Source organism: Paracoccus sp. JM45 (assembly GCF_003590715.1).
Lineage (GTDB): Bacteria > Pseudomonadota > Alphaproteobacteria > Rhodobacterales > Rhodobacteraceae > Paracoccus.
In genome coordinates, this window is the sequence record NZ_QQVY01000007.1 from 1 (window position 1) to 115,343 (window position 115,343).

A 115,343-nucleotide genomic window follows, 5' to 3' on the forward strand; every position below is an offset into this window, starting at 1 on the left:
TGACGACTAAAATCGTCGCGCTTGTGGATGCGCTCGGCAATCTGATCCGTTTCCTATTATTGCCCGGGCAGGCACATGACACAAAAGGCGTCGCGCCACTGATCCGTAACGTTCCCTTCGGGGCTCTTCTGGCAGAAAAAGCGTTTGACGCGAACTGGCTCCTGGAAGAACTGGATGCACGTGGGGCAAGCGCCGTGATCCCACCGAAATCAAACCGAAAGCAACAGCGTAACTACGACGCAGACGCTTACAAGTGGCGCCATATGGTTGAAAACTACTTCGCAAAGATCAAGGAATTCCGAGGCATAGCAACACGCTATGACAAGACCGATTGCAGCTACACCGCCAATTGGAACCTAGCTGCAGCCCTGATTGCTTCAAGATGAATGTCCACGGGCCCTAGGCGCAGTCCAAACGACTAGACCAAGTCTTCGTCCATATAACAGATTTATGGCATGGTTGGCTCACCGGCAAAGGTGAAGACTTCAATCATGTCGTGTATGATAGTGACAGCCCAGCTTTCACCGGACGTGTTCCATCAGCGTGTCGACAAATATTGATGCAGGCTGAGAGAGCGCTTGTGAGGCCGGAAGAACCAGCTTCAGTTCGCAAGGAATACTCGGGCTGAAAGGCCGGATTTCTATGTCCAGATTCGAATAGGCATCAGCTGTCAGGAAATCCATAACCGAAACACCCATCCCATGTGCAACAAGGCTGCAGATAGGACCGGTATAGGTAGAGTCCATAATCACATTGGGTTCGATGTCAGCTTCGTTGAAAGCCTGAAGCAATCTTTTACGCATCAGGCTGCTTTCGGAAATCAAAAGCAAAGGAACCTTTTCAAGGTTTTGCGGCGTAACCGTATCAAGCTTGCTTAAGGGATGACCCTTGGGCATGACGCACACCAAACTGGTTTCGGGTAATGCTTTTATAACAACACCGTGAACGTCCAGCGGAAGCAATGCCAGTCCGACATCGCATCTTCCCTTTTCGATGTGCTCGATGATTTCGGGGGAAGACCCGCTACGCAAATTGATGACCACATCCGGACAGCGTGAATGGAAGAACTTTATAACTTCGGGAAGAAAGAAATAGGAATGACCTACGACTGAGGCGATCCTGAGGCGACGACGTCTTGAGGAACCAAGATCGGTTGCGAATTTGACCATCTGTTCAAGTTCGGCATAGCAACGCTCGACCTCTGTATGCAGGGCAATCGCGTCTTTTGTCGGTTCGATCCGGCCTGCGTGGCGGATGAACAATTGCAGCGAATACTCTTCCTCCAGCTCGCGGATAAGGCGGCTGATGGCGGGCTGGGTCACGCCCAGAAGTTCACCGGCCTGGGTCATATTGCCCGTCTGGATGACTGCCCGGAAGGCTTCTATTTGTCTAAGATTAAAGCGTAACATCGTTCCTAAATCCCATAATATTTTGTAATAGGGTAATGCAATTATAGCATTTGCATTATGCCTATCGAGGCAGCAAGCTCTAGAAAATTCCGATACGAGTTGTCACAGGATATCGTGACAGTCTCTGATTAGTCCATCGCGGGGAGGCGAGGGGGCTACGTCGAACAGGGCGTCGGATTCATGTCAGGGAGGGGATACCAGATGAAATTCGGCTCGATAGCTCTTGGCGCGGCACTTGTATTGTCGACATCCATGCCGCTGATGGCAGGCAAAGCCGATGATACACTGAATTGGGCGACCGATAAAGAAGTTGCCGTCGTTGATCCCTTTTTCAGCGTGACGCGTGAAATGGTCATTATGGGCCATATGGGGTGGGACGGTCTGGTCCTGTTCAACAATGAAACCGGCGAATTCGACCCGTTGCTGGCCACCGACTGGGAATGGAAAAGCAATACCGTCATCGAATTTGATCTGCGCGATGATGTTGTCTTCCACGATGGCACAACATTCGACGCTGATGACGTGGTCTATACCATCAATTTTCTGGCTGATGCTTCGAACGGTGTACCTGCCCAATCGGTTGTGAACTGGATGAAAGGGGCCACGAAGCTGGGTCAGTACAAAGTCCGGCTGGAACTAAAAGAGCCTTTCGCGAACGCCTTCGCCTATCTGGCAAATGAAATCATGATCATGCCCGACGGCTTTTACGATGATGCACCCGTCGGACCTGACGGAACACGTGATCTATCTGCCGTGACGCCGACCGGGACGGGGCCCTATAAGGTCGCCGACATCAAGAACGGTGATTATGTCCATTGGGACAAGAATGACGATTATTTTGCGGGTGGACCCAAGGGAACGCCTGAAATCGGTCATATCAATTTTCGTGCAATCAAGGAATCCAACACCCAGCTTGCCGAGCTGATGACCGGCGGGCTGGATTGGGCATGGGACGTTCCCAAGGAACAGGCCGAGCGGCTTGAACAGACGGGGCGCGTCACGGTTTTCAACGAAAAAACCCTACGCATTGCCTATCTGACCTTCGACGTAAGCGGAACCTCGGGCGAGCCGTTCTTTACCGATCAAAAAGTAAGGCAGGCGTTCGGATATGCCATCAATCGCGACGCGATTGCCGACCAGCTTGTCGGGCGTCCGGCCGAGGTGATTCATTCGGCTTGCCATCCCGACCAGTTTGCCTGCACGCAGGATGTGACAAAATACGATTACGATCCCGAAAAGGCGAAGGCTTTGCTTGCCGAGGCGGGATATCCTGACGGCTTCGAATTCGACTTCTATGGCTATCGTCAACGCGAGGTGGCCGAAGCCATTATCGGTGACCTGTCGGCAGTCGGGATCAAGGCGAAGCTCAACTGGCTTCAGTACAGCTCTTTGCTGGAACGGATACAGGATGGACGGGCACCCGTCAGCTTTATGACATGGGGGTCCAGTTCGATCGCCGATGTCGCGGCGATTACCAGCCATTTCTTTATGGGCGGGCCGGATGATCCTGCAAAAGATCCCAGAACTGCCGAAGCACTGGCGCGTGGCGATACCTCTATCGACCCCGAAGTGCGCAAGGAGGCCTATGCCGAGGCCTTGGGTATCATCGCCAATGAGGCCTATTGGCTGCCCTTGTTTTCCTATGCCAAATACTATGCCTTTTCCAACGATCTGGAATTCACACCTACACCGGATGAAATCCCGCGCCTTTATTCCGCGACGTGGAAGTAGATTAACGGGCCATCGCGACCGGATCTTCCGGACCCAGGCACCGGAAGATCCTTTCATCCTTCAAGACCCCAAACGCGTGAGGCTGACAGATGTTGGCATTTCTTTCGAAACGGGTGGCCCTTGCCCTTTTGGTCGCCCTAACAGTTTCCATGATCACCTTCTCTATGAACTACCTGTCGGGTGATCCTGCCATCGCGATGGCAGGTGAAAACGCGACCCAGGCGGATCTTGACGCCATTCGGGAATTCTATGGCTATGACCGCCCGATACCGGTCCAATACGTCGATTGGCTGAAAAATGCGCTGCATGGTGATCTTGGCCAGTCACATTACCTGAACCAGCCTGTGACTGACGAAATTCTTGCGCGTCTGCCTGCAACGATGACCTTGGGCATTTGCGCGCTGTTTTTCGCATTGGCATTGTCCATCCCGCTGGGGGTTCTGGCAGCCATTCGACCCAACAGCTGGCTTGATCGCTGTGCATTGACCATCGCGGTGGTGGGGCAGGCAATGCCAAGCTTCTGGTTCGCGCTGACTATGATGCTGTGGTTCGGGATCAACTGGGGCCTATTGCCAGTATCGGGAACAAGCACCTGGGCGCATTTTGTCATGCCCTCGATTGCCCTTGGCTACTATATTACCCCAGGCATCATGCGGTTGACACGTGCGGGTATGCTGGACGTTCTACGTTCGGATTATATCAGGACGGCACGGGCGAAGGGGGTCAGCAAGTTTTCCCTGCTTTTCAAGCACGCCTTGCGGAATGCAATCATTCCTGTCGTTTCGCTGGCCGCGGTGCAATTCGGTTTCATGCTGGGTGGTTCCATCGTGATCGAGACGATCTTTGCCATCAATGGCCTTGGCTTCCTGGCTTGGGAATCGATCCAGCGCGCCGACCTGCCGATGATGCAGGCCATCGTTCTTGTACTCAGCTTTTTCTACATCGCGCTGACATTCTTTGCCGACGTGCTGAACGCCTGGTTGGACCCGCGGATAAGGATGGGATGATATGACCATTTCAAACGACGACAACCTTCCCACTATGGAACATGAGAATGTTCTGTCACCCTTCCGGCTGATGCTGACACAAGTCCGGACGCATCGGGGACTGTTCTTCGGCGGCATCACGATCCTGATTATCATCGTGATCGCCTTGCTGGCCCCATGGATTGCCCCCCATGATCCATATGAGCAAGTGCTGTCGCAAAAACTGATCCCGCCGGTCTGGTTCGACAGCCCGTCTGTCACTTGGGACCATATTCTGGGGACTGACCATCTGGGGCGTGATTACCTATCACGGCTTATCTATGGTGCGCGGATCTCGCTGATGATCGGCTTTTCGGCCATGCTGATTTCCGGGGTGATCGGGACGGTTCTGGGTGTCTGTGCAGGCTATTTCGGCGGCCGTGTCGATATGGTGATCAGCTTTATCATCACCACCAGACTGTCGATGCCCGTGGTTCTGGTTGCGCTGGCGGTGGTGACAATTATCGGTTCTTCACTGTCGGTTGTGATCTGGGTCATCGGCCTTCTGATCTGGGACCGCTTTGCGGTTGTGATGCGCAGTGCCACTCAGCAGGTCCGCGCACTGGATTTTGTCACCTCGGCGCAATCGCTTGGAAGTTCGACACCGCGAATTTTGTTCGCAGAAATCCTTCCCAATATCTCCAATCATATCATCGTGATCGCAACGCTCGAAATGGCGCATGCCATCCTGCTGGAGGCCGCCCTGTCCTTTCTAGGCTTGGGTGTGCAACCGCCAACGCCCAGTTGGGGTCTGATGATCTCTGACGCCAAGGGGCTGATGTTCTTTGACAGTTGGTTGATCGCAGTACCGGGGATCGCGCTTTTTATTCTGGTCCTTGCCATCAATCTGGTCGGCGACGGCCTGCGCGATGTCACTGCACCCGAGGATCGCAACTGATGCGGTCGGGAAAATTCACCTTCGCAAGATCGGCATGCATATGACGGATACAAACCAGCCCATTCTTTCGATACGCAACCTGACGGTCGCTTTGCCAATGAAGATAGAGCGCGCGAATGCCGTGGAAAACCTGTCATTCGACGTTAGGCCCCGCGAAATCCTGTGTGTTGTCGGTGAATCCGGATCGGGTAAGTCGATAACCTCGCTTGCGACGATGGGGCTTTTGTCACCCAGCCTGAAAGTCACTGGCGGAGAAATCCTGTTCGATGGACGCAATGTCCTGGATCTTGACCAGAACGCCCATAACGCGCTGCGTGGCGACCGGATGGTGATGATCTTTCAGGAACCTATGACCGCCCTGAACCCGGCCTATACCGTGGGCCATCAGATCGAAGAGGTCTTTCGGGTTCACCGGTCGCTTGATGCTTCCGAACGACGCAAGCGGACCCTGACCTTGCTAGAGGAGGTCCGCCTGCCTGACCCCGAACGGCTTTTCGGATCCTATCCTCACGAACTTTCGGGCGGTCAGCGCCAGCGGATCATGATCGCTATGGCGTTGGCACTCGACCCGAAACTTCTGATCGCGGATGAACCGACGACCGCTTTGGATGTGACAACGCAAGCGCAGATTTTACGCCTGCTGAAACAGCTGAATTCAAAGCATGACGCAGGCATCATGTTCATCACCCACGACTTCAGTGTTGTTGCAGAAATCGCGGACCGTGTCGTCGTGATGCGTCAGGGGCAGATCGTCGAACAAGGAACTGCCGATCAGGTCCTGAACCATCCGCAACATCCCTATACGCGGTCCTTGATCGACGCCGTGCCGCGGCCGACCGAAGATGCACAGATTGCTGCAAGCGAAAAGCCTGTGGTGATACAGGTGGACAACCTGCAAAAGACCTTCCAGACCTCGGCGGGCATGTTCAAGAAAACACGGACTGTCGCAGCCGTGCGTGATGTGTCTTTCCAGGTCCGCCGCGGCGAGACTTTGGGAATTGTCGGTGAATCTGGATCGGGCAAGACGACATTGGTGCGTTGCCTGATGCGGCTGATCGATTCCGACAGCGGCAGTATCAATATTTCAGGCGTTGATTTCACCGGCAAAACCGCACGCGAATTACGAAAGCACCGCAAGGACATCCAGATCGTTTTCCAAGACCCTTACGGATCGCTTAATCCGCGCCGTACGATCGGCAGCCAGCTTATTCAGGGTGCTGTGAACTTCGGTGTTTCGCGCAAGGAAGCATGGCGGCGGGTCTATGAGCTGCTGGAGATCGTCCGGATGCCGAAATATTCGGTGCATCGTTATCCAAGCCAGTTTTCCGGTGGCCAGCGCCAACGCCTTTGCATCGCCCGCGCATTGGTGGTCAACCCGAAGGTCCTGATCGCGGATGAGGCTGTATCGGCACTGGACGTGTCGATCCAACGCGAAGTCCTGAAACTGATCAACGATATCCGCGATCGCCTTGGGTTGACTGTGATTTTCATTACGCATGATCTTCGCGTGGCAGCGCAGGTCTGTGACGAAGTGCTGGTGATGCAACACGGCGCAGTGGTCGAACGTGGAACCGTCGGTCGCATCTTCAATGCGCCACAGCACGAATACACCCGCGCATTGATTGCGGCCCAGCCCGGTCAGGGATGGGTCATTCCCGAGATGGCCGAATTTTCGCCGAAAGTCGGGCCGCTCGCAACGGCTGTGGGGCAGTAAGCATGCAGCAATATGATTTCATCATCATCGGTGCGGGATCAACCGGATGCGTGTTGGCCAACCGTTTGTCAGCCAAGCCGAACCTTCAGGTTCTGTTGCTTGAAGCCGGTCCGAAAGATCGCAATCCGTGGATCCATATCCCGATTGGATATTACCGGACCATGGGCGATACCAGCATCAACTGGGGATATCAGACCGATGCGGTGCCGCAATCGGGCGGGCGCAGCTTTGATTGGCCGCGTGGCAAGGTGTTGGGCGGATGCAGCTCGATCAACGGGTTGGTCTATGCCCGCGGGCAGGCCGAGGACTTTGACTATTGGCGTCAGCTAGGCAACACCGGTTGGAGTTTTGACGACGTTCTGCCCTATTTCCGCCGCGCGGAAGGGGCAACCATAGATGGTCTGGACGAGGATTATCACGGGCGTGACGGACCTTTGGGCATCAGCCGCGCCAGCCAGAATCCGCTTTGCGATGCCTATATCCAGGCGGCGGAACAGGCCGGCATTCCGGCAAACAGCGACTACAACGGACGACAGCAGGAAGGTGCAGGATATTTTCAGGTGACGACGCGGAATGGCTGGCGCAGCAGTGCGGCAACCGCCTATCTGCGGCCCGCCCGCAAACGACCCAACCTGCATATCCAGACCGGCACGATGGTGCGCCGTCTGGTCATCGAAGGAACCAAAGTCGTCGGCGTCGAAGTGGAACGCAATGGCCGGATCGACGTGCTGCGCGCCGGACGCGAGGTTCTGTTGTCTGCAGGTGCGATCAATTCGCCTAAAATCCTGCAACTGTCGGGCATCGGCGACGCACAGCATCTGCGCCAGCTTGGTATCGATGTTGCACATGACCTGCCCGCCGTCGGAGAGAACCTGCAAGACCATTACACTTGCCGCAGCACATATCGGTGCAGCCAGCCGGTCACTGTCAACGACGAGGTCCGCAACTGGCGCGGTAAGGCGGCGGTGGGCCTGCGCTGGCTAAAGGATCGCGGCGGGCCGATGTCGCTTAGCGCAGGTCAGGTGGGTGTCTTTGCCAAAACGCGCCCTGATGTCATGACGCCTGATGTGCAGTTCCACTTCATGCGCTACAGCGCCCAGAAGCGCGGTCGGGTTCTGGACCCCTATTCGGGGTTTACCGTCACTGTCTGCCAGCTGCGTCCCGAAAGCCGTGGCCACGTCAGGATCGCCTCAGCGGACCACCGGCTGCCTCCGTCAATCCAGCCGAACTATCTGGACAGCAGCACGGACAGGGACACGATGGTTGCCGGGGTAAGGCTGGTCCGGAAGGTTGCTGGCCAGAATGCCCTTGCAGATTACATCAGCGACGAAATCCTGCCTGGTGCCGATGTCACAAGTGATGATCAGTTGCTGGCATATGTGCGGGCAAACGGATCTTCGATTTTCCATCCCAGTTCCACCTGCCGGATGGGCACGGATGTCGGCGCTGTGGTCGACCCGCGGTTGCGGGTGCACGGTTTGACCGGCCTACGCGTTGCCGATGCCTCTATCATGCCGACGCTGGTGTCGGCCAATACCAATGCCGCCTGTATCATGATCGGTGAAAAAGCCGCCGATATGATCCTTCAGGATATCTCCTGATATGACCGGAAACCCAGCCTGGAAGCCAAATTTATGAAGATCAAGGATATCAAGACCTTTGTCGTCGGCAATAAGTCAATCCATCGGGGTGGCCCATATTGGGTCTTTGTCAAGGTCACGACAGAATGCGGTATCGTCGGCTATGGCGAAATCTACGGGGTGGCTTTCCACCCCAAGGCGCTGACCGCGATGATTGATGATCTGTTCGAACGGCACTTCATCGGGGCCGATCCGTTCAAGATCGAACGCCACTTCCGTCTTGTCTATTCCGCGGGGTTCTCTCAGCGTCCCGACCCTACCGTGATGGGTATTTTCAGCGGGATCGAGATCGCGCTTTGGGACATCATCGGCAAGGCGCTGGACAAGCCGGTTTACGAATTGCTTGGCGGGCAGGTGCACCAGCGGCTGCGCAGCTATACCTATCTGAACGCCGCGCCGGACGCTGTGTCGAACGAAAAGGTCTATAACGATCCCGATGCCGCAGCCGAGCGCGCATTGGAATATATCGCGCAGGGCTTTACCGCCCTCAAGTTCGATCCCGCGCGCCCTTATACGTCGTTCGACCCGCGGCAACTTTCCATGGAAACGCTGGATTTTGCCGATCGCTATACCGCACGGGTCCGCGAGGCTGTTGGCACGAAATGCGATATCCTGATCGGCACGCACGGCGAAATGACGCCCTCGGGCGCGATCCGTTTGGCAAGACGGCTGGAGGCGCATGATCCGTTATGGTTCGAAGAACCGACGCCGCCGGATAATATTGCCGGCATGGCGCGCGTTGCGGCTGGAACCAAGATCCCCGTCGCCACGGGTGAACGGCTTACCACAAAGTATGAGTTTGCCGATCTGCTGCGCAATGATGCCGCGTCGATCCTGCAGATGAATCTGGGTCGCGTCGGTGGTCTGCTGGAGGCGAAAAAAGTCGCCGCGATGGGCGAGGCGTTCCATGCCCAGATCGCTCCGCATCTGTTCTGCGGCCCGATTGTCGGTGCGGCCAATATCCAGCTGTCGGCGTGCAGCCCGAACTTTCTGATCATGGAGGGGATCGAGCAATGGGGCGGGTTCCAGGCTGAAATCCTGAAGACCCCGATCCGGTGGGAGGATGGATATGTCATTCCGTCGACCGCCCCCGGAATCGGTGTCGAACTTGATGAGGAAGCGGCTGAGGCCAATCCCTATCACGGCGAACGCTTGCAGCTGCGGATGCAGGAAACGCCCGCATGACAGATACTGAGGGAGAGAGAAGCATGAGAAATCCGTTTTCGCTGGACGGCAAGGTTGCGATCGTGACGGGTGGCAGCAAGGGCATCGGACTTTCCATCGCCCATCATCTGGCCGCTATGGGCGCGAAAGTGGCGATTGCCAGCCGGAAGATCGAGGCATGCGAAGCGGCGGTCAAGGAAATCACCGCGGCTGGCGGCACGGCGATGGCAGTCGAGTGTAATATATCGCGCAGGGAGGAGTGCGAGGCGCTGGTGACGAAAACGCATGACGCGTGGGGGCGGATCGACATCTTTGTTGCCAATGCGGCGGTGAATCCGGTCTATGGCCCGCTGTCCAGCTTGACGGATGAGGCTTTCAACAAAGTCATGACCTCGAACGTGCATAGCGCGATCTGGTTTGCCAATGCGGCCATGCCTCATATGGCGGACGCGGGCGGCGGTGCGTTTATCATTGTATCGTCGATCGGCGGGTTGCGCGGTTCGGCGACTTTGGGCGCCTATGGTATTTCCAAGACTGCCGATGTGGGCGTGACCCGTTCGCTGGCCGTGGAATGGGGTCCGAAAAAAATCACGGTCAATTGCATCATGCCGGGTCTGGTCAAGACCGAATTCGCCCGCGCGCTTTGGGAAAATGACACCCTGCGCGACGACCGGATTGCCCGCACGCCCGTCCGGCGTTTGGGCGAACCCGAGGATATCGGCGGGGTCGCCACATTCCTGGCCGGTCCCGCCGCCCGCTTTATTACCGGAGAGGTGATCGTCGTAGACGGGGGAACAACCATCGTCGGCCCGTAACCGGCATCCCCTGACCTAACCCCAATATGCTGCAGGATTTTGTCACGGCCGATTCAAGGCTGCGGATGCCTGTTGCCTGAATTCGGCCCGAGTGGCGCAAATAACGGAGTGATTACAGTGGATTTCGATCTAAGCCCGAAGGTCAAAGACCTATGTGACCGGCTAAACGCTTTCATGGAAGAACATATCTACCCCAATCAGGGTCTCTATCAGCAGCAGTTGCAAGAGATGGGCTATGGCATCGAACATTGGCAGAATTGGGGCGCGGTTCCGATTATCGAGGAACTGAAACCCAAAGCGCGTGAGGCCGGATTGTGGAACCTGTTTCTACCTGACAGCGGTTCCGGTGGCGGTCTTAGCAATCTGGAATATGCCAGCCTGTGCGAGATTATGGGCCGTGCCCTCTGGTCCGCCGAGGTGTTCAACTGTTCCGCGCCCGATACCGGTAATATCGAAACGCTGGAACGCTTTGGCACAGAGGAACAGAAACGGCGCTGGATGGACCCGCTGCTTGCGGGTGAGATCCGGTCGTGTTTCGCAATGACCGAACCGGCGGTTGCATCGTCGGATGCGCGCAACATCGGATCGACGATTATCCGTGACGGTGACGAATACGTCATCAACGGTCGCAAATGGTGGTCCTCGGGGTCGGGCGATTCACGCTGTAAGCTGTTCATCTTTATGGGCAAGACGGATCCGACCGGTACGGATGCCTATCGCCAGCAGTCGATGATCCTTGTTCCCCGCGATACGCCCGGTATCACCATCAAGCGTATGCTGCCGGTCTTCGGCTTTTCCGATGCCCCACATGGCCACGGCGAGATTATCTTCGACAACGTCCGCGTTCCGGCCGACAGCATCCTTCTGGGTGAAGGTCGCGGGTTTGAAATTGCCCAAGGCCGTCTTGGACCGGGACGTATCCACCATTGCATGCGTTTGATCGGCCAGGCCGAAGTCGCGCTGGAAAAAATGTGCCAACGCGCATTGCAACGTGAACCTTTCGGCAAACCGCTTTCCGATCAGGGCGTCACCAGAGAACGTATCGCACAATCGCGCATCCTGATTGATCAGGCGCGGCTGTTGGTGCTGAACGCTGCCGATAAAATGGACAAGGTCGGCAACCGCGAGGCCCGCAAGGAAATCGGAATGATCAAGGTCGCCGCCCCGAATATGGCCTGTCAGGTGATTGACTGGGCAATTCAGGCGCATGGCGGCGGCGGCGTTTCGAACGATTTCGGCCTTTCCTATGCATATTCCCGCGCACGCGCCATTCGGCTGGCCGATGGCCCCGATGAAGTCCACCGCGACCAGATCGCGCGGATGGAACTGCGCAAATACAAAACCCAGTAGGAGCATCGCTATGTCTGCACCCACCAAAATCGGATTTGTCGGACTTGGCCAGATGGGCGAGCCGATGGCATCGTTCATCGCAAAAGGCGATACCCCGCTGGTCTGTTATGACTGTATGCCCGGCCACGCACCTTCGGGTGCTATCGAGGCTGCCGACCTTTCAGAGGTTGTCGCCCAATCGGATACGATCTTTCTGTCCTTGCCGGATGGAAAGATCGTCAACGCTGTCGCCGCGGAAATTGCGGCAATGGAAGATGTCGCCGGCAAGGTGATCATCGACATGTCAACGATCGGCCCTGCAGCTGCCAAAGAGGCGGCAGCCGCACTTGCCGCTGCTGGCATGACATTCATTGACGCGCCGGTCAGTGGCGGTCGGCAAGGCGCGTTGAAAGCGGCAATCACCATTATCTGGGCTGGCCCGAAGGCCCAGATGGAACGCCATCGGCATATCATCGATCTGTTCTGTGCAAATGCCTTTCACGTCGGTGATCAGGCGGGGCAGGGGCAGGCGGTCAAACTGCTGAACAATTTCCTTTCGGCAACCGCGATGGCCGCCTCGTCCGAGGCCGTCCTGTTCGGCTTGGCACATGGGGTCGAAATGAAAACGATCCTTGATGTCGTGAAAGTCTCGACCGGCAACAATACGGCGATCGAAGATAAATTTCCCCGCCGTATCCTGACTGGAACCTATGACGCGGGCTTTTTCGCCGAGCTGCTGAACAAGGATGTCCGCCTTTACAACCAGTTCGTCCAAGAGGCCGGCACGTCGAACCAGATGGGCACACGGGTCGCCGAAATCTGGCAGCAGGTCGAGGACGCGCTGCCCCCGCAATCCGATTTCACTCGCGTCTTCGAGGTTCTGGAAAAAAGGACCGGATCATGAGCTTCGAGAGACCATATGAAGGGCTGAAGGTTGTTGATCTGTCGCAGGGGCTGGCTGGCCCCTATTGCGGGATGCTGATGGCCCAGCAGGGTGCGGATGTCATCAAGATCGAGCCTCAGGGCGGGGATTGGGCGCGGCTGATCGGCGGTGTTTATGGTGATCACACCGCCTATTCCATCGTGGCGAATATGGGCAAGCGCGCGCTTGCTGTGAACTTGAAGGCGGCCCCCAGCGGCAAGATTGTCGACACTCTGATCGCCGATGCTGACGTCTTTATCGAAGGCTATCGCCCCGGTGTGGCCGAACGCTTGGGCTATGGTTGGGACCGTTTGCATGCCTTGAATCCGGGTCTGATCTATATTTCGGTGTCCGGTTTCGGCCAGTGCGGACCAATGCGCGACCGTCCTGCGATGGATCCGATGCTTCAGGCGTTCAGCGGGTTTGTTGCCGAAAACACCGGAACGGATGGCACACCGCATCACACCCCCGTCAGCTATTTCGATATGTCGACCGGCCTTTATGCGCAACAAGCCCTTGCCGCCGCGCTTTACGCACGACGCGATGGCGCAGAAGGTCGCAAGATCGAGGTCAGCCTTCTTGAGGCTGCGGCCAGCATTCAGGCGGTGCGGTTGCTTAGTGGGTTCCGAAGCGGACCACGCCGTGCCTCGACCGCGCCTTCCGGGACGTTCAAGACCAGTGATGGCCATATCCAGATCAATATCGTCCGGGATCGAGAGTTCGAGACCCTCTGTGAATTGCTGAAACTGGACGATCTTTGGCAGAACCTGTCGTATCGCACCATTGCAGGCCGATTGGAACATATCGACGAACTGAACGACCATCTGCGCCGTATCACCATGCGCTGGAAGGCCGCCGAGCTGTCAGAGCTGCTAAGCAGTGCAGGTTTGCAGAACGAGGTCGTGCAAACATATCGTGATCTTGTGAACCATCCACAAGCCGAGGCGGTGGGTGTGTTTTCATGGCTGCAACAGGCGGGTGCGAATGATCCCTGGCCGGTGCCGAATATTCCCGGCATGCCCGCGTTCACGCCGGACGACAGGCTGGCCCGATCGCCGATGGTTGGCCAGCACACGCGCCAGATCCTTGGCGAACTTGGCTATGCCCCTGACCAAATCGACGCATTTTATGCGCAGGGCGTTGTTGCCTGATCTGCTTTCACGCCCATTATACAAGGAATTATACCGATGGACGATCAACTTTTTGAACTTGGCCTGAAACAGCGCAAGGCGGTTGTCGGTGCGGAATATGTCGAAAAAAACCTTGCCGCCGCAGATGATTTTTCGCGTCCGTTCCAAGAGGCGATGACCGCATGGTGCTGGGGCTTTGGTTGGGGGGACGACACGATCGACCATAAGACACGGTCGATGCTGAATCTTGTGATGCTGGCTGCGCTTGGCAAGATGCATGAATGGGAAATCCACTGTAACGGCGCGATCAACAATGGCGTCACCAAAGAGGAAATCCGCTCGATTATCCACATCATCGGTATCTATTGTGGCGTCCCGCAATCGCTGGAGTGTTTCCGCCATGCCCGCAAGGTGCTGGAAGAACGCGGGTTGCTGGATGCCCCCGCAAAGTGATCCGGAACCAATGCAGGAGGAGGGCGACGTGACGACACTGGATAAGCATTACATCGACGGGGTTTGGACAGCGGGGCAGGGTGGCAGCACCTTCCCTATCATGAATCCCGCAACTGAACGACAGATCGGCACGGTCGCCTTGGGCACTTCGGCTGACGTTGATCACGCCGTAACCGCAGCCGGTCGTGCCTTTGCCAGCTTTTCGCGCACATCGAAGGCGGAACGGCTGGGATATCTGCATGCGCTGCAGCAGGCCCTTGCTGATCGCACCGAGGATATGGCGCAGGCAATCAGTCAGGAGATGGGTGCGCCGATTACCCTGTCCCGCAATGCGCAGGCCGGCTGTGGTCCGCGCCATACAGGCGCCTTTATCGCGGCATTAGAGGCGTTAGAGGAAGAATATCTTCTACCGAACGGCGATATGATCCGCAAAGAACCAATTGGCGTTTGCGGGCTGATCACACCATGGAACTGGCCTATCAACCAGATCGCGCAAAAGGTTCTGCCTGCCTTGGCTGTAGGTGCGACATGCGTGCTTAAACCTTCCGAACATACACCGCTGTCGGCTGCAATTTTTGCTGAATGTGTGCATGCAGCGGGTTATCCAGCAGGCGTCTTCAATCTGGTCTTTGGCGATGGTGCAGGGGTTGGCAGTGCGATGTCACAGCACCCCGATATTGCGATGATGTCTTTTACCGGATCGACCCGCGCGGGCGCTATGGTGTCACGCGACAGCGCCGAAAGCGTCAAACGCGTGGCTTTGGAACTGGGTGGTAAATCTGCCAATCTGGTCTTTGCCGATTGCGATCTGGACAGCTGCGTGCCGGCATCGGTCCAACGGTGCTTTCTGAACACCGGGCAGGGCTGCAATGCCCCCACAAGGATGCTGGTCGAGCGGAGTTGCTACGACGAGGTGCTGCAGTTGGTGGAAACCGCTGCCGGAAAGCAGACCGTGGATGATCCCGCGAAAGAGGGGCCGCATATCGGTCCCCTGTTCGACAAGATGCAGTTCGACCGTGTTCAGAAAATGATCCAGATTGGACTGGACGAAGGTGCACGCCTTTTGTCGGGCGGTCTTGGCCGACCCGATGGTGTGACGACCGGCTGGTTCGCCAAACCGACGGTTTTTGCCGATGTCACCAATGATATGCGCATTGCCCGCGAAGAAATATTCGGGCCGGTTCTGTCCATCATTCCCTTCGACACCGAAGAAGATGCCATCCGGATTGCCAATGACAACGACTATGGTCTTGCCGCTTATGTACAGACCGGCAGCGCGGAACGGGCGCGTCGGGTGACTGCGCAATTGCGCGCGGGCGTCGTGGCCATCAACGGGCAGGGGGCAGCCTCCGGTTCACCTTTCGGCGGCTACAAGCAATCGGGCAACGGGCGTGAAGGCGGTACCTTCGGGCTGGAGGAATACCTTGAGGTCAAGGTGATGCCTTCAATTGACGCGATGATCAGCGCGGGTCGCTTTACTGCGCCATGATTGTCGGGGGAAAGGAAGCACAGGATGCTTGATGCCTATATCTATGACGGATTGCGCAGCCCGTTCGGACGGTTCGGCGGCGCCCTTGCGGATATACGCCCCGATGATCTGATGGCACAGATCATCGGGGCGCTGATGGCGCGTTGCGATTGGTCAGCCACACAGGTTGAGGATGTCGTGCTGGGCAATGTCTGCCAATCGGGCGAAGACAGCCGCAATGTGGCACGCTTTGCGGCGCTGCTTGCGGGCATCCCCGAAGGGGCCGGCGCACAAACGGTCAACCGGTTGTGCGGGTCCAGTATGTCGGCGGCGCTGGATGTGGCAAGGGCCGCGTCCCTAGGCGACGGCGCGCTGTTTGTGGCGGGCGGTGTCGAAAGTATGAGCCGTGCGCCATTCGTATTGGCCAAATCGGAAAGCGCATGGTCGCGACAGCGCGCAATCCATGACTCGACCGCCGGAAAGCCGTTTCCGAACCCGCGTTTCCAGACGCAGTTCGGGGACGACAGCATGCCACAAACGGCAGACAATCTTGCGGCCGAATTCAACATCAGCCGCGATGCCTGCGATCGCTATGCCCATGCCAGCCAGCAGAATTATGAAAGCGCACGCGTGGCCGGATTTTTCGCGGATGAAATAGCGCCTGTATCTGTTAGCGGGCACAAAGGCGCAATTACGGTCGTCGCGCATGACGAACATCCGCGTCCTGATACCACATTGAAAAAAATGGCCACGTTACGCACGGTTGCAGCGGGTGGGGTTGTTACCGCGGCGAATGCCTCGGGCATCAATGATGGTGCGGCGGCGTTGATGATTGGTCAGTCCGGGCTTGGGCCCACGCCCCGCGCGCGCATTATTGCTGGCGCGGTCTCGGGCATTGCACCGCGTGTTATGGGGCTTGGTCCGGCGCTGGCTATTCCCAAGGCGCTTGACCGTGCCGGTCTGGCCTTGTCGCAGATGGACGTAATCGAGATCAATGAAGCCTTTGCCGCCCAAGTGCTGGCCTGTTGCAACAGCCTTGGGCTGGCAGCAGATGATCCGCGGCTGAACCCCAATGGCGGTGCGATCGCCATGGGACATCCGCTTGGTGCCTCGGGGGCGCGACTTATCCTGACGGGACTTCGCCAGTTGGAAGCGACAGGGGGCCGATATGCCTGCCTGTCGATGTGCATCGGCTTTGGCCAGGGGATTGCCATGATCATCGAACGGCTGGATTGAACGGGAGAGAGTGAGATGAAAGACCTGACCACAGAAATCGTCCGGACCGAAGTTCAGGATGGTATTGGACTGATCTGTCTTGCCAAACCGCCGGTCAACGCGCTTGGCGTTCTGCTTCGCAAAGCCATTTACGATGCCTATCGCAGGTTGGCGGATGATCCTGCCGTCCGGATCATCGTTCTTTATGGTGACGGACGGCTGTTCTCGGCGGGTGCAGATATCAAGGATCTTGCGAAATCCGATATCGAACCGACATTGCCTCAGGTTCTAGGCGCGTTGCACGACAGCGAAAAGCCGGTGATTGCCGCGCTACATGGCGCGGCCTTCGGAGGTGCACTTGAGTTGGCACTTGCGGCCCATCTGCGCGTCGGCGTGCAAGGTCTGCGGATTGCCCTGCCGGAAGTCAGGCTTGGTGTGTTGCCCGGTGCGGGTGGCACGCAACGTCTGCCGCGCCTGACCGGATGTGCCGCGGCAATAGATATCATCTGTTCAGGACGCGAGGTCGAGGCGAAAGAGGCACTGGCTTTGGGGATCATTGACAGGTTGACCGATGGTCCGCCACGTGATGCGGGACTGGCAATGGCCAAGGATGTATTGACAGGAAAACTGGTGCCGCGCCAAACCGATAAGCTGTCGGTCGCTTTCCAGCCTGAAGTTTTTGCAGCAGCGCAAAAGCGGTTATCTGGCAAACGGCCTGCGCTTCTTGCACCGGTAAAAGCACTGGAAGCAATTGCCGCATCATCCCTGCCGATCACAGATGGCCTGACGAAAGAGCGGAAGTTGTTCAAGGACCTGATGCAAAGCGAAGAACGCGCAGGTTTGGTCCACGCCTTTTTCGCGGAACGCGCCACTGGCAAAATGCCCGAAGCTGCGGCGATGCCGCGCCAGATCAATTCCGTTGCGGTCATCGGTGGCGGCACAATGGGTGTCGGTATCGCCACGACGTTTCTGATTGCAGGATACCACGTCCATTTAATCGAGGCACAGAGTGCACGCGTACCTTCGGCCCGCAAGGCTGTGGAACAGAACCTGAATGGCGCGCTTAAACGGGGAAAACTTGACCCAGATACGCATCAAACTGCTTTTGAAAGGTTCACTTGCACCGATACGCTGGATGCAGTCGCAAATGCCGATCTGGTCATCGAGGCGATCTTCGAGGACATCGCAGCCAAAACCGACCTGTTTGCGAAACTTGATGTCATATGTAAGCCGGGTGCAATTCTGGCGACCAATACCTCCTATCTTGATGTGAACCTGATCGCTGCGGCAACGTCGCGACCCGCAGATGTGATCGGCCTGCATTTCTTTTCCCCCGCCCACATCATGCGCCTGTTAGAGGTCGTAGTTGCCGATGCAACCGCGCCGGATTGTGTCGCGACGGCTTTTCTTTTGGCGCGAAAGCTTGGGAAGGTTCCAGTGCGGGCAACGGTCTGCGACGGTTTCATCGGCAACCGTATCCTGACCAGATATCGACGCGCCGCCGATTACCTTTTGCTTGATGGGGCCAGCTTCGAAGATATCGACCGGGCACTGGAAGATTTCGGCTTTGCGATGGGGCCTTTTGCCGTCTCGGACCTGGCGGGACTGGATATTGCCAAAGCCACGCGCGACCGCAAAGCGGCAGACCGCCCGCCGGAAGAACGATATTCAAGGATCGCCGATCTGATCTGTGAAAGCGGTTGGTACGGGCGGAAATCATGCCGCGGATATTATGTCTACGATGGCGACGAACCGCGACAGGTCAATCCTGATGTCACTGCCATCGTCGACAACGAAAGGCGGGCCATCGGGTCTGAACCGCGACAGTTTACAAACGAAGACATCGTTGACCGTTGCCTGACGGCAATGATCGCGGAAGCCGTATCCGTCCTGCAAGAGGGTATCGCCCTTGGTCCCGTTGATATCGATGCGGTCGAACTCTTTGGATATGGCTTTCCCCGCCATCGCGGTGGTCCGATGTTTCAGGCTGATCGGATCGGCCCAGCTACCCTGATCGCACGGATCGAAGCATACGCGCATGAGGATCCCCAGTTCTGGCAGGTGCCGCAACTGCTGCGCGATATAGCGCGTGAAGGTCATAGCTTTGCCACATTGAATGAACAGCGCATCGCAATGTTCGAGAAAGGAAATAAAACATGAGCGAAAACGGCGGTCCTCCTCTGGTCGATGTCAGTGCCGCGCTTAGTTTTGACGAGCGTGCGTTGAAAATTTATTTGCAAGATAAGCTTCCGGATTTTGAAGGCGACCTTACGGTTCGCCAGTTCAATGCGGGACAAAGCAATCCGACTTATCAGCTGGCAATCGGTCAGCGAAAATACGTCCTGCGGAAAAAGCCCCCCGGTACGTTGTTGCCATCCGCACATGCCGTCGATCGCGAGTTTCGTGTGATGGATGCGTTAAGGGATACTCCTGTTCCCGTTCCGCGAATGCTGCATCTTAGTCAGGATCCATCCGTTATCGGCAGCGATTTTTATGTCATGGAAATGGTCGAGGGCCGTGTCTTCCACGATCCTAGTCTGCCTGATCAGACGCCCGATGAACGCAGGGCGTTCTATCACAGCTTTATCAAAGCACTTGCAGATCTTCACGCAGTCAATCCCGAAGCGATTGGCCTGGCAGATTTCGGACGACCCACGGGCTTTCTGTCCAGACAGGTCCAGCGTTGGAGCAAGCAGTACGTCGCGACTGAAACCGAAACGATCGCCGCGATGGACAAACTGATGGAGTGGCTTCCTGCCAATTTACCCGACGATGACGAGGCGTCGATCGTGCATGGTGATTACCGGCCGGGCAATGCAATTGTAGGAGCGAAATCCCCAGAGGTTCTGGCGTTACTGGACTGGGAACTATGCACCCTTGGCCACCCCTTGGCCGACCTTGGCTATATGTGCGCGAACTATCACGCGGAGAGTTTGCCGACAGGCCGCTTCAAAGGTCTTGATTTCAAAGCCCTCGGCATTCCGACAGAGCAAGAGTTTCTGGACCTTTACTGTCACTATTCGGGACGTAAGAAAATCACCAACCATCTGTTTTTCGTGGTATTTTCATTTTTCCGAAGCGCCGCAATCATACAGGGCGTCTATAAGCGCGGACTGGCAGGAAATGCGTCGTCACATCGTGCACTTGAGCTGGGGCATCTGGCACGTGTTAGGGCCGAGAATGCGTGGAATATTGTTGATAGGTATATGTAGTATCATGTTCTTCAATATCGTTCGGCTTTTTGAAAATTGCACGGCTTATAGGTCAAGATTTTCGGACATTAGCGCTGGAGTATGGCGGCGTGTTGCTAGGTCATGTTGACAAATGGCAGATACAGAGACGGATTGATGTGTTATCTAGGGCCCGTGGACAATCATACTTCCCATAGGTTTTGATTTCTGATTCAAATCTCCTAAACGGAGGTTGGGATGAACGAGCAGCGCTTTGTGGTGACGGATCGTGTGTGGCGGCGGCTTGAGCCGCATTTGCCGGGAAAAGCCAGCGACGCGGGGGCTACGGCAAATGATAACCGTCTGTTTCTGGAAGCGGTGTTCTGGCGCGTTCGCACCGGGTCTCCATGGCGCGATCTGCCGCCCGCCTTCGGCAACTGGAACAGCCAGTTCCGCCGCTTCCGCAGATGGGCGAAAGCAGGGGTTTTCGAGAGCCTTTTCATAGCCATGAGTGGTGACCCCGACCTTGACTATGCCCTCATCGACGGCACCATCGTTCAGGTTGACCAAAAGGCAACCGGCGCAAAAGGGGGACTCAGGCTCAGGCCATCGGACGCTCGCGTGGCGGTCTGACGACTAAAATCGTCGCGCTTGTGGATGCGCTCGGCAATCTAATCCGTTTCCTATTATTGCCTGGGCAGGCACATGACACAAAAGGCGTCGCGCCTCTGATCCGTAACGTTCCCTTCGGGGCTCTTCTGGCAGACAAAGCGTTTGACGCGAACTGGCTCCTGGAAGAACTGGATGCACGTGGGGCAAGCGCCGTGATCCCACCGAAATCAAACCGAAATCAAACCGAAAGCAACAAGCGCAACTACGACGCAGACGCTTACAAGTGGCGCCATATGGTTGAAAACTACTTCGCAAAGATCAAGGAATTCCGAGGTATAGCAACACGCTATGACAAGACCGATTGCAGCTACACTGCCAATTGGAACCTCGCCGCAGCCCTGATTGCTTCAAGATGAATGTCCACGGGCCCTAGGAGTTGTTCCAGAAAACGATCCGCTGAATCATTTTCCCACAGGACGGTCTTGAGCGTCCGAAACCCTGGCGCGAAGCCCCCCTTTAGCGCCCGCAGGCTGATGGTATCCGCGAATCACGGTGCTACCAACCATTTGAAAAGCATCTGGCGCAGCCCTGCTCTCGTTCAGGGCATCCATGATCTACTCCCAGAAACCTGCCAGTGTCAGCGCCGGAACTGTCGGGAAACACTGGACCACTTGCCAAATTCCTCCGGCAGATCGCGCCATGGCGAGCCAGTTCTGGCAATCCAGAAAACCCCATCAAGAACAAGGCGACGATTGGTTGGTTTGCGTCCGTTCGGTGCGCGGACAGTGCGAATGATATGTTCAAAGAACATCCATTCCTCGTCCCGCATGAGGTTTCGTACCAAGCTGGCTTCCTCTGCAGATACCAGCTTTAAACACATTTATTCCTAGACGTGAATCCTTTTTGCTAACAGATACTAAGCTGGACTGATTTTCGTCGAGTATCTGTGTTTGTAAAATGGTCTGGAACTAAACACGTCAAAGGTACGATGAAGGCCTTTGTTGCTCGCGGTGGCGCAGTTCGTTTGAGAGGGGTGTTGATGCGGACAACACATCTGAGCAGTGCCTGCTAAACCTCATCGATGCCGTCGATAACGGCGGTCAAACCCATGCTATCCCGCGATCAATCCAGATCAACAGCGATCCGTGTTGTTTCAAGCTTCTACTGTCAGCCGACCAGTGCGTGGTCTTATACTTCCTGGGGGCCTGAACGATCATACCATGCAATTATCATGCAAATTTGCGAAATGCCCCCCCCAATGGCTTTTGTGCAACAAAGCCTTAACGAAACCTCTTCCATATTCATATAACTCGAATGAGGCTAACGCATGTTCTGAATAAACGAACATGCAATATAGAATTTCGATATAGGTTTATTTGGGCGACGCTGCAGCGAAATATCGATCTATGCATTTCGACACATGCGCATTGATCATTTCAACCGGATTGCATGGTGCCGATCCGAATTCGAAAGCTCCGAAATATTGTGAAATGATCGGAGCAGGAAGATCGGCATGTGACAGGTTTTCAAGCATAAGCTGCAACGCTTCGGCGATTTGAGGATCGCCCCAGTAGTAGCGGATCCGGTCGCTATAGCTATAGATCTTCTGGAACTCGACCTCATTGGGGGTGCCGCTGTAATAGTCAGCCCAATAGCCGTCTTTTTCATTCATCCGGCGTTCGATAATCGCGCGGATGTCCGAGGGGCTTTCTGGTGCAATCGCGTCCTCGACATGTGACAGGGCATAAACGGCTTCACGAAACCGGAATGTCAGTTCTGGGCCAACCTTAAGAAAGAAGAAATGTCCCGCAACCAGCTGTTGAAGCGCTTTGGTGGGTTGGTAATCGGTGGAATGGGCCTCGAAGGTCATGCCGGGTTCTGTCAGGATCGACTGGCACAGCGTTTGTGCCGCGCCCGCGTCGAATGGATAAACGCGACTATGACCAAAATCGACCCCAGGCTGGGTGACGACAGAGACGATGCGGTCCCATGCCGTGTGCAAGCCGCGGGCTGTGAAAGCATCGCGATGCGTTGAAATCGTATCCTTGAAGCGACTTACCGAGGTTACGTCAAGAGCTTCGGGTTCCTCCGTCTCACCGCCGGGAACCGGGACTTCGGTTCCAATAATGTAGATCAGTTTGCCGGGGTCTGGCGCATGTTTTTCGGCAATTTCACACAAATCGGCAGCCCGTTCTGCAATAAGTTCAAAGCTTGGGCTTGCTTCGCCGCCAAGGGCCATGCTGGCGTCAAGATGGATTTTCGTGAAGCCTGCGGATACGTAATCCTTCACCAGAACGCGGGCTTTTTCCATTGCGAGCGCTGCGGGCTCTTTGCGCCAGGGATTAGGGCCAAGGTGGTCACCACCTAGAATAAGCTGGCTTTGAGGCACGCCGAATTCTGCGGCCATATCGGCAATCCACGCCATGAAATCGGCAGGCCGCATGCCGGTATAGCCGCCGTCCTGATTGACCTGATTGCAGGTTGCTTCGATCACAGTCAAATGACCAGAGGTTTTCGCCGATTTAAGGATCGCGCGCAGGACATGTTCATTTGCCGTACAAAAACACGGAAGGCCAACTGTCTCGCCATCACGGTTGCGGGAAATCAGGTCCTGTACAACGCTCATGCGACTGTCTCCGGTTTGGCTTGTTCAAGAAAATCGGCAATTTCGGCGGGCGATGAATTGCCCTCCATCGGACCACGACGGGTTACGGCAATGGCACCGGCTGCATTCGCCTGAATGCCGGCGGTTTCAAGTGAGGCCCCTTGAGCAAGGAGCGATACGAATGTTCCGCAAAAGCAGTCGCCCGCACCGGTCGGGTCGATTTCGTCAACTGGATGACCGGCAAGGTCATAACGTTCATCACCGCTTACCACAGTGATGCCGTCCGCACCGCGTTTGATCACAAGAATCTTGGCATTTTCTGCAAATAGTCTTTCAACGGCGGCATCTTCGTCCACGTCGGGAAACAGAAACCCGAGATCGCTTGTACTGGGCATCAGGCAATAGGCACGTTCTATAACCTCCGCCAGCGCAGTACGCACAACATCGTCGTCCATCAGGGCCGGACGCGCATTAGGATCACAGATGATCTTGCCACCCGCATTATCGACCTGATGCACAAGGTCCATGATCACATCGCGCATCTTCGCATTGCCAAGCGATGCGGCGGACACGTGAAGCCAGGCGTTGGCGGGATCAAACAATTCCGCTGGGGCTGTAAAGTGATCCGCTGCATTTCCTGTCATATGATGGATGAAGTCACGATTGCCGTCGCTGTAATAAGAGACAAAGGCCACTCCGGTTGGCATGCCGTCGTTCACCGTCACCCCGGACGTGCCAACACCATTCGCCTCTAGCCGGTCAAGGACGCAGCGACCGAAGCCGTCATTGCCCACACCGCCGATCATCACAGTTGCCGCGCCCATTCGTGCGGCCTGATCCAGAAAAATTGCCGGTGCCCCGCTGGGATATGGGCCTGAATATTCACCAACCCGTGCCAAGCCACAGTTCTGACGATGGGACACGAACTCGACCAAAATCTCGCCCGCTGTAACAATGACCGGATTATTTGACATGACGCGACTCTCCATTTCGGGCTGGAATAGCAAAGTTTTTTTCACGTGTCAAAAATACTTTGTGTCAACGGTCTGATTATGCGCTATCAACCCGAGTATTAAGCGATTGACGGGTGCAGAGTGACGAAGCCGCGCATAAACACGATGAAAGAACTTTCAGTTGCAATCGGGATTTCCCGACCCACATTGGCACGCTATTTTGAGGATCCATCCTCGGTGCGTCCGACAACTGCGGCGAAAATTCAGGTTGCTTTGTCCAAGGTGGATTACGTTTATAATTTTCTGGCGACACGGCAGAACCGCAAGTCGACTGGTATAATCGGGGTCATCATCCCCCATTATAAAGACCTGTTTTTCGCGAGCTTACTTGACACCATTGAAGATACGGCCCGCGATGCCGGATTTACGATCATCACCCAAAGCTCGCAGGGGGATCCTGCGATCGAGGCCCAAGCCGTTGGCAAACTGCGATCCATGACCGTTGATGGCGCGATCATCACCGCTTTGGGCTTTGCAAGTGACATAGCGGCATTTTCGGCAGCCAGTCAGGATTTTCCGCTGGTCTTTGCCGACTCGCGCCCTAGCACCGAAATTGCAGGTGCTGATTTCGTCGGTACAGACAACGACCAGAGCATCGGCGCAATAGTTCAATACCTATGCAGAACCGGAAAGCCCCCTGTTTTTCTTGGTATGCCTCGCCTGAATTCCAACGCGCAAGAACGCGAAGTTGCCTATCGATCATATGCGCATAAGCTGGGTTTCGAGCCGCATCTTATAAAAGGTGATGACTCTGCTGCTTCTTGGCGGTTCGAGGAATACAGCTTTAACCTATTGGACCGATATTTCAGCCTTGGCCGCTATACCGATGTCACCATCCTCTGTGCAAACGACCGACTTGCGATCGGTGCAATGCGTGCGGCGAACAAGCATGGTTTGTTTGCGAACCATCTTGGTCAGGCTGGCGGCTTCCGCATTGCGGGGCATGATGATTATTCTATGGCTGAATATGTTAACCCGACATTGACGACTGTCGCGCAGAACGTAGACCTTATCGGACAACAAGCTGTCCGGCTTTTAGTTGACCGGATCAGGGGTGGACGTCAGGCCGGTCCGGTTAATATGCGATTGGAGGGCGCATTGAAGATACGGAATTCAACCAGAGCATAGCTATTTTGGCCGCAAGATTTGGAGCTTCATTTTCGATAAGTGACCCGGTGCAAAAATGCTTGACTCTTCGAATCTGTTGCGTAATTTTGCACGTGAAAAATATCGTTGATTTGGCTACGATGAGGCCGTCGCCTTCAGGGGACCAATGTCAAATTGGTAGCGCTGCTACATAGGACGATAACTGTGGTTGTTATTTCTGGCGGCGTATCTCCCAAGCATAAATACAGAGAAATCTTCGGGCCGCCCATTCGTCGACGCAAGGTCAGGTAAATCGCATCAATGTATTAACCCGCCCGGAATGCTGGAAATACTTCACAATAATATACGACACTGCCCATAAGGATATTCGAGATGAAAGCGATCAACTTCACCGCTCGCAACCATGTGCAATACGGTGATCTGCCCGATCCGGTTGTTGGACCGGATGAGGTGCTTATTGCCGTAAAAACCAGCGGCATCTGCCATACCGATTTCGAGGTTCTTTCGGCCAATTACGGGGATGGCAATTTCCCTGTCGTGCCCGGTCATGAATATGCAGGCATTATTGCCGAAATTGGGAGTGCCGTTAAAAATTTGGCGGTAGGTGACCGTGTTGTTGTGGATCCGAATATCAATTGCGGGAATTGCAAGGCGTGCCGGAAGGGCTGGGCACATCTGTGTGAAACGCTTGGTGCTTACGGTGTGTCGCAAAATGGCGGCTTTGCGGAATTGAGCCTAGTAAAAGCAGATGCCGTGCATTCCATTGGTGATATGAGCTTTGTCCAAGCTGCCTTGGCCGAACCGATGGGTTGCGTGTTGAATGGGGTCGATGCGGTCTATGACAGCCAGATCGACAGCACGATGATCTTTGGTGCCGGTCCGATGGGCATGCTGATGGCAATCGCATTAAAGATGAAGGGCATCAAAAACGTTGATCTAGTTGATATCGACGAGGCCCGGCTTCAAATGGCCCAAGATTTTGGGTTCAATGGGATTGCTTCGGGATCGGATGCGTTGAAAGCCAAGCGTCAGGCCGTTGATCTGGTTGTCGATGCAACAGGCGTTCCTGCTGTCGCGGGCCGTTTAACGGATTACATAGCCAACGGTGGTAAGGGTCTGTATTTCGGAGTATGCCCGTCGACTGCCCGAATTGAAATTTCCCCTTTCGAGGTGTTCCGGCGTCAGTTGACGCTGGCAGGGTCCCATTCACTTAATCACAATATTCCTGCCGCGCTTGATATTATCGCGTCTTATGGAAGCAAGATTGAAGACATTGTCTCGCACAAACTATCCCTTAATGAAGTTGCGTCAATTTTGTCGGCAAAACCACCGAAGGGTAGTCTGAAGATTCAGGCTATGATGGAATAGAGATCCATCATAGCTGTTACCTGCTAAGGTGTTGAGCTGCTCATTATCCGGGATCATTATTTCCAGTGGCATAGAGTACCAAAAGTAGGAAACATTTAAAAATTGGCAGATTGATACCGAGTTCGGCATATCGACTGTTGTATGGTCGATATGTCAAAGAAGGTAGCGGGTCGATCCGGGGGAATGGTGATGCACCATGTCCAAGGCGGCACGCCGCGCGGCATGACCGTCTGCCTGCGTCAGGTCGCCCTGAACAACCAGACCGTGGCGGTTCTCCATCCGCGCATGGCCCAAAAAGCACAGTGTCGCGCCGGCGCCAGGCGATTTCTTGTAGAGCCGTGCCTCCGGATCCGTCGTTGACGCGTGGGTGGCGTTCGAACGCTTCCCGCCTTTGAAGTCGACCCCGGCGTTACGGTTGCGGTGATTGGTGCGGGGCATTGGTTTGGTCTCGGGTTCGGATTGGGTGGGTTGAGTGTCAGGGGCGATGGAGGGCGTTGGCGGATCATCCGGCCCCTCATTGTCGGGCGGCATGCCCTCCGCCTTTTGCTGAAAGATTTTCATCGACGCCCGGGCCTTGATCAATGTCCCATCGACCGGGAAATGCTCATCCGATAGCAGCGGAGCCACCTCGCGGTGCGCCAGGATTGCCGCCATCACCGCTGCCGCGACATCTCAGTCGTCAGAGGTCGCTCGCGGTTTTTGATGAAAACCGTTGGGACCCAAACCGGGTCGTCGATACCAAGGCCGACAAACCAGCGAAACATCAGGTTGTATTGTATCTGCTCCATCAACTGGCGCTCGGATCGAACAGAGAACAAGATCTGGATCAGGCTGGCCCGGATCAACCGTTCGGGTGCAATCGAAGGGCGGCCGAAATCGACGTAGAGTGGGACAAACTCGCCATCGAGGCTGGCGAGGGCGTCATTGACCACTTGCCGGATCTTGCGCAGCGAATGCCTGGCAGGGATGCGTTCCTCGAGATCGACATAGCGAAACAGCGACCCGCTCTTTTCATTTGTCCCGCGCATCTTCACCCCCGACATTGCCGTGTGGCGAGTGAATCATGTTCTTAACTTACTGTCGAGGCGGGACTATTTTAGCAGCCTGCTAGAGGTTCGACTTTCCCTGAAGGAACCCGACGTGTTTTGTGGCTGGGATGTCCAGCGCGGTGTACCATTCATGACGGCTATGCAGATCTAGCTCTGGGCGACCTGTCGGTCAAAACACAGCGTGACGGCGCGCTAGCCCCCAGCCGTTTTATAAAATGCATCTTCGTTTTGGCGCGGTGTCATCAGTGATATCCAATCCGGTTTTGCTACATTGTACGTCCAATATATTTCTTCGAACGCAGGGGCTCGTTTCTGGCGAGCGGACCAGCGGTAATGATCATCAACGGCTTTAGGTTCTTTCGTGCGTGCATGAGTGCCGCGGTCAGCGATTGCGTTATAGCACTTGCGCATGTCCCTCGCCTTCGCCTTTAACCTTGATGCCGAAGCTGTAAATCAGCAGGTACATCAGTCTTTAGGAGCTAGGATACGGGATGGCGGCTCGGTTGGCTAAAGTTGGACACTAAGCAGTCAAGGCGAGCAAGTTAGATCTGCTTTCAACAAGGCCACCTGGCCATAGACATTCGGACCGTGGCGTTCTCATAGTGCGATCCGCCCCGACAGCCATTCCGGGCAGCCCCGTTATGGGAAAATAAGTCCGGATTGCGACAGGTCTGCTGTCAGCCACGCTGTCCGTTGCTGCAGCATCCCCAAGTCATCTCGGGATCGAGCCAAATCGTCAGAGCGCCTTAGGTCATGGGTGCCTTGTTGCAGGCTCGCCAATTCTTGAGCCTGTAAGTCATTAGTGCCAGTCTGCTCATGTTAGTATCCAATTAACGAAAGTTGGTCATGTTTTTTGACGGTTTTTCGGCTGGCTAAGCTATAGTATTGGTTTCATCTCAGGCGGCAATTTTCAGGTCCAAGCTTTGGCTATCATAAGCCTCGTCCGTTGTTGGCAGCCGGTGCGATGAGGGTGGGCGCCTCACGTTGGAACAGGTGATCCAGACGGCGATCCCACGTCGGGCCTCCGAGCCGGTCTGCAAGGCGATCAGGTTGACACACACGTATTTGAGGGACCGCCAAAGCCGCTTGATCATCGGGTTGTCGGTCCAGCGGCCACTCCCGTCCCTCGAGATCTTCATCTTCTCGTCGCGCAAAACATTAGTGAAACCGGTGCTGGTAAAATTGGGAGACATTGTCGAAGTTGATTATCTCAGGCTTGCCGTATTTCGCCAGTGCCTCTTTCAGCGCCTCGACGCCAAATCCCGCGTCCTTCGAGTTTGCCAACCGCCAACCCGGCATCTCCCTGCTGAGACGGTCCATGAAAATCACCAAGTACAAAAAACCAGCGCCGCATCGGGATATATGTGGTTTCGGCATACCAGAGCCGATTAGGTCGGGTAATGGGTAAATTCTTAAGCAAGTACTGCACATAGATCAGCCGCATCAACGCGAAGTTCTGCTCTCTCACCGTGTGACGCATAGTAAAACTACGACTGGCGGACCAGTAGCAGCACGCACTGCTGGTCGATCAACAGGTTTGGGGATGATCGTGCTTCATCGCTTTCCGCCTTCAGCGCCACGGATGAGACTGGAGGCATCGACCAAAAATACAGGTCCATGACCAACTGGCCAATTTTGGCATGCGGCGTCCCTGCAATTGCCTTCTCGACCGATGCGCCACCGCCAAATGCCGATGCTATGTTCTCAATCGCCATGTTCGGTATGGCACCCGGACCGGTGGCGTGCTCGTGCCTCACTCCATCCGCTAATCATTTCGGATGAACGTCGTACTTCTTGGCCAGCTGCTCGCGAATGGCCTCAAGAGCCACCTTCGCCTTGAACTCAGCCGAATAGCGCTTCCGTTTCGTTATGCAGATCAGTCCTTCGTCAATCGCCAGAGCTTAGCGACCGGTCCGAATTCCTGCGACCACCTCTACCACCCAGCACAACGAAACGGTCAAATGTCCTTATGATGTCACCCTCTTTAACGTTCCGGGTCGCTGTCCAATAAAGCGACAAGATCGCGGAAGCGTTCACCTTGGACCAAAACATGTTCTGTCATGGCGCGGTTGGCTACATCCGAATTACCCGTTCTTATTGCTAGTGCGATGGCGCGATGTTCGGCCAGCGATGTTTGAATGCGCCCATGCGCTTTTAGCTGACGCCTGCGATAGGGTTGTAGTATTGCCTGCAAACGCAATGTTTCGGCCTGCAGGAACGGGTTGTGCGCTGCAGTGTAAATTGCTTGGTGGAACCGCGTATTCTCGGCGTAATAACGGTCACTGTCACCTGCATCTGCAGCTGTTTTGCAAGCGTCCAAACTGTCTGCTATGGTGGCCTGATCAGCCTGTGTCGCGCGACGGCATGCTAGGGTGGCGCATAGCGCCTCCATTTGGGCCATCACTTCGAACCGGTGCATCAGGTCCGTGACACCTAATTTTGCAACAAAGGTTCCCCGTTTCGGCTGGACGATCAGAAGGCCGGATGCTTCCAGCGCTTGCAACGCCTCACGGACAGGAGTGCGCGAACAGCAGTATTCGCCTGCGATCCGGTCGGGATCGATCCGGTCGCCGGGTTGATATTCCCCATCGACAATCGCGTTTTCCAACGCAAACCGAATGCGCGCTGTGGTCGGAAGATTGGTCATAATATGATCGGTGATCCTTTTAGGATATTCGATACCACTTCTAGCAGAAAGTCTATAATTGGACTTGTTATATACAACAAAAATATGATTGTGTATAACAGCGAGGGGAGGGGGGATCGAATATGGTGAAACAGCGGCTGACGTTTCTGACAGACTTCGTAGAAGCGGTCACGCGACGTACACGTGGCGCCGGAAGCGAAGCGGAAACACTTAAGGCTTTGGCCCTGCCGGCATTGGAGCGTATCAACGCCGCGTGTTCGGTGCTGATGGGCAGGATCGGTGATGCGGCCCGTGTCGCCGTGGCCGAGCAAGCCTTGACGGCCTACAGCCAACTTCAGCCTGATGAAAAGCGGTATTTTTTTCAAAGTCTTCGCGATGATTACGGCGTCGACGCTGGGAAAATCCGGCAGGCCTATGCAACATGGCATAAAAATCCGGACGCGGGTGCAGTTGCAAATTTGTTCTGTGCGGTCGAACCGGCACGCCAGACCTTGTTGCGCCGTTTGAACCTTGCGCCGGGGGCGACTTCGCAGCTAGTCGCTATGCGGCAGGATTTGTTGCAGGCCATTCGCAATGATCCGACCCTTGCGCCGATCGATCAGGATTTTTCCCATCTGCTGACATCATGGTTCAATCGTGGCTTTCTTAGCATGCGGCGCATCGACTGGAATACGTCAGCGGCTATTCTGGAACAGATCATGCGCTTTGAAAGCGTTCACAAGATGCAGGGCTGGGATGATTTGAAGCGACGTTTGTCACCCGATGACCGGCGTCTTTATGCGTTTTTTCATCCCGCCACCGGCGACGTGCCGTTGATTTTTGTCGAAGTTGCACTGACGCTTGGCATGCCGGATGCAATAGCGCCTATCCTGACTGCCCCTGAAAGCGATACGCATGTCGAGGCAGATACTGCCGTCTTTTATTCAATTAATAATAGTTTGGCGGGACTGAAGGGCGTGTCCTTTGGCAACTTCCTGATTAAGCAGGTGGTGGCAGAACTATCCCGCGATCTTCCAAATCTAAAAAGTTTTGTGACACTGTCACCAGCGCCCGGTTTCGCGAGGTGGCTGGCGTATCAGAATGACGATCGCGCCGCGGCATTGTCAGCGGCCTTGTCTGCAAATGACTGGCAGGATGCTCCCGAACGTATCAAAGCGCTGCGCCCCGAGGTCGAGGCACTTGCCGCCCGATATATCGTGACCGAGCGTCAAGATAGCGGTTTGCCACCTGATCCGGTGGCGCGTTTCCATTTGGGAAATGGCGCATCGGCGCATCGTCTGAACTGGCCCGCTGATATGGCCCCTTCGGCGCAAAAGGCCGCGCATGGGCTGATGATCAACTACCTTTATGAACTGACACAGATCGAGACCCGCCACGAGGCATTCGTACGCGACGGTCATGTTGCCCATGGCTTACAGCTTGCCAACGCGCTGGCCCGATAAGAAAGGCACGATAAGATGCAGACAATCTATCAATATTTCGTTGAGGCAGTGCAGAAATCGGGTTCAAAACCCCTCTTTGAACGCCCGGGTCAGCCTGACCTTACCTTTGCACAGACTGGTGATCTTGTCGGACGGCTGGCAAGGGTTCTGGAAAATTCGGGCGTCATTCCGGGCGACCGGGTTGCCGTGCAGGTCGAGAAATCACCAGAGGCAATTGCGCTTTATCTGGCAGTTCTGCAAACGGGTGCAATTTTCTTACCTCTGAATACCGCCTACACCGGCCCCGAAGTTGACTATTTTCTGGGTGATGCTGCGCCACGAATTTTTGTCTGCGACCCGTCGCAAGCCGATGCCCATGCGCATCGGGCAGGTCAATCGCTGACAGTTCAGACAATGGGTGCGGCAGGTGACGGATCATTAATGACGTTGGCCAATTCCGTAGTGCCGCGTACCGACAGCCACCCTTCAGATCCCAATGATCGTGCGGCGATCCTGTATACCTCGGGCACGACTGGCAGATCCAAAGGGGCGGTCCTGACCCATGGCAATCTTGTGTCCAACACCAATGCACTGTTGCAACATTGGCGTTTTACCGCGGATGATCGTTTGATCCACGCCCTGCCGATTTTTCATACGCACGGGTTGTTTGTGGCGGCTAATATGGCGCTTACAGCAGGCGCTACGATGGTTTTCCTGACCAAATTTGACCCTGAACAGGTGATTGACCTGATGGCGGATTCAACGGTCCTGATGGGTGTGCCGACATTCTATACGCGCTTGCTAAAATCAGAACGACTTACCCGCGAAACGACCGGAAATATGAGGTTATTCGTATCGGGCTCGGCCCCGTTGCTGGCCGATGATCATCGTCTGTTTCAGGAACGCACTGGTCAGGCTATTCTTGAACGGTATGGCATGACCGAAACCTGTATGATTGCGTCCAATCCGTATGATGGTGACCGGATTCCGGGTGCTGTGGGCATGGCATTGCCGGGGATTTCTGTACGCATCGCAGATCGCGAAAGCGCCGGAACTCTGCCTGATGGCAGGATCGGTCTTATCGAGGTCAAAGGTCCGAATGTATTCGAAGGTTATTGGAATATGCCGGAAAAAACTGCTTCGGAGTTTCGTGCTGACGGATTTTTTATAACAGGCGATCTTGGGATGATCGGCAGTGATGGATATCTCCGGATTGTCGGGCGCGACAAGGATCTTGTTATTTCGGGCGGTTACAACATCTACCCCAAAGAGGTAGAAGAGGCGATCGATGCCCTTCCGGGTGTTCTGGAAAGCGCTGTCATCGGATTGCCGCACAGCGATATGGGCGAGGCCGTCACTGCCATAGTGGTCCCGCGCATCGGTCAGGTTCTGAAACCCGATGTGATCCTAACGGCACTGTCCGATACCCTTGCCCGCTTTAAACAGCCGAAGCGAATTCTGATTGTCGATGCTTTGCCCCGTAATGTTATGGGAAAGGTCCAGAAGGCCCAACTTCGGCAAGAATATGCGGACAGTTATACTTGATTGGTAAATCTGTCCTGAACGTCGGGAAAATAGAGGATCACAGCGCGAAAATCTTTAATGGCGCTTACGGGTTGTTGGTATCAGCAACCCGTATAGGACTCCACACGGGGTATTCGCGACTGCCTAGAATTGGGTTAATATAAAGCGCTGAAAGTTTGGGGTAATTTTTACCTTAAACCGAAAATGGAAAAGCGGACATGGCAAAAGTGCAGGTGCCGTTTCATCTTTAAATATACCCGCTGTGCATCAAGCTGCGTGCGCTGACGTCTATCCGAAGATCGTGCAAAATTCAGGCGGTGGCTCATATTTTCTATAGATGCATCTGACGCCTCGCGCAAAACTGTCCGCATATGTTTTCTTTATGGGCCACATTAAAGTAAGATTATGTTCGTTAGGGCCCGTGGACAATCATACTTCCCATAGGTTTTGATTTCTGATTCAAATCTCCCAAACGGAGGTTGGGATGAACGAGCAGCGCTTTGTGGTGACGGATCGTGTGTGGCGGCGGCTTGAGCCGCATTTGCCGGGAAAAGCCAGCGACGCGGGGGCTACTGCAAATGATAACCGTCTGTTTCTGGAAGCGGTGTTCTGGCGCGTTCGTACCGGGTCTCCATGGCGCGATCTGCCGCCCGCCTTCGGCAACTGGAACAGCCAGTTCCGCCGCTTCCGCAGATGGGCGAAAGCAGGGGTTTTCGAGAGCCTCTTCATAGCCATGAGTGGTGACCCCGACCTTGACTATGCCCTCATCGACGGCACCATCGTTCAGGTTCACCAGAAGGCAACCGGCGTAAAAGGGGGACTCAGACTCAGGCCATCGGACGCTCGCGTGGCGGTCTGACGACTAAAATCGTCGCGCTTGTGGATGCGCTCGGCAATCTGATCCGTTTCCTATTATTGCCCGGGCAGGCACATGACACAAAAGGCGTCGCGCCACTGATCCATAACGTTCCCTTCGGGGCTCTTCTGGCAGACAAAGCGTTTGACGCGAACTGGCTCCTGGAAGAACTGGATGCACGTGGGGCATGCGCCGTGATCCCACCGAAATCAAACCGAAAGCAACAGCGTAACTACGACGCAGACGCTGACAAGTGGCGCCATATGGTTGAAAACTACTTCGCAAAGATCAAGGAATTCCGAGGTATAGCAACACGCTATGACAAGACCGATTGCAGCTACACCGCCAATTGGAACCTCGCCGCAGCCCTGATTGCTTCAAGATGAATGTCCACGGGGCCTAGATACTTTTCGAGTTATCCCGGCAAAATGTACACTGACGTATGCTTGAATTTTCTATTTGCTGATATTCACAATGAACTGGCTCGCTGGTTTAGGGGGTGTTTGACTATGATGAATTGTCTAACACGAGAACCTTTTGGACAAATCTGAGGATTTGACCAACAGATGGTTTCAGAGCCATCGGCTTATCGTATTCTGAAAGTGGCGGATCTGATCACGGCATCGGGCTATGCGGTGATCAGATCCGCCGACGCGTTCACGGTCAAGACCACGATCATCAACAAGACTTGTCCCAGCGACTTCACCTACTTCCAAGATCACTGGGTGGGGCTGGTATTATCTCAGCGCTATTCTGGGTGATTACAGCCGCCACATCATCGCTTGGAATCTTTGTACAAACATACGCGCTGAAGATGTGACCGACATGATCGGGCTGGCCCGGACAGCATCGGGTTGCGATCAGGCTGTCGTGAGCCGCATCCCCTTAGCGATAACGACTCACATTATATCTTGGGCGATTTAGACGAATGGTTGGAAGGGTAAAACATAAAGCATGTCCGAGGCGCGCCGTTCCATCCACAAACCTAAAGGTAAAATCTAACCTTTGCACCAGACCATGAAGAACTGGGTTTTGCTGGAGCAATTACTACCTGCCCGACGACCTTGAATGTCAGATTGGGGCCTTCGTCGATGACTATAACAACCAGCGCCACGACGAGAGACTGAACAACGTTTACGTCGGGCGCGACAAAGCCATCTTCCTACATTCCTACATTCCTGCATATGACCGCGCAGCATGGTAATGCGCCACGCGGTACGAATGTTATTATCAGGTGACGGTCAGATGCAAATCGCCAACACCTTCGACATAACCGTGCATTCTATCGCCCCGTTCGACCGGTCCGACACCGGCTGGTGTCCCGGTCATAATGATGTCGCCTGGTTGCAATGTGAAAAGCGTCGAAAGTATCGAAATCATCTCGGCCGTTTTCCAGATCATCTGGTTCAGGTCACCGGACTGGCGCAATTCGTCATTGATCTTAAGCCAAATAGCACCTTGATCGGGATGTCCGATTTTCGACGCGGGCACAATAGGGCCGGAGGGTCCTGACATCTCGAATGATTTGCCGATTTCCCACGGACGCCCCATTTTCTTCATCTGACCTTGAAGATCACGACGGGTCATATCCAGTGATACCGCATAGCCGTAGACGTGGTTCAAAGCATCCTCGACGGAAATATCCTCTCCGCCGGACTTCAGGGCGACAAGAAGCTCGATCTCATGGTGAACGTCACTGCTGGCCTTGGGGTAGGGGAATTCTTTCGCGTCGGAAATCAGGTTATCGGGGTTTTTTTGGAAAAAGAATGGCGGCTCTTTATCGGGGTCGTGGCCCATTTCGACAGCATGGGCGGCATAGTTGCGACCGACGCAATAGACGCGGTGCACGGGGAAAAGCTCGGACGTGCCGGCGATGGAAAGCGTTGCCTGCGTCGGTGGGGTGAAGACGTATGCGGCCATATCTGCGGCTTTCGGAACAGTGTTCATGTCATCTCCTGTAAAAATAGAGGTCAAATATCAAGTGCTGAGATCTGGTTTTCCTGCGCAATGGCAGCCAGATCACGCAAAAGCGCGGGATTGAGCATCAGGCCATTGGCACGACGTTGCAGTATGGCAGCGGATTTTCCGTCCCCCGGCAAACGAACGGGGTCGTACCCGGGCAACTGTTGCGAAGCACGCAATTCCTCAAAGACACGTGCCGCGGTGTCGGTAAAGCTGTCGCCCATCCCGAATGCCGCGATGTCGATGGCCATAACAAACTGACCGGTGTTTGTCTGGCTGTGCGTATCGGCGGTGAAATCAACCACATTCGACCCGAAGGCCGCACCGTTCAGCACGCCTGCCAGCAGCCCGATGGCGACGGACAGGCCAAAGCCCTTGGCGCCACCGATGGGCAGAAGGAAACCGTCGCTGCGCTTTGCAGGATCGGTCAGCGGCTTGCCGTCACGCCCCACCATCCATCCCTCGGGCATCATCTCTCCGCGTTGGGCCAGCAGCTTGATCTTGCCCATTGCGGCCACGGTACTGGCCATGTCCAGTAGAAAGGGATCATCGCCGCCACTGGGGGCTGATATGGCAATAGGATTGGTCCCCAGCAGGATGTCGGTCCCGCCATAGGGGGCCACATGGTTCGCGCTACCCACCGCTCCCGCCACGCCGATCATTCCCGCCATCGCCTGCGGCCGGACGTAAAGTGCCAGCGGTCCTGCATGATTGCCACCTCTGATGCCAACCCAACCGATACCAGCGGATTTGGCCTTTTCCATCGCCAGTTCGCGTGCAGCATCCATGGCCAGATGGCCCAGCCCGTTGTCACCATCAATGACTGCCGTGGCGACCGTCTGATGCGCGATGCTGATATCAGGGCGGGGATTGCACCCGCCGCCCTTCAGTCGGGCCAGATACTGGCGCAGGCGGAAGACGCCGTGGGTGTCATATCCTGAGAGGTCGGCTTCGACCATCAGGCCCGCCACTTTTGCGGCATCCCTTTCCGGCACGTCGTGGGCGATGAAGGCATCGGCAACGAAGGCCTGCAAGGCTTCTGGCGCGATGGTGTCAGGCATTGTCGCCACCCACACGTTCGGTATGCCAGAACACAACGCGACGCTGGGTATAACTGACCAACGCGTAAAGCGACAAACCAAGCAGGCTGAGGTAGAGGATCAGTGAAAATACCCGTGGCGTGTTCAACTGTGATGCCGCCACCCGGATCAATTCGCCAAAGCCTGCGCCACCCCCCAGAAATTCACCGGTGATCGCGCCGGCCATCACCCCGACCGCGCCGATTTTCAGACCGGTGAAGATTTGCGGCAACCCCTTGGGCAGCTTCATGCTGAACAGGGTTTGCAAGCGGGTCGCGCCCATCGTCTTGAACAGCATCCGCGAATTTTCATCTGCTGCATGCAAGCCTGCCGCCGTTCCGACCACAATGGGGAATGTGGCGATAAAGGCGGCCAGCGCCACCTTGGATTCGATGCCAAAGCCCAGCCACGCCACGAAAAGCGGGGCGAAGGCAACCTTCGGCATGGTATCGATCGCAACCAGATAGGGCATGATTGCCCTTTCGCCAAAGGCGGTTTCGCCCACCAATACGCCCAAGGACAGGCCGATAAAGATGGCAAGGGCAAAACCGAAGATCACCTCTTTGACGGTGATCCACAGGGCGCCCAGCATATAGCCCCCGCTGATCAGGTTTTTGCCGACAAAGATCAGGTCTGACAAGGTTTCGGCAGGCGACGGCAGGATGATCGGTGACACCAGCCCAAGGCTGGTAGACAATTGCCATGAGGCGACGAAGACCGCGAAGACAAACAGCATCGAAATGCCGCGCGGAACACTGTCGATAAACGAGACTTTCTCGGTCCAGATGGTTTCGGGTTCGGTACTTGGGGCGCTTTGTGCGGTGGCGTCGGTCACAGGTCTGCTCCCTTATCCAGAAGGCCGCGGATGTAATCCACCTGCGCACCGAATTGCGGGGTGGTCATCATATCCAGCGTGCGCGGACGCGGCAGGTCGATGGTCACAATCTCGGCCAGCCGACCGGGACGGGGGGCCATGACATAGACATGGTCTGACAGGATCACGGCCTCTTGGATAGAATGGGTGACCAGAAAGGCCGTGGCATTCTGCGTGCTGCAGATGCGTTGCAACTCCATGTTCATCATGTCGCGGGACAGTTCATCCAGCGCCGAAAACGGTTCGTCCAGCAACAGCACAGCAGGTTCCGTGATCAGCATCCGGCAGATAGAGGCCCGCTGCGCCATGCCGCCCGACAATTCGTTGGGATAGACATCCTCGAACCCTTTCAGGCCGACAATTTCCAACAACTCGCGGGCTTTGAACTTGGCCTTCTGGCCGGCGGCGCGGCCATCGCGGATCTTGATTGGCAGGACGATGTTCTCGATCGTGGTGTGCCACGGGAACAGGGTTGCCTGCTGGAACATCATCCCGATGTCGCGGCGGGTGCCTGTGACAGGTTTATGCTGCAGGACGACCCGTCCCGTCGATGGCGGGATCAATCCCGCCATGATTTTCAACAATGTCGACTTTCCGCAACCACTTGATCCGATGACGGAAGAAAAGCTGCCCTTGCGAAGGGTAAAGCTGACATCCTGCAGCGCAATAACCCGATTGCGCGCATAGGTTTTTCCGACATGGCTTAATTCGTAGACGGGCGGGGCCGTGACGATATCGCCTGCGGGGGTTTCCGGTGACATGATCATCAGTTCAGCGCCTCGTTCGCTTTGCTGACGAAGTCATTGGTATAGGCAGCGGCCAGATCGTCCAGCGGGGCTGCAATTTCGCCGCCCGCCAGCATGCTGTCCTGCCATTCAACCCAAACCTCCGGCGGCAGATAGCCAAGGCCCTGTTCCATATCAACGGGAATGGACTTGGCGCGCACCGCCTCGAACATTGAGGATTGGAATTCCTTATCCTCACCCTCTTGCGGGTTTCCGGCAGCCAGATGTGTCAGCATAGCCTCGCGGTTGGCGTCATCCAGCGCAAAGGCGTGACCGCGCGCAAAGGCACGGGTGAATTTTTCGACCAGTTCGGGGTCTTCACGGATGGTGTCGCCCATAGTGGCGATGCCGTTTCCGAAAAAGCGGGCGAATTCGGGCGGAGTGATGTCGCGCACCTTCATACCGCGGTTGTTCAGAATGGCCGCATCGGCTGTGGATGAGGAATAGGCCGCAATCGCGTCGCTGTGGAAGGCGACGGTGGCGGGGCCGCCATCGCCGACGGTCAGGAATTCGAAGTCAGTGCCTTCGGTCATGCCCGCACCCGACATGACGTTGCGGGCAAAGCCGACTTCGGCCCCGTCGGCGGTGCCAATCCCCACAACCTTGCCGCGCAGATCCTCGGGTGACTGGATGTCGGAATCTTCTGCCACCACCACGCCGAAGTTGCTGCGCGGGGCGGCATTATAGATGAACACCGCATCGACGCCACGCGACCGTGCCGCAATGACGGGGCCGGGGCCGGGGCGTCCGAATTGCGCCTGTCCTGCCGACAGGGCCTGCAAAACTGCGCCGGATCCATTGATCGCCTCGACTCTGACGTCCAGTCCTTCTTCGGCAAAGTAACCTTCGCCGATGGCGGCAAAGACCGGAAAGGAATTGATTGCCGACGGACTGGGCTGCACGAAAGTAATCGTGCGCATATCCTGTGCCGTTGACTGCGTGGCAATAAATCCCGCGAACGGAAGCGCCAGTACAATACTGGCTGTAAACTGTCTTCTGGTCGTCATGTTGTTCTCCTCCAAACGTTGCGTTTTTTGGTTCAGGTCGGCGTCCGACCTGCACGGGAAGTTATGCGTTGCGAACGGTGTTGCGCAGTTGGCCGATGCTTGCGATATCGCAAACGACCGTATCACCAGCTTGCAAGAAGCGCGGCGGCTCCATCGCATAGCCGACGCCTGACGGCGTGCCGGTGGCGATAATGTCCCCCGGCTCTAGCGTCAGGCCTTCGGACAGCGACGCGATCAGGGTCGGGATGTCGAAAATCATGTCCGAGGTATGGCCGTTCTGGCGCTGTTCGCCATTGACCGACAGGCCAATGGTCAGGTCATGGGGGTCGCTGATGGCATCGGCGGTAACGATCCAAGGCCCGATCGGGCATGATCCATCCATCGATTTGCCCTTGAAATACTGCCCGCCATGACGACGCTGTACGTCACGCGCCGTAATATCGTTCAGGATCGTATACCCGAAAATATGGTCATAGGCGCGGTCTTTAGAAATATTGCGCCCCGGTTTGCCGATAATGATCGCCAGCTCGACCTCGTAATCAATGGCAGTCGAAACTGACGGAAAGATCAGCACATCGCCATCAGGTGCGACGACCGTCGTGCTGGGTTTTGTAAAATAGACCGGATATTCGGACACACCGACATTGGATTTTTGTGCCTTGTCACCTTCAGCGATATGTTCGGCATAGTTGCGGCCGACGCAAAAGATGTTTTTTCGCGGCGACGGCAATGGTGCCATCAACGTTGACCTTGCGGGCAGACAGGCGGCGTCATATTCGCCCGCATTGGCCGCACGTACCAATCCGCGCAGCGCCCCCAGTGCATCCTTGCCGCCTGCAATCAGTGCCTGAAGCGATCCATCCTGTAATGCCGCGACCGGTGTCGCAAGGCTGGCCGAGGCCGCAGCAATATCCAGCATAGTCCCGTCATCCAGCACAGCCACAGATGTGGCCTTGCCATCAACGGCAATCGTCGCAAGTTGCATGCGGTCCCCTCCCAAGGATATGTCATAAAAGCAAGTTCACCGTCCTTGTTCCTGATACCTGATGAATGCGGTATCGGGACCAAGCCTCCTGACGGCAAAGATTCCTTGCTTTTCATTCAATGCCCACATAGCAGGTTTGGCAATCAACCAATATCAGGATTGGGTGAATGACAGATATTTCCAAGTCAGCGTTGGTCCAGCGTGTGCAGGATATGATCGGGGCTGAGGGCTATACCCATAACGACCGCTTGCCGCCCGAACGCCGCTTGTGCGAGATGTTGGGCGTGAACCGCAACCAGCTGCGTAGTGCCTTGGCCGAACTGGAAGCGCAGGGCCGTATCTGGCGCCATATCGGGCGGGGTACGTTTGTCGGCGCGCGTCCGGTTCTGAATCTGCAGGATGTCAGCTATTTGTGTGATCAGGTAAAACCTGCACAAGTTGTGACTGTCCGCCAGACGATCGAACCCGAACTGGCCCGACTTGCCGCAATCAATGGCCACCCGTCGGATCATGAACGTATGCAGCATTGCGCTGACCGTTGTCGTCAAGCGGCAGACTGGCGCGGCTACGAGGCATGGGACAACAATCTGCACCACGCCATCGCACGGGCGTCGGGGAACAAGCTGTTCATCTATTATTTTGACACGTTAAATGTCGTACGCCGTTCAATTGTCTGGGGGCAGTCCCGCAATACAACCAAGCCGGTTGAAACCTATTCCAGTTTCTCGCAGCATGATCGAATTGTTGCAGCAATCGTCGATCGTGATGGCGACAGAGCTGCACGGTATATGCGGGAACATCTTGAATCGGTTTACACACGCATTCTGCCCGAGACGGCGGGATAGAGGATGTGCACTATGGCAGTTTCTGGCACACAATACTAGGCTCTGGACCTATAAAACACTTGCATTTCCAGAAACTGGCTGGTTCATTTGTGGCGCTAAAGGGGTGCCGTAATGACCGGTGTATTTCTGCTTTCCGAAGCGCAGATGGCGCGGATATCGCCCTTCTTTCCACTCCCGCACGGGGTGCCACGCGCTGATGACCGTCAGGTGATCAGCGGCATCATCTTTGTGATCCGGAACGGTCTGCGCTGGCGCGACGTGCCCGCAAGCTATGGCGCTCACAAGACAATTTATAACCGCTTTATTCGTTGGAGCGAGATGGGAGTGTTTGGCCGCATTCTGGTGGAGCTTGCAAACGGCGGCGGAGAGACAGATGAGATCATGATTGATGCCACCCACTTGAAGGCCCACAGAACAGCAGCCAGCCTGCTTAAAAATGGGCTTTTCCCAGGTTTATCGGACGCACCAAAGGCGGCCTGAACTCGAAACTGTACGCGGTCTGCGACAGTCAAGGCAGACCCCGCGCCCTGTTTCTGACCGCAGGCCAGGTGAGCGATCATACAGGTGCTGCGGCCTTGTTATCCTCTCTGCCTTCGGCGAAGTCGCTTCTCGCTGACAAAGGCTATGATGCTGACTGGTTCCGCGCGGCTCTTGCCGATCGTCAGATCGAGGCCTGTATCCCCTCAAAATCCAACAGAAAAATTCAAATTACCCATAACAAAGGGCTCTACAAAAAAGCGCCACAAGATCGAGAACATGTTTGGCAAACTCAAGGATTGGCGGCGTATCCATACCCGCTATGACCGCTGCGCCCATACCTTCATGTCTGCGATCGAAATCGCTGCAATCGTCATATTCTGTATGTGGTTAATAGGTCCAGACCCTAGGGAATATGATGCAGCTTACCCAAACCGTATCAGGGCATTGTATGTTCTTTATTATCTGCCTTCTACGGTGTGTATAAGTATCCTGCACGTGGCATTTCGGATTTAGGGGACAGCTGCATATTCCCGCAGATAAATGCGCGCGGTCTATTTGTCTTTATGCGCTCCGGTTAGCGGCAACTCGATATTGATTTCAAGACTAGACATCTCGTCGCCACGTTCCATTCTGACCTCGACATCCTTATCGCCGATCGACACGTGTTTTCGGATCGCTGCAACGATATCGCGTTGCAGCATCGGCAGGTAATCAGTTTCGGAAGCGCCGCCGCCGCTGCGTTCGTGCGCCAGCAGGATCTGCAGGCGGTTCTTGGCGGTTTGTGCGCTTTTGGGTTGCTTTTTGCGGGCGAAATTAAACAGGCTCATGATGCACGTCCGAACAGTCTTTTGAACAGACCGGCACGACGTTCACCCAGAATACGCATTTCGACCGAGGTGCCGATCAAGCGTGATACTGCATCCTCATAGGCTTGGGCAGCTGCCGACGGACCATCCAGAACGACAGGTGTTCCGACATTCGATGCCCGCAAAACCGCTTTGCTTTCGGGCACGACGCCCAACAGGGGGACTGCAAGGATTTCCAGAACATCCTCGACGGTCATCATTTCGCCATTCTCGACGCGGGTCGAATCATAGCGGGTAATCAGAACCTGTGCCTTGATAGGCTCGGCACCTTCCGTTTCGGCGCGCTTTGTCTGGCTGCTCAGAAGGCCAAGAACACGGTCGCTGTCGCGCACCGATGACACTTCGGGGTTCGTGACGACGACTGCTTCATCCGCAAAATACATGGCCATCTGGGCACCATGTTCAATGCCGGCGGGGCTGTCACAGATGATATAGTCGAATTCGGTCTTCAGCTCGGCCAGGACCTTCTCGACGCCGTCTTTCGTCAAGGCATCCTTATCGCGGGTTTGCGAGGTCGGCAGGATCGACAGCGTGTCGACCCGCTTGTCCTTGATCAGTGCCTGCTTCAGCTTTGCATCGCCCTGAATGACATTGATAAAGTCGAAAACGACGCGGCGTTCGCAACCCATCGTCATATCGAGGTTCCGAAGACCCACATCGAAATCGATGACGACTGTCTTGAAGCCCTGCTTGGCCAGACCTGCCGAAATAGCGGCCGAGGATGTCGTTTTGCCAACACCGCCCTTGCCGGATGTGATCACGATGACCCGACCAAGGGGCGGGGTGTTCTTGGGTTCTGTGGTCATGCGATCACCTCCATGCGAAGTTTCTCATCCTCAAGGTATATATGTGTGCAGCGTTGGCGTACTTCGGCATCCAGTGTTTCGCTTGTCTTGTAGAGACCTGCAATAGCAACCAATTCCGCGCTGAGGTTCTGGCAGAAAATATGGGCGGTTTCATCTCCGTGACATCCGGCCAGCGCCCGCCCGCGCAGTGCGCCATAGACGTGGATATTGCCCGCGGCCATCAGTTCGGCCCCTGATGCAACCGATCCGATCACCGTCAGGTCACCGTTTTCGGCCACGACCATCTGTCCCGAACGAACATGTGACCGGACAACCTTGTTTTCCACAGGCCGCGCTGCGGGGGCCGCCGCTGCCGTCGTTTTTGCAGGACCGTTGTCACGGGGCAGAGGGGCATCACGCCCTGTTGTCACGGCAATCAGTCCAAGCGATTGCAGCATTTCATCGTCGATCCCCGATGCGTTCTGCACACCGAAAACGCGAAGATCACGCTGGCGCAGGTTCTGCACCAGATCGCGGATGTTGTCGGGACGGTTCAGTTCGACGCTTTTGCCAAGGTCCAGAACCAGAGGCGCGCCCGAAAAGAACTGCGGTGTTCTGTGCAACTGTTCGTCCAGCTGGGCAAAGAACGGGCCATCCGCTTTTTCGGAATCGATACGAAGAACCAATGCGGTCAGGAAGCGGCCGCGCACCTGAAAAGTGCCGGACGAGGCCGTCACGGGGTCCTGCCGGGACCGGGCGTATCGATCTGACACAGCGAAACTCTGCTCCTGCTTTTGTGGCGGTTCGCAACGACGGCGCCGCTCTTCTTGGTTATTCTCTCTCATGAACTGATGGCAGGTGGAAGGAGTGGTTTGGATTTTCAGCAGAAACCTGCCATCTTTTTTGGCATTTATACCTCGAACTGTTTCAACCCGCGGAATGTTGCAGTCAGATGCGCTGTCCTATTGCGTGTTGCCGGAAACGGCGGGTTTAGTTTGCCCCCCGCGCCCTATTCCGAACAGGACATTGATGTGACTGGCAATATCGACTTCAAACACGAAATCGCGCTTCGCAAAAACCTTGTCCAGGTTGCATTGGGTCACCGCAAGGCTGATGTTCTTTTGCGGGTCGGGCGCGTGTTGGATACGGCAACGGCGACATGGATTGATGATGCGGAAATCGTCATGTCACAGGGGCGGATCGCTTTTGTCGGACCCAAAGGCAGTTTTACGGGGCAAGCGGTGCGAACCTTTGATCGCAGCACGCTTCTGGCCGTCCCGGGCTTGGGTGAGGTTCACAAGCATATCGAAAGCTCGCATATTACCCCCGAATATGAGGCGGCGCTGGTCTTGCCCCGTGGCAATACATGGACCTGCGAGGCCAGCCATGAATTGTCGAATGTGCTGCCCGAACAGACAATGGATTTCTGGCTGAAAGCGCGCGAAGCGGGATCGCCCCTCAAAATATTTCCCTTGCCCGGTTCGGCTGTACCGCCGACGGGTTGGGAACACGGGGCGCGCCTTGATGGAAACGACCAGACAGGCTTTATGTCCAACCCGATGACGGCAGGTCTGGACGAGGTGATGGACTGGCCCGCGCTGACCCGATCCGAAAATCCCGGCCATGACCGCTTATGGTCGATGATCGAAGCGACGATGGCTGCACGTGGCGTGGTCGAGGGGCATGGCGCAGGCTTGCGCGATCTGCCCGGCATCAACGCCTTTGCCGCCGCAGGTCTTGCGTCTGACCACGAGGCATGGACCGCACAAGAAGCATGGGACAAGCTGCGCCACGGATTGTTCGTGCAGCTCCGTGTCCATACGATGGACGATATTATCAAGGGTCTGTTGGAACGCGGTCTGCGTGATTGGAGCCAGGTCGCCGTAACGACCGATGATCGAAGCGCAACGGACACGCTTCGGCTAGGCGGGGCGGATTACAATGTGCGATGCGCTATCAATGCGGGCCTTGCGCCGGAAATTGCCGTGCAATTGGCCACCATCAATCCGGCGCGCCATATGCGTCTGACCCCTTGGGTGGGCAGCATATCACCGGGGCGCTATGCGGATATTGTCCTGCTTGACGATCTGGACAGCTTTTCCATCAGTCAGGTCTGGGCGGACGGACAACAAGTGTCGGACGGGCTGGACTATTTGCCGGATCCGGTGTCCGTCGAATGGCCGGACTGGGCCTATGATACGATAAATATCGGGCGATTGCTGACGGCTGACGATTTTGCCATTCCGGCCCATCCCGATCGCCAGACAATGCAGGCACCCGTTCTGCGCCCCTTTCATTGGAGCGACGAAGTGCCGGTTTATACCCTGCCGGTTCAGGACGGCGTTGTGCAGCGGGATGCCCAGAAGAATATCACCAAATTCTCGATCATCGACCGTTTTTCAGGACAGGGGGCAGTCACAAAGATGTTCTGGCTGGGCTGTGGTCCGAAAGATCCGGACACGGCGCTGTGTTGTTCGATGGCGCATGACAAGCATAACATCTGGTGTGTCGGATCATCCGATCAGGCAATGGCATTGGCCGTGAACCAGCTGGCGCAAATGGGCGGCGGCTGGGTTCTGGTCCATCGCGGACAGGTTACCGCGCGGGTAAGATACGAAATCGCGGGTCTGATGACCGCCCGACGGGCCGAGGAAAACGATGCGGAAATGCGCGCCCTCTATGCCGCGGCGAAAGAGGTCGAGTGGATGTATGAACCGTCGTTCCATCCCCGCTGGCAGCCCGGTTTCCCTGAACGCCTTGCCATCGCGACACTGACATGCGCGCCCTGGCGGTGGAACCTTGTCGCCAAAAGCGATCATGCGCCCGAAGGTTTGATCCATGTCGTCACGGGTGAAACACGGCCGGTTGTCTTTTGACGGTGTCGTGGCGCTTGCATATAATATCATGCAAGCGCCAGAACGGCTTAATGCCCTGGTGGCGGCGGCAGAATATCGCGCAACTCCGCTTCTGTAACACCCAGATTTTCGGCAGCTGTCGCTAGATCGGGATGCCCGTCACGTGGGTCGCCCATCGCCTGTAAAAGCTTTTTGGCGGTAACACCAAGTTTCTTTGCGGCCTCATCGAAACCGGGAGGAGTTTGGCCCGCCGGACCGCCGTCATTGCGACGCATGCCTTCGTCCGGGTGGGTTGCGCCCACACCTGCGGTTGCTGTGGTCAGGAAATTGTCCTGTGCCTGAACGCCGACAAGGCAGGGGGGCAGGTTGGGAAAATCTTCGGATGAGTGATAGTGATAGGTTTCACCGATGGCGGTCGGGCCGGTGTGGCCGTTGCATTCATCCAGACCGGTCACGGCTGTGCCATCCGCCTCGGTGCTGCCGAACATCGGGAAACCGTCAAAGGCATAGCCGAACTGTGCACCGCTGTCCTGCGGCAAGCTGCAATCCGCCGTTACGTTTTCATGGTCATAGACGGTGTCGATATCGGTCGCGGTCGCATGCCAGTGATACCATCCGCCCGGATCGATATGTCCGCCGCAGGTATCCAGCGCAGGCATATGTCCGGTCTGCTGAATGCTTGGCGCATCCGAGAAGATCGGAACGCCGTCCAGTGCAACGCCGACTTTGCCGACCACGCCTAGGTCTGCGGGGGAATCTGCCATCACAGGTGTTTCAGGAACGAGCATGGTGATCTTGACCGTATCATCGGCGGTGACGTTGATGCAGGCATGGTCGACCGTCGGGCGCGTCGTGGCATTGTCGACGCTTTGAACATTTCCCTCGTCATCGAAGAAACGATAGCCCAGTCCGTCAAGCATCCGCAGGAAGTCACCATCAATGCGGTACAGCTTGCCGTTTTCACCGGTCCAGTTCCAGATGCCGCCTTCGTCATCCAGTGTGGCAGGACAGAAAGGCCCGATCTCCAACCCCTCCGGCATATAGTTCACGACCAGCTTGTGACAGCTGGTTTCGGTTCCGTCCTCAAGCGTACAATCCACGGTTTCGGGGGGCTGTGCGAAGACTGACTGGTCAAATGCGGTAATATCGGTATGCGCCAAAGCGATACCAGGGGCGGTCAACGATCCAGCCATCAAAATAACCGAACAGATCGGGGTCATGTTGCGCATGGTGGTTCTTTCCTGATGACGCAGGCGGCGTCACCGCCTGCCTGCAGTGTTTCGAAATGCCGAAGTGGCTTATTTTGGGCCATTCGCCGGCATGCAAGCCAGCGGGGCCTTGTCGTCGGGGGACGAGCAAACACCCTCGACCTGCTTGCTGTCGGGGCCTGCAAAACTGCACCCGTCATTTTTGGCTTTGCTGTCGCAGGCCTCCAGCGCCTCGCGCGGGGGGCGGCTTTGCTGGTTGTCGGTTTTTGGGGGGCCGTTTTGGGCCAGAATGATTGTCGGTTCGGCGGCGGATGCCTCGTTCGTTGCTTGTACAATCGAAATTCCGGCAAAGCCCATCATCAGCGCCTTGACCATGATGGCAGCGATAATCTTGTGGTGCTGCTTCATGCGGGGGGCACGCAACCGGTCAGCAGGCAGGCTGCGGGTTCTGGCAGTCGGGCTTTCTAGGTCATAAGTCATATCAAGGCTCCTGTAGGGACGCTGATTCTCTGGCGTCACATGTATCTTGCCCCGATTATGAGGAGGGGGTTTGCAGCGAATGTGCATGCAAAATGCAGGATCAAAGAATCCTGCACCTAGCTTTCATAGGCATAGCCGACGCCATAGACCGATCTAATCGGGTCCCATTCTCCAACAGTATTCATCTTGCGACGGATGTTGCGGATATGGCTGTCCACTGTCCGGTCGAAAACGGCAGTATCATCGGGAAACGCCAGCGACAGCAGCTGATCGCGCGAAAACACCCGCCCCGGTCGTGCCACAAGGGCGGCAAGCAGGGAAAATTCCCGCCGCGTCAGGTCCAGATCGGCACCATCCAATGTGGCGCGCCATTTGTCAGCATCAATCAACAGTCGTGTGCGGGTATCCGGCACCGGTAATCCGGCGTCATTCGTGGGTCTGCGCCGCAACACCGCGCGCACTCGTGCCACCAGTTCGCGCGGTGAAAACGGCTTGCACAGATAATCATCCGCGCCCATTTCCAGCCCCAGAAGACGATCGATTTCCTCGACTTTGGCAGTGGTCATAATGATTGGCAGATCCGATGTTTTACGCAATTCCCGGCAAATGGTCAGCCCGTCGACACCCGGCAGCATCAGGTCCAGCACCATCAGGTCGAACCGGCCTGTCGATGCCATTTCAACTGCATCGGTGCCTTCGAAAAGCAACTCGACGGTCATGCCTGCTGCAATCAGATAGTCGCGGACCACCTCGGCCAGATCGGTTTCATCTTCGATGATCAGGATATTGGGCACAGTCATTTGTTCGCCTCGGGTAAGGTCACGGTGATCTTGATACCACCCATCAATGATTGTTGCGCGGTAATCCTGCCCTGATGGGCTTCGACGATTGCCTTGCAAACGGCCAGCCCAAGACCCGATCCACCGAAGGCGCGCGACCGTGATCCTTCGGCGCGAAAGAAGCGGTCAAAGATTTTTGGCATAATATCCTGTGGTACGGTTGGCGGGGTGTCCTGGATTGTCAGTTGCACGGTCCCGTCAAGATGTTCCACCGTCATCAGGACATGTCCGGGGGAATCCGTGTACCGTTCCGCATTCTGAAGCAGATTGTCGATGACCTGACCAATCCGAACCCTGTCGCAAATCACCAAAGAGGCGGCTTCCAGTTCGGTTGCCAGATGGATGTCCTTGGCTTTCAAACGCGGTTGTGCCTGCGCTGCGGCATCGCGCGCAATCTCGGACAGATCCTCGATTCCCAAGGCCGGACCAAGACCGGATTCCTTGGCGTGGGACAGTACCTTGATATCCTGTACCAAACGCGACAGCCGCATCAAAGCCGAATGCATCTGTGCAAGCGTCTTGCGGTCAGGCTTGCGAATGCCATCCTGCAAGGCCTCGATCTGGGCACGAAGCACGGCAAGCGGAGTTTGCAGTTCATGGCTAGTGTTTGAAATCCATGCCCGCTCTGCCTGTTCGGTTTGCTGCAATGTGGCCGCCAGCGCATTGAAATGGCCGATCAGCTGGCCCAGCTCATCCGTGCGGTCCTGAACCATGCGTGCGGTGTAATCCCCTGCGGCAAGGGTCTTCGCCCCGCCTTCCAGACGTTTGATCGGATCCAGCAACTGACGTGCCACCAGAAAAGCCGCCGCGGCCGAGATCAGAACCGCAATCAATGCCGCCAACGCCAGCGATTTATACTGTCCGCGCAGGAAAAAATTATCGATTGTATCGAAAGCAGGCGCATTCAGGCCAAGATAACCAACAATATTTGTGTCATCGCAGGGATCGGCGCTGCAGATCCGGCGGCTTTTGAACAGGGCCTGACGTTCAGGGGCCCCTGCAATATATCGGCCATGGGCGTCGGACAGTGTAAGACGTTGGTCCACCATCATCGGACCGGCCGCAAGCTCTGGCGGAGGAGGACCAAGGGGATGCATGCCGGAATGCGGTCCCTTCAACGGCAGGTGCAGGCGCACAAATTCGGACCATGTGACCGGACCTTCCTGCAATTCCGGCCAATCGGGCTGTTCGGGGTCATATATGTCCCCGAGCGCACCGGCCAGATCGTCAAACTGCGCCAGTTCCCCTGTCAGCACATATTGCGAAAATCCGTCACGCATAGAGGATGCGACCAACAACGCCATTATCGCCACAACCAGAACAGCTGTGGCGGCAATTGCCGTGAACATTTTGGCGGTCAAGGACATGCGAAGGCGCTTCATGATATGGCATTAACAAAGAACTATGCAGCCAACATGCAGAAGGACGGCTGATTTTTATATCTGTTATTGCCAATCCTTAACCGGAGCGCGTTCCGGATTTGCGTAGTCGATTTGAAGCGGACTTCGCAAAAATCATTCAGCATTTTGACTTTGGGGCATTCCTGATCGGCTGCAGCACCGGTCGCAGGTGCTGAATTGTCACCCTTCATGGTGCGATCCAGGTTTGGCTTATGGTTGAAAGTGTGCCGCCAAAATCCTGTCAGCAGATTACCATTTCAACCCTGTGATTGGACATCCAGCAGGTAACCGGTGCAACCATTCGCAGGTTCCGGATGACCGATGTGTCGGGAACTGGTACAATTCTGTAACCTTCATGAAAGGACGGGAAGCTATATGCCCCAAACCAGTCGCCTTGCCGCACTTCTGATTGCCACATCTGCGTTGATGCCTTTTGGTGCCAATGCCAGTCAGATTGATGACATCAAAGAATTTTTCTCGACCGCGGACATTGTTGATGGACCTTCGGTCGTGGATTGCACGCTTTCGGGTGGCACAGAGGGGTCCTGTTTCTCGATCACGGTCAAGCCCAGTCCCAAGGATTACACGCCGGGGCCGTGGTGCCCTACGAACATCGCCGATGGTGCGGATAAGGGCGGGATCTGGTTTCTCGACGGACAGGTTCAGGACGTCGATGGCGATTTTATAAGCCGTTTGGCAGAAATTTACGGTGATACCGAATGGCAGCTGTTTGACGCAGAGTCCGGTGACATCCGCTATACCGGGACGCTGGAAGCCTGCGAGGCTGCCGCGCGTCCGGATGTCGATCCCGAATACCAGAATTACTGTGTTCAATGCCTGCCCGAATACCTGCCGGATGACGCCTCGATTACCTATGTCATTCCGATGACGCCTGTCATGCTGGACGAACCTGCCGATACGACACGCCAAGGTTCCGGTCTGGCCTACAACGGCATCAGGCTTGATGGGCCTGCACCGCTTGACGCCATTCTGGCCGCACATACGGTTGCGCCTTTCGACGATTGCGGCGGGCATGTGAACCCCAATGTCGGCTATCACTATCACGCGGTCACGACCTGCTTGGGCGATGCGCCCGCAGCCACGACAGACACCGCAGATTACGGCCCGCAGATCGGTATCGCCATGGATGGCCTGCCGATCATGCAGCATAACGACGATGTCGCGGATAAGCTGGATATGTGCAACGGCATGATGGTCGAGGGGGTCGGTTATCTTTATTTTGCAGGCGCGCCCGGTGATAACGCCATTCTAGGCTGCCATGTCGCCGAAGTCGGCTGCACGCTTGAGGAGGCGAACGGGACTTGCGATGCCTCGGCCCCCATGCGCCACGGTCCTCCTCCGGGTGGGGGTAATGGTCAGCCGGGCGCTCCGCGTAACGACGGATAAAAGGTGCCATGACCTCCCTTCGGCGTTTTGCTTGGCAGAACGCCGAAGGGAATGACGCGGTCATATGGCCGTTAGCTGTATGGTTCGGGGTTAGGATAGGTCCACGCGCCAATGCAGGTCGATATCAGGGCCATTATCCGTCTGATGCCGTTTCCTGGTGAAAAACGGTAAAATTTTAATCCACATAAAAAATCACGGTCAATCTGTAACAGAATGACCGTAGCCGACGAAAGGCCCTGTACACCGTGTCAGGAGCTTTCGATGTTCAGAACAACCGCGCTTACTCTTGCAATTTCGGTCGGCATGGCGGGAACAGTTTTCGCAGGGCCGCAATATCTGGACCGGACGGGCTATGCCGTATCCGGCTATGATGTCGTCTCCTATTTCGACCTGACGCAGGCTGAAATCGGTGGGGAACAGCCAGCACCATTGGCTGGAAAGGCAGAATTTACCGCCGACTATAACGACGCGACTTTCGCATTTGCATCCAAGGAAAACCGCGCCCGCTTTCAGGCTGATCCCGCCGCCTATGTGCCGCAATATGACGGGCATTGTGCCTATGGGGTTGCTGTCGGGTCAAAGGTTCCCGGCAATCCGAACCTGTGGCGGATTATCGATAACAAGCTTTACTTGAATATCACCGAGGATGTGGTTGACACTTGGGAAGAGGATATTCCCGGATATCTGGACACCTCGGAAGAAGAATGGGCCGGTCTTGAAGCGGAAAAAGCGTCACGGGGCCGTATTCCCGGTTTCCAGTCGCAGGCACCGGCCGAAAACTGACCGGCCAGAACAAATGATTGGACATATTGCGTGACCGAAAGCGCCGCTTCGAACAACGAAAATGCGCAGGCCCTTGCTGGTCTGCGCGTTCTGGATCTGTCGCGTATTCTTGCGGGCCCCACCGCGACGCAATTGCTGGCGGACCTCGGGGCCGAGGTGATCAAGATAGAACGCCCCGGCGCGGGCGATGACACAAGGGGCTGGGGCCCGCCATTCGTTTGTGATGCCGAAGGTCAAGAGACGCGTGAAAGTGCCTATTATATGTCGGCAAACCGCGGCAAACATTCTGTCGCGGTCAATATTGCCGATCCGCGCGGGCAGGATGTGATCCGGCAGCTTGCTGCGACCTGCGATATCGTGGTCGAGAATTTCAAGGCCGGCGATCTGGCACGCTATGGTCTTGATTATTCCACGCTGAAAAAGATCAATCCGCGGTTGGTCTATTGTTCGATTTCCGGCTTCGGCCAGACGGGACCGAATGCCGGACGGGCCGGATATGATTTTCTGGTACAGGGCGAAGCCGGTTTGATGAGCCTGACAGGCAATGCCGACGGTCCGCCAATGAAGGCTGGTGTCGGCATCGCGGATTTGCTGTGCGGAATGTATGCAACCGTCGGGATTCTGGCCGCGGTTCAGGCTCGGCACACCTCGGGGGTGGGGCAGTATATTGACATCTCGTTGATGGATGCGCAGATCGCTATGCTGGTCAATCAGGGTGTGGCGCATCTGACCGATGGACAGGTTCCACCGCGGCGTGGCAATGACCATCCGACCATCGTTCCCTATGGCACCTTTCCGACGCTTGACGGCACATTTATTCTGGCGGTCGGCAATGACGGTCAGTTTGAACGCTTTGTGACCCAAGCCGGTGCCCCCGGTCTGGCAACCGACCCGCGCTTTGCCACCAACAGGGCGCGTGTATGCAACCGTGATGTCCTGATCCCTCTAATCTCGGCGTTTACTGCGGGCCTCAGCGCCGAAAATTGGCTATCGGTGTGTAAGGCGCATAATATTCCCGCAGGGCCCGTGAATGATCTGGCGCAGGTATTTGCCAGCGAACAGGTGGCTGCACGCCAGATGAAGATAAGCCTGCCGCATCCCGTGGCGGAAAAAGGCTATGTCGATTTGATAGGCAATCCGCTGAAAATGTCGGACACTCCGGTAAAATATACCAAAGCGCCACCGATGCTGGGGCAGGATACCATCAGGATTCTGGCCGATCAGTTGGGATTAAGTGATGAAACCCTTCGGGATCTGGCCGGCTCCGGCGTGATTGAAGGACATTTTAAAGAATGACGACAACAGGCGCGGATATTATCGGGGCCTCGCTGGCGAAGGCCGGTGCCAGCCATGCGTTCGGCATTCCCGGAGGCGAGGTTCTGGCCCTGATGCAAGGACTGGATCAGGCGGGTCTGACATTTGTTTTGGTCAAGCATGAAAACGGCGGCGGCTTCATGGCCGAAGGGCTGTGGCACACCACCGGCGCATTGCCGGTGCTGGTTGCGACATTGGGGCCGGGTGTCGCGAATGCGGTCAATGTGATTGCCAACGCCATGCAGGATCGCGTGCCGATGATCTTCCTGACCGGTTGCGTCGATGCGGCCGAAGCGGAAACCTATACCCATCAGGTCTTCGATCATCAGGCGATGTTGCGACCGATTGTCAAAGGCAGCTTCCGCTTGGCCGCGGGCGCGGTTGGCGCGGGAATGGCCAAGGCGATTGCGCTGGCAACCTCGGGGCAGCCGGGGCCGGTGCATGTCGATGTGCCGATCGGCGTGGCCGAGGGTGTCATGGATGAAACGCCCGTGGCGCAAGCATTACCAAGCTACGCGGGTCACCCCCCTGCTGCTGCAATGCAAGCAGCGTTGCAGGCGCTTACCCAAGCACGACATCCGATCGCCATTGCGGGGGTTGATGCGGTCAATGAAGGGGCTGGCGATATGGTCAGCAGTTTTTGCCGCATTCATAATATTCCGCTGATGACCACCTATAAGGGCAAGGGCCTGATGGATGAAGGCGATCCGTTATGTCTTGGCGGCACGGGTCTATCCCCGAAAGCAGATGGCATCCTGATGCCGCTAATGGCGCAATCCGACTGTATCCTATTGCTGGGATACGACCCGATCGAGATGCGGATCGGATGGCGTAATCCTTGGCGTGATGATCAAACGGTGATTGAGGTTGCTCCCTGTGCCAGAACCCACGGGATGCATCATGCCGATCATCTGCTGATCGGCAATCTTGTGGAAACACTGCCATCATTATCGCATAACGCACCGACGCGTTGGCCTGACAATGCGCCGGCAATCGCGCGTGATGCATTGAAGGATGCCTTCGGGACCCGCGATCACTGGGGTCCGCATCAGGTGTTCGCAACGCTGCGGGATGCGATGCCCGCCAACACGATCATCACCGCCGACAGCGGCGCGCATCGCATTCTTGTCAGCCAGATGTGGGAATGCCCGACGCCGCGCAGTATGCTGCAATCCTCGGGGTTGTGCACCATGGCATGTGCCGTGCCATTGGCCGCCGGCGCGAAAATGGGCCGTCCCGATGTTCCCGTGCTTGCGTTTGTCGGTGATGCAGGGCTGGAAATGGGCGCGGGTGAACTGGCGTCACTGATGGGGCATAATCTGCCGATTGTCATCTGTGTCTTGGTGGATGACAGCCTGTCGCTGATCGAATTAAAGCAACGCGGCACAAAACGCCCCAATCTTGGCGTTGATTTCGGTGCAGATCAGACCGGCACCGATTTTGCTGTCCTTGCCCGCGCCTTTGGGGGGCATGGTGTAACAGTCACCGATCGCGACGATCTTGCATCCGAAGCTGCCGCGGCCCTGACGCGCGACCGCTTCACGCTGATCGCGGCCCGCATACCCAAACGCGCATATGACGGCGCTTTTTGAATACCACGAACGTCCGTGAAACCACTGGCCGCTATGTAACAAAATGAGTGCAGCGCACGAATAGAAGCCTACCAATTGCCGCATTTCGACGTGGTGATCTGTCCTGATACCCTTTGAAAGGTTTGCACATGCCCATTTCTGATGACCTGAGTGGAGTGCCTACCTCGCTTCCGCCTACACTGATCGGCGATTGGAACGCGGTGATCCATGGTGTCCTGTCCCATTCCGCGAGCACGGGTCCGGCATTGAACAAGGTCTTGGCGGCGGCCCCCGATTTTGCCTTGGGGCAAGCCATTCGCGGATTGTCATGCATGCTGCTGGGCCGGTCGGAAATGGTCGTCGTTGCGCGGCAAGCCCACACCGAGGCACTTACAGGGGCCCCTGGCACCGCGCGTGAAATGGCCTTTGTTCATGCCTTGGGCGACTGGCTGGACGGTCGCCCCTCGGGGGCAACAGGGCGTCTGCAGGTTGTTCTGGACGCGAACCTCCGCGATGCTTTGGTCATGAAACTGCTTCAGGGCATCCATTTCATCATGGGCCGCCCCGGCGAAATGCGTCAATCGATCGAGGATGTCATCGGCGCATGGGATGACCACCCGTGGCGTGGCTATCTGCTGGGGTGCCACGCTTTTACATTAGAGGAAACCGGTGAATATGCCGCCGCCGAACGTGCCGGTCGCGACGGTCTTGTGCTGGCCCCCGATGATGCATGGGGGCTGCACGCCGTGGCGCATGTCTTCGATATGACAGGTCGCGCCCGTGCGGGGCTGGATTTTCTGACCGGTCGCGAACAATCGTGGGCGCATTGCAACAATTTCCGGTATCACGTCTGGTGGCACCGCGCTTTGATGCATCTGGATCTGGGTGAATATGATGCGGCGCTGGCGTTATATGATGCCGATATCCGCAATGATAAGACCGACGATTATCGTGACATCGCCAATGCGGCTTCGCTTTTGTCCCGGCTGGATCTAGATGGCATTGATGTCGGTGACCGATGGGAAGAACTTGCCGTTCTGTCCGAACATCGCGCACAGGACGGCTGTCTTGCCTTTGCGGATCTGCACTACATGCTTGCCCTTTGCGGAGGTGATCGGGATGAGGCTGCGGCCGGTCTGATTGCACGGATGCACCACAGCCAAAGCACATCCGAGGCCGACCAAATTATGGCCCATCCCGGCCTGAAACTGGCACAGGGTTTGCAAGCGTTCGCAAATGGCGAATATTCTAGCGCATGGCAGCATCTGAATGCCGGTCACGCGGATATGCTGTCTATCGGTGGCAGCCACGCGCAGCGCGATGTTTTTGACCGCGTCACCATCGAGGCGGCGCTTCGTGGCGGACATCTGGACGCCGCCGAGGGATTGCTGCGCGGCCGCATGGACCTGCGCGGTGGCAATGAAGACGGCTATGCAGCCGCGCGCCTTTCACTGATACACACAGCCAGAAGGCAGGCCGTCTGATATGACGACAACGACACAGAGGGTGGGTAGAAAACGCGACCCCCGTTTGGATTTTTTTCGCGGCATCGGCATGTTTATCATCCTGATTGCTCATATAAGCCGCAATCCATGGACCTTATGGATACCGGCGCGCTTCGGCTTTTCTGATGCCACCGAGATTTTTGTGTTCTGTTCCGGCATGGCCTCGGCATTGGCATTCGGCGCAATCTTCAGCCGCGCAGGATGGCTGATGGGTGCTTTACGGATCGCCCATCGGGTATGGCAGGTCTATTGGGTGCATATGGGCGTCTTTTTCGTGACGCTGACCCTGATGTTGACCCTGAACGAAACAGGCCTTTTCCCGCGGAACGAGGTCAGCGCATTAAATTTGAATCATTTCCTGAACAATGCAGGTCCGAACCTGATCGGCCTGTTTACCCTGACCTATGTGCCGAACTACTTTGACATCCTGCCGATGTATATCGTCATCCTGATGCTGATTCCGGTGATGATGGCCTTTGCCAAAGTCGATCCACGTCTGGCCATCGGCGCAAGCATCGGTCTGTGGATTGCAGCCACCGCAGGTCTTAGCCTGCCAGCCGAATTGTGGTTCGAAAAGCCGTCGACCCGCGCGTGGTTTTTTAACCCGTTTGCATGGCAGCTGATCTTCTTCGCCGGTTTTGCATTCATGCTGGGTTGGATACCGGCCCCACCAGTCCGGCGCTGGCTGATCTGGCTGGCAATCGCGGTCGTCATCCTGTCTGTCCCCTTTGCATGGTACAAGATCATCAATATGTCAGAGTTTGTGCGGGAATGGCGGGGTGACTGGCGGATACTGATCAGCAAATCCGACTTTGGCATATTCCGCTTTATGCATTTTCTGGCTTTGGCCTATCTGGCCTGGATCGCCGCAGGTCCGGGTGGTTCAAGACTTATCAGGGGGGGATGGCTTGGCCGGATTATCGGGATTGTATCACAGGTCGGTCAGCAATCCTTGGCAGTCTTTGCCGCCTCTATGGTGCTGGCCCGTGTGTTCGGTGCGATTTTCAGCGTTGTCGGCAACGGTCCCTTGGCGGCGCTTTTTGTCAATGTTCTAGGCGCGGCAACGATCATCGGGGTTGCAAAGCTGACGGCGTTTTTCAAGTCACAGCCATGGAAAGCGGCACGTCAGTTCTGACGGGTATTTATAGTACAAAATGGCGCAGACAGATAAGCGATGGCCGGTATTACCGGCCATCGCATTTATGCAGGTCCTTGGGCTTACTTTGGCAGCTTATAAGCGATAATTTCATCGCTTACGCCGGTTTCCATAAAGTGATGGCCACCAGCCGCGATCAGGACATATTGTTCGCCATCCACCTCATATGAAATGGGATTGGCCTGACCACCTGCTGGAAGAACATCGGACCACAGGGTCTCGCCTGTTTTCATGTCGATGGCGCGGAACATGTTATCAGTAGCGGCACCGATAAAGATCAAACCACCCGCCGTTGCAACCGGACCGCCATTGTTCGGCGTGCCGATTTTCAGTGGCAGTTTTGATGGAATGCCGAACGGGCCGTTGCGGCGCGCGGTGCCGATGGGCGTGTCCCACACAGGTTCGCCGGTGTCCAGATCGATGGCCGTAATGCCGCCGTAAGGGGGTTGCGTGCATGGCATGCCGGTCAGTCCCGACCGCCAGCCGGCATTCACCGAAATCGCATAGGGTGCGCCGGCTTGCGGATCACCTGCACCCTCAGCACCGCCTTCAGCCGCGCCTTCCAGTTCGTTGATGGGCTTCCATCCACGTTCATCCGCCTCTTCACGGGGCACAAGATGGTTCAGGTTCGGCACATCGTTATAATTGGCAATCAGCAAGTTACGTTCTAGGTCGATGGCAATCGATCCCCAGTCGCTGCCGCCGTTATAGCCGGGATACTGGATATAGGGTTCGGTCGAAGGCGGCGTCAGATAGCCGTCGTAATTCGCGCGACGGAACTGGATACGGCACCACAGTTGGTCAATCGGGGTGAAACCCCACATCCGCTTTTCAGTCAGCGGCGGTTTACGTAAGGTTGCCCATTCCGATACCGGCTGGCTGTCCGAAATAAAGTCAGGCTCGATATCACCTTTGGGGGCATCGGTGATTTCACCGACGGGGGTGATCGCCTCGCCGGTCACGCGGTTCAGGATATAGATATCACCCTGCTTGGTCGTCAGCAGCAGCGCGGGCTGGCCCTGATAATCCAGCAAGGTCGGCTGCGAGCTGAGGTCATAGTCCCAGACATCATTGCGGACCGTTTGGAAGTGCCACAGTTCTTCGCCGGTCGATGCATCAAGCGCGACAAGCGAGGTAGCATATTCGTTTTCAACATCCGACCGGTTAGAGCCGTAGTAATCGACCGCCGAATTGCCCAATGGCAGATAGACGATACCACGTTCCTCATCCGCGCTGGCCGAAGTCCACATATTCGGCGTGCCGCGCGTATAGGTTTCGCCTTCGGGGGGGCCATTACGCATACGCTCGGGGTCCGCCAGATCCCACGCCCAGGCAAGCTCGCCGGTCTTTGCATCAAAGCCACGGATCACACCGGATGGTGCATTCTCGGCCTGTCCGTCTTTGACCTGCGCGCCCGTGACGATTACCCCGTTCACGACCGTCGGCTGTGCCGAAATGGCGTACCACCCCGGGACCTTTTCACCGATGCCGTCCCAAAGATCGACCGCACCATTGTTGCCGAAATCGGTGCAGGGTTCGCCGGTGGCCAGATCGACGGCGATCAGGCGGGCATCAATTGTGCCTTCGATGATTTTTACCTTACAGACATCGTCCTCTTCCAGATCGGGGTCGGTATAGGCGGCCACACCGCGGCAGGTTGCGCCGTAGGGGATTGCATCATTGCTGACACCGGGGTCATAGCGCCATTTTTCTTCGCCCGTGGCCGGATCAATGGAAATCAATGTATTCATTGGCGAACACATGACCAGATTATCACCAATCTTCAGCGGGGTTGTCTCTGGCGAATACTTACCCTCTGCGCTGCCGGTCGGCATATCACCGGTATGATATACGAAGGCGCGTTCCAGATTGCTGACGTTTTCCGGCGTAATCTGGTCCAACGGCGAAAAGCGTTGTGCACTGCCGTCGCCACCGTAATAAGGCCAATCGGCCCCGACATCGACGGGCATCGCAGGCTGTGACGGGGCAGGCGTGTCCGAGGCGATGTCACTGGCCTCTGGCAACTCTCCGGTCGGTTCCTGCGCTGCGGGCGCAATCTGTTCAGCGTTTTCGGCAGGTGCGTTATAGGGCATCGCCTCTTGGTCGGTTTGCGATGTCTCGGCGGCACTATCCTGAGCGAAGGCTATCGGCGCGGCAAAACTAAGCGCTGCGGCAAGCGCCAGTGCCGATGTCGTGCGAAGATGGGGGCGGGAACTGGATGTCATCGGTTTCTCCTGAGTCGGCAAGGCCGACGCAATCTGAAGAAGAATTCAGTCGGCAGTTGCTTAGTGGCGCAGCTGTCCGGCACGGGTTTGACCAGCACGGGTCAATGCAGGGATACAAAGCAGCACTGCGACAAGGATAACCGTCGGGGACAGCATGCGCGGGACTTGCGCCCACAGATCACTGCCGCTTTCCCACCATGCCCAGACCATCGTCGCAGCCCAGATGGCGGCATAGATCCAGACAGCAAGTATATTGCCACGGTTCAGTAATGCGCCGGTGATCACCAGCCCCAGTCCCGCGATGCCGTAATACCAGCTGCCACCAAGGGCCATCAGCCACACGCCGCCCGAAAACAGAACTGCCCCGAAGAGGATGCAGACCCATGCAAGGATCCGAACGCCCCAACCGACCGGAGCACGTCTTTTAGTGATGCCGTCTGTCGCCATTATACATTCTCGATAAATTGGTTTTGCAATCCAAGGGTCTGACCGGACGCTTGATCCGCACGACCCAATAATCCAACGGAATGTCCAACCGCCGGTTCCGCATAAAGCTAACTTAAGTCAAGTTCAGGATGCAAGTTGGGCAGGAATGCATAGGTGTGCTGATGATAAAAGAAATTTAAACAACAGGTTGTCTTGATAGACTGCATCCAAATGGGGCTTTATTCGAAATTGATGCGCCAAGTTATTTACGAAAAAACAGGCAGATCAGGCGATTGTGAACAGTTCCCGGTACAACCTCAGGCGGCTAAAGGCCCCGATTTTCGGTCTTCAAATCAGAAATCGGAATGCATTGTAGCGGTTAGTTCTGCCCCGACCAATTTTTGGTGGTCGGGGCAGAACGCGGTTTTTAGCTTGCCAGCAATGCGGCGTTGCCACCCGCAGCTGTGGTGTCCACACAAAGATGACGTTCGTGGCACACATGGGCGACATCGGGCATGGCTGTAACCAGCGTCACAATCGCGCCTTTTCTTTTGCTAAGCTGGCGTGCGTATTGGCGGCCCCTTTCTGCATCACCCCACCAGAGGACTGCGGCAAGGTCAGGTATTGTCGTCAATGATGCCTCATCGCCTTCCACCGGTCTGCCGCCCAGGGCGCGAACTGCCTCTGTCTGGGCGCGAAGGTTTGTGGCGTCGGGTCCAAGGCACAGCACCGGACCGCGCGGCATGACGCTTAGTTGGTTCAGTTCTCCGGTGGGGCCGGGCAAAAGGGTGACAGCGTCTGGTTTCGTGAATTGCTGCGGTGCAAAAAAGCGCGGCAGGTATCTCGGACCGCCCGCTTTGGGACCGGTGCCTGACAAACCCTCGCCCCCGAAAGGCTGGCTGCCGACGGTCGCGCCGACCTGATTGCGGTTGACATAGATGTTGCCGACATGGATCGCCTTGGTCACCTGTTCGACCCTGCTGTCGATACGGGTGTGCAGACCGAAGGTCAGGCCGTATCCACGCGCATTGATGTCCTGAACAACCTTATCCAGATCACGCGCCTTATAGGTGGCAACATGAAGCACGGGGCCGAAAATCTCGCGTGGCAGATCATGGATGCCGGACACGCAGATCAGGGACGGCGCGACGAAATGGCCGGTATCGGGCACTGCAAGACGGTGCAGGATATCGGCCTGTCTTTCGTGAAGATAGGCGTTGATCTGGTCGCGGGCATCCTGATCGATAACCGGCCCCACATCGGTGGACAGATCCCAAGGGTCGCCGACACGCAGCAGATCCATCGCGCCTTGGATCATCCGGATGACCTGTGGGGCGACATCCTCTTGCACGTAGAGGCAGCGCAGCGCTGAACACCGTTGTCCCGCCGAACGGAAGCTGGAGGCGATGATATCGCGCACCGCCTGTTCGGGCAGGGCGCTGCTGTCCACGATCATGGCATTCAATCCGCCGGTTTCTGCAACCAATGGCGTGCCGGGCGCCATGTGATCGGCCATGCTGCTGGCGATCATTTGCGCGGTTTCGGTCGAACCGGTGAAGACCACGCCGGAAACACCATCGGATTTCGTCAGCGCCGCGCCGACCGTTTGACCGTCGCCGGGCAGCAATTGCAGCGCCGATGTCGGAACGCCGGCCATATGAAGCAACGATGTTGCATATGCTGCCACCAAGGAGGTCTGTTCGGCTGGCTTGGCCAGCACCGCATTCCCCGCCATCAACGCCGCCGAGATCTGTCCGGTAAAGATGGCCAGCGGGAAATTCCAGGGGCTGATGGCGACAATGGTCCCGCGGGCAGCATCATCGCAACCCTCACCCTGCTGCGCGTAATAGCGCAGAAAATCGACCGCTTCGCGCAACTCTGCAACCGCGTCGTTCAATGTCTTTCCCGCTTCACGCGCCAGAATGCCGAAAAGCGGACCAAATTCGGCTTCGTAAAGATCGGCGGCGCGTCGCAGGACCGCGGCGCGTTCGGATGCGGGCGCATCCCATACTCGGGCATCCGCGACGGCACGGTTCACGGTGGCTGTATCGGCCATCGTGATTTCGGCCAGAACTGTCCCGTCGGCAGGATTCACAACTGGTCGGGTTTCGCCGGTGGCAGGACGCAGGGTCAGTGGATCTGCATCGGCAATCGCACCGTCACGCGCGGCAGCAATGCGGTCCAATACGTCGTGCGCATTCAGATCGAACCCCTGCGAATTGACCCGATCCGCACCATAAATTGCATCCGGTTTGACCAGCGATGCTGGGGGCGTTGCCGTTGCCAAAGCCTCGAAGGGGTCTTGCGCGACCTGCGCCGGTGTGACGTCCTCATCGACGATCTGGTTCACAAAGCTGCTGTTCGCGCCGTTTTCCAGCAAACGCCGCACCAGATAGGCCAACAGGTCATGATGTGCGCCGACGGGGGCATAGATGCGGCAAGCTGTGCTGTGATCGCGCAGGACAATGTCATGCAAACGTTCGCCCATTCCGTGCAGCCGCTGGAATTCATAGTCATGCCCCGATGCCATATCCAGCACGGCGGCGACAGAATGCGCGTTATGCGTGGCAAATTGCGGATAAATCCGGTCGTTCATTCCCAGCAACTTGCGGGCCAGCGCGATATAGCTGACATCGGTGCTCGTCTTGGTGGTGAACAGCGGAAAGCCGTCAAACCCCTCGACCTGTGCATGTTTGATTTCTGTGTCCCAATAGGCACCTTTGACCAAGCGCACCATGATGCGGCGGTCAAGTTCGGTGGCTTGGGCATAAAGCCAGTCGATGGCGGCACCGGCACGCTTGCCGTAGGCTTGGACCACCACGCCGAAACCGTCCCATCCCGACAGCGAAGGATTGGCCAGAACCGCATGAATCACCCGCAACGACAAGGCCAGACGGTCCTGTTCTTCGGCGTCGATGTTCAGGCCCATATTGGCGGCCTTGGCCCGCTGCGCCAGATCCAGCACGACAGGCACCAGTTCATCCATCACGCGGTCGGCTTGCGCCACCTCGTACCGCGGGTGCAGCGCTGACAGCTTGATCGAAATGCCGGGGTTCCGGCGTACCGAACCCTTGTCGCATGCGCCCGCGATGGCCTTGATCGCCTTACGATATTCTTCGGCATAGCGGTCCGCATCGGCCTGCGTCATTGCTGCTTCGCCCAGCATGTCATAGCTGTAGGAATAGCCCTTTTTTTCCTGCGCCTTCGCGCGTGACAAGGCGTCCGAAATTGTCTGCCCCAAAACGAATTGACGGCCCATTTCACGCATGGCGCGGGTCACTGCAGTGCGGATGACCGGTTCTCCGACACGGCGGATCGCGCCACGCAGGGTGCCTGCCAGACCGGGGTGTTCGTCATCCAGCACCTTGCCGGTCAGCATCAATGCCCAAGTCGATGCATTCACCATGCTCGAGGAGGATTCACCCAAATGACGGCCCCAGTCGGATGGCGCAATCTTGTCTTCGATCAACGCATCGATAGTGGCGCGGTCGGGGACGCGCAGCATCGCCTCGGCCAGACACATCAGGGCGACTCCCTCTTGCGTGGACAGACCGTATTCGGCCAGCATCAGTTCCATCATCGTTGGATCGGATTCGGCACGGATGCGGGTGACCAGATCAGCGGCGCTGGCGCTGATGCGTTGGCGGTCTGTCGCATCTAGTGCGGCCATCGCGGTCAATTGGTCCAGCAAAGGGCCTTCCGGCTGGAATTTTGCAGCAGAATCGAATGCGGACAGATCGGTCATGGCAGCCCCCTTGAGTTTTGCGAAGCATACAGGGTTAAGGCTGGACGATGTGTCCAAAGGGGGGCAAAAGGCTAGACATCCTGACCATTTTAAAAGGTAACTCTGGACAATGACCGATCTGCTGGACCCGACCAATCGCCGCATTCTGGCAGAATTGATCGCGGATGCGCGCATTCCTATCACCGAACTGGCGCGCAAGGTCGGTCTGTCGAAAACACCCGTCGCCATCCGCATCCGCCAGCTAGAAGACGCAGGCCTGATTACCGGCTATCGCGCGATCCTGTCACCGCTGAAGCTGGGCCTGACGCATGTCACCTATATCGAGGTGCGCGTCACCGACACCCGCCAGAAAGCGCTAGAGGCCTTCAACACCGCCGTTCGCACCATCCCCGAGGTCGAGGAGTGTTATATGATCGCCGGAGGGTTCGATTACCTGCTAAAGGTCCGGTCACGGGATATGGCGCATTACCGGCAGATCATGGCCGAAAGCATTTCGTCACTGCCCTATGTTCACGGCACTTCCAGCCATGTGGCAATGGAGGCGGTGATCGAACAGGGCGGTGCCAGCCTAGACAAACAAATCTAGGCGGTGCGGGTTCAGCCGCCGCATATCACCACGCCGGAAGGTGACGCCATGGCGATCGAAAAAATCCAGAATCTCGATCGCGACTTTGCGACCATTCTGCACGCGATCCCTGAACAGCGGAGCGGTGAACCAGCCGTCCTCTGACGTCTCGGCCACATCGCGCAGGATCATCACCATTTCGGCTGTGGTGCTGCGGGCAAAGAAATGGTCGTGGGCAATCTGGTCCGTGCGCCCAAGTTTCTGGGTCAGCTTCAGCACGCGGCGAACCTCTTTTTCATCAAGGCCGAAATCCGTTGCAAATTCGCGCACACGCGGGGGACGAAAGCGGATCTCGCCAGTCAAAGAGGGCGCGATACGGTCCCAGAGGCTTTGATCAGCCTCGGTCAGGCGCACCTCGTGTCCGGGCAGGCGGACGAATGAACCGTCAAGGACAATATGCCCTGTTTGCGCCTGGATGTGCAGGAACGCCAGATAGGGCACCTTGGGCAGGCGTGGGGTCAGTGACAATCGAAGGCGTTCACGGCCAAGACCTGACAGGTCGGGATTGTCGTCGTGGAATTGCGTCAGTTCGGCCTGCATCCCGTCGCGCAGTAAAGTGATATGGGCATCCGACAAGACCAGACCGCCGACATCGGTCCCCCGCGCACTGGACAGCGCCAGCCGCGTAGCATCGGATGACAGGCCGCGGTCGTGGGAAAATATTGTCAGATCGACCGGTGAAATTGCCAGCATCGCGGCCAGAGCATGTGCAGGGTCGGCAGGAATTGCGGCTTTGATCAGGGCCAAACGCTGCGGCGTGCGGCGTTTGCGGGCCGGGGGGCGCAGGTCCAGAAACGCACCTCCGCCAATGGTTCTGATGGCCGAAACATCCCGCAGGATAAAGCGATCGCCTATCCCCGCAGCCAGGGGACGGTCCAGCACGATTTGGACGGGACCCGAACTGCCCGGTGCAATGGGATCGCCAAGCGGCACAATCCGCGCACCCAGTTCCGCAGCATGGCTGTGCAGACGGGCGGGAAACCACGTGCCAATCGGCGCAGGTTCGGACGGAAGGACGGTCAGGATGGCATCGATCCGGTCGGTCGGGGCATGCAGGGCTGGGGCCATAACAACGTCGCCGCGATGGATCGCCTCCTTCGTAATCTGGTCACCTGCGATGTTCAAGGCGCAGCGTTGACCCGCCAGACCTTGGTCCGCGGGTTTGCTTTGTGCATGGATGCCGCGCACCCGTGCCGTCAGCCCCGAAGGGCCGACCACCACCTGATCGCCGATGCTGACCTGACCGGCGATGATTGTGCCAGTAACGATCGTGCCTGCGCCCGACATGGTAAAGCTGCGATCGACTGTCATTCGCAGCGGACCGTCGGAGTGGCGGGCCGCAGTGTCAGCCTCGGCCCTGATCAGCGTCGCGCGCAGTTCGTCCAGCCCTTCGCCCGTGATTGTCGAGACCGGGATAATACGGGCGTTGCGCAGATGGGTGTTCTGGATCAAGGCCCGGATATCATCTGTCACCTTGGCACGGCGGGCGGTATCGGCAAGGTCTGCCTTGGTCATGACAACCAGCCCGTGGTCCAGACCTAGCAGGTCCAGAATTGCCAGATGTTCGCGGGTCTGCGGCATCACACCGTCATCTGCCGCGATCACCAGCATTGCCGTGTCGATACCACCGGCCCCCGCCAGCATCGTATGGATCAGACGTTCATGTCCCGGAACATCGACAAACCCCGTGATGCTGCCGCCGCCAAGATCGGCATAGGCAAACCCCAGATCGATGGTGATGCCGCGCGCCTTTTCTTCGGCCAGACGGTCGGCATCGGTGCCGGTCAGCGCCTTGACCAAAGCTGTCTTACCGTGGTCGATATGCCCCGCAGTGCCGATGATCATAGGTCTGACAGCGCCTGTATCAGTGCATCATCATCGGTCAGGCAGCGCAGGTCCAGAACCAAGGCACCATCATGAATATGCCCGATGACCGGTCGGGGCAGGGCGCGTAACAGCGCGGACAAGCGCTGTGGTGCGGTGCCGCCCTGTCCTGTCAGTCGCAGTCCCGCCGAAGGAATGGTGTCAGTCGGCAAAGCCCCCGAGCCGATCTGGCTGGCACATTCGGTAACCGCCGCCTCGAACCCGTGGGGTGCCAGACGTGCGGCGACCAGCGGTGCCAGACGCGCGGCCTGTGCCGCAATCTGGTCTTGGGGTCGCGACAGCATGCGAAGAACCGGCAGACGGTCCGTCAGGCGGTCCGGATCAAGATAAAGCCGCAGAGTGGCTTGCAGCGCCGCGATCCGGATCTTGTCCAGACGCAGGGCGCGTTTCAGCGGGTTCTTGTTGATCCGTGCAATCAGATCACGCCGCCCGACGATGAAGCCTGCTTGCGGGCCGCCCAAAAGCTTGTCGCCGGAAAATGTGACCAGATCGGCGCCTTCGGCCACGGCCTCGGCCACGGTGGGTTCGCGGCGCAAGCCCCATTGCGACAGATCAACCAGTGATCCCGCGCCCAGATCGTTCATCATCACGACATTCGCATCGCGGGCGATCCGCGATAGGTCATGTCCCCCGACTTCGGACGTGAAACCTTCGATCCGGTAGTTCGAGGTATGCACCTTAAGGATCAGCGCCGTTTCGGGGGTGACTGCATTGATGTAATCATGGGGATGCGTGCGGTTGGTGGTGCCCACCTCGACCAGTTGCGTGCCTGCACGGGCCATGATGTCGGGCATCCGGAATGCACCGCCGATTTCGATCAGTTCACCGCGTGATACGATGGATTCGCGTCCTTGCCCAAGCGTGTTCAGGGCAATCAGCACCGCCGCGGCATTGTTGTTTACGATGGTGGCATCTTCCGCACCGGTCAGTTCGCACAGGATGTCGCGCAAATGATCATCGCGCTTGCCACGCCCACCCGTTTCCAGATCATATTCTAGCGCCAGCGGGGCAGCCATCGCGTCATTGGCAGCGGCTATCGCCTCGGCCGAGAGGATGGCGCGACCCAGATTGGTGTGCAACACGGTGCCTGTCAGGTTCAGCATCGGACGCAAAGCGGTTTGCGCTGCGGCTGCAAGATCGGCACCGATCAGATGCGGCAGCCGCGCCGCCTCGACCGTGCCATCCGCGCCATTCCGGATCGCACTCCGCGCCGCATCCAGCGCAACCCGCGCTGCTTTGGTCACAAGACTGCGGCCATATTCGTCGATCAGGCGATGCAGCTGTTGCGTCTGCAACAGCTGATCGACCGAAGGAAGGGCGCGGAAACCGTTCATTAATAACCGACCAGATATGGATTGAAACCACCGCGTTTTTTATCGGTTTCTTTCATCATCAGGTCCAGTCCAAGACTGGCCACATCATCCGCAACCGGTTCAAGGCTGTGGTTCTTGTTCTGGTAGAGGACTTTGACCCAGCTGTCACAGTCGGAACACACCTCGGCGCGGACGGTCGCTTCGATGGTTTCGACGCTGCGATAGCTGATGGCTTTGGTGGACCCGCAGCACAGGCAGGTCAGGCGAACCTCGTTCCATTGTGTCGTGCAGCACGAACAGGATGCGTATCGTGCACCGTCCAGATTGCCGATGCCCACCACGCTGGAGGTCGCAGGCCGGCCCCCGCAAGACGGGCAAACGCCCGTGCGGATCGGCACCAGCTTGTCGGCGGGCAGCGTTGCCGCAAGGCGCGACAGATGCAACTGAATGGCAGCCGCGACGAACAGATGTGCCGCCGCGCTGTCGTCGGGAATGCGGTCGGCTAACACATTTTCCAACAGCCAATGACGGTCGGCCAAAGTTGCCGCTTTGACTGCTTGCAGAGCAATGCGCGCAGGTTCCGGCATCTCGATATCGGCTGCCAGATCAAGCAGACGGTCCAATGTGGCGTAAAGCGCTGCATCGGTTGCCAGATCGGCGCGATCAATCGGGGGCATGCGGCTGGCACGAGCCAGTTCTATCCGGTCGGCGGGCAAGGGGTCGGCCGCTGGCATTTCAGTGGCCAGTCGCGCTTGCACCGCAGTCAGTGCGCCAAGAAAACGCAAATAAGGGGCGATATTACCACCGTGTTCGGCCAGAAAATCGAACCGTTCGGCCCGGGTTGCGAACAGTTTCGCGGGGTCCGGCAAAAAGGTCAGCGGCGCCTTGGGGACGCCGCCGATGGCCGATGGATCGGGTTGGATCTGAGTGTTCATTGTCTTCTCCGGGCCGACCGGCCACAGGGGGTCGGCGATGAAGCCTCGGCAGATTACTCTGCCGGGCCTTTTGTGTCGCGGCTGGCGATTTCGCGCAACCATTTCCGATGGTGACGCCATGCCCAGCCACCTGTGACGGTGCCACGGGTCATCGCGCGCAGCGTGCCACGGGTCCAAACTGCCGCATAGACATGCAGGATGAAGACCAGCAGGATCGCCACGGCTGCCAAGGCGTGAACTAGAACGGCCACACGACGCAGCGGGATGCTGACCAAATATCCGAAGAACTGCTGCCAGATCATCACGCCGGTGACGATCAGCACAAGGATCAGACCGGTCATCGCCCAAAAGACGAATTTCTGACCGGCGTTGTATTTGCCAAGTTCGGGCAGTTTGTCTTCATTGCCTTTTACCACGTCGCCGATGCGGGTGGTCCAAGTCACATCCTCGGGCTTGGGCATGTTCAGACGCCATAGCTGCACGAACATCAGCAGGAAGCTGAAGAACAGCACCACACCGACAATCGGATGCAGCCAACGCGTGATCTGCCCGCCACCGAACAGGTTCGTCAGGAAGTACAGCGAGGGGTGGAACAACGCCAGACCGGACACGGCCAGCACGATCAATGTGGCGGCGGTGACCCAGTGGTTGGCGCGGGTAAAGCCCCGGTAACGGCTGACCGTTACTGGCGCCTTGCCGTCGATGTGATCCCCGCGTTCCGAATAATAGGGACGTGGCGCCATCAGATATGCCCTCCGTTTTCGGGATCGCGACGTTCGACCACCAGTGTTTCGGCGGCCTGATCGTCATGATCGTCGGGACGGTTGCCGCGGCTGAACAGCCCGTGCAGCGTCGCGCCAAGGGCTGCAAGCCCCACAACAGCCAGACCGGCGGTCTTGGTGACACCCTTCCAGCCTTCCACCAGAGGAGAGATCCGCGGGTTTTCCGGAAGGTTGTTATAGATGCCCGGCTTGTCGGCATGGTGCAGCACATACATGACATGCGTGCCACCGACGCCCGCAGGATCGTAAAGACCGGCGTTGTCATAGCCGCGCGATTTCAGATCCTCGATCCGGGTTTCGGCATGGGCCTTCATGTCTTCTTTGGTACCAAAGACGATAGCCTGCGTCGGACATGCCTTGGCACAGGCCGGTCCCTGACCCACGGCCACCCGGTCGGAACACAAGGTACACTTATAGCTTTTGTGATCGACCTGACTGATCCGCGGAATGTTGAACGGGCAGCCGGTGACGCAATAACCGCAGCCGATGCAGTTATCGTGGATGAAATCGACGATTCCGTTGGAATATTGCACGATTGCGCCGGGGGCCGGGCATGCCTTGAGGCAGCCCGGGTCTTCGCAATGCATGCAGCCGTCCTTGCGGATCAGCCATTCCAGATCGTCGGTTTCAGGGTTTTCCCATTCGCTGAAGCGCATCAGGGTGAACATGTTCGGGGTCAGATCGTGGGGGTTTTCATAGACCCCCACGTTCTCCTCGATCTCCGGCTTGGTATCGTTCCACTCGATACAGGCGGATTGGCAGGCCTTGCAGCCGATGCATTTGGACACATCGATCAGCTTGGCCAGCTTTTCCAGCTGACGGGTGGGCTGAGGCACGTCTTTGGTCGCCGAAATCCGGACGATGTCGGACGTATCGAAATACGCCTTCATAGGTTGGACAGGCGGGTTCGAGACCGCAGTGGTCGGGCCAGTTGCTGTATCCTTCATGCGACAGGCTCCTCTGCTGCGGGTTCGATGTTGACAAGGAACGCCTTGAATTCGGGCGTATCCGTGTTGGCGTCACCGACGAATGGCGTCAGGCTGTTCGGCCCGAAACCTTTCTTTGCGGCCCCCATAAAGCCCCAATGCAGCGGGATGCCCACCACATGGACGGGTTTGCCGTCGCAGATCAGCGGACGCAGGCGCTTGGTTACCACGGCTTTCGCCCAGACTTCGCCACGCTTGCCCCAGACACGAACACGACCGCCTTTCTTGATGCCACGTTCGGCTGCCAGTTCCTCGCTGATTTCCACAAAGAATTCAGGCTGCAGCGCGGCGTTCACCACGTTGTGCTTGGTCCAGTAGTGGAAATGCTCGGTCAGGCGGTACGAGGTCGCCACAAAGGGAAACTCGTCGCTGGTGCCAAGGCGGGCGGCGTCGCTTTCAAAAATCCGCGCGACAGGATTGCCACGCATCTTCTTGTTAAAGACGTTTTGCATCGGGCTTTCGAACGGCTCCATATGCGTCGGGAAAGGCCCGTCGCGCATCATGCCCCGGGTGAACAGGCGCGAGACGCCTTCTTGGTTCATAATAAAGGGGCCGACCTCGGAGGGTTTCGCGGTGGGTGAAATGTCGGGCACGTCGTAGCCTTCCCATTTCTCACCGGTCCACTCGATCAGCTTGCGCGTGGGGTCCCACGGCTTGCCGTTCATGTCCGCCGAAGCGCGGTTGTACAGGATCCGCCGGTTGGCGGGCCATGCAAAGGACCATTTCAGGAACATGCCGGTATCGTCGGGATCGGAATTGTCCCGCCGCGCCATCATGTTGCCATCTTCGGTCCAGCTGCCCGAAAAGATCCAGCAGCCCGCCATGGTCGACCCGTCGTCACGCAGCTGGCCAAAGCCCGAAAGCTGATTGCCAGCCTGTGCCACCACCTTTGCGTCATCGGCGGGGTCGTAAACGTCGTTCAATGCGCGACCGTTCATTTCCCGTGCCAGTTCCGCTGGTGTCGGTTCGTCGGGGTCTTCATAGTTCCATGTCAGGTTCAGGATTGCGTCAGGGAATGCACCGCCTTCTTCCTGATACAGCTTGCGAACCCGCTGGAAGATCTGCGCCATGATCCATGTGTCATGCTTGGCCTGACCCGGAGGGGTCGCACCAGCCCAGTGCCATTGGATCCAGCGACCTGAATTGACCAGCGCGCCTTCGTCTTCGGCAAAGCAGGTCGTGGGTAGCTGATAGACGTTGGTCTGAATGGATGCGGTATCCACGTCGTTATGGATGCCGTGGTTCTGCCAGAAGTTGGCAGTTTCCGTTTCAAGCGGGTCCATAACCACCAGCGTCTTCAACTGGGACAATGCGGTCGTGATCTTTCCCCGATGGGGGAAGGACAGCATCGGGTTGAAGCCCTGACAGAAATAGGTGTTCACCCGTCCCTGATCCATAAGCTCGAACATGCGCAGGATATCATATGACGGAACGTCCAGCTTGGGCAGATAGTCATAGGCCCAATCGTTTTCCGCCGTCGCGGCATCGCCCCACATCGCCTTCATGAAGCTGACCATGAACTTGGAATAGTTCTGCCAATAGCTGGTCTGGTTCGGCTGCAGTGGTTTGAAGTCCCGCGTGGACATATAGGTCTGCCAGTCGGGTTCCTTTTCCGTTGGGATGTTCAGATATCCCGGGATCAGGTTCGACATCAGGCCCAGATCGGTCAGGCCCTGGATGTTGGAATGCCCGCGAAGCGCGTTCATGCCGCCACCACGGACACCGATATTGCCCAAGATCAGCTGAAGCATCGCCATGCCACGGATGTTCTGGGCACCCTTCGAGTGCTGGGTCCAGCCAAGCGCATACATGGACGTCATCGTCCGGTCGACCGCGCTGCATTCACCGATCATCTGGCAGATGGTCAGGAACTTGTCACGGGGTGTGCCGGTGATGTTTTCAACGAATTCCGGCGTATAGACATCGACGTGCTTTTTCAGCAGCTGCCACACGCAACGCGGGTTTTCCAACGTCGGATCTGTCAGCGCATAGCCGTCATCACCGATCTGGTAATCCCAGCTGGATTTGTCGAAATCACGCTTTTCTTCATCGTAACCGGTGAAAAGACCGTCATTCCAACCAAAATCGTCCCGCACAAGGAAGGCCGCATTGGTGAAGTTCTTGACGTATTCCCACTGGACCTTGTCGTTTTCCATGCACCAGCGGATCGCGCCCATCAGGAACGCAATATCACTGCCCGGACGGATCGGGGCATAATAATCCGCAACCGACGCGGTGCGGGTATAGCGCGGGTCGACCACGATCAGCTTGGCACCACGATGTGCCTTCGCCTCGGTCACCCATTTGAAGCCGCACGGATGCGCTTCGGCGGCATTGCCGCCCATCACGACCACAAGGTCGGTATTCTTAATGTCGGTCCACGCGTTGGTCATCGCGCCACGGCCAAATGTTGGGCCCAAACTGGACACCGTAGGGCCGTGTCAGACGCGCGCCTGATTATCGAAGCCGACTATTCCCATGGACCGGACTGTTTTATAGGTCAGCCATGCAGTTTCATTGGTGGTGGCAGAGGCTGCCAGAAAACCTGCGGTCGTCCAGCGGTTGACGGTGACGCCATCCTCGTTCTGGGCGATAAAGTTTTCGTCGCGGTCGTCCTTGATTGCGCGGGCAATATCATCCAGCGCCTCTTCCCAGGACACTTCCTCGAACTGGTCCGAACCGGCGCGACGGACGCGGGGCTGGGTCAGGCGGGTGGGGGCGTGGACGAAATCTTTCAGCGCGGCGCCCTTGGGGCACAGCGTTCCGCGGTTCGTCGGGTGATCGACGTCGCCTTCGATATGCAAAAGTTCGGCTTTTTCGCCGACCTTCACATCACCCTTGGAATACATGATGATCCCGCAGGCAACCGAGCAGTAGGGGCAAGTGTTGCGTGTTTCCGTTGTCGTGGCCAGCTTGAACGCGCGCACATGCGCGGCCTCTGCTGCCTCGGCCTCGCCGAAGCCCATGGCTCCGAGCGACGTTGCCGCAACCCCCGCACCCGCTAGCCGTAAAAAGCCGCGGCGCGAAAGGTCAATATTCATGGGACCCTCCATCTGCCTGTCGTAATTGATAGGTACGTTCATATTGTCCGCCCCGCAGACGGCCAAGTCAAGGGGAGGCGACGCGCGTATGACCTATGTTTAGCCGGTCTTCACAATCGCTTGCGCGCAGGCGCCTGCCCTTGCTAAGAGGCAGGGGACAAGCCGATGCGCCGGGTGCGTTCGGGCCCGTGGGCTTCGCCGGTTGGTGGTGGCTTGACGACGCGGTGCGTGACCCGGCAATTCTGCCTGGGGGTCCGCCGTTCCATCCCCGTGTCCCCACCTTGTAACCGGAGATTTCCGCCCATGTTCCCGCGTTTTGCAGCCCTCGCCGTTACGGCTTGTCTGACCTTTGCCGGCGTTGCCCATGCACAGGACACCCTGTATTTTTCCGCCATTCCGGATGACGACGAAACCCGTCTGGCCGAACGTTTCGACGCCGTCGCGGATTATCTGTCCCGGCAGCTTGACGTTCCGGTCGAATTCGTGCCGGTGAAATCCTATCCCGCCGCTGTCACCGCGTTCCGCAACGATCAGGTCCAGCTGGCGTGGTTTGGCGGTCTGTCGGGCGTTCAGGCGCGACTGCTGGTCGAGGGTGCGCGTGCCATCGCGCAGGGCGATGAAGATCAAAGTTTCGTGACCTACTTCATTGCCAATACTGAAACCGGCCTGACGGAATCCGAAGATTTCCCCGAGGCTGCGCGCGGCATGTCCTTTACCTTCGGTGCAAAAACCTCGACCTCGGGGCGGCTGATGCCGGAATACCAGATCCGCGAACAAACCGGCGAAGCCCCAGAAGAATTTTTTAGCCGCGTCGGTTTTTCAGGCGATCACGCGCAGACGCTGCGTCTGGTGGCATCGGGTGCCTGGCAGATCGGTGCGCTGAACTTCACCGTCTATGATCAGGCCGTGACCGAAGGTGCGCCCGAAATCGAGACTGCCAAGATTATCTGGAAGACCCCGGCCTATCCCGATTACAACTGGACGATCCGTGGTGATGTCGATGCCCGCTGGGGCGAAGGCTTTGCTGATAAGGTTCAGGCGGCCCTGATCGGCATGGATGACCCCGAACTGCTGGCGGCTTTCCCGCGCAATGCCTTCGTTGCTGCCAAGAACGAGGATTACACCCCGATCGAAACCGTTGGTCGCCAACTGGATTTGTTGGAGTAATCCGTCATGCAACTGCTGGACGGGGTTGATCTGGGGTATGGCGATGCACCTGTTTTGCGGGATTTGCGCCTTGCCGTGACACCCGGCCAGCGGGTTGCCTTGCTGGGGCGCAGCGGGTCGGGAAAATCGACCCTGCTTGCGGCCTTACGCGGCGCCTTGCTGGCCCGCGATCTGCGTGTCGCACTTGTCCCGCAGGATCACGCGCTGGTGCCGCAACTGTCGGCATTGCGGAACGTTCTGATGGGCCGGCTGGATGACCACGGGGCCTTGCACAATCTTCGGACCCTGATCCGCCCGTCGCGGATGGACCGTGATGCGGCTATGGCCGATCTTTACCGCGTGGGGCTGGCCGAACACGCCGACCGCGCGGTCGAGGCGATGTCGGGCGGCCAGCAGCAGCGCGTTGCCCTTGCCCGTGCCTTCCACCGCGCGGGCGACGTGATCGTCGGGGACGAGCCTTTGTCGGCAGTCGACCCGCGTCAGGCGCAAGCCCTTGCCACCCAGATCCGCGAAGCTTTTCCAACCGCCATTCTGGCCTTGCATGACGTCGCCGTGGCCCGTGCCTTTGCGACGCGGATTATCGGCTTGAAAGACGGGGCGATCCTGTTCGATCTGCCCGCCGATGACATGGACCCCGCACGGACCGAGGCGTTATATGCCCGCTAAGCTGTCGCGCCTTGCAGTAGTCGGGCTGTTTTTCTGCGCCGCGCTGATCTGTCTGCCGATGGCCGATCTGGCAACCGCAGGCCATGATCCTTGGGCCGAACTGGGCCGGATGGCGCGTGGTTTCATGACGCCCGATTTCGGAGCGGTCGAACAGATCGTCTGGGCCGTCGCCCTGACAATCGCATTTGCCATTGCCGGTGTCGCACTTGGCGGGGCGGCAGGGCTGGCACTGGCGCCCTTCTATCGCTGGGGGCCTGTCCGCTGGCTGGCGATTGCCCTGCGATCCGTGCATGAACTGTTCTGGGCGCTGTTGCTGTTGCAGGTTTTCGGGATCAGCGTCTGGTCAGGCCTGCTGGCAATTGCGCTGCCCTACGCCGGTATCTTTGCCAAAGTCCTGTCCGAAATTCTTGAAGAAGCCGACCCCCGCCCCGCCACATGGCTGGGCAAAGGTGTTGATCCGCTGACACGGTTCCTGTGGGCACGCGCGCCTTTGGCTGTGCCGCAAATGCTGAGTTATGCGTTGTACCGGTTGGAATGCGGGCTTCGATCCTCGGCTGTGTTGGGGTTCGTGGGACTTCCGACGCTTGGCTATCAGCTGGACAGTTTTTTCAAACAGGGCGATTACGGCGCGGCAGGGGCGGTAATGGCGATCTATATCGCGCTGATCGCAACGGTGCGGCTGTGGATGCGTCCGCGGCTGGCGCTGGTCTGGCTGGCTGCGTCGGTTGCCGTGCTGACGCAGGTGACGTCACCCCCCATGGGGTCGGGGGCCTTCTGGCGGTTCATCACACAAGACATCATTCCGGCCCCCTTGCGTCAGGGTGATCCGGCCGCGCTGTGGCCGTGGCTTTGGGATTTGACAACCTCCTCTATCCTGCCGGGTCTAGGGGCCACGCTGGTCGTGGCCCAACTGGCGCTGATCCTTGCAGGGGTGGTCGCGTTTTTCGGGCAGGTGCTGATCGTGCCGCGCATCACCGGACGGGTCGGCACGTGGGCCGGACATATGGTGCTGGTCGTGCTGCGGTCGTTTCCCGAATATATGCTGGCCTATCTGTTCTTGCAGGTCTTTGGCCCGTCGATGCTGCCTGCCATTCTGGCGCTTGGTTTGCATAACGGCGCGATCATTGCACATCTGCTTGGCCGGCAGGCGCGTGACCTGACGCTGCGTGCCGATGCGCCCCGCGGCCTGACCCTTTGGGGGTGGGAGGTGGTGCCGCGTCTGTTCGGCAGCTTCGTCGCACTGTGTCTTTACCGGTGGGAAATTATCATCCGTGAAAGCGCCATTCTGGGTCTGCTGGGAATTGCGACCCTTGGCTTCTATCTGGATGACGCGATTGTCGCGCTGCGGATGGATCGCGCAATCTGCATCCTTATCGCCACCGCGCTGGTGACGATCCTGATCGATGCCTTGTCGCGGGGCATTCGGGCCCGCATCGGTGCGGGCCAGTTGCGTCAAACCAATGCCCTGCCGGGCCAACAGGCCCGGCAGGCAACAGGATGTTAGGCGCTCAGGGCCATTGATGGTCCGCGAACGGCGCAGGAAAAGGCAAGGAACTTGCCGTCGTCGTTCGACACCAGATCCCCCATCGGCCGCGGCGTCCAGCCAAGGCGCGCTGCCATCCGCAAAAAGGCGGGCGGTCCCAAAAACAGGCAATCGCTTGCCCCGACCTGATGCAAATGGCTGTTGGCGGCTTCCAGAATGCTTTCGGCCAACCCCGGCAACGGCAACGCAGCAAAGCGTGTCAATTCCCACGCGCCGGCATCAACGGGGGGATCTTCATGGCACAGGTTCGTCGGCATGCCGGGCAACAGACCCAGATGCGCGTCACGGATCATATAGGAATAAACGACCTTTCCATCGCCAAAGAATTTGTCCGTACGCTTCAAGCGTGCGCCACCGACGGCCTGACCGTCGCGATGGGCGATGACATAGACCGTGTCGAAGGTATCATATTGTTCGAATTCGATCCCTTCTGCGTGGTGCAGAGGCCAGGCCATCCGGTCCACGAAGATCTGCTTACGCAGCTTGAAAAAGCTGGTAACCAGATTGAACCGTGCCATATCGCGGGGCAGGCAGATCAGTTCGATGGTGATGTCGTCTGCGGGGGTGCGTTTCATATCCATGATCCTTTTTACTGACGAACGCCGTCGGGAAGTTTTGCCAGTCCAAGGAATTGGCGACCGCCTGTGACTTTATTGGGAAGCCACAACCCCCAAGAGGTCACCTCGACCTCCAGCACGCCTTCGTCAGCATAGGCATCAAAATACGTCAGCATGGTTTCCACCATGTCGCGGCTGAATTCTGCCGTGGCCAGTTTCGGTTCTTTGATATGCCTCATGATCGCAATTCTCCTGTAAGCGGGATGAGTGCTGCGGAGGTTGCGGGTCAAATGGTTTGCTGTCTTGCGAAAACTGCACGAACTGCCTTTTCAGTATGTCCGAAAAGGCATATCTTGCAGGCCACGTAAAATAGGCGCGACATGCTGAACGACCTGATACCGAATTTCGACGATGAAATCGCCCAGATGCATGCGCTGGCCCCGACAGGCTGGATCATGGGTTTCAACCTGACCTATCGTGGGCCCGAGCATCTGTATAACGCCTATCCCGAAGCCTGGCGGAAGATATACGAGGATCGCAACTATTTTTTCGGTGATCCGATCGCTATGTGGACCATGACGCATGATGGCGCCGACCGCTGGTCGGATGTCCGCATTCCCGATTTGCGTGGCGTGATGTCGGCGGCAAAAAAGTTCAAGCTGAACTATGGTCTGGCGATATCGCGGAAGGTTGCCGGCAAGCGGTCATTTCTGACATTGTCCCATCCCGACCGTGAATTCACGGATGAGGAAATCGCCCGCTGCACTGCCAAGTTCAACCTGTGGACGGATATGGTGTTGAACCGTGCGGCATTGACCGCGGCCGAGCTGGACGTCCTGCGGTGTTTCCGCGACGGTCAGGGGCAGCAGGATACGGCGACCAATCTTGGCATTGCTGAATCGACCGTCAAGCAGCGGGCGGTTAAAGCCTGCGCCAAGCTGGGTGCGAAAAGCCGCACCCAGGCCGTGGCGATTGCAGTGGCGCGAAATTACCTCTGAGCGGTCCTGATAGCAGGATATGCGTCCCTGAACCCTTCATAGGCCAGATCGAAGGCATCGCGTAGCTTTGCATCGGGGCTAATGCGGTCTGTTATGTCGGGCGGCGTCATCACCTCGGGGATGCTGCCTGCCCCTGAGGCGACCATCGCCAGTCTTGCAGCACCAAGGGCAGCCCCGAATTCACCCTGCGCCGGCAGATCGAGCGTGATATCAAGCGCGGTGGCGATCACCTGCAACCAATAGCGGGATCGCGCGCCACCGCCGATGGCCATCAGGCTTTCGGGACGGGCACCGGTGCCACGCAGCGCGGTAAGGCTGTCACGCAACCCGAATGCGACCCCTTCCAGCACGGCGCGGGTCATGTCGTCGCGATCGGTCGCAAGCGCAAGCCCCGTAAAGCTGCCACGGATTGCGGGATCATTATGGGGGGTCCGTTCACCCGACAGATAGGGCAGGAACCTGACGTTAGCAGGGGCCCTAAGATCGCCCAGATCGGCTGTCAATTCGGCTGGTGTCGCGCTCGTAATACGTGCCAGCCAGTTCAGGCTGTCGGTGGCCGACAACATGACCCCCATCTGGTACCATGTGTCCGGCACGGCATGGCAAAAGCTGTGCAAAGCGGTTTCGGGCGCGGGGCGATAACCGTCCCTTGCCATCAACAATACGCCCGAGGTTCCCAGCGATACAAAGCCTGCGCCTTCGGTCATGGCGCCGATGCCGCAAGCCGCGGCTGCGTTATCACCCGCGCCGCCGGCAACCGTCACCGGCCCGCGCAGCCCCCATTCGCGGGCCAGATCGTGACGCAGCTGGCCAGCGGGTGCACAGCCTTCGACCAGTTCCGGCATATCGTCGCGTCCAAGTCCGGTTTCGGCCAGCAGATCATCGGCCCAATCGCGAGCGCCGACGTCCAGCCAACCGGTTCCCGATGCGTCCGAAAGATCGCCGACATGTTCGCCCGTCAGCCACAGGTTCAGATAGGCAGCAGGCAGCAGCACCCGTGCGACTTTGGCACGCAGATCGGGTTCATGTTCGGCCATCCAGTCCAGCTTCGGGGCGGTGAAGCCGGGAAAAACGATATTGCCTGTCTTGGCGCGAAACTGCGGCTGTGCATCCAGTCTTGCCGCTTGTGCGTGACTGCGGGTGTCATTCCACAAGATGCAGGGACGGATGACATTGTTATCGGCGTCCAGCGCCGTCGCACCATGCATATGACCGGCAACTGCGATACCGCGCAGATCGGCAAATTCAGGGTGGTTTGCACGCAATTCATCGACCGCACCGCGAAACGCGGTGATCCAGTCGGCGGGGTCCTGTTCGGACCAACCGGCATGGGGGTTGCGCGCGGAATAGTGACGCTCGGTCGAGGCCAGGGGCTGTCCGTCCTGATTGACCAATAGCGCGCGCAGACCGGATGTTCCCAGATCGATGCCAAGATAGCTCATGTCGTTATTCCCCCGACTGACTGCGTGCTGTTTGTGACGCAGCGATGCGGGCGCGTCAAACTGTGAACGTCCGGTCATCTCAGGTTATTGTTCGCATTGGGCAAAATATCACGGTGGCATTGACCTTGGCCGCCGAAAAGCCCAACAAGCAGCATCATTTTACCTTGGGAGGGGCATTTCCATGATCCGACGCAATCTTCGTCCGCATTTGATGGCAACCAGTCTGGTCGCGGGCGTGCTGATGTCAACCGCCGCCATGGCGCAGGATTGGCCCAGCCAGCCGTTGCATGTCTTCGTTGGCTTCCCTGCCGGTTCGTCCCCCGACACCATCGCGCGACTGGTCGCCGATCCCTTGGCTGACGCGCTTGGCCAGCCGGTGGTTGTGGAAAACAAACCGGGTGCAGGTGGCGTGATCGGCGTGCAGCAGATGCTGGCCAAAGGCGCTGACGGATATAACTTCGGGATCAATATCAACGGCCCCATGACCACCGCGCCCCGCCTGATCAAGGATCTGGGCTATGATCCGGCCACCGACATCGCGCCCATTGGCCTGATCGCGACCAGTCCGCTGGTTCTGGCTGTTTCATCGGAATTCGAAGCCGCGACAGCAGATGAATTCATCGCCGCCGCCCGCGACGAGCCCGAGGCGATCAGCTATGGTTCGGTCGGGGCAGGGTCGGGGGCACATCTGACCGCCGAACTGTTTTCGGACGCCGCTGATGTCCAGCTGTTCCATATCCCTTTCCAGAGCTATGCCGAAGTGACCACCTCTATCCTTGGCGGAGAGATTGACAGCGGGTTCATGGCACCCTCGGCTGCACTGCCGCATGTACAGGCGGGCACGATGAAGATGCTGGGCATCACCTCGCTTGAGCCTTTCGCGCAGGTGCCTGATGTGCCGGTGCTGGCCGGTCATGCTGGCCTGCCCGATGATTTCCGAGCCGAGCTGTGGAACGCCCTCTTTGCCCCTGCAGGCACGGATCCTGCTATCATTACCCGCCTGCATACCGAGCTGGACACAATTCTGAACACCCCCGAGGTGCAGGAAAAGATGCTTGCCATGGGTTGGCAGGTCCAACCGGGCACGCCAAGTGATCTGGCCGATCGCATCACGCAGGACACCGCCATGTGGGGCGGCGTCATCGACGCGATTGATCAGGGCAACTGATCCTTTCCAAAGCATAACGGCAAGGGCGACCCATGCAGCGCGACTATTACGATTTGATATGGGGCGGTATTCTGGCCCTGCTGGGCCTTGGCGTGGCGGCTTATGCTGTCGCGCATTACGACTTTGGCAGCCTGCGCCGGATGGGGCCGGGGTTTTTCCCCGTGCTGCTGGGGATCGGGCTTGCCGGACTGGGAACCATCATTGCCGTCCCCGCTTTCGGTCGCACGACCGAGGCGCGAGCCTTCGCGTGGCCCGAGACTATCGGCGTCATCGGATCGTTGCTGTTGTTCGGTCTGTTGCTGAACCGGCTTGGCCTGATGGGGTCCACCGCAATCACCGTGCTGGTGGCCAGTTCGGTGGCACCGCGCAAAGGCATCTTGTGGCGTCTGGTTCTGACGGTCGTTGTCACCGCACTGGTCTGGGTGCTGTTTGTTCTAGGACTGGATATGTCCATTCCAGTCTGGCCGCAGGGGTATTGAGATGACGACGCTTGAAGGTCTTGCACAGGGACTGAATGTCGCCCTTGACCCCTCGGTCCTGATCTACAGCCTGTTTGGCGCGCTTTTGGGGACGCTGGTCGGCGTGTTGCCGGGGATCGGTGCCATGGCGGCCATTACGCTGTTGCTGCCGATCACCTATTACATCTCCTCCCAAGCGGCGTTGGTGATGCTGGCGGCGGTCTATTACGGGGCGCAATATGGCGGGGCCGTCGCCTCGATCCTGCTGCGATTGCCCGGCACGCCGCAATCGGCAGTCACGACCCTGGACGGCTATCCCATGGCGCAGCAAGGGCGCGCAGGGGTGGCGCTGTTTACCGCAATGATATCGTCATTCGCGGGGTCGATGCTGGGGATCGTCATCCTTGTGATGCTGGCAGGGTGGTTGTCGGACTTGGCGACCAGCTTTGGTGCAGCCGAATATACGGCGATGATGGTCATGGGGCTGGTGGCCGCATCGACCGTTGGCACGGGGCGTCCGGCCAAGGCGCTGGCGATGGTGGTTCTGGGCGTCATTCTGGGCTGCGTCGGGACGGATGTGAATTCCGGCGTCCAACGCTTTACGTTCGGGCAGGTGCAACTGCTGGATGGCATCAACCTTGTTGCATTGGCCATGGGTCTGTTCGGTCTGGCCGAGGTGATCGGCAACATCCGCAAGGCCGAACGCCACGGCCCACCGGCCAAGGTATCGCTGCGGCAGTTGATCCCGACCCGCGACGATGTCCGCCACCTGTTCGCCCCGATCACCCGCGGCACCTTGCTAGGCAGTTTTTTCGGCGCGCTGCCTGGGACGGGATCGACGATATCATCCTTTCTGAGCTATGCTTTGGAACGCAAAGTCTCGCGCAATCCGGAACGGTTCGGCCATGGCGCAATCGAGGGAATTGCAGGGCCGGAATCTGCAAATAACTCGGCATCTATTACGGCTTTTGTGCCGACACTGACTTTGGGAATTCCGGGTGATCCGATCATGGCGCTAATGCTGGGTGCATTGGTCATCCATGGCATCCAGCCCGGCCCGATGATGTTGCAGGACCATCCCAATATGTTCTGGGGTCTGGTGGTCAGCTTCGGGATCGGCAACCTATTTTTGCTGATCCTGAACCTGCCGTTGATCGGCATATGGGTTTCGATGCTGCGTATCCCGTTCCGCTGGCTTTATCCGGCGATTATCGTTTTTGTCTGTCTGGGCGTCTATTCGGTGCGCGGCGCGACATTCGATATTGTCATGGTCGCGGGGATCGGTGCCATCGGCTATGCCTTGGCTGTCGCAGCCTTTAGTCCGGCGCTATTGTTGCTGGGCTTCGTTCTTGGTCCGCTGATCGAAACGAATATGCGTCGTGCCCTGCTGATATCGCGTGGCGATGCGATGATCTTTATCGAACGCCCCATCGCCTGCGGTTTCGTGATTGCCACTGTACTGTTGCTTGCCGTGCCGCTGGTCAAACGGATCAGGACCCGCTAGCGGGTTCCTGATCGGCAACGGTTCCGCCCCTTGTCCGCAACTGTTCGCTTTGTTCATCCATCAATTCGCGGGCACGTTTCAGATAGGCCGCGTTCTGATGCGGCGGAATGGCCGGATCATGCAGATCGGCCAGTTCGCGTAATGTCCGGCGGTTATGGACCTCAAACTCTTGTGTCAGACGTTCGGCCTGATCGGCTGGAACGCCAAGCGCCTCGTATACGGAACGCCCTGCGCGGACGGCGCTGTCGAATGTCTCGCGGATGACATCCCGACATCCTGCTGACCACAGTTCATAGACATGGTTCTGGTCACGGGCGCGGGCGGTGATATGCACATGCGGATAGTTTTGCGTGACATAGCGCACCAGTTCGGTCGCCTGATGGCGATTGTCGATGGCGATCACCAGAACGGTGGCGGTTTCCAGCCCTGCGGCCTTCAACAGGTCCGGGCGCGTGGCATCGCCATAAAACGCACGGACACCGAAAGCACGCAAAACCTCCAGCTGGGCCGAGGAATGGTCCAGCACGGTCGTTTCATGCCCCTGGCTTAACAGCATGCGGTTGATTATGCCGCCAAAGCGGCCATGACCGGCGATGATGATACGGCTTGGAGCGGTGATCGTGTCCGCCTTGGCAGGTTCGGCAAAGCGGTATCGCGGCAGGATCATCCGGTCATACAGGATGAACAGCAGCGGCGTCAGCATCATCGACAGCGTCACGACCAAAGTCAGTCGCGGGGCGATACTGTCAGGCAAAACCGAGGTTGCCGTCGCAAAAGAAATCAGTACAAATCCGAATTCACCAGCTTGGGCCAATGCAATGCCGAACAGCCAGCCCTGTTCGTCGCCAATCCCGAATGTCCGCGCTAAAGACAGTAGCACCGCCGCCTTGATGGCCATTACGCCAAAGGCAAGTCCGATGATTACCAGCGGTTCGGAGGCCAGCAAATTGAAGTCGATCGCCGCACCGACGGTCATGAAAAACAACCCCAGCAGCAGGCCGCGGAAAGGATCGATATCGCTTTCCAGTTCATGCTTGTATTCGCTGTTGGCTAGCACCACCCCCGCAAGGAAGGTGCCAAGGGCAGCCGACAAGCCGACCAATGTCATCAAAAGTGCGGTGCCGATCACGAAGGTCAGGGCTGCGGCGATGAAAATCTCGCGCAGGTTGGCTTGGGCGATAAAGCGGAAGGCGGGGCGTGTCAGATAGGTCCCACCTGCGATCACCAACCCGATGGCCAGCAAGGTGACCAACCCCGTCTGCCACCCCTCAAGCCCTTGAACCAGTGATAATGACGCGTCGTGGCTGCCGGATGCAGTATCGCTGGTGCCGGACATGGCCAGCAAAGGCAGGAATGCCAGCATCGGAATGACGGCGATGTCCTGAAACAGCAGTACGGAAAAGCCGGCCTGCCCGCCGTCGCTTTTCATCAGCCCCTTTTCACTTAGCGTCTGAAGGACAATCGCGGTCGAGGAAAGCGCGAAGATCAGGCCGATTGCCAATGACATTTGCCAACTTAAGCCGAATGCAATGCCGCCGCCCGCAATCAATGCCGCACTGAGGGTGACCTGCAAGCCGCCCAACCCCAGAAGCTGCATCCGCGTATCCCACAACAGTTTGGGTTCAAGCTCCAATCCGACAAGGAACAGCATCATTACCACACCGAATTCGGCGAAATGCTGGATGGACAGAACATCGACATGCAGCAATGTCAGGATAGGGCTTAGGACGATCCCCGCGATCAGATATCCCAACACCGATCCCAGACCCAGACGCGATGCAATGGGGACAGCAATGACCCCCGCGATCAGAAACAGGAATACCAGAAGCAGGACGTCCGTCATGGGCTAGGCTTTCACATCGAATGGCAAGGGTTTCCTGACCATCGCAATTTTTATCGCCCATTGCCACGGTCTAACGTCGGCGCGCCATCATCCAGATGAAGAACAGTCCGCCGCACAGGCCGGTAATGACGCCCATCGGCACATCCTCGGGGGCCATGACGATGCGGGCAAGGGCATCGGCACAGATCAGGAAGACTGCGCCGCTCCACCCGGATGCGGGCAGCACACGGAGGTTGTCACCGCCGACGACCAGCCGGACCAGATGCGGCATGATCAGCCCGACAAAACCGATCAGCCCTGAAAACGCGACCATCACGCCTGTGATCAAGGCGGCGACCACAAAAACGGTCAGGCGGAAGCGGCCGACCTCTATCCCCAGACTGGCGGCGGTTTCGTCGCCAAGGCTCATGGCGTTCAGGCGACCGGCTTGCGCCCACAGCCACAGGCCGCAGGGTAGAAGAACGGCCAGAGGCCACAACAGATGTGACCATTGCGCCAATCCCAAGCCGCCCAACATCCAGAAGACCACGGTATGCGTGGCTTTGGGATCGCCCAGAAAAATAAGAATATTGGCACAGGCCATGATGATAAAGCTGACTGCAACACCGGTCAGGACCAACCGGTCCGCGCTGGTGGCCCCCGAAATGCGGGCGACCCCCAAAACCAGAAGCGTTGCAATCAGCGCTCCACTAAAGGCCATAAGGGGAACCGTCATTGCCCCGATAAACATTCCAGTATGCAACAGGGCTGCAATGGCGCCAAATGCTCCGCCTGACGAGATGCCCAGCAGATGCGGATCGGCCAATGGATTGCGCGTCACCGATTGCAGGGCCGCGCCGACCATACCCAAGCCCGCACCCACCAGCCCTGCAAGGATGACGCGCGGCAAGCGGATCTGCCAGATGATATTGGCCATGCCGGTACTGACATCGGGCGCGTTTATGCCCGGTAACATCCGGTCCAATATGACAGCCCAAACTGTCGAAAGGGGCAGCGGAACCGCCCCGACCGACACTGCAAAACAGACCGCCAACAACAATAACGCCGCCAGAATGGCCCCAAGACCAAAGCGCAGGCCGATCCATTGGGCGCGGATGATGGTGGCGGTGCTGTCGGTCATGTCCTAGTTGTCCCGAAACGCTGCGACCAGCTTTTCGACCGCGTTGATATTGCGGGGGCCGGGTGTCGCCTCGACATATTCCAACACGACGAAGCGATCGTTACGCACCGCGTCAATGCTGGAAAACGCCGGATTCGTTTTCATGAAATCGATCTTTTGCTGTGCTGTGACATCACCGTAATTGACGATGACAATCACTTGCGGATTGCGGTCGATGACCGGTTCCCAGCTGATTTCGGCCCAGTTCTTTTCAAGATCGTCCATGATGTTGCGACCACCTGCAGCCTCGATCAGGGCGGTGGGCATGGCACTGGCACCGGCGGTAAAGGGGGCTTCCTCGCCGCTGTCATAGACGAAAACCCGAAGTGGCGCATTATGGTCGATATCACGGGTCAAATCATCCAGACGGGTTTTCCAGTCTGCCACCAGCGCCGTGGCGCGATCTTCGACATCGAAGATGCGGCCCAGATTCAGGATGTCGGTATACATATCATCCATGCTTGATCGCGGGCGTGGACCCAGATGGACGCAGCTTTCGGTCAGCTCGTAGACCTGAATGCCGAAGGGGGCCAAGGTTTCGGGCGTTACCTCTCCACCGACTTTCATGCCGTAATTCCAACCGGCGAAAAAGAAGTCCGGCTCGACCGCGGCCAGAACCTCTTTGGTGGGATATTTGGCGGAAAGTTCGGGCAGTTCCGCAATGCCGCGCCGCATGACGGGATCCAGAGTTTTCCACCCCGATATGCCGGTATAGCCGACCATCCTGTCACGCAGGCCCAATACCAGCATCATTTCGGTCAGGTTGACATCGTTCGAAATGGCACGACGGGGCGCGGCATCGAAGGTCACCTGCCGGTTGCAGCTTTGCACCGTGACGGGATAAGCGGATGCCGCACCGGCGGACAGCAGGAATGCAGCTATGGCAAGACGGATCATCGGTGGTCCTTTTCGACAGGCATCACAGGTGGAAGGAAAAGCGCGGTGCATCACCGCTGCGATCAATTTTTGCTTTGACTTGAAACGCCTGCGCCAATGTATCTTCGGTCAGGGCCAGTTCGGGTGGGCCATCAGCAACGATACGGCCTTGGCCCAGCACCAGAATGCGTTCGGCGAAATTCGCGGCCAGTGTCAGGTCATGCAATGTGGTGATCACTGTCAGCCCCAACCCAGGCAGCAATTCCAGCAGTTCCAGTTGGTGGCGGATATCAAGGTGGTTTGTCGGTTCGTCCAGCACGATGACACGGGGCTGTTGAACAATGGCACGGGCCACCATCACCCGCTGACGTTCACCACCTGATAAAGTGTCATAGGCGCGGTCTGCCATGCCGACCAGATCCATCCGCAAGATTGCGGCTTCAATGATCTGGGCATCCCCGCCCGCGGGCGACGACAGGCCAGAAACCCAGCCCGTCCGGTGCGGCAATCGGCCAAGGCTAATGATCTGACGGGCTGTTAGTGCAAAATCGGAGGGGTGTTCTTGCAAAACCGCCGCCAGATTGCGGGCGATCTGGTTTGCGGTGATATTCTGTAGGTCGTGCCCCATAACACGGACAGAACCCAGCCGCGGCTTGTGGTGGCGATAGATCAGCCGCAAAAGCGAGGTTTTACCAGCGCCATTCGCGCCGCAGATCGCCATAATCTGGCCTTGCGGCACGCGAAAGCTGATATCCGACAAGATATCGGGCCGACGTGCAGGCCCCCAACTGACATTCGACAATTCGACCGCATCCGGCATCACGCGACGTTCTTGACGTCTTGCAGCGACACCCTTGCTTGCCCCGCGATCAGGGTCTGGCGACCGGCGCTGACTACCGTAGGGTGCGATGTTGGCGGGACAAGCGTGACCGCATGTCCGGATAAAGTATAGACCATCGAATGCTCCTTCCGGGACACCCCGCCCGGTGGTTTGTGACATCGATGGCAGGTCTCCTGACTTCGCGGGTCGTGGCTTTCTCCACCTTCCCGCACCCGACGGAGTGCAGTGGTGTCGGAAAAAGCCCACCGCTTACAGTTGCGGGGGCAGTCACGGATTCGGCGCCTTTTGGCTACACCTCACCGTATTCCCTTTTCACCCGGCCGCGCGTGGCTTGGCCGGGAACCATCATTGGCGACCAATGGCAGGGGCACGGTCGCGGGTCAAGGCGGATTGGTCCTGCAGGGTGGACGCGCGGGGGGCGATCCACGGATATTTGTACCCTAAAGGCGGAATCGGCAAGCTTTCCGCCGTTTCCATCGGGCAATCAACGGCAGGACAACGACCGCGAGACAAAGCAATAGTAAAAGCGCTGAAATGGGACGTTGCAGGAATATTTCCCATGATCCACGGCTGATCATCAGGCTGCGACGCAGGTTCTCTTCAAGAATAGGACCAAGGATCAGGCCGAACGCCAAGGGCGTCACCGGCAGGTCCAGTTTCGCAAAGCTGAAACCTATGATGCCGAACCCGATCATCACATAGATATCGTTTAGGTTGTTGCGAATGGCGAAGGCCCCGATGACACAGAACAGCGTCACGAAGACATACATCAAGTGCGGGGGAATTCTGGTCACAAGCACTGCGATGCGGATCATGCCCAATCCAAAGACCAATGTAGCCACCAGCGCCATCAGAACTGCGACATAGATCCATGCGACGAAGGTGGGGTCCTTGGCGAACAGCAACGGGCCGGGCGTCAGGCCATGGACCATCAATGCCCCCATCAGGACGGCGGTGATGGTATCGCCGGGAACACCTAGAGAGATCAGGGGGATCAGTGATCCCCCGACGCTGGCGCTGTTTGCGGCTTCGGGGGCGACGACACCGTCGGGATGTCCGGTGCCGAAAGCCTCGGGTGTTTTTGACAGGCGGCGTTCCTGCGCATAGGCAATCGACACCGCAACCGCCGATCCGGCGGCAGGAATGGCGCCTATTAAGGTTCCGATCAGCGAACCGCGTCCGATGACTTTCCACCGGCCCAGCAAGTCACGGAGCGGAACAGAGATCTGGCCGATTTTCGGGGTATCGGCGGGTGTGCGTCCGAAGCCGACAAGGTTTTGCAGAACCTCGCCTAGACCGAAAAGTCCGATGATGACGGGGATCAGATTGAAACCCGATTGCAGCATCGGCGCACCCATGGTCAGACGCTGCGCATCGGTCAGTGAATCAAACCCGACCGCCCCCAGCACCACGCCGATCAGGCCAACGACAGTTGCAATCAAGATCGAACCGTTCGAGGCGAAGGACAGCATCACAATGCCGAACAGAGCAACCGCCGCAAACTCTGGACTGCGGAAGTTGCGTGCAAAACCTGCAAGAACCGGTGCCAATGTCACCAGAATGACCAGTCCGATCAAGCCTCCGACTGTCGAGGCTACAAGGGCATAGGTCAGCGCCTGACCGGCACGCCCCTGTCGCGTCATGGGATATCCGTCAACTTGCGTGAATATAGATGCAGGTGTTCCCGGCAACTTCATCAGGATTGCCGATATCGACCCGCCGTAAACACTGGACATGAAAATAGAGATCAGCAGCAGAATTGCGGCGTCAGGTTCCATACCGAAAGTGACAGGCATTAGAATTGCCAGCGCCATAGTCGAGGAAATTCCGGGAACTGCACCCAGCACAAGGCCCAGAACCGTGCCCAATGCCACCAGCCCCAGCATCGCGGGATCGCTCAGGTATTGACCCAATACGTCGAAGAAGGCGGACATCATAACCCAAAAATCCTGTTTTTCAGGGCAACGGCAACGTTAGCAGGCGTACGAAAACCAGCTGGATGAATAAGGCAGCACCAATGCCGAAACCCGATGCCGATATGGCAATGCGCGGGATTGACGTTCCTTGGCGATACATAAGTACGGTAATCCAGATCATCGCGAAAATTGAAGTCGCAAGCGTTGTTCCCAGCGACCGCATAGCGATGGGCATCACAATCAGCGCGATGACATACGCCGCAGGTAGCCCTGTGGTTGCCATTGAAAACACAGGACAACGAAGCGACGCTTTATTCCGCCGAACTGCAAGGCCAAGCATGATCGTTCCGGTCAATCCTGTGATCGACAGGCAGATGCTGATCAGGAAAAACGGTCCGGGATCACCGGGAATAGGGGTCCCCAGCCAATTGAAACGGCTGTGACGCAGCATTGTGCCACCCGATGCTGCAACTACAAGAAAGAGTAGACCGATGATGGCATTCTTACCGCTTGATCGGGGGACAGTTGTCATCTGTCACCTCTTGTTGGTTTCAGTGACAAGGCCCGCGTCAAGCAGAACGGGATAGATGACATTTTCCTGGGCGGTCAGTTCTTGTGCTGCCATATCAGGGCCGCCCTGGCGCAATGCCAGACCGTTCTTGGTCGCAGAGGTCACGAAGCCTTCACCTTGAGATGCCGTCAGCAAAGCATCGGACAGTTTCTGCCGTATCGCCGCATCCATACCCTTGGGGGCAACCACCATGATAAAATCACCGCCGACGACGTCATATCCCTGTTCTTTGAACGTCGGGGCGTCGGGCAGCTGGGGCTGGCGTTCTTCTGATGCCACACCAAGAATTGTAAGGGCACCGCCCTTTGCCTGTTCCATCACAGGCGATAAGGGCAATGTGGCTGTCTGCACCTCTCCAGTCAGCAGGGCGGTCACTGTCGCCGCGTGGCCGGCATAGGGCAGCTTTAGTGGCTCGACGCCTAAGCCGTTAGAAATCACGCTGGCAAAGACAAAAGAGTTTCCGCCCTGCGGATCGTTGCCGTTGATCAGGGACATCGGATCGCTGTGCATTGCGGTGACATATTCATCAAGCGTCGTGATACCGGTGTCGGGGGAAATTTCCAACGCGGCGGGTTCGTCCGAAATAAACAGCAGCGGGTCGAATTGATCCAGTTTTGGCGCACTGTCGTTCATATATGACTGGCTGATCGCATGAAGCCCCATGACCCCGATGGTATAGCCGTCGGGTGATGCATCAGCGACGTGCTGCATCCCGGTCGTTCCTCCGGCACCTGTCACATTGTCGATCACAACGGGTGTCCCCATTTCGGTCGAGAGTTCATGACCCAGAAGCCGTCCGACCAGATCATGCCCGCCGCCTGCAGGCCAGACGACTGTTATATGCACAGGCTCGGATGGATAGCTGTCTTGTGCCAATGCCTGCTGGCCCAGAACCGCGCAGGCAAGGCTGACGCTCGTGGCAAGAAGATGACGTCTGTTCATGGTGCTCCTCATAAAGTTTATGCCGACCTAGGAAGTCCTAGGTCATAGCCACGAAGGACCAATGTCGAGGTAAATGTATTGTGCGTATAGAAACGAATTTTCTTGGCGAGGTTGTATCCGGCAAGCTGCCGCGATTTTCATCACGACGATTCAGAATCGTGCAGATGGGTAACTGAGGTTTTCGCAGTGAGGGCCGACGCAAAATAGCGTGTGGCAAACTGCCAACCTTGTTCCGGATCAGGGCGTCGTCCGGACATTTACTAGGCTTGTCTATCCAGAGAGGTGATCCATGCAAGCATCTCGGTGCTATCGGTCACATCGGCATATTTTTGCGCCATGTCGTAAAGATTGGCGTCATGTGGGGCCTTGGCGCGGTCGGCGCAGCAATCTTCGGGGACCAGAACGTTAAAGCCCGATTGCACGGCATCCACCACCGTCGCGCGCACGCACCCCGATGTGGTCGCACCGGTTACCACCACTGTGTCCACCCCCGCCGAGGCCAGCATGGAGGCAAGCGAAGACCCGAAGAAAGCCGAAGCGCCCTTTTTGGTCACGACCGGATCATCGGGCTGGATACCTGTCGCATGGTCGATCTGGACCAGCCGTGATCCTTCGACCAGCGCTGCCATGCCGGTCGCTTTCTTCAACCAAGGCAGCATTGTGACCTCGGACGGATGGAACGCAATTGTGGTATAGATCACCGGATATCCCGCCGACCGCGCGGCATCTGTCAGCCGACGGGTGGCCGTAATAGGCGCTGCCATATCGGCTGCCGTAGGATACTGTGTATCGGTAAAGCCATAGGTGAAATCGACAACGACAATGGCGGGGCGTTGTCCACGCGGGACCGGACGGCCAAAGCCGGCCAGATCATAGACCTGATGTTGGGACATGATAAACCTTGAAGGTGATTTGCCCTGCGATCGGGACCGCCGGGCAGGTCTGGCTAAACTTAGCGGGCAAGCTGGATGTCTTTGACGACGATGTCGCCGTCGATCACGACAGCTGCATCGTCAAGGAACAGCGAACAATCGCGCATCGGAATATCCAGATGGCAGGCAGTGTCGTTCGGGCCTCCAAGCTCGTTGTTCGGACCGGTCGAGAACATGACGTTGCCGTAGAAGCTGCGCGGCTCCATACCCATGCCGCCGGGGAATTCACCGGGGACAAAGTTGTGCCATTTCGCATTGGGGTTCATGCCCCAGCCGACATGGCTCATCCCGAAGCCCCGCTTGTCGTTGAAGCTGGCCATATAGGATTTGACGATCTGCGCCTCCAGCCCGCCGCGGATATCGGTCACCCAGCCTTTTTCGATGGTATAGGTAATCGGTTCGCGCACCATCAGGTTTTGCGGCAACAGGATATCACCCGGGGCCACAACAATCTGACCGTCGACCCCATCGTCATCCCCGCCGGTGAACACAAAACCCGAAGGCCAGTGATCCCAACGCCCCGGCGTGTCGGTGCAGGCATATTCAGGCACGGTGGGATAGGTGTTCAGCTTATAGGTCACATCGGTCCCATGCTCCGAGGTGATACGCATCACCTTGGCGCGGTCCAGCATGTCGGCAGCCATAGTGACCTTTTCGCGCAGTTCGGGATAGGGCAGCATACGGGCTAGAAGTTCGGGCGGCTCTACCGCGGTCAGAATGCGGGTGCCTGCATCCTGAATGGCGAATTGTTCGGGGCTGAAAAGCAAGAAGATGCAGTCGATCAGCATGTCGCAATTCTTCAACGCATCGACCGCTTCGGGCATGGCAGCAAGGCCGGTGACCCCTACCGACCATCCCGATGTCGGCAGTGGTGTGGGCAGGCGCATGTGATACATCCTGGCGCCAAGCCGCTGGCCCGCCGCCATGAACGCATCGGCATAATCCAGACGTTCATTTCCTTGGGTCAGGACGATAAGTTTCTCGTCTTCGTGGACACCTGACATCTTCAGCTGATGCAGGCAGATTTCTGTAAAGCTGGTCTGGTCCATCTGCGTGTTCCCCTTGGGTTAGGTGTTGAAATCCATAACAGTGTCCAGAAATCCCTGAAGGTCGTCCCAAGGGATCATATGGCCGGCGTCCTTAACGGTTCTGATGTCAATATTCGGGGCAAGGGCGCAAATTTCGGCAATGTCACCGGATTGGATAACAGGCGCACCGCCCGCCACCACAAGCCGGACCGGCAGATGCAGATGCGGCAGATCAAGGTGGATGTCGTCGCTGTGGAAGCCGTCATAGGCTGTCTTGATCGCAGTATACTGGCAGCTGTGCAGCCATTCGGCCCGCAACGCGACCTGTTCGTCGGTCCATGTCGGGCAAAAGGCCCGCATTTCTTCAGCCGTGCAGCCGCGCTGTGCCATACGGATTGAATCCCCATACCAAGCCCAGGGCGAGGGGTAGGGACGGCGGCCCGGCCCGCTGACGGGCGGATCGACCAGCACCAGACCGCCGAATGCCGCAGGCGATTTGCGCGCTGCGCGGATGGCTGTGCGGGCCCCCATGGAATGGCCAAGCAGAATGGGTGTGGTCAACCCGCACGCCTTGACCAAGGCCACGGCGTCGTCGGCCATGGCATCCAGTGAATAATCAAGATCACCCCCTTCGCTAAGGCCTCGCCCGCGGACGTCAAGAACATGGACGTCAAAGCCCTCGACCAGTCGCGCGGCGACAAAGCCCCATGTCACCGCCGGTGAGGTGATGCCCGGGATCAGAAGCATCTGCTGACCCGTGCCCGCATAATGGATCAGGTGGTGGCGGATGCCATTGGCGCGGACGTGATAGCCTTGCGGTGCCATACCCATCAGTAAGCCCCCGACAAAAGCGTGCCGCCGCCCGGAACGCGGGTCGGTAGATTAAGGGCGTGCAGCATGGCCCATGTGGTGGCGACAGCTGCCGTGACGACGGGCTTGCCTGTCTGTGCCTCGACAATGGAAACGGCGGCCAGCGATGGCATTTGGACACAGGCCGATAGGACAATCGCATCGACGTCATCGGTGTTCATGCCCGCGACAATTTGCGGAAGGTTCATCGGGTCATGCGCGGCCACGGCCAGATTGTCCGAAATTTCAAGCGCAACGTAATCCGCGACCTCTATCCCCTCGTTCCGGATATAATCGACAACCATTTCGGTTAGCGGCTTCATATAAGGGGTCACAACTGCCACGCTTAGCGCACCGATCGCGCGGATGCCGTCCGCAAGCGCACCCGCCGATGTAATAACCGGTGCGGGTGCATCATTTCCTGCAGTCACCGCACGCAGCCGTTCCGCCGATGCGTGATGATAGCCGTATCCCATCGACATGATCGCGACCAGACAGGCGTAACCCATCACATCCACACGCGCATCCGACAGTTCCAGCGCGCAACGATCGCTGTCGCCATCCATAGCGGCCAGTTCCGATCTTGTGACATGCTTCATGCGCATGCGGGACGAATGGAAGGTGAAACGCTCGGGCGACACCAGTTCCCGCGCGCGAAGCAGGGCAGGTATCTCTGTCTCCATCGTCACGTTAGAACTGGGTACAATCTGACCTATCCGGATATTCGCCATGGGCCTGCCTTTCGTAATGTTAGGCCAAGCTTAAATTGGGCGACCGAATAATATCAACAATAATTATATGTATACATGCAAAATAAAGCGGCCTAAAATTTGGTGAACAAGAATTAGGCGGATGGCTTAACAGGCGGGCTCGGAAAGGCCTGCTGACAGGAATGCCGTCAGTTAGGACAGCACGTCGTCCGCCTTGCCGCCAAGATCATCCAGTCGCGCAAGGTCATTTAGAACAAAAAGATAGCTGCCGACAAGAAAGCCCATGCGGCGGGCAATGACATTGCGGGGAAAGGGAATGACGCGTGCCAGGGCATCTATGTATGCGACAAGCGGGGCGTCATAGATTTCACGCCGCAAATCCAGCAGGTGGGGTTGGGCCGCAGCATGGACTGCCGCCTGAAGCGGAAGAAATGCCGCAGCATTCCCGCCTGCCAGCTTCATGTCCCGTTGTGGCTTAAGATAGGCCGTGACAATGGCCTCGACGGTCGCATCGTGCGGCAGTTATGCCTAAAGTGCAATGCGGCGCTGCGCCGGAAGCGTGCCCCTTCGGCGGAACACGGTATCGAACAGATCCTGTTTGAAGCCGAAGTAATCGCGCAGCAAGGCTTGGCTGACCCCTGCCTTGGACGCAATTTTGCGCAATCCGGTTTCGTCAACGCCCTTGTGTGCAAAGGCCAGCTTGGCCGTGTCCAGAATGGCTTGGTGCAAATCGACGTCCTGCGTGGGGCGGCCACGGCCTCGGGCAGGGGAGCGCGCCATATTTAGCTGATCTTGCGCAAAAGGGCGCGCAGCATGTCACGTTCATAGGGTTCAAGCGGTGCCAGTGTCAGGTCGGTAATTTCATGCATCAGGGGCAATGCCTCCTCAAGCAGTGCGCGACCTTTTTCCGTGGTGGACAGCATGTGGCGTCGCTTGTCGCCAAGGTCGGGGCGACTTGTCAGAAGGCCGCGTTCCTTCAGGCGTGACACGACGCCCTTGGTGGTCGCCGCATCCATTGCCACCATCCGGCCCAATGCGTTCTGCGAAACCGGAGCGGGTTCTTTCGCCAGTCTATACAGGGTCGAGAACTGCACTGGCGTTAATAAACCTGCCAGCTTTTCCGTGCATATGGCGATATGTGCCTGATGTGCCTTGCGCAGCAAAAAGCCCACCTGATCATCCAGGTTATAATTTGATCGGCCTTCATTCGCCATCTTGTGCAATTCCATTTTTTCAATCACGGGTCCGTATGGTTGCCTATCTTTAGCGCGATCGCTTCCATCGCTCCACCATCAGATTACAAATTAGGCGATCATATAATTACATGACCCGCATTGGTAAAATATGTTTGTGTGCACCTGATTAATGGTTCAGCGTGATCGAACGCATGGGCAAACGGGGGCATTTAATGGGGCGCATGGATTTTCAGCTGAACGGTCAGCATCGTGAATTGACGATAGGCGATCGGGAAATCCTGCTTGACGTGCTGCGCGACCGTCTGGGGCTGAACGGCCCGAAATACGGCTGTGGATTGGGGCAATGTGGTGCCTGCACCGTTCTTGTCGACGGAGCGCCTGCGCGTGCTTGTGTCATGCGGGCTGCGCGTGTCGCAGGCCGCAATGTGACAACGCTGGAAGGGCTTGCCAATCGTGTGACAGGGCAGTTGCATCCCGTCCAGCAAGGCTTTCTGGACGGGCAGGGCGCGCAATGCGGCTATTGCCTGAACGGAATGGTGATGACAACTATCGCCCTGCTAGAGCGTCATCCCCACCCGACCGACAGCCAGATAACACTGGCGTTGCGCGATAATCTGTGCCGCTGCGGGACGCATCAGGAAATTGTCGTCTCGGTCCACCATGCCGCGCGCCGTATTGCCGAGGCCGCCGATGTCGAATGATCTTGCCCATGGCAGCCTGTCGATCTTTGATGATCGACCCGAAGGCCGCATTGTCTTTTTGCATCTTGATACGAATGGCATTGTCACTGTTCGCAATGGTCACGTCGATCTTGGAACAGGCGTCGAAACCGCCCTTGCCCAGATCGTGTCCGAGGAACTGGATATTGCGTTGGACAGGGTGTTTGTTGTTCTGGGCGATACCGACAGCACCCCCGATCAAGGCCCGACCATTGCCTCGGAAACGATCCAGATCACCGCTGCGCCGCTTCGATCCGCGGCGGCTCAAGCACGGCTGGCGATTTTAGGACTTGCCGAACGACGGTTCAATACGCCTGCCTGTGATCTGCTGTCCAAGGATGGCACGGTCTTCGGACCTGATGCGGCGTATGGCTATGGTGCATTACTGGCAGACCATGAGCTTGTCATGCGGCTGGACCCCGAGGTGCCGGTAAAGGACCCTGCGCTATACCGTATTGTCGGACAGCCGGTAAGGCGTCGCGATCTTCCAGCGAAGGTGACGGGCGACTTTATCTATATCCACGACCTGCGCCTTCCGGATATGCTGCATGGACATGTGATCCGTCCCCCTTATGCGGGGCGCGACAGCGGCGATTTTGTCGGACGCAGCCTGATATCCGTCGATAAAACCTCGGTCGCGCATATGGCGGGTCTGATCGCCATTGTGCAAGAGGGTGACTTTCTTGGGGTCGTGGCCGATGACGCGCGCCGCGCCACGGATATCGCAAATGCCCTGAAGGTGACGTGGCGGATGCCACCGGACTTGCCACCGTTGGATCACCGTCTGGAACAGACGATCCGCGACCAGCCCTCGACTCCGCGCGTTGTCGATGCAACCGGTGATTTCGAAAGTGCATTTGCAGAATGCGGTACACAGCTGTCGCGGACCTATCTTTGGCCATACCATCTGCACGGATCCATCGGGCCATCTTGCGGGGTTGCGGACTGGAATGGCGGTGCACCACTGGTATGGTCGGGAACACAGAATCCGCATATGTTGCGGGCCGATCTGGCTGTCCTTTGCGGTCTGGATGCCGGTGAAATCGAGGTCAGGCGCCTGCAGGCGGCAGGGTGCTACGGCCGCAACTGCGCCGATGACGTTTGTGGGGATGCGCTGCTCATGTCGCGGGCTACGGGGCGACCGGTACGTGTCCAGCTGACACGCGAACAGGAAAACCTGTGGGAACCCAAAGGCGCTGCCCAGTTGATGCAGGTGCAGGGGGGGATCGGACAGGACGGCGATCTTGGTGCCTATGCGATCGACAGCTGGTATCCGTCAAATCGCGGGCCGAATCTGGCGTTGTTGTTGACGGGCCGCATTTCCCCTGAACCGCATCACGCGATGATGGGGGACCGGACAATCGTGCCGCCCTATCGCGTTCCGCACAAACGTATCATCTGTCATGATCTGGCACCGATCGTGCGGGCGTCATGGATGCGGGGTGTATCGGCGCTGCCGAATACATTTGCCCATGAAAGCTTTATGGATGAACTGGCAAACGAGGCTGGCGAAGATCCTGTCGACTTTCGTTTGCGTCATCTGGATGACCCGCGTCAGGCGGATCTGATCCGTCGCACGGCACAGGCGGCGGACTGGAATACGCATGCCGGACCAAGGTTCAAAAAGCAGGGGCGGATGGCTTATGGTCAAGGCTTCGCCTATGCCACCTATGTCCATGGTGCGTTTCCCGGGACGGCAGCCGCATCGGCGGCATGGGTCTGTGATGTGGCTGTCGATACCGAAACGGGTGAGGTTACCCTGACCCGCGTTTTCGTCGGGCAGGATCAGGGATTGGTGATCAACCCCGATGGTGTTCGCGCCCAGATCCACGGCAACGTCATGCAGACCACAAGCCGCGTCCTGTCCGAGGAAGTGACATTCGACGCCATCGCCCCGACGCCGAAAAGCTGGGCCAACTACCCTATCCAGAGCTTTGACCGGTTACCCCAGATCCAGACCTTGCTGATCGAGCGTCCCGGCGATCCAGCCCTTGGCGTCGGGGAAAGCGCCGCCGTTCCGGCAGCCGCAGCCATTGCAAATGCTATATTTGACGCCACAGGTATCCGCCTGCGAGAGGCGCCCTTCACGCCCGAAAAATTGCGCGCGGCGCTTGTCGGGCAAGGACAGGGACCAACATCTTTACCGGCGCCCAAAGTGACGTCCCGTCGGCGCCGGATCTGGGCTGCGCTGGCATCTATCGGTAGTGCATTGACTTTCGGTGCGCTGGCCTTGCCGATCCATTCCGCCATCCCTGTTAGCCGCGCACCCCTGGCCGCACAATTCACCGCCGAAACCTTGACGCGGGGCGCGCAGGTCTTTGCGACAGGCAATTGCGCGGGTTGTCATACTGCACCTGACGGCGTGCCCAATGCGGGCGGATTGGAAATGCAGACGCCTTTTGGCACCGTGGCAACCACCAATCTGACGCCCGATCCGGAAACCGGCCTTGGCCTTTGGTCATTTTCCGCGTTCGAACGGGCGATGCGGCACGGGATCAGCCGCGACGGGTCTAATCTCTATCCGGTCTTCCCTTATACATCATTCGCAAGAATTGACGATGGGGACATGCAGGCGCTTTACGCCTATCTGCAGACCTTGCCACCGGTGCGTTCGGCGCCCGCAGGGGCGTCGATGTTAGCACCGTTGAACCTTCGTCCGGTGAACGCGGCATGGAATCTGATGTTCCACGATCCGGCGCCCTTGCCCGTCGACCCGGCGAAAAGCGACCTGTGGAACCGTGGGCAATATCTGGTCGATGGCGCGGGCCATTGCAGCGCATGTCATACGCCTCGCAACGCATTGGGTGCAGAACAGGCGAAACGGGCCCTGACCGGCGCAATGGTAGGCGAGGCATGGGCGCCTGCGCTGACTGGTCCGGATGCTGATGCGCGCGGTTGGGATGAAGACAGCCTGTTCGTCTATCTTCGACAGGGATATGCGCCGGATATTGCCGCGGCACATGGAAAAATGGCGCAGGTGGTCGACAGCCTCAGGTCGGTGCCGGACAGCGATATTCGTGCCATGGCGACATATATCGCGTCCGGTATCACCCCGACGCCGGTAATACGATCCAAGGCAATGCCACAACCGGGACCCGCGTCGCGGATCTATCAGTCCACTTGTGCCGGATGTCATACGCCGGGCCTGCCCGGTGCAGAAACCGCCGCCCGCATTCCATTGACCATGTCGGCTGCAATACGTGCGCCGCAATCCGACGCGCTATTATCCGTTATCCGGAACGGGGTCGAGGCACCCTTGACCCTGCCGTTGCGCGATATGCCTGCCTTTGACGATCAGTTGAGCAGCGAACAGATGGATGCATTGGCCAATTATCTGCGGGAACGTTTTGCGCCTGATCTTCCGGCATGGGGGCGATAGCTATGTCTGCCTATGAAATACGCATTATGAAATAAATATTTCCGAGGATATTTTAAAAGATTGTCGGTTATAAGTCATTTGCATACGAATGAATAATATCGAATAGCAAAGGGAAGATATCGTGACCGACCTAGATCGTATCGACATCGCGGTAATCGGCGCCGGACTGGGGGGTGCCGCAGCTGCTGCCTTATTGACTGACGCGGGTTTCAGCGTGGATGTCTTCGAACAGGCCCCCGAATTTGTCCGTCTTGGCGCGGGTATCCATATCGGCCCCAATGTCATGAAAATCTTTCGCCGGATCGGTCTTGAAGACCGGCTGGCCGCCATCGGATCGCATCCGGATCACTGGTTTTCACGCGACGGGATGACGGGCGAATATCTGTCGCGTATCCGCTTGGGCGATTTTTCCCTTCGCGAATACGGCGCACCCTATATCACGATCCACCGCGGGGATCTGCATGCCGAACAAATCGGCGTGTTGGACAAGAACCGCCTGCATTTCGACCACGGCCTGACGGATCTGGAAGAACGCGATGACCATGTTCTGCTGACCTTCGCGAACGGGCGTCAGATCGCGGCGGGCCTTGTGATCGGCGCGGACGGAATTAACTCGATTATTCGTGAAAAGCTTCTTGGCATAGAAAAGCCCCGTTTTTCGGGCTGGGTCGGACATCGTGCGCTGGTCGATATGGACAAGCTGCGCGCCACTGGACTTGACTATGAACGCTGCGTGAAGTGGTGGTGGAGCCAGTCGCGCCATATCATGGCCTATGCCACCACGAACGATGCCAGCGAATATTACTATGTCACCGGTGTGCCCGTCGACAGCTGGGACCATGAAACCGGTTATGTGGACAGTTCGCGCGACGAAATGGCCGCGATTTTTGGCGATGGTGCACATCCCATGGTGCAGGGACTGATCGATTCCACGACCGAAGTAACGAAATGGCCCTTCTGGAACCGCGATCCCATGAGTTTATGGAGCAGTGGCCGCCTGTGTCTTCTGGGGGATGCCTGTCATCCGATGCGCCCCCATATGGCACAGGGTGCAGGAATGGCGATCGAGGATGCCGCCGTTCTGACGCGTGCATTGTCACTGACCGGTGCCGCCGATTACCGCAATGCGTTCACCATCTACGAGAACGCCCGCAAGGAACGCGCCACGATGGTGCAGACCATCTCGAATGCCAATACATGGCTGAAAGAACCTGAAGATCCGGCTTGGGTCTACGCGTATGACCCGATGACGGTGGCGCTTCACTAGGCATCCGGAATGCCCGTGATCTGCGCGTTTGCGCGCTGATCCAACCATAGTAACGAGACGGTCCGGATCACCGAGAACGTCCATATTCCTTCAGAGAGGACCCTACATGTCTCGTAGCTTGTCTTTCAAACTTGTCGCCATCGTTATTCTGGCATGCTATCTGGTGCCTTATGCACTGATCGGTCAGGTCGCGGCATGGTACGGCAGTTTTCTGTTCTGGTGCCTTGCCGGCGTTGCAGTCATCATCCTGAACATCACCGCAACTGCCGGCTTTACGGAGGATGCGGAATGACGACCTCACTCGTTGTTGCGGGCATTGCGATCTATGTCGTCTTGTCGCTGCTTGTTGCCTGGCTTTCCAGATCGGGACCAAGCACATCAATGTCCGGCTATTTCCTTGGCGACAGGGGTATGGGTGGTATTGTTTCGGCACTCAGTTATTCGGCGACGACCTATTCCGCGTTCATGATGGTCGGTCTGGCCGGTTTGACTTATCGTGGCGGCGTCGGGGCGCTTGGTTTCGAAATCGTCTATTTTGCAGGTGTGTCACTTGTCGCGATTTTCGGACCAAGGTTCTGGCGCGCGGGAAAAAAGCACGGTTTTGTCACCCCGTACGAGATGCTAGGCGTGCGTTACGGCAGCAAATGGGTGGCCGTTCTGGCGGGATTGACCAGCCTAGTGTTTCTTATCCCCTATTCGGCGGTCCAGCTGTCGGGTGTGGGATATCTTCTGTCCGGCATGACGAATGGCCAGATCAGTTTTGGTACAGGCATCATTGTTGCCACGGCCCTTGCGATTGTCTTTTCCTATATTGCGGGCATCCGTTCGGTAATGTGGACCGACAGCCTTCAGGCATTGGTGATGATCATCGCATCGGTTGCGGTCTGTGTTCTGGTCGTTTCGGAACTGGGCGGATTTTTCACCATGTTCGACCAGATCGCCGAGGCGTCCCCTGCAATGCTTCAGGTGCCCGGACCGGGGCTGTTCAGCTTCAAGACATTCCTTGGACTGACGCTTCCGTGGTTCTTCTTCGCAATCTCGAACCCGCAGGTCAGTCAGCGGTTGTTCATGCCAGCGTCGCTTCCGGCGCTGCGCCAGATGCTGATTATCTTTCTGGGCTTCGGGCTGGTTTATACGATCGTATCGGTCATCTGGGGCTTTTCGGCCTTCCTGATCTTCCCCGCGCTCGAACGTCCCGATCTAGCGACCTCGATGTTGCTGTCGTCAGATTATGTGCCGCCCGTCCTTGGCGTGGTCGTCATGGTTGGCATTATGGCGGCGGCGGTTTCGACCATCGACTCGATCCTGTTGACGCTGTCGTCAATATTTTCGCGCGATGTCTATGGCAATCTGGCGGGCAAGCATGATGACCAGCAGCAGCTGAAGATCGGCAAATTGGTCATTCCGGCGATTTCAGTTCTTGCACTGGGCTTCGCCGCGATGGAGTTCAGCATGATCGCGATTTTGTCCGTTGCCACATCGGTTGGACTTGTGGTGATTGTCCCGTCGACCATCGGTGCCTTCTTCTGGTCGCGCAGTACGGCGGCGGGAGCGCTGGCCTCGATCGCAGGTGGCGTGGTTTTTGTAACGACGATGTATATGACCGGCAACCAGTTGATGGGTCTGAACGCAGGCGTACTTGGGTTTCCTGTCGCGGCTTTGATCTTTATCGGTGTCAGCTTGATCACGCGGCCGTCGCCAGCACAGGTCACCGACGGCTTTATCAAGGTGCAGCCCGCGCCTGTGACCGTTTCGACGGCCACAGCCTGATTGGCACACAGAATACAAAGCAGGGCTTCGTTATTACAAGGCCCCGCTTTTTACGTTTCGTCCGCAATGGACATTGCACCATCAGGCGTCCCGAAAGATATCCGTCTGGAAATCACCATCCTGCGTCACAGTTCCGCGATACATGCCTTCACTGTTGAACGGCCGGGACAGGTTGCCTTGTGCATCAACGGCAATTAACCCCCCTGACCCGTCATTCTGGGCCAGATCCTGCATCACCACATGCTTTGCGGCTTGATCCAGCGATTGGCCACCATGGCGCATTCGGGCGGCAATTTCTGCCGCAGCGGTAAAGCGGATGAACACCTCGCCATGGCCGGTGCCAGACACGGCACAGGTGGCATTATCGGCATAGGTGCCAGCCCCGATTACGGGCGTATCGCCCACCCGACCTGGGGCCTTGGCCGTCATTCCACCGGTCGAGGTGGCGGCAGCCAGATTGCCCTGCATGTCACATGCAACTGCGCCGACCGTACCGTGGCGCCGCGCAGGGTCGCTATCCTCTATCCCGTCGCGGCGCATTTTCAACGTCGATTGCAATGCGTCCCAACGTGCCTGAGTGAAGAAATAGCCCGCATCCTCGAATGGGACGCCAGCATCGCGGGCGACTTTCAGCGCGTTGGGGCCGATCAGCATTACATGGTCGGTGTGTTCCATGACGGCACGTGCGGCCATGACCGGATTGCGCGGGCCAAGAATGCCCGCGACTGCCCCTGCCATACGAGTCGCACCATCCATCACGGCGGCATCCATTTCCTGCACCCCGTCCGAGGTGAAAACCGCACCACGACCTGCATTGAACAACGGTTCGTCTTCCAGCACACAGACCGCCGCGGTTACAGCGTCCATGGCGCTGCCATGATCGGCAAGAACCGCGTGGCCCGCCTGCAATGCGCGCTTCAGGCCGTTGTGATAGGCTGCCTCGGCCTGTGGTGTCAGATTGGCGCGACGGATGGTTCCTGCGCCACCGTGGACGGCCAGCGAAAATCGGGTCATCGTGTTTCCTTTTGCATCAATCCAGCCTGTCCGGCGCAATAGCGCGCAATCTCGGCATGGGTGGCGATCCAGCAATCGCCTTTATCCATGATACGTTCAATCAGCTGTTCCAAAATGAAAATACGGCTGCGGTATCCTGTGACGTGCGGGTGCATGGTCAGCAAGAACAAGCCGTTTTCGGCATAGGCACCTTCGAATTCGCGCAGAAAAATGTCCAAGACATCCGCAGGCGGGGTATAGGGCCGTTGCGCGCCAAAGCGGTTCATCATGAAATAGACAGCGTCGTCGCGGATCCATTCGACCGGCAGTTCGACGATGCCAGTGGGATGACCATCCTGCAGAATTTCATAGGGATCATCGTCGGAAAAGAGCGAGCTGTCATAGATCAGCCCCATCTCGCGGGCGATGGTCAGGGTGTTCGGGCTGTAATCCCATGACGGTGTCCGCATGCCGACAGGGCGCTGCCCGCTGACCTTTTCCAGCGTATCGGCGGCCCGCAACATCAGATCCCGTTCGGTTGTGCCATCAAGCGTGGTATTCAGTTCGTGTATCCAGCCATGCAGGCCGATCTCATGCCCGTCATCCGCCAGTTCCCGCTGTTCCTCGGGATGCAGCAGCGCGGAAACTGCGGGCACGAAAAAGCTGGCTTTGACATCATGCCGGTGCAGAACCTTGCGGATACGCGGGACGCCGCGCCTTGCACCGAATTCGCCCCAGCTTAGGCGTGCGACGGAATTGCCGCCATCGCGCAATTCATTGGTTTCGTGGTCGCTGTCAAACGACAGGGCGACCGCACAACGCGCGCCATTCGGCCACCGTGCGGGCAACAGATTGCGGCCTGCGCGTACAGCCCCGACCTTGCTGCGCCATATGTCTTCTGTCCATTGGAAGGGTTCCATTAGCCATGTCCTCCGTCGACCTGCAGAATTTGTCCGGTGATCCAATCCGCCTGCTGCGAACACAGGAATGCCACGGCATTGGCGATGTCACTGGCCTGTCCAAGGCGGTGCAGGTGGATATTCTGAAGAATGCTTTCCTGACGCGCGGGTCCAAAGGCCTTCCACTGACGCTCGGTCGAGGGGTTGGACAGGATAAAGCCCGGTGCAACGGAATTGACGGTGATACCTGACGGCCCAAGTTCCAGCGCCAGCTGTTTGGTCAGCCCGACCAATGCATGCTTTGCCGCCGTATAGGCCTGAATGCCGGTCAGGCTGGGCTTCAGACCCGCGCCCGATGATATGGTCACGATCCGGCCCGCGCCATTGGACTTCATTGCGGGGGCAAAAGCCTGTGCACACCACATGACGGCATCGACGTTGGCCGCAAAGATAGCCTGCCAGTCGGTCGCATTGATCTGTTCAAGCGGCTGCCCGACCTGCCCGCGTACGCCACCAGCCGCAGTAATAAGCCCGTCCACGCGCCCGTGGCGTTCCAGCACCGTCGCGCATAGGTCCGATGCGCCAACCTGCTGCCCAAGATCGCCGGCATGGCAAGTGACACCGTCCAGACCGGCCAAAGGGGCAAGGCCGGTGTCATCGATATCCATCGCCGCGATTGTTGCGCCACTGTCCGAAAGCCTTTTGACAATCGCTGCGCCAATACCTTGCGCGGCACCAGTGACGGCGAAGACCTGTCCTGCCAAAGTTAGCTGCATGCCGCCACCATCAGGTCCAGAAGGGCAAATGACTGCGGCTTCCTGCCATCCTCGATATCATGGATCAGCGCGGTCAGCTGCGCCAATGCGGGTGTCGGAATGCCGTGCTTATGGCCCATGTCGACCAGAACGCCGACTTGCGCGTCCACCTCGGTCTTGCGTTTGCGGATGGCAAGGTCGCGATAGATGCCCGAATGAGTCTTTGCCGTCTTGCGGTTATGGGCGACCATTGCATCAAGCGAGGCATTGATCGCGACCACATCATTGCGCAAAAAGGCATCCGGATCGAAACCGTTGAACCCCAAGGGCGTCACATTTTCGACGGCCGAAAGGCACATCACCTCGTGGCCAAGGGCGGCATAGGCGGGGCGATACATGATCGGGTCCATGGCATCGGACATGGATTCCGGCGTTAGCGCAGTGGCAAACAGCAGCGACCCATACCCCAGTTTGCCCCAAAGATAGCCCCAGATATTGTCAGTGGCTACGGCATCGGGTTCGACCAGCGAAAACAATGCGTGCATATCGCGCACGCGGGGGCTCATGCTATTGTCCAATTCACCAATCGCGACGGCAGCGCGGTTGCCGTAAAGGATGCGGCCCGGTTCCAGCCAATCCGCCCCGAAGTTCACAAAACATCCGATCGTGCGATCCGCGCCGATTAGATCGGCAATAACGTATTCATTCAGGCCGTTCTGGGCGGATACGACAAAGCCGTCAGGTGCCAGATGGGGCGTCAGCATCTGCATCGCCTCAGCCGTATGATGGGCTTTGACAGCCAGGATCACACGACTAAAGCTGCCGGTCAGGGTGTCGGGGGTATCGGCGGGCAGGATTTGGGTAAATTCTTCGACCGGGCCTTCGATATGCAGGCCGGTTGTTCGCATCGCTTCGACATGATCGGCGGCGATGTCGACCATATGCACGGCGTGTCCGGCCCGCGCAAAATAGGCCCCCAGAATGCCGCCGATCGCGCCGGATCCCCAGATCAGGATCGGGTCGTTCATGTCCAATCCCCTTCCAAAAGGGTGCGCGTTTCATCGACTGCAACCTGCCAGATGCGATGCATGTCTGTGTCGGGTTTCTGATAATGCCCGCCGTAATTACCGTCACCGATCAATGCGCGAACGCCTTGTGCGTTGCGATCCCGCAAGCGGTCGAAATCGACATAAGGTTTCTGTTCAGGCGGCACGGGGCGACCTTCAAGCCGCGTCCATTGAAAATTCTCCATCCATGAGGCATGCGAGGCAACCGGATCGACGGCTTGGACCGCCGCCCATGTGCGGGGCGCACGCCACCAGTCGTGGAAACGGCAGCGCGCGCCGTCACGGGCCTGCATCCATTCAGCACAGACCGGCTGGACAGGACTGTTGCCGCCATGACCGTTCACGATCAGAATGCGGCGGAAGCCGGTATCATAGAGGCTGTCCAGAATGTCGCGGATCACGGTGGCATAGGTTGCCAGCTTGAGTGAGACCGTCCCCGGAAAAGCCATAAAATAGGGCGTTAGCCCATAAGGGACTGCCGGAAAAACCGGAATGCCAAGTGGGGCGGCAGCATCCGTTGCGATTTTTTCGGACAGGATGGAATCAACCGACAAGCTTAGGTGGGCGTGCTGTTCGGTGCTGCCCAAGGGCAAGATGCAGCGGTCGTCATATTCCAGATAGGCCTCGACCTCGAACCAGTTGCTGTCGGCGATCTTCATCATGTCTCTCCTTTTCCGGCGGCGCGGGCGCGCAGATTGTCCAGCGCAGGCAGCAATTGCGTGCGAACTGCGTGGCTGTCGGGGGTGTGGCGGTATTCGATTGCCGTCTGGTTTTCGCGAAGGTCGTGCTGCAGGTTCTCTGCGCCGGTGGCATAGATCACCACCTCGCAGTCACTTAACTGCATGTGCAGGTCGGGGGCGCAGCGCGGAATTGCGGTCACGCGACCCAGATGCGGGGCAAAGCGCGAAATTCCGGCCTTAAGCACGGTCAGGAAGTCGTCAAAATACGACACCAGCAGCACTTTGGCATCGGGTTGCAGGCCGGCAAGGGCGATGCGCGTGGCCTCGTTCGGGATCATGATCATGCTGACATGCGGTGTGTCTGGAAACAGCCTTTCAGCCTGTGCGGAAAGAGTGCGGGGACAAAAGACTAGATCTGCCTGCGGAGGCGGCGCATCTGTCCGGTCGATGGTCCATGGCACCGCTGTATCCTGTTCCGACAGATAAGGCCGCAGATCGGCGGCATAGGCCTGCGTCGCGTCGCGGAATGTCCCCAGAACCAATATCCGCAAGGCGCGCGGTGCGGTATTTCCAGCCATGGTCACGCGAAATGCCACATCCTGCGCGGTCAGCCCCAATTCGCGTCCCGCTGCCACCAGCTCGGCGATTTGCTGTTCGAAGGCAACCAGTTGCTTGCTGCGGATGACGCAAGGAATTCCGCGATCGGTCACAAATGTGCCGGACCCGATCCGTCCTTCGATCTGGCCACGGTCCTGCAAGGTTGCAAAGACGTTACTGACGGTCACGGGCGATAACCCCAACGATCCGGCCAGTTTGCGCACGGAAGGCAGCTTGCTGCCGGGCGGAATATCCCCCGTCGCAATGCCATATTCCAGCGCCCCGCGCAGCTGCACAGAGACCGGAATAGAGGAAGACGCATCGATTGCCGCTGCGATACGGGCAAGTGCAGCATCAAGTCCAGAGATGGAATTACTGTTCATAACAGTATCAATGCAACATAACACTTATTGGCTCAAGACTAATTCTACATAGAAAAATGCCGCGGGACTTGGTCAATATTTGCGCGAATTCTGTAATAATCATAAATTAATCATCAAAATTACTTGACCGTTAAAAATTCGACCGCCTAGTGTTACAGCTAATAATAACAGGTGAGGTTCGGAAATGTTGAAACATGCTTTGCAGTCGGGAATCGCGGCCATCGCCCTTCTGGCCGCTGCGCCATCCGTCATGGCGCAGGATCTGATGATCGGACTGCGCGCTGGTCCGGATTCCATCGACCCGCATTGGTCCACTTTGGGCAGTCAGGCCGAAGCCCTGCGCCACGTCTTCGACACATTGGTCGACGTCGATGAAACGCTGCAACTCAAGCCCGGTCTGGCGGTCAGCTGGACCCCGCTGGATAACACGACGTGGGAATTCAAGTTGCGCGAAGGCGTGACGTTCCATGACGGCACCCCGTTCACCGCCGAAGACGTCAAATTCTCGATCGAGCGTATTCCGGAAGTGACCGGTCCGATGCCGATGACGCTTTATACCAAATACGTCGATACGGTCGAAGTCGTCGATGACTTCACTTTGCACATCAAGACCAAAGGCATGGCACCGTCGCTGCCCAACGACTTTACCCGCCTGTTTGTCGTGCCATCCGAAACCGGCATGGACGCCCGTAACGAGGAATTCAATTCGGGCGAAAAGGCCATCGGCACCGGCCCTTATAAATTTGTCAGCTGGCAGCCCAAGGGCGATCTGGTGGTCGAACGTTATGACGATTACTGGGGCGAAACATCGGCGTGGGAAAAAGTGACCCGTCGTGAAATTCCCGATGATGCGGCGCGGGTTGCTGCGCTGAAATCGGGGCAGGTCGATCTGATCAACTATGTCCCTGCCACCGATTATCTGTCGATGCAGGGGGACAGCAGTCTGGATACTTTCGTGTCGGACTCGATCTATATCCTGAACATCGCGCCTTCGGTCAAGGATGAGGAACCCCAGCCCATCAAGGTCAATGGCAAGGAGGTCGAGGGCAACCCCCTGCAGGATCTGCGCGTCCGCAAGGCACTGGATCTGGCGATCAACCGCGATGTGCTGGTCAATGTCGTGCTTGAAGGTCTGGGAACCCCTGCCAACCAGCTGATGCCCGAAGGGTTCTTCGGTTATTCGGCCAATATCCCCACGCCGGAATATAATATCGACGAAGCCAAGGAACTGCTGACGGAAGCCGGCTATCCCGACGGGTTCGAGATTGATTTCACCTGCACCAACAACCGCGTGCCCGGCGACGCCGTCGTCTGCGAGGCTTTGGCACAGATGTGGTCCCGCCTTGGTCTGACGGTCAACGCACAGGCCCTGAACGGCACCGTCTATTTCCCCGCCGCCGCGCGCGAGGAATACACCATGACGATGTCCGCATGGGGAACCCTGACGGGTGAGGCTGCCTATACCTATGGCGCGCTGGTCCACACCAAGGACGCTGAAAAGGGCTTTGGCAACTTCAACCGCTCGGGCTATTCGAACCCTGAATTCGACAAGTTGTTCGGCGAAGGCAGCCAGACGCTGGACGAAGAAGGCCGCCGCAAGCTGTATGAACAGGCCTCCGAGGTGGCGATGGAAGATCGTGCCCTGATCCCGACCGTCATTCTGCAAAGTGTCTGGGCAGCCAAAGCCGGTGAATACGAATTCACCCCGCGCACCGATCAGGAAACCCGCGCTTACGCGATCACGCCCAAGGGCTGATCCGATGCACCGGTCGCGGGGCGCATCGTCCCGCGACACTGCCATGCCGCAAAAGGCATGACGCACGAAACGAGAGGTTTTGATGTTAGGCTATCTTGTCGGCAGACTGTCACAGGCGGTGGTGGTGGTGTTTGTCATGTCGGTCATTGTGTTTGTCGGCGTTTACGCCATCGGCAATCCGATCGATGTGATGATCGACCCCGGCGCGACACAGGAAATCCGTGAAAACCTGATCCGGCAATACGGGTTGGACCTGCCGTTGTGGCAACAGTATTTCACCTTTGTCGGCAATGTGTTTCAAGGCGATCTTGGACGGTCGATGGTCTATAACATCTCGGTCACGTCGTTGGTCTTCTCGCGGCTGCCGGCGACGGTCGAACTGGTCATGGTGTCGGTCTGTATCGCGACGATCATCGGCATTCCGGCGGGTCTCTATGCCGGATACAAACCCGACAGCATTGCCGCCAAGCTGATCATGGCGTTGTCTGTCTTGGGATTTTCCGTGCCGACCTTCTGGATCGGCATGCTGCTGATCATGGGGTTCGCGGTCAATCTGGGCTGGCTGCCGTCTGGCGGTCGAGGCGAGGTCGCGCAGTTTTTGTGGTTCAAAACCTCGCTGGCCACGGGGGATGGCTGGGCGCATGTGATCATGCCCGCGGTCAACCTGTCGCTGTTCAAGATGGGCCTGATGATCCGCCTGACCCGCGCCGGTATGGTCGAGGCGATGGGCGCCGAATATGTCCGCTTTGCCCGCGCCCAAGGGCTGCCCGACCGGCAGATCGTTTTCGGTCATATCCTGCGGAACATCTCGATCCCGATCATCACGGTTTTCGGTCTGGAACTTGGGTCAACGTTGGCCTTCGCCGTCGTTACCGAAACGGTCTTCAACTGGCCGGGCGTTGGCAAGCTGATCATCGACAGCATTCTACAACTGGATCGCCCTGTCATGGTGTCCTATCTGGTCATGGTCGTTCTGCTGTTCGTCCTGATCAATCTGGCAGTCGATCTGATTTATGCCCGCCTTGATCCGCGTGTCCGCCTGAAAGGAGGCTCGTGATGGTTGATGTGACTGTCCAGACACCGCCGGTGGAAACGCGTGCGGTGCGCCTGCGCCATTTCTGGTCGGATTATCGCCGGTCTTGGGTGGCGGTCTTGGCTTTGGCCATCATTACCACGCTGGTCCTTGCATCATTCGGCGCGCCGTTTCTTGTGCCGCAGAACCCCTATGATCTGGCGCAGCTGGATTGGGCCGATGCGTTTTTGCGCCCCGGCCAGACCGGTTCGGGCGGTTATGTGCATCTGCTGGGGACCGATAATGCGGGCCGCGATATGCTGTCGGCCATTCTTTATGGTCTGCGGACCAGCTTTGTAATCGGCATCACCGCCGGTATTCTGGCGTTGATCCTCGGGATCAGCATCGGGTTGACCGCGGCCTATTTCGGTGGCCGGATCGAGGCGCTTTTGATGAGGATCGTTGATCTGCAATTGTCGATGCCCGCGATCCTTCTGGCACTGGTGATGGCGGCGATGCTGGGGCAGGGCGTTCCACAGATTGTGCTGGCACTGGTCGTCGCACAATACGCCTATTTCGCACGGACTACGCATGGCGCCGCATCGGTTGAACGCCGTAAGGATTATATCGAGGCTGCGCGTTCCACCCCGCTGCCTACCCGTCGTATCCTGTTCAAGCATCTGCTGCCAAATGTGCTGCCACCGCTGATTGTGGTGGCAACGGTGCAGGTCGCCAGCGCGATCTCGCTTGAGGCGACGTTGTCGTTTCTGGGTGTCGGCCTGCCACTGACGGAACCGTCGCTGGGATCGCTTATTTCCAACGGGTTCAAATATATCCATGCGGGCCGGTCGTGGCTGTCCATCTATCCGGGTATTTTCCTGATGGTCACGGTTGTGGCAATCAATCTGGTCGGCGATCAGGTCAGAACCGTTATCGATCCAAGGAACAGCCGATGACAGCAGCACTTGAGGTCAAAGGCCTGACCACGCGTTTCGAAACCCGCGCGGGTCATGTTACGGCGGTAAATGGTGTCAGCTTTGCCGTTCAACCGGGTCGCATTCTGGGGCTGGTGGGTGAAAGCGGATCGGGCAAATCCGTGACCGGTTTTTCAATCCTCGGGCTGATCGACGCGCCGGGTCAGGTGACGGCGGGGGCCGTTCTGGTAGATGGTATCGACCTGCGCCAGTTGTCGGATGATGATCTGCGGAAAATGCGCGGCAGCAAGGTCGCCATGGTGTTTCAGGACCCGATGATGACGCTGAACCCTGTGCTGCGCGTCGGTGACCAGATGGTCATGGCCGTGCGCGTCCATCGCGCCATGTCGAAATCCCAAGCGCTGGATCATGCCCGCAAGGCGCTGGAGATTGTCGGCATCCCGTCGCCCGCCGAACGCCTGCGGGCCTATCCGCACCAGCTGTCCGGCGGTATGCGCCAAAGGGTGGCCATCGCCATGGCATTGTTGCACAGCCCGTCCGTGATCATCGCGGATGAAGCGACGACCGCGCTGGATGTGTCGATCCAGGGCCAAATTCTGGCCGAGGTCCGCGATCTGGCCGATACAACCGGCGCGGCAATTGTCTGGATCACCCATGATCTGGCCGTCGTCTCCAGCTTGGCTGACGACATTTGCGTTATGTACGCGGGCCGGATTGTCGAACGCGGCACGGCGGATCAGGTCATCGGGCATCCACGTCACCCCTATACACAGGGGCTGCTGGATTCGATCCCCGCGCTGCACGAACCGGGGCAGAAGCTGCCGCAGATCCCCGGTTCGACCCCGCAACTGTCGCGTCTGCCGCAGGGCTGTGCGTTCCGGCCCCGTTGCCCCCGCGCGACCGACCTGTGCCGCACCGATCCACCGCTGGACATCCGCGACGAACAGGCCGTCCTGTGCCACCATCCGCTGGAGCGCAAATGACCGATCCGATCCTGAAAATCGACGCCGTCTCCAAACGGTTCACCCGCATGCCCGGGCTTGCAGAACGCATGATCGGCAAATTTACCGGCGGGGGGAAACCTGTTGTCGTCCATGCCCTGTCAGATGTCTCGCTTCAGGTGATGAAGGGTGAGGTTCTGGGTGTTGTCGGTGAATCCGGCTGTGGTAAATCCACACTCGGGCGGGTCGTGGCGGGCATCCATGCGCCCAGTTCCGGCAGTGTGACATTGAACGGCCAGCCGATCGCGGATCAGCGGGGCGGCAATATCCACAAGCGGACAACACAGGTCCAGATGATCCATCAGGACCCTTTCGCCAGCCTGAACCCGCGTATGAAGGTCGGTGAAACGCTGGCAGAAGGTCCGCGCCACCATGACATCATCCCCGCCCGCGACGTGCAGGCCCGCATCCGCGAATTGCTGGAACAGGTCGGGCTGGAGGGGGCCTATGCCGACCGTCTGCCGCATCAGTTTTCCGGCGGCCAGCGTCAGCGTGTTGCCATTGCCCGCGCCTTGGCCATGCAGCCCGAGGTGCTGGTTCTGGACGAAGCCGTCGCCTCGCTTGATGTGTCCATTCAGGCGCAGGTGCTGAACCTGTTCATGGATCTGCGCCGCGATCTGGGGCTGACGGCGATGTTTATCAGCCATGACCTGTCTGTCGTGCGCCACGTCTGTGACCGCGTTGCCATCATGTATCTGGGGCGGCTGGTCGAGCTGGCTCCTGCGGACCGGCTGTATGCCGATCCGCGCCACCCGTATACGCGGGCGTTGTTTGCATCGGTGCCCACCGTGGGCACGGGCAGGGGCCGGTTCGAGACGATCAAGGGCGAGATCCCGTCCCCCATCGACCCGCCCTCTGGCTGTGCGTTTCACCCGCGCTGCCCTTTTGCCGGTCCCCGCTGCCTTGTGCAGGTGCCCGAACTGGGCGCCCTGGGGCAGGGCCGGACTGTGGCCTGCCATCTGAACGATGGTGGTGTGGAATTGCAAAAAGGGGCCGCGTGATGACCGAACTGGCGATGCGTGTGGGACGTCTGAATGACGTCCTGTGTACGGTGAATATATTGAACTGGGACGCACGTACCCAGATGGCGGCGGGCGGTGCGGAAACCCGTGGTCAGCAGATCGCCACGCTGATGGGCATTGCACGGCAGATGATCCTTGACCCCGCGATGCAGGCGGCGGTCGATGCGGCGGGGGGTGATCCCGCAGGGCTGGCCGTGCGTCAGGCCATCGACCATCACCGGCGTCTGCCTGCCGAATTGCTGCAGGCCAAGGCGGAACATGCGACCGTTGCAGGTGCCGCTTGGGCCAAAGCACGGTCGCAGAGCGATT

Annotated in this window: 100 protein-coding genes, 6 pseudogenes and 1 riboswitch (1 of these 107 running past the window's edge); of the genes and pseudogenes, 51 read left to right on the forward strand and 55 right to left on the reverse strand. The window is 57.6% G+C overall.

Annotated elements, in window-relative coordinates; translation table 11 throughout:
- Positions 1-386, forward strand: a 386-nt coding sequence (locus tag DWB67_RS10740) for an IS5 family transposase (protein WP_119807549.1), incomplete at its 5' end; no start/stop codon positions are given.
- Between the two features lie 135 nt (positions 387-521).
- Here DWB67_RS10740 and DWB67_RS10745 read toward each other — a convergent pair.
- Positions 522-1,409: a LysR family transcriptional regulator gene (locus DWB67_RS10745; RefSeq protein WP_119807550.1), complete on the reverse strand. Its 888-nt coding sequence runs from the start codon at positions 1,407-1,409 to the stop codon at positions 522-524.
- A gap of 201 nt (positions 1,410-1,610) precedes the next feature.
- Between DWB67_RS10745 and DWB67_RS10750 the strand changes: the two genes are divergently transcribed.
- The 16 genes and pseudogenes from DWB67_RS10750 to DWB67_RS10825 all read left to right on the forward strand — a co-directional run bounded on the left by DWB67_RS10750 (position 1,611) and on the right by DWB67_RS10825 (position 21,111).
- The gene (locus tag DWB67_RS10750; protein ID WP_119807551.1) at positions 1,611-3,140 is read left to right on the forward strand and encodes an ABC transporter substrate-binding protein; all 1,530 of its coding nucleotides are present in this window, start codon (positions 1,611-1,613) and stop codon (positions 3,138-3,140) included.
- Positions 3,141-3,229: 89 nt separating this feature from the next.
- Entirely contained in the window at positions 3,230-4,147 is a 918-nt protein-coding gene (locus DWB67_RS10755) for an ABC transporter permease (protein WP_119807552.1), read from the forward strand.
- 1 nt (position 4,148) lies between these two features.
- Positions 4,149-5,063 (forward strand): ABC transporter permease, encoded by a 915-nt coding sequence (locus DWB67_RS10760; protein WP_119807553.1) that lies wholly within the window; start codon positions 4,149-4,151, stop codon positions 5,061-5,063.
- Positions 5,064-5,103: 40 nt separating this feature from the next.
- Entirely contained in the window at positions 5,104-6,777 is a 1,674-nt protein-coding gene (locus DWB67_RS10765) for an ABC transporter ATP-binding protein (protein ID WP_119807667.1), read from the forward strand.
- Between the two features lie 2 nt (positions 6,778-6,779).
- Positions 6,780-8,378, forward strand: a complete 1,599-nt coding sequence (locus DWB67_RS10770; protein ID WP_182911554.1) for a GMC family oxidoreductase — start codon at positions 6,780-6,782, stop codon at positions 8,376-8,378.
- 33 nt (positions 8,379-8,411) lie between these two features.
- Positions 8,412-9,602 (forward strand): mandelate racemase/muconate lactonizing enzyme family protein, encoded by a 1,191-nt coding sequence (locus DWB67_RS10775; RefSeq protein ID WP_119807555.1) that lies wholly within the window; start codon positions 8,412-8,414, stop codon positions 9,600-9,602.
- Positions 9,603-9,625: 23 nt separating this feature from the next.
- Positions 9,626-10,396: an SDR family NAD(P)-dependent oxidoreductase gene (locus tag DWB67_RS10780; protein WP_119807556.1), complete on the forward strand. Its 771-nt coding sequence runs from the start codon at positions 9,626-9,628 to the stop codon at positions 10,394-10,396.
- Between the two features lie 174 nt (positions 10,397-10,570).
- Entirely contained in the window at positions 10,571-11,746 is a 1,176-nt protein-coding gene (locus tag DWB67_RS10785; RefSeq protein ID WP_370453585.1) for an acyl-CoA dehydrogenase family protein, read from the forward strand.
- Positions 11,747-11,756: 10 nt separating this feature from the next.
- Complete coding sequence (locus DWB67_RS10790; protein ID WP_182911555.1) at positions 11,757-12,629, forward strand: NAD(P)-dependent oxidoreductase; 873 nt, start codon at positions 11,757-11,759, stop codon at positions 12,627-12,629.
- Complete coding sequence (locus DWB67_RS10795; RefSeq protein WP_119807559.1) at positions 12,626-13,798, forward strand: CaiB/BaiF CoA-transferase family protein; 1,173 nt, start codon at positions 12,626-12,628, stop codon at positions 13,796-13,798. Before DWB67_RS10790 ends, DWB67_RS10795 begins: the two co-directional genes overlap by 4 nt.
- Before the next feature lie 36 nt (positions 13,799-13,834).
- On the forward strand, positions 13,835-14,230 hold the full coding sequence (locus DWB67_RS10800) for a carboxymuconolactone decarboxylase family protein (RefSeq protein ID WP_119807560.1): 396 nt from the start codon (positions 13,835-13,837) through the stop codon (positions 14,228-14,230).
- A 28-nt stretch (positions 14,231-14,258) separates the two neighbouring features.
- Positions 14,259-15,719 carry an aldehyde dehydrogenase family protein gene (locus DWB67_RS10805; protein ID WP_255418642.1) on the forward strand — a complete coding sequence of 487 codons (1,461 nt, stop codon included), beginning with the start codon at positions 14,259-14,261 and terminating at the stop codon, positions 15,717-15,719.
- Positions 15,720-15,743: 24 nt separating this feature from the next.
- The gene (locus DWB67_RS10810; RefSeq protein WP_119807561.1) at positions 15,744-16,934 is read left to right on the forward strand and encodes an acetyl-CoA C-acyltransferase; all 1,191 of its coding nucleotides are present in this window, start codon (positions 15,744-15,746) and stop codon (positions 16,932-16,934) included.
- Positions 16,935-16,949: 15 nt separating this feature from the next.
- Positions 16,950-19,073, forward strand: a complete 2,124-nt coding sequence (locus DWB67_RS10815; RefSeq protein WP_119807562.1) for a 3-hydroxyacyl-CoA dehydrogenase NAD-binding domain-containing protein — start codon at positions 16,950-16,952, stop codon at positions 19,071-19,073.
- Positions 19,070-20,125 carry a phosphotransferase family protein gene (locus DWB67_RS10820; RefSeq protein ID WP_119807563.1) on the forward strand — a complete coding sequence of 352 codons (1,056 nt, stop codon included), beginning with the start codon at positions 19,070-19,072 and terminating at the stop codon, positions 20,123-20,125. Before DWB67_RS10815 ends, DWB67_RS10820 begins: the two co-directional genes overlap by 4 nt.
- 216 nt (positions 20,126-20,341) lie before the next feature.
- Positions 20,342-21,111, forward strand: a pseudogene (locus DWB67_RS10825) (IS5 family transposase).
- A gap of 64 nt (positions 21,112-21,175) precedes the next feature.
- Here the strand turns inward: DWB67_RS10825 and DWB67_RS10830 are convergent.
- The 3 genes and pseudogenes from DWB67_RS10830 to DWB67_RS10840 all read right to left on the reverse strand — a co-directional run.
- Positions 21,176-21,575, reverse strand: a pseudogene (locus DWB67_RS10830) (transposase); the annotation flags it as partial.
- Positions 21,576-22,067: 492 nt separating this feature from the next.
- A complete protein-coding gene (locus DWB67_RS10835) occupies positions 22,068-23,321 on the reverse strand; it encodes a class II D-tagatose-bisphosphate aldolase, non-catalytic subunit (RefSeq protein WP_119807565.1) in 1,254 nt (417 codons plus the stop codon).
- Positions 23,318-24,274, reverse strand: coding sequence for a carbohydrate kinase family protein (locus DWB67_RS10840; protein ID WP_182911556.1), 957 nt, complete (start codon positions 24,272-24,274; stop codon positions 23,318-23,320). Before DWB67_RS10840 ends, DWB67_RS10835 begins: the two co-directional genes overlap by 4 nt.
- A gap of 120 nt (positions 24,275-24,394) precedes the next feature.
- On the opposite strand from DWB67_RS10840, the gene DWB67_RS10845 reads away from it, so the two are divergent.
- Together DWB67_RS10845 and DWB67_RS10850 are read left to right on the forward strand one after the other, a co-directional pair.
- On the forward strand, positions 24,395-25,441 hold the full coding sequence (locus tag DWB67_RS10845) for a LacI family DNA-binding transcriptional regulator (protein ID WP_147385926.1): 1,047 nt from the start codon (positions 24,395-24,397) through the stop codon (positions 25,439-25,441).
- A 351-nt stretch (positions 25,442-25,792) separates the two neighbouring features.
- Complete coding sequence (locus DWB67_RS10850) at positions 25,793-26,788, forward strand: alcohol dehydrogenase catalytic domain-containing protein (protein WP_119807568.1); 996 nt, start codon at positions 25,793-25,795, stop codon at positions 26,786-26,788.
- Positions 26,789-26,947: 159 nt separating this feature from the next.
- Here DWB67_RS10850 and DWB67_RS10855 read toward each other — a convergent pair.
- From DWB67_RS10855 to DWB67_RS10875, 5 genes and pseudogenes are all read right to left on the reverse strand, one after another.
- Positions 26,948-27,816 (reverse strand): annotated as a pseudogene (locus tag DWB67_RS10855) (transposase); the annotation flags it as partial.
- Positions 27,817-28,733: 917 nt separating this feature from the next.
- Positions 28,734-29,030, reverse strand: coding sequence for an integrase core domain-containing protein (locus DWB67_RS18630; protein WP_119807569.1), 297 nt, complete (start codon positions 29,028-29,030; stop codon positions 28,734-28,736).
- Positions 28,996-29,268, reverse strand: coding sequence for a DDE-type integrase/transposase/recombinase (locus tag DWB67_RS18040; protein ID WP_119807570.1), 273 nt, complete (start codon positions 29,266-29,268; stop codon positions 28,996-28,998). The genes DWB67_RS18630 and DWB67_RS18040 overlap by 35 nt, the downstream gene beginning before the upstream one ends.
- A 56-nt stretch (positions 29,269-29,324) precedes the next feature.
- Positions 29,325-29,552: a hypothetical protein gene (locus tag DWB67_RS10870; RefSeq protein ID WP_119807571.1), complete on the reverse strand. Its 228-nt coding sequence runs from the start codon at positions 29,550-29,552 to the stop codon at positions 29,325-29,327.
- 269 nt (positions 29,553-29,821) lie between these two features.
- Entirely contained in the window at positions 29,822-30,484 is a 663-nt protein-coding gene (locus DWB67_RS10875) for a GntR family transcriptional regulator (protein WP_119807572.1), read from the reverse strand.
- 122 nt (positions 30,485-30,606) lie between these two features.
- Here DWB67_RS10875 and DWB67_RS10880 point away from each other — a divergent pair, with 122 nt between their 5' ends.
- The 4 genes and pseudogenes from DWB67_RS10880 to DWB67_RS18335 all read left to right on the forward strand — a co-directional run.
- Entirely contained in the window at positions 30,607-31,926 is a 1,320-nt protein-coding gene (locus DWB67_RS10880; protein ID WP_119807573.1) for a malonyl-CoA decarboxylase domain-containing protein, read from the forward strand.
- Between the two features lie 15 nt (positions 31,927-31,941).
- The gene (locus DWB67_RS10885) at positions 31,942-33,450 is read left to right on the forward strand and encodes a malonyl-CoA synthase (protein WP_119807574.1); all 1,509 of its coding nucleotides are present in this window, start codon (positions 31,942-31,944) and stop codon (positions 33,448-33,450) included.
- 463 nt (positions 33,451-33,913) lie between these two features.
- Positions 33,914-34,671 (forward strand): annotated as a pseudogene (locus tag DWB67_RS10890) (IS5 family transposase).
- Positions 34,672-34,854: 183 nt separating this feature from the next.
- Positions 34,855-35,444, forward strand: a pseudogene (locus DWB67_RS18335) (transposase); the annotation flags it as partial.
- Between the two features lie 71 nt (positions 35,445-35,515).
- On the opposite strand, the gene DWB67_RS10900 reads toward DWB67_RS18335, so the two are convergent.
- The 6 genes from DWB67_RS10900 to DWB67_RS10925 form a co-directional block, all read right to left on the reverse strand.
- Entirely contained in the window at positions 35,516-36,205 is a 690-nt protein-coding gene (locus DWB67_RS10900) for a fumarylacetoacetate hydrolase family protein (RefSeq protein ID WP_119807669.1), read from the reverse strand.
- A 50-nt stretch (positions 36,206-36,255) separates the two neighbouring features.
- Positions 36,256-37,308, reverse strand: a complete 1,053-nt coding sequence (locus DWB67_RS10905; protein WP_119807577.1) for an Ldh family oxidoreductase — start codon at positions 37,306-37,308, stop codon at positions 36,256-36,258.
- Positions 37,301-38,161: an ABC transporter permease gene (locus tag DWB67_RS10910; protein ID WP_255418644.1), complete on the reverse strand. Its 861-nt coding sequence runs from the start codon at positions 38,159-38,161 to the stop codon at positions 37,301-37,303. Before DWB67_RS10910 ends, DWB67_RS10905 begins: the two co-directional genes overlap by 8 nt.
- Positions 38,158-38,967 carry an ABC transporter ATP-binding protein gene (locus DWB67_RS10915; RefSeq protein ID WP_255418645.1) on the reverse strand — a complete coding sequence of 270 codons (810 nt, stop codon included), beginning with the start codon at positions 38,965-38,967 and terminating at the stop codon, positions 38,158-38,160. Before DWB67_RS10915 ends, DWB67_RS10910 begins: the two co-directional genes overlap by 4 nt.
- Positions 38,967-39,992: an ABC transporter substrate-binding protein gene (locus DWB67_RS10920; RefSeq protein ID WP_119807578.1), complete on the reverse strand. Its 1,026-nt coding sequence runs from the start codon at positions 39,990-39,992 to the stop codon at positions 38,967-38,969. The genes DWB67_RS10915 and DWB67_RS10920 overlap by 1 nt, the downstream gene beginning before the upstream one ends.
- 61 nt (positions 39,993-40,053) lie before the next feature.
- Positions 40,054-40,977 (reverse strand): fumarylacetoacetate hydrolase family protein, encoded by a 924-nt coding sequence (locus DWB67_RS10925; protein WP_119807579.1) that lies wholly within the window; start codon positions 40,975-40,977, stop codon positions 40,054-40,056.
- Positions 40,978-41,144: 167 nt separating this feature from the next.
- Here DWB67_RS10925 and DWB67_RS10930 point away from each other — a divergent pair, with 167 nt between their 5' ends.
- Together DWB67_RS10930 and DWB67_RS10935 are read left to right on the forward strand one after the other, a co-directional pair.
- Positions 41,145-41,822, forward strand: coding sequence for a FadR/GntR family transcriptional regulator (locus tag DWB67_RS10930; RefSeq protein WP_255418646.1), 678 nt, complete (start codon positions 41,145-41,147; stop codon positions 41,820-41,822).
- A 111-nt stretch (positions 41,823-41,933) separates the two neighbouring features.
- Positions 41,934-42,692 (forward strand): annotated as a pseudogene (locus tag DWB67_RS10935) (IS5 family transposase); the annotation flags it as partial.
- Positions 42,693-42,853: 161 nt separating this feature from the next.
- On the opposite strand, the gene minE reads toward DWB67_RS10935, so the two are convergent.
- From minE to minC, 3 genes are read right to left on the reverse strand one after another with little or no spacing between them, the layout of a single operon-like run.
- Positions 42,854-43,129, reverse strand: coding sequence for a cell division topological specificity factor MinE (minE, locus tag DWB67_RS10940; RefSeq protein ID WP_182911558.1), 276 nt, complete (start codon positions 43,127-43,129; stop codon positions 42,854-42,856).
- Complete coding sequence (gene minD / locus DWB67_RS10945) at positions 43,126-43,974, reverse strand: septum site-determining protein MinD (RefSeq protein WP_119807580.1); 849 nt, start codon at positions 43,972-43,974, stop codon at positions 43,126-43,128. Before minD ends, minE begins: the two co-directional genes overlap by 4 nt.
- Complete coding sequence (gene minC, locus DWB67_RS10950) at positions 43,971-44,690, reverse strand: septum site-determining protein MinC (RefSeq protein ID WP_255418647.1); 720 nt, start codon at positions 44,688-44,690, stop codon at positions 43,971-43,973. The genes minD and minC overlap by 4 nt, the downstream gene beginning before the upstream one ends.
- Before the next feature lie 294 nt (positions 44,691-44,984).
- Between minC and DWB67_RS10955 the strand changes: the two genes are divergently transcribed.
- Positions 44,985-46,829 (forward strand): adenine deaminase, encoded by a 1,845-nt coding sequence (locus tag DWB67_RS10955; RefSeq protein WP_255418648.1) that lies wholly within the window; start codon positions 44,985-44,987, stop codon positions 46,827-46,829.
- A 47-nt stretch (positions 46,830-46,876) separates the two neighbouring features.
- On the opposite strand, the gene DWB67_RS10960 is transcribed toward DWB67_RS10955, so the two are convergent.
- The 4 genes from DWB67_RS10960 to DWB67_RS10975 all read right to left on the reverse strand — a co-directional run bounded on the left by DWB67_RS10960 (position 46,877) and on the right by DWB67_RS10975 (position 50,717).
- Entirely contained in the window at positions 46,877-48,037 is a 1,161-nt protein-coding gene (locus DWB67_RS10960) for a YHYH protein (protein WP_119807583.1), read from the reverse strand.
- Between the two features lie 69 nt (positions 48,038-48,106).
- The gene (locus DWB67_RS10965) at positions 48,107-48,496 is read right to left on the reverse strand and encodes a hypothetical protein (protein WP_119807584.1); all 390 of its coding nucleotides are present in this window, start codon (positions 48,494-48,496) and stop codon (positions 48,107-48,109) included.
- A gap of 116 nt (positions 48,497-48,612) precedes the next feature.
- Entirely contained in the window at positions 48,613-49,296 is a 684-nt protein-coding gene (locus DWB67_RS10970) for a response regulator (protein ID WP_119807585.1), read from the reverse strand.
- Positions 49,293-50,717 carry an ATP-binding protein gene (locus tag DWB67_RS10975; protein ID WP_119807586.1) on the reverse strand — a complete coding sequence of 475 codons (1,425 nt, stop codon included), beginning with the start codon at positions 50,715-50,717 and terminating at the stop codon, positions 49,293-49,295. The genes DWB67_RS10970 and DWB67_RS10975 overlap by 4 nt, the downstream gene beginning before the upstream one ends.
- A gap of 393 nt (positions 50,718-51,110) precedes the next feature.
- Here DWB67_RS10975 and DWB67_RS10980 point away from each other — a divergent pair, with 393 nt between their 5' ends.
- From DWB67_RS10980 to DWB67_RS11005, 6 genes are all read left to right on the forward strand, one after another.
- A complete protein-coding gene (locus DWB67_RS10980; RefSeq protein ID WP_182911559.1) occupies positions 51,111-52,142 on the forward strand; it encodes a YHYH protein in 1,032 nt (343 codons plus the stop codon).
- A 261-nt stretch (positions 52,143-52,403) separates the two neighbouring features.
- Positions 52,404-52,925, forward strand: a complete 522-nt coding sequence (locus DWB67_RS10985; protein ID WP_119807588.1) for a YHS domain-containing (seleno)protein — start codon at positions 52,404-52,406, stop codon at positions 52,923-52,925.
- A 30-nt stretch (positions 52,926-52,955) separates the two neighbouring features.
- The gene (locus tag DWB67_RS10990) at positions 52,956-54,221 is read left to right on the forward strand and encodes a CaiB/BaiF CoA-transferase family protein (protein ID WP_119807589.1); all 1,266 of its coding nucleotides are present in this window, start codon (positions 52,956-52,958) and stop codon (positions 54,219-54,221) included.
- Positions 54,218-55,831 (forward strand): thiamine pyrophosphate-binding protein, encoded by a 1,614-nt coding sequence (locus DWB67_RS10995; RefSeq protein ID WP_119807590.1) that lies wholly within the window; start codon positions 54,218-54,220, stop codon positions 55,829-55,831. The genes DWB67_RS10990 and DWB67_RS10995 overlap by 4 nt, the downstream gene beginning before the upstream one ends.
- Before the next feature lie 134 nt (positions 55,832-55,965).
- Positions 55,966-57,294, forward strand: coding sequence for a tetratricopeptide repeat protein (locus DWB67_RS11000; protein WP_370453586.1), 1,329 nt, complete (start codon positions 55,966-55,968; stop codon positions 57,292-57,294).
- Position 57,295: 1 nt separating this feature from the next.
- Positions 57,296-58,450, forward strand: coding sequence for an OpgC family protein (locus DWB67_RS11005; protein WP_119807592.1), 1,155 nt, complete (start codon positions 57,296-57,298; stop codon positions 58,448-58,450).
- An 83-nt stretch (positions 58,451-58,533) separates the two neighbouring features.
- On the opposite strand, the gene DWB67_RS11010 is transcribed toward DWB67_RS11005, so the two are convergent.
- The 3 genes from DWB67_RS11010 to putA all read right to left on the reverse strand — a co-directional run bounded on the left by DWB67_RS11010 (position 58,534) and on the right by putA (position 64,867).
- On the reverse strand, positions 58,534-60,696 hold the full coding sequence (locus tag DWB67_RS11010; RefSeq protein ID WP_119807593.1) for a pyrroloquinoline quinone-dependent dehydrogenase: 2,163 nt from the start codon (positions 60,694-60,696) through the stop codon (positions 58,534-58,536).
- Between the two features lie 60 nt (positions 60,697-60,756).
- Positions 60,757-61,143 (reverse strand): glucose dehydrogenase, encoded by a 387-nt coding sequence (locus DWB67_RS11015; RefSeq protein ID WP_119807594.1) that lies wholly within the window; start codon positions 61,141-61,143, stop codon positions 60,757-60,759.
- A gap of 406 nt (positions 61,144-61,549) precedes the next feature.
- Entirely contained in the window at positions 61,550-64,867 is a 3,318-nt protein-coding gene (putA, locus tag DWB67_RS11020) for a bifunctional proline dehydrogenase/L-glutamate gamma-semialdehyde dehydrogenase PutA (protein WP_119807595.1), read from the reverse strand.
- A gap of 109 nt (positions 64,868-64,976) precedes the next feature.
- On the opposite strand from putA, the gene DWB67_RS11025 reads away from it, so the two are divergent.
- Positions 64,977-65,453: an Lrp/AsnC family transcriptional regulator gene (locus DWB67_RS11025; RefSeq protein WP_119807596.1), complete on the forward strand. Its 477-nt coding sequence runs from the start codon at positions 64,977-64,979 to the stop codon at positions 65,451-65,453.
- Here DWB67_RS11025 and selB read toward each other — a convergent pair.
- From selB to fdnG, 6 genes are read right to left on the reverse strand one after another with little or no spacing between them, the layout of a single operon-like run.
- Positions 65,436-67,337 (reverse strand): selenocysteine-specific translation elongation factor, encoded by a 1,902-nt coding sequence (selB, locus tag DWB67_RS11030; RefSeq protein ID WP_119807597.1) that lies wholly within the window; start codon positions 67,335-67,337, stop codon positions 65,436-65,438. The genes DWB67_RS11025 and selB overlap by 18 nt on opposite strands.
- Positions 67,334-68,710, reverse strand: coding sequence for an L-seryl-tRNA(Sec) selenium transferase (gene selA / locus DWB67_RS11035; RefSeq protein WP_119807598.1), 1,377 nt, complete (start codon positions 68,708-68,710; stop codon positions 67,334-67,336). The genes selB and selA overlap by 4 nt, the downstream gene beginning before the upstream one ends.
- The gene (gene fdhE / locus DWB67_RS11040; RefSeq protein WP_119807599.1) at positions 68,710-69,624 is read right to left on the reverse strand and encodes a formate dehydrogenase accessory protein FdhE; all 915 of its coding nucleotides are present in this window, start codon (positions 69,622-69,624) and stop codon (positions 68,710-68,712) included. Before fdhE ends, selA begins: the two co-directional genes overlap by 1 nt.
- A 53-nt stretch (positions 69,625-69,677) precedes the next feature.
- On the reverse strand, positions 69,678-70,367 hold the full coding sequence (locus tag DWB67_RS11045) for a formate dehydrogenase subunit gamma (protein WP_119807600.1): 690 nt from the start codon (positions 70,365-70,367) through the stop codon (positions 69,678-69,680).
- Positions 70,367-71,353 (reverse strand): formate dehydrogenase subunit beta, encoded by a 987-nt coding sequence (gene fdxH / locus DWB67_RS11050; protein ID WP_119807601.1) that lies wholly within the window; start codon positions 71,351-71,353, stop codon positions 70,367-70,369. Before fdxH ends, DWB67_RS11045 begins: the two co-directional genes overlap by 1 nt.
- Entirely contained in the window at positions 71,350-74,433 is a 3,084-nt protein-coding gene (gene fdnG / locus DWB67_RS11055; RefSeq protein ID WP_182911560.1) for a formate dehydrogenase-N subunit alpha, read from the reverse strand. Before fdnG ends, fdxH begins: the two co-directional genes overlap by 4 nt.
- Before the next feature lie 303 nt (positions 74,434-74,736).
- Between fdnG and DWB67_RS11060 the strand changes: the two genes are divergently transcribed.
- The 3 genes from DWB67_RS11060 to DWB67_RS11070 are packed head-to-tail and all read left to right on the forward strand — an operon-like array spanning position 74,737 to position 77,770.
- Positions 74,737-75,600 carry a putative selenate ABC transporter substrate-binding protein gene (locus DWB67_RS11060; RefSeq protein WP_119807603.1) on the forward strand — a complete coding sequence of 288 codons (864 nt, stop codon included), beginning with the start codon at positions 74,737-74,739 and terminating at the stop codon, positions 75,598-75,600.
- Between the two features lie 6 nt (positions 75,601-75,606).
- Positions 75,607-76,266 (forward strand): ATP-binding cassette domain-containing protein, encoded by a 660-nt coding sequence (locus DWB67_RS11065; protein WP_119807604.1) that lies wholly within the window; start codon positions 75,607-75,609, stop codon positions 76,264-76,266.
- On the forward strand, positions 76,256-77,770 hold the full coding sequence (locus DWB67_RS11070; protein ID WP_119807605.1) for an ABC transporter permease: 1,515 nt from the start codon (positions 76,256-76,258) through the stop codon (positions 77,768-77,770). Before DWB67_RS11065 ends, DWB67_RS11070 begins: the two co-directional genes overlap by 11 nt.
- Here DWB67_RS11070 and DWB67_RS11075 read toward each other — a convergent pair.
- Together DWB67_RS11075 and DWB67_RS11080 are read right to left on the reverse strand one after the other, a co-directional pair.
- Complete coding sequence (locus DWB67_RS11075; RefSeq protein ID WP_182911561.1) at positions 77,767-78,384, reverse strand: acyl-homoserine-lactone synthase; 618 nt, start codon at positions 78,382-78,384, stop codon at positions 77,767-77,769. The two genes, DWB67_RS11070 and DWB67_RS11075, sit on opposite strands and share 4 nt — an antisense overlap.
- A 14-nt stretch (positions 78,385-78,398) precedes the next feature.
- Entirely contained in the window at positions 78,399-78,605 is a 207-nt protein-coding gene (locus DWB67_RS11080; RefSeq protein ID WP_119807607.1) for a hypothetical protein, read from the reverse strand.
- Positions 78,606-78,746: 141 nt separating this feature from the next.
- Between DWB67_RS11080 and DWB67_RS11085 the strand changes: the two genes are divergently transcribed.
- Positions 78,747-79,364 carry a LuxR family transcriptional regulator gene (locus DWB67_RS11085; RefSeq protein WP_119807608.1) on the forward strand — a complete coding sequence of 206 codons (618 nt, stop codon included), beginning with the start codon at positions 78,747-78,749 and terminating at the stop codon, positions 79,362-79,364.
- Here DWB67_RS11085 and xylB read toward each other — a convergent pair.
- Positions 79,355-80,806 carry a xylulokinase gene (xylB, locus tag DWB67_RS11090; protein ID WP_119807609.1) on the reverse strand — a complete coding sequence of 484 codons (1,452 nt, stop codon included), beginning with the start codon at positions 80,804-80,806 and terminating at the stop codon, positions 79,355-79,357. The two genes, DWB67_RS11085 and xylB, sit on opposite strands and share 10 nt — an antisense overlap.
- A 181-nt stretch (positions 80,807-80,987) precedes the next feature.
- Here xylB and DWB67_RS11095 point away from each other — a divergent pair, with 181 nt between their 5' ends.
- From DWB67_RS11095 to DWB67_RS11105, 3 genes are read left to right on the forward strand one after another with little or no spacing between them, the layout of a single operon-like run.
- Positions 80,988-81,974: a tripartite tricarboxylate transporter substrate binding protein gene (locus tag DWB67_RS11095; protein ID WP_119807610.1), complete on the forward strand. Its 987-nt coding sequence runs from the start codon at positions 80,988-80,990 to the stop codon at positions 81,972-81,974.
- A gap of 32 nt (positions 81,975-82,006) precedes the next feature.
- Positions 82,007-82,453, forward strand: a complete 447-nt coding sequence (locus tag DWB67_RS11100; RefSeq protein ID WP_119807611.1) for a tripartite tricarboxylate transporter TctB family protein — start codon at positions 82,007-82,009, stop codon at positions 82,451-82,453.
- Position 82,454: 1 nt separating this feature from the next.
- A complete protein-coding gene (locus DWB67_RS11105) occupies positions 82,455-83,936 on the forward strand; it encodes a tripartite tricarboxylate transporter permease (protein ID WP_119807612.1) in 1,482 nt (493 codons plus the stop codon).
- Here DWB67_RS11105 and DWB67_RS11110 read toward each other — a convergent pair.
- The 15 genes from DWB67_RS11110 to DWB67_RS11170 form a co-directional block, all read right to left on the reverse strand.
- Positions 83,923-85,779 carry a cation:proton antiporter gene (locus DWB67_RS11110; protein WP_119807613.1) on the reverse strand — a complete coding sequence of 619 codons (1,857 nt, stop codon included), beginning with the start codon at positions 85,777-85,779 and terminating at the stop codon, positions 83,923-83,925. The genes DWB67_RS11105 and DWB67_RS11110 overlap by 14 nt on opposite strands.
- Before the next feature lie 70 nt (positions 85,780-85,849).
- On the reverse strand, positions 85,850-86,899 hold the full coding sequence (locus tag DWB67_RS11115) for an iron ABC transporter permease (protein WP_119807614.1): 1,050 nt from the start codon (positions 86,897-86,899) through the stop codon (positions 85,850-85,852).
- A gap of 3 nt (positions 86,900-86,902) precedes the next feature.
- Entirely contained in the window at positions 86,903-87,835 is a 933-nt protein-coding gene (locus DWB67_RS11120; protein WP_119807615.1) for an ABC transporter substrate-binding protein, read from the reverse strand.
- A gap of 22 nt (positions 87,836-87,857) precedes the next feature.
- On the reverse strand, positions 87,858-88,634 hold the full coding sequence (locus DWB67_RS11125; protein WP_182911562.1) for an ABC transporter ATP-binding protein: 777 nt from the start codon (positions 88,632-88,634) through the stop codon (positions 87,858-87,860).
- The gene (locus tag DWB67_RS18045) at positions 88,634-88,771 is read right to left on the reverse strand and encodes a hypothetical protein (protein WP_182911563.1); all 138 of its coding nucleotides are present in this window, start codon (positions 88,769-88,771) and stop codon (positions 88,634-88,636) included. Before DWB67_RS18045 ends, DWB67_RS11125 begins: the two co-directional genes overlap by 1 nt.
- Positions 88,772-88,800: 29 nt before the next feature.
- Positions 88,801-89,017: riboswitch (cobalamin riboswitch) on the reverse strand.
- Between the two features lie 78 nt (positions 89,018-89,095).
- Positions 89,096-90,592 (reverse strand): tripartite tricarboxylate transporter permease, encoded by a 1,497-nt coding sequence (locus DWB67_RS11130; RefSeq protein WP_220475117.1) that lies wholly within the window; start codon positions 90,590-90,592, stop codon positions 89,096-89,098.
- A gap of 19 nt (positions 90,593-90,611) precedes the next feature.
- A complete protein-coding gene (locus tag DWB67_RS11135) occupies positions 90,612-91,103 on the reverse strand; it encodes a tripartite tricarboxylate transporter TctB family protein (protein ID WP_119807617.1) in 492 nt (163 codons plus the stop codon).
- A gap of 3 nt (positions 91,104-91,106) precedes the next feature.
- Positions 91,107-92,084, reverse strand: a complete 978-nt coding sequence (locus DWB67_RS11140; protein WP_182911564.1) for a tripartite tricarboxylate transporter substrate binding protein — start codon at positions 92,082-92,084, stop codon at positions 91,107-91,109.
- Positions 92,085-92,344: 260 nt separating this feature from the next.
- Positions 92,345-92,977, reverse strand: a complete 633-nt coding sequence (locus DWB67_RS11145; protein WP_119807619.1) for an isochorismatase family protein — start codon at positions 92,975-92,977, stop codon at positions 92,345-92,347.
- A 59-nt stretch (positions 92,978-93,036) separates the two neighbouring features.
- Positions 93,037-94,065 (reverse strand): leucyl aminopeptidase, encoded by a 1,029-nt coding sequence (locus tag DWB67_RS11150; protein WP_119807620.1) that lies wholly within the window; start codon positions 94,063-94,065, stop codon positions 93,037-93,039.
- An 18-nt stretch (positions 94,066-94,083) separates the two neighbouring features.
- Positions 94,084-94,875, reverse strand: coding sequence for an alpha/beta fold hydrolase (locus DWB67_RS11155; protein ID WP_119807621.1), 792 nt, complete (start codon positions 94,873-94,875; stop codon positions 94,084-94,086).
- Positions 94,875-95,576: an Asp/Glu racemase gene (locus DWB67_RS11160; RefSeq protein WP_119807675.1), complete on the reverse strand. Its 702-nt coding sequence runs from the start codon at positions 95,574-95,576 to the stop codon at positions 94,875-94,877. Before DWB67_RS11160 ends, DWB67_RS11155 begins: the two co-directional genes overlap by 1 nt.
- Before the next feature lie 219 nt (positions 95,577-95,795).
- Entirely contained in the window at positions 95,796-96,125 is a 330-nt protein-coding gene (locus tag DWB67_RS18180) for a hypothetical protein (RefSeq protein WP_370453587.1), read from the reverse strand.
- A gap of 6 nt (positions 96,126-96,131) precedes the next feature.
- On the reverse strand, positions 96,132-96,383 hold the full coding sequence (locus DWB67_RS18185; RefSeq protein WP_220475119.1) for a helix-turn-helix domain-containing protein: 252 nt from the start codon (positions 96,381-96,383) through the stop codon (positions 96,132-96,134).
- Between the two features lie 2 nt (positions 96,384-96,385).
- The gene (locus tag DWB67_RS11170) at positions 96,386-96,817 is read right to left on the reverse strand and encodes a MarR family winged helix-turn-helix transcriptional regulator (RefSeq protein ID WP_119807676.1); all 432 of its coding nucleotides are present in this window, start codon (positions 96,815-96,817) and stop codon (positions 96,386-96,388) included.
- A 203-nt stretch (positions 96,818-97,020) separates the two neighbouring features.
- Between DWB67_RS11170 and DWB67_RS11175 the strand changes: the two genes are divergently transcribed.
- From DWB67_RS11175 to DWB67_RS11195, 5 genes are all read left to right on the forward strand, one after another.
- Complete coding sequence (locus DWB67_RS11175; RefSeq protein ID WP_220475120.1) at positions 97,021-97,500, forward strand: (2Fe-2S)-binding protein; 480 nt, start codon at positions 97,021-97,023, stop codon at positions 97,498-97,500.
- On the forward strand, positions 97,490-100,897 hold the full coding sequence (locus DWB67_RS11180; protein WP_119807622.1) for a molybdopterin cofactor-binding domain-containing protein: 3,408 nt from the start codon (positions 97,490-97,492) through the stop codon (positions 100,895-100,897). The genes DWB67_RS11175 and DWB67_RS11180 overlap by 11 nt, the downstream gene beginning before the upstream one ends.
- Positions 100,898-101,018: 121 nt before the next feature.
- Positions 101,019-102,164 (forward strand): FAD-dependent monooxygenase, encoded by a 1,146-nt coding sequence (locus tag DWB67_RS11185; RefSeq protein ID WP_119807623.1) that lies wholly within the window; start codon positions 101,019-101,021, stop codon positions 102,162-102,164.
- 106 nt (positions 102,165-102,270) lie between these two features.
- Positions 102,271-102,456, forward strand: coding sequence for a hypothetical protein (locus DWB67_RS11190; protein ID WP_119807624.1), 186 nt, complete (start codon positions 102,271-102,273; stop codon positions 102,454-102,456).
- Positions 102,453-103,934 (forward strand): sodium:solute symporter, encoded by a 1,482-nt coding sequence (locus tag DWB67_RS11195; protein ID WP_119807625.1) that lies wholly within the window; start codon positions 102,453-102,455, stop codon positions 103,932-103,934. The genes DWB67_RS11190 and DWB67_RS11195 overlap by 4 nt, the downstream gene beginning before the upstream one ends.
- 81 nt (positions 103,935-104,015) lie before the next feature.
- On the opposite strand, the gene DWB67_RS11200 is transcribed toward DWB67_RS11195, so the two are convergent.
- The 6 genes from DWB67_RS11200 to DWB67_RS11225 are packed head-to-tail and all read right to left on the reverse strand — an operon-like array spanning position 104,016 to position 109,308.
- Complete coding sequence (locus tag DWB67_RS11200; RefSeq protein ID WP_119807626.1) at positions 104,016-104,948, reverse strand: isoaspartyl peptidase/L-asparaginase family protein; 933 nt, start codon at positions 104,946-104,948, stop codon at positions 104,016-104,018.
- A complete protein-coding gene (locus DWB67_RS11205) occupies positions 104,945-105,847 on the reverse strand; it encodes a polysaccharide deacetylase (RefSeq protein WP_119807627.1) in 903 nt (300 codons plus the stop codon). The genes DWB67_RS11200 and DWB67_RS11205 overlap by 4 nt, the downstream gene beginning before the upstream one ends.
- Entirely contained in the window at positions 105,847-106,602 is a 756-nt protein-coding gene (locus DWB67_RS11210) for an SDR family NAD(P)-dependent oxidoreductase (RefSeq protein ID WP_119807628.1), read from the reverse strand. The genes DWB67_RS11205 and DWB67_RS11210 overlap by 1 nt, the downstream gene beginning before the upstream one ends.
- On the reverse strand, positions 106,593-107,609 hold the full coding sequence (locus DWB67_RS11215) for a ketopantoate reductase family protein (protein ID WP_119807629.1): 1,017 nt from the start codon (positions 107,607-107,609) through the stop codon (positions 106,593-106,595). The genes DWB67_RS11210 and DWB67_RS11215 overlap by 10 nt, the downstream gene beginning before the upstream one ends.
- A complete protein-coding gene (locus DWB67_RS11220) occupies positions 107,606-108,310 on the reverse strand; it encodes a creatininase family protein (RefSeq protein WP_255418649.1) in 705 nt (234 codons plus the stop codon). Before DWB67_RS11220 ends, DWB67_RS11215 begins: the two co-directional genes overlap by 4 nt.
- The gene (locus tag DWB67_RS11225; protein WP_119807631.1) at positions 108,307-109,308 is read right to left on the reverse strand and encodes a GntR family transcriptional regulator; all 1,002 of its coding nucleotides are present in this window, start codon (positions 109,306-109,308) and stop codon (positions 108,307-108,309) included. The genes DWB67_RS11220 and DWB67_RS11225 overlap by 4 nt, the downstream gene beginning before the upstream one ends.
- 184 nt (positions 109,309-109,492) lie before the next feature.
- Here DWB67_RS11225 and DWB67_RS11230 point away from each other — a divergent pair, with 184 nt between their 5' ends.
- The 6 genes from DWB67_RS11230 to DWB67_RS11255 all read left to right on the forward strand — a co-directional run.
- Positions 109,493-111,064, forward strand: a complete 1,572-nt coding sequence (locus DWB67_RS11230; RefSeq protein ID WP_119807632.1) for an ABC transporter substrate-binding protein — start codon at positions 109,493-109,495, stop codon at positions 111,062-111,064.
- An 82-nt stretch (positions 111,065-111,146) separates the two neighbouring features.
- A complete protein-coding gene (locus DWB67_RS11235) occupies positions 111,147-112,121 on the forward strand; it encodes an ABC transporter permease (protein WP_119807633.1) in 975 nt (324 codons plus the stop codon).
- A complete protein-coding gene (locus tag DWB67_RS11240; protein WP_119807634.1) occupies positions 112,121-113,032 on the forward strand; it encodes an ABC transporter permease in 912 nt (303 codons plus the stop codon). The genes DWB67_RS11235 and DWB67_RS11240 overlap by 1 nt, the downstream gene beginning before the upstream one ends.
- Positions 113,029-113,994, forward strand: a complete 966-nt coding sequence (locus DWB67_RS11245; protein WP_119807635.1) for an ABC transporter ATP-binding protein — start codon at positions 113,029-113,031, stop codon at positions 113,992-113,994. Before DWB67_RS11240 ends, DWB67_RS11245 begins: the two co-directional genes overlap by 4 nt.
- Positions 113,991-115,013, forward strand: coding sequence for an ABC transporter ATP-binding protein (locus tag DWB67_RS11250; RefSeq protein WP_119807636.1), 1,023 nt, complete (start codon positions 113,991-113,993; stop codon positions 115,011-115,013). Before DWB67_RS11245 ends, DWB67_RS11250 begins: the two co-directional genes overlap by 4 nt.
- Positions 115,013-115,343 carry the 5' portion of a carboxypeptidase M32 gene (locus DWB67_RS11255; protein ID WP_182911565.1) on the forward strand. The gene runs 1,139 nt beyond the window's last position, so only the first 331 of its 1,470 coding nucleotides appear in the window; its start codon is at positions 115,013-115,015; its stop codon lies off the right edge, out of view. The genes DWB67_RS11250 and DWB67_RS11255 overlap by 1 nt, the downstream gene beginning before the upstream one ends.

Coding starts and splice junctions, on each gene's coding strand:
- DWB67_RS10995 (WP_119807590.1), top strand. CDS start 54,218: ATGACGACAACAGGCGCGGATATTATCGGGGCCTCGCTGGCGAAGGCC.
- DWB67_RS10795 (WP_119807559.1), top strand. CDS start 12,626: ATGAGCTTCGAGAGACCATATGAAGGGCTGAAGGTTGTTGATCTGTCG.
- DWB67_RS11125 (WP_182911562.1), bottom strand. CDS start 88,634: ATGCCGGATGCGGTCGAATTGTCGAATGTCAGTTGGGGGCCTGCACGT.
- DWB67_RS11210 (WP_119807628.1), bottom strand. CDS start 106,602: ATGCAGCTAACTTTGGCAGGACAGGTCTTCGCCGTCACTGGTGCCGCG.
- DWB67_RS10905 (WP_119807577.1), bottom strand. CDS start 37,308: ATGCCTGACACCATCGCGCCAGAAGCCTTGCAGGCCTTCGTTGCCGAT.
- DWB67_RS11070 (WP_119807605.1), top strand. CDS start 76,256: ATGCCCGCTAAGCTGTCGCGCCTTGCAGTAGTCGGGCTGTTTTTCTGC.
- DWB67_RS11140 (WP_182911564.1), bottom strand. CDS start 92,084: ATGAACAGACGTCATCTTCTTGCCACGAGCGTCAGCCTTGCCTGCGCG.
- DWB67_RS10800 (WP_119807560.1), top strand. CDS start 13,835: ATGGACGATCAACTTTTTGAACTTGGCCTGAAACAGCGCAAGGCGGTT.
- DWB67_RS11095 (WP_119807610.1), top strand. CDS start 80,988: ATGATCCGACGCAATCTTCGTCCGCATTTGATGGCAACCAGTCTGGTC.
- DWB67_RS10820 (WP_119807563.1), top strand. CDS start 19,070: ATGAGCGAAAACGGCGGTCCTCCTCTGGTCGATGTCAGTGCCGCGCTT.
- DWB67_RS10780 (WP_119807556.1), top strand. CDS start 9,626: ATGAGAAATCCGTTTTCGCTGGACGGCAAGGTTGCGATCGTGACGGGT.
- DWB67_RS10850 (WP_119807568.1), top strand. CDS start 25,793: ATGAAAGCGATCAACTTCACCGCTCGCAACCATGTGCAATACGGTGAT.
- DWB67_RS11025 (WP_119807596.1), top strand. CDS start 64,977: ATGACCGATCTGCTGGACCCGACCAATCGCCGCATTCTGGCAGAATTG.
- DWB67_RS10775 (WP_119807555.1), top strand. CDS start 8,412: ATGAAGATCAAGGATATCAAGACCTTTGTCGTCGGCAATAAGTCAATC.
- DWB67_RS11250 (WP_119807636.1), top strand. CDS start 113,991: ATGACCGATCCGATCCTGAAAATCGACGCCGTCTCCAAACGGTTCACC.
- DWB67_RS11155 (WP_119807621.1), bottom strand. CDS start 94,875: ATGGGTATGGCACCGCAAGGCTATCACGTCCGCGCCAATGGCATCCGC.
- DWB67_RS10915 (WP_255418645.1), bottom strand. CDS start 38,967: ATGATCATGTCACCGGAAACCCCCGCAGGCGATATCGTCACGGCCCCG.
- DWB67_RS10970 (WP_119807585.1), bottom strand. CDS start 49,296: ATGACTGTGCCCAATATCCTGATCATCGAAGATGAAACCGATCTGGCC.
- DWB67_RS10870 (WP_119807571.1), bottom strand. CDS start 29,552: ATGGCGATTGAGAACATAGCATCGGCATTTGGCGGTGGCGCATCGGTC.
- DWB67_RS10835 (WP_119807565.1), bottom strand. CDS start 23,321: ATGAGCGTTGTACAGGACCTGATTTCCCGCAACCGTGATGGCGAGACA.
- fdhE (WP_119807599.1), bottom strand. CDS start 69,624: ATGAACACTCAGATCCAACCCGATCCATCGGCCATCGGCGGCGTCCCC.
- DWB67_RS18630 (WP_119807569.1), bottom strand. CDS start 29,030: ATGTCTCCCAATTTTACCAGCACCGGTTTCACTAATGTTTTGCGCGAC.
- DWB67_RS11215 (WP_119807629.1), bottom strand. CDS start 107,609: ATGAACGACCCGATCCTGATCTGGGGATCCGGCGCGATCGGCGGCATT.
- DWB67_RS11085 (WP_119807608.1), top strand. CDS start 78,747: ATGCTGAACGACCTGATACCGAATTTCGACGATGAAATCGCCCAGATG.
- DWB67_RS18045 (WP_182911563.1), bottom strand. CDS start 88,771: ATGGTCTATACTTTATCCGGACATGCGGTCACGCTTGTCCCGCCAACA.
- DWB67_RS11130 (WP_220475117.1), bottom strand. CDS start 90,592: ATGATGTCCGCCTTCTTCGACGTATTGGGTCAATACCTGAGCGATCCC.
- DWB67_RS10750 (WP_119807551.1), top strand. CDS start 1,611: ATGAAATTCGGCTCGATAGCTCTTGGCGCGGCACTTGTATTGTCGACA.
- DWB67_RS11175 (WP_220475120.1), top strand. CDS start 97,021: ATGGATTTTCAGCTGAACGGTCAGCATCGTGAATTGACGATAGGCGAT.
- DWB67_RS11045 (WP_119807600.1), bottom strand. CDS start 70,367: ATGGCGCCACGTCCCTATTATTCGGAACGCGGGGATCACATCGACGGC.
- DWB67_RS11205 (WP_119807627.1), bottom strand. CDS start 105,847: ATGGAACCCTTCCAATGGACAGAAGACATATGGCGCAGCAAGGTCGGG.
- DWB67_RS11105 (WP_119807612.1), top strand. CDS start 82,455: ATGACGACGCTTGAAGGTCTTGCACAGGGACTGAATGTCGCCCTTGAC.
- DWB67_RS11065 (WP_119807604.1), top strand. CDS start 75,607: ATGCAACTGCTGGACGGGGTTGATCTGGGGTATGGCGATGCACCTGTT.
- DWB67_RS11120 (WP_119807615.1), bottom strand. CDS start 87,835: ATGATCCGTCTTGCCATAGCTGCATTCCTGCTGTCCGCCGGTGCGGCA.
- xylB (WP_119807609.1), bottom strand. CDS start 80,806: ATGAGCTATCTTGGCATCGATCTGGGAACATCCGGTCTGCGCGCGCTA.
- selB (WP_119807597.1), bottom strand. CDS start 67,337: ATGATCATCGGCACTGCGGGGCATATCGACCACGGTAAGACAGCTTTG.
- DWB67_RS11180 (WP_119807622.1), top strand. CDS start 97,490: ATGTCGAATGATCTTGCCCATGGCAGCCTGTCGATCTTTGATGATCGA.
- DWB67_RS10745 (WP_119807550.1), bottom strand. CDS start 1,409: ATGTTACGCTTTAATCTTAGACAAATAGAAGCCTTCCGGGCAGTCATC.
- DWB67_RS10880 (WP_119807573.1), top strand. CDS start 30,607: ATGGTGAAACAGCGGCTGACGTTTCTGACAGACTTCGTAGAAGCGGTC.
- minE (WP_182911558.1), bottom strand. CDS start 43,129: ATGAGCCTGTTTAATTTCGCCCGCAAAAAGCAACCCAAAAGCGCACAA.
- fdxH (WP_119807601.1), bottom strand. CDS start 71,353: ATGAAGGATACAGCAACTGGCCCGACCACTGCGGTCTCGAACCCGCCT.
- DWB67_RS10875 (WP_119807572.1), bottom strand. CDS start 30,484: ATGACCAATCTTCCGACCACAGCGCGCATTCGGTTTGCGTTGGAAAAC.
- DWB67_RS10755 (WP_119807552.1), top strand. CDS start 3,230: ATGTTGGCATTTCTTTCGAAACGGGTGGCCCTTGCCCTTTTGGTCGCC.
- DWB67_RS10885 (WP_119807574.1), top strand. CDS start 31,942: ATGCAGACAATCTATCAATATTTCGTTGAGGCAGTGCAGAAATCGGGT.
- DWB67_RS11015 (WP_119807594.1), bottom strand. CDS start 61,143: ATGGCGACAGACGGCATCACTAAAAGACGTGCTCCGGTCGGTTGGGGC.
- DWB67_RS11150 (WP_119807620.1), bottom strand. CDS start 94,065: ATGGACCAGACCAGCTTTACAGAAATCTGCCTGCATCAGCTGAAGATG.
- DWB67_RS10765 (WP_119807667.1), top strand. CDS start 5,104: ATGACGGATACAAACCAGCCCATTCTTTCGATACGCAACCTGACGGTC.
- DWB67_RS11075 (WP_182911561.1), bottom strand. CDS start 78,384: ATGAAACGCACCCCCGCAGACGACATCACCATCGAACTGATCTGCCTG.
- DWB67_RS10925 (WP_119807579.1), bottom strand. CDS start 40,977: ATGCAACTTGCGACGATTGCCGTTGATGGCAAGGCCACATCTGTGGCT.
- DWB67_RS11010 (WP_119807593.1), bottom strand. CDS start 60,696: ATGACATCCAGTTCCCGCCCCCATCTTCGCACGACATCGGCACTGGCG.
- DWB67_RS10900 (WP_119807669.1), bottom strand. CDS start 36,205: ATGGCCGCATACGTCTTCACCCCACCGACGCAGGCAACGCTTTCCATC.
- DWB67_RS10815 (WP_119807562.1), top strand. CDS start 16,950: ATGAAAGACCTGACCACAGAAATCGTCCGGACCGAAGTTCAGGATGGT.
- putA (WP_119807595.1), bottom strand. CDS start 64,867: ATGACCGATCTGTCCGCATTCGATTCTGCTGCAAAATTCCAGCCGGAA.
- DWB67_RS11190 (WP_119807624.1), top strand. CDS start 102,271: ATGTCTCGTAGCTTGTCTTTCAAACTTGTCGCCATCGTTATTCTGGCA.
- DWB67_RS11225 (WP_119807631.1), bottom strand. CDS start 109,308: ATGAACAGTAATTCCATCTCTGGACTTGATGCTGCACTTGCCCGTATC.
- DWB67_RS10920 (WP_119807578.1), bottom strand. CDS start 39,992: ATGACGACCAGAAGACAGTTTACAGCCAGTATTGTACTGGCGCTTCCG.
- DWB67_RS11145 (WP_119807619.1), bottom strand. CDS start 92,977: ATGTCCCAACATCAGGTCTATGATCTGGCCGGCTTTGGCCGTCCGGTC.
- DWB67_RS18040 (WP_119807570.1), bottom strand. CDS start 29,268: ATGTGCAGTACTTGCTTAAGAATTTACCCATTACCCGACCTAATCGGC.
- DWB67_RS11110 (WP_119807613.1), bottom strand. CDS start 85,779: ATGACGGACGTCCTGCTTCTGGTATTCCTGTTTCTGATCGCGGGGGTC.
- DWB67_RS10965 (WP_119807584.1), bottom strand. CDS start 48,496: ATGACTTATGACCTAGAAAGCCCGACTGCCAGAACCCGCAGCCTGCCT.
- DWB67_RS10840 (WP_182911556.1), bottom strand. CDS start 24,274: ATGTCAAATAATCCGGTCATTGTTACAGCGGGCGAGATTTTGGTCGAG.
- DWB67_RS10785 (WP_370453585.1), top strand. CDS start 10,571: ATGGAAGAACATATCTACCCCAATCAGGGTCTCTATCAGCAGCAGTTG.
- DWB67_RS11195 (WP_119807625.1), top strand. CDS start 102,453: ATGACGACCTCACTCGTTGTTGCGGGCATTGCGATCTATGTCGTCTTG.
- DWB67_RS10960 (WP_119807583.1), bottom strand. CDS start 48,037: ATGCGCAACATGACCCCGATCTGTTCGGTTATTTTGATGGCTGGATCG.
- DWB67_RS11200 (WP_119807626.1), bottom strand. CDS start 104,948: ATGACCCGATTTTCGCTGGCCGTCCACGGTGGCGCAGGAACCATCCGT.
- DWB67_RS11230 (WP_119807632.1), top strand. CDS start 109,493: ATGTTGAAACATGCTTTGCAGTCGGGAATCGCGGCCATCGCCCTTCTG.
- DWB67_RS11235 (WP_119807633.1), top strand. CDS start 111,147: ATGTTAGGCTATCTTGTCGGCAGACTGTCACAGGCGGTGGTGGTGGTG.
- DWB67_RS11005 (WP_119807592.1), top strand. CDS start 57,296: ATGACGACAACGACACAGAGGGTGGGTAGAAAACGCGACCCCCGTTTG.
- DWB67_RS11170 (WP_119807676.1), bottom strand. CDS start 96,817: ATGGCGAATGAAGGCCGATCAAATTATAACCTGGATGATCAGGTGGGC.
- DWB67_RS10930 (WP_255418646.1), top strand. CDS start 41,145: ATGACAGATATTTCCAAGTCAGCGTTGGTCCAGCGTGTGCAGGATATG.
- DWB67_RS11100 (WP_119807611.1), top strand. CDS start 82,007: ATGCAGCGCGACTATTACGATTTGATATGGGGCGGTATTCTGGCCCTG.
- DWB67_RS10760 (WP_119807553.1), top strand. CDS start 4,149: ATGACCATTTCAAACGACGACAACCTTCCCACTATGGAACATGAGAAT.
- DWB67_RS11245 (WP_119807635.1), top strand. CDS start 113,029: ATGACAGCAGCACTTGAGGTCAAAGGCCTGACCACGCGTTTCGAAACC.
- DWB67_RS11115 (WP_119807614.1), bottom strand. CDS start 86,899: ATGACCGACAGCACCGCCACCATCATCCGCGCCCAATGGATCGGCCTG.
- DWB67_RS11160 (WP_119807675.1), bottom strand. CDS start 95,576: ATGGAGACAGAGATACCTGCCCTGCTTCGCGCGCGGGAACTGGTGTCG.
- DWB67_RS11080 (WP_119807607.1), bottom strand. CDS start 78,605: ATGAGGCATATCAAAGAACCGAAACTGGCCACGGCAGAATTCAGCCGC.
- DWB67_RS18185 (WP_220475119.1), bottom strand. CDS start 96,383: ATGGCGCGCTCCCCTGCCCGAGGCCGTGGCCGCCCCACGCAGGACGTC.
- DWB67_RS11135 (WP_119807617.1), bottom strand. CDS start 91,103: ATGACAACTGTCCCCCGATCAAGCGGTAAGAATGCCATCATCGGTCTA.
- DWB67_RS10975 (WP_119807586.1), bottom strand. CDS start 50,717: ATGAAGCGCCTTCGCATGTCCTTGACCGCCAAAATGTTCACGGCAATT.
- DWB67_RS11240 (WP_119807634.1), top strand. CDS start 112,121: ATGGTTGATGTGACTGTCCAGACACCGCCGGTGGAAACGCGTGCGGTG.
- DWB67_RS11060 (WP_119807603.1), top strand. CDS start 74,737: ATGTTCCCGCGTTTTGCAGCCCTCGCCGTTACGGCTTGTCTGACCTTT.
- selA (WP_119807598.1), bottom strand. CDS start 68,710: ATGAACGGTTTCCGCGCCCTTCCTTCGGTCGATCAGCTGTTGCAGACG.
- DWB67_RS11220 (WP_255418649.1), bottom strand. CDS start 108,310: ATGATGAAGATCGCCGACAGCAACTGGTTCGAGGTCGAGGCCTATCTG.
- minD (WP_119807580.1), bottom strand. CDS start 43,974: ATGACCACAGAACCCAAGAACACCCCGCCCCTTGGTCGGGTCATCGTG.
- DWB67_RS10810 (WP_119807561.1), top strand. CDS start 15,744: ATGCTTGATGCCTATATCTATGACGGATTGCGCAGCCCGTTCGGACGG.
- DWB67_RS10770 (WP_182911554.1), top strand. CDS start 6,780: ATGCAGCAATATGATTTCATCATCATCGGTGCGGGATCAACCGGATGC.
- DWB67_RS10980 (WP_182911559.1), top strand. CDS start 51,111: ATGCCCCAAACCAGTCGCCTTGCCGCACTTCTGATTGCCACATCTGCG.
- DWB67_RS10985 (WP_119807588.1), top strand. CDS start 52,404: ATGTTCAGAACAACCGCGCTTACTCTTGCAATTTCGGTCGGCATGGCG.
- DWB67_RS10790 (WP_182911555.1), top strand. CDS start 11,757: ATGTCTGCACCCACCAAAATCGGATTTGTCGGACTTGGCCAGATGGGC.